The sequence below is a fragment of the Sulfitobacter sp. PM12 genome, assembly GCF_045586035.1.
Taxonomy (GTDB): domain Bacteria; phylum Pseudomonadota; class Alphaproteobacteria; order Rhodobacterales; family Rhodobacteraceae; genus Sulfitobacter; species Sulfitobacter pontiacus.
Genome location: NZ_CP151529.1, coordinates 400,526 through 500,000 on the forward strand (window position 1 = coordinate 400,526; position 99,475 = coordinate 500,000).

Consider the following 99,475-nt stretch of genomic DNA (forward strand, 5'->3'; position numbering starts at 1 on the left):
ACGTTGACGAAAACCCCAACAGCCCCGCCCAGATGGGTGTCCGTGGCATTCCTGCCCTGTTCATCTTCAAGAACGGCGAAGTCGTATCGAACCTGGCCGGCGCCCGCCCCAAGGCAGCGCTGCAAGGCTGGATCGAAGAGTCGATCTAAGCTGCCGAACCCGCAGCAAGCACATTCAATGGCGCGTCAGGCAAAGGCTTGGCGCGCTATTTTTTTGATCCGCTCGAACCGCATGACATTGGCGATAGATCCATGTTCTTGGATCCGGTTCCAGTCGGTCAGGATCTGCACCCGCGTCAGGAAGTGCACCGTGGGGTCATCGGGCGGCACCAGCGTGTATCCTTCAAAGAACGCATCCCAGGCGGCGGGCGGAACGCTATGGCCTTTGGGCAAGGCGTCAAGGTCGCCGACCATCTGGGTATAGCTTTGCAGCAGCCGCGCGATGTCATAGCCCACGGGCGACGGTGTGGTCGCTGAAAAATCGAACGCTGCAGTCTCTTCGGGCGCCATCACCAGATTATACCCGTTCAGGTCGCCGTGTTTCGCCGCGATCTGGCCCGCGTGCCCTTGGGCCTGCGGCGCGTATTCCGCGATACGGCCCGCATAGTCTGCAAAACGTTGCTTGCCGTTGATCCGACGCGCCCCGCTTTCAACACGCGCCACCAGACGGTGCAGGTGATTGACCATGAACCGCGGCTGAAACGGATGGGTGCCCCGCAAAGTCGCCCCGTGAAACGCCGCCAGCCAGCCGCCCGCCCGTCGCAGCAAGGGGGCGTGATCCTCTCTCTGGCGGCACAGGTCCAGAAACGTATCGCCCTTGGCAAAGCGCATCAGATAGGCCTGCTGGCCCGGGTCCGCCGCGAGGATTTGTGGCACGCTATAGCCGGGCACGCCGTCGAGCGCGTCACAGGCAGCCTTATGGGCCGCAAGCATCGCGGTGAACCTGTCGGTATCCCACGGACGGGCCACGTGCTTGAGCACGACAGAGCCCCCGTCACGCCCGTCATAGCGCTGCACGATCTGGCGCTGGTTGCTGTCATCCTTGATCCACTCGGCCCCGCAGGTACAGGTTTCGGGCGCAATCCCTGCCTTGGCCGCCAATCCCTCAAATATCTGAAATCCTTTGGTTTTCAGGTCTTCTACCGGTGGCATTCAAATCCTTTCGGGACATTAGCCTTGCGAAACAGCGGCGGGGTTTTCATATAGGTTTGAACTATGGAGGCTACATGTCAAAGCAAGAATTCCCCGGCTGGCACGGGACCACCATTATCGGTGTGAAGAAAGACGGCGAAGTCGTGATCGCGGGCGACGGTCAGGTCAGCCTTGGCCAAACCGTGATCAAAGGAACCGCACGCAAGGTGCGCCGGCTCAGCCCCGGCGGGTTTGACGTTGTGGCGGGCTTTGCCGGATCGACCGCTGATGCTTTCACGCTGTTGGAACGGCTTGAAGCCAAGCTTGAAGCCACGCCCGGGCAGTTGGCGCGTGCCAGTGTCGAGCTTGCCAAAGACTGGCGCACCGACAAATACCTGCAAAAGCTCGAAGCGATGCTGATCGTGTCAGACGGGCGCGAGCTGCTGGTGATCACCGGCGCGGGCGACGTGCTGGAGCCTGAACATTCTGTTGCGGCCATCGGGTCGGGCGGGAACTACGCGCTGGCCGCGGCGCGCGGCATGATGGACAGCGACCGCGACGCCGAAACCGTCGCGCGGGATGCGATGAAGATCGCCTCGGACATCTGCGTTTATACCAATGGTAACCTCACGGTGGAGAAAATCACACAATGACCGATCTGACCCCCCGCGAAATCGTCTCTGAACTTGACCGTTTTATCATCGGCCAAAACGACGCCAAACGCGCCGTTGCCGTGGCGCTGCGCAACCGCTGGCGCCGCAAGCAGTTGGGCGATGATCTGCGCGACGAAGTCTACCCCAAAAACATCCTGATGATCGGGCCCACCGGCGTGGGCAAGACCGAGATCAGCCGCCGCTTGGCAAAACTGGCGCGGGCCCCTTTCCTCAAGGTCGAGGCGACGAAATTCACCGAAGTCGGCTATGTCGGCCGCGATGTGGAACAGATCATCCGTGATCTGGTAGACAGCGCCATCGTCATGACCCGCGAATATATGCGCGAAGACGTGAAGGTCAGCGCGCACAAGGCCGCCGAAGAACGCGTTGTTGACGCGATTGCGGGCAAGGACGCCCGCGAAGGCACCCGCGATATGTTCCGCAAGAAGCTGAAAGCGGGCGAGCTGGACGATACGATGATCGAGCTTGAAGTCGCCGATACCTCTAGCCCGTTTCCGGCCATGGATATCCCCGGGCAACCCGGCGGCGGTATGGGGATGATGAACCTTGGCGATCTGTTTGGCAAAGCCATGGGCGGCCGGACGGTCAAGAAACGTCTGTCTGTCGCCGAAAGCTACGAGGTGCTGATCAGCGAAGAGGCCGACAAGCTGCTGGATGACGAGACCGTCAACCGCGCCGCGATCGAAGCGGTAGAGCAGAACGGCATCGTCTTTCTGGACGAGATCGACAAGGTGTGCGCCCGCTCTGACGCGCGTGGCGGCGATGTCAGCCGTGAAGGCGTGCAGCGCGACCTGCTGCCCCTGATCGAAGGCACCACCGTATCGACAAAACACGGACCGGTGAAAACGGATCACATCCTGTTTATCGCCTCGGGTGCCTTCCATATTGCCAAGCCGTCCGACCTGTTGCCCGAATTGCAGGGCCGCTTGCCGATCCGCGTCGAGCTGCGCGCGCTGACGGAGGATGATTTCGTTCGCATCCTGACCGAGACCGACAATGCGCTGACGCTGCAATATACCGCGTTGATGGGCACCGAAGAGGTCGAGGTCACATTCACCGACGAAGGTATCAAGGCGCTGGCCAAGATTGCCGCTGACGTAAACCAGTCGATCGAGAATATCGGCGCGCGGCGGCTTTACACCGTGATGGAGCGTGTCTTTGAAGAGCTGTCGTTCAGCGCGCCGGATCGCACCGGCGAAAAGATCACCGTCGACGGCGATTTCGTCGAGAAGAACCTGGGCGAACTAACACGATCCACCGATCTGTCACGCTACGTTCTTTAGGGCTTTTCAATCTGCCATGCGCCTGAGAATGATGGCGCATGGCATACTTCAGATTTATCCGCGCCAATTGGGTGTTCTTGTTGGCGGGTTTCCTGCTGACATTTACCTCGGCCTATGGGCAGACCTATTTCATCTCGCTTTTCGCGGGCGAGATTAAGGGCAGTTTCGGGCTGTCTGACGGTCAATGGGGCGGGATCTATACCATCGGCACGACGCTCTCGGCGATCACGATGATCTGGGCGGGTGTGCTGACAGACCGGTTTCGGGTGCGTCGGCTGTCATTCTGGGTAATGGTCGCGCTGGCGGGCGCCTGTCTGGCGATGGCCGCTGTGCCGAACTGGATCGCGCTGATCTTTGTCATCTATGCGCTGCGTCTGACCGGGCAGGGGATGATGTCTCAGCTTGGGGCCGTGGCCATGGTGCGCTGGTTCGAAGCCGCACGGGGCAAGGCGCTGTCGCTATCGTCTATGGGCTTTGCGGCGGGTCAGGCGATTTTGCCTGTCGTTTTCGTCGCCCTTTTCGCAAGCTTTCACTGGCGCAGCCTTTGGGTGCTGGCCGCCGCTTTGGTGCTGATCACCATGCCGGTGATGCTGCTGTTGCTGCGGCAAGAGCGTACGCCGCAATCCATGGCGCAAAGCACGCAATCGGCGGGGATGGACGGGCAGCACTGGACGCGGATGCAGATGATCCGTCACGGGTTGTTCTGGCTGATGATCCCGCTGGTGATCGGTCCTCCGGCTTGGGGGACGGCGCTGTTCTTTCAGCAGGTCCATCTGACAGAAGTGAAGGGCTGGAAGCTGGTCAGCTTTGTCGCGCTGATGCCGCTTTATACGGTGACATCCGTAGTCTCGACCTTTGTGTCGGGCTGGGCAATTGACCGGTTTGGCGTGACGCGGGTCACGCCGGTGCAAATGCTGCCTTTTGCGCTGTCTTTCGCCGTGCTCGCCTTTGCCGATACGATTGCGATGGCGGGTGTCGGGTTGATGATCTTTGGCGTGGGGCAGGGGATGCAGGCCACCGCGACCTCTGTTTTCTGGGCTGAATTCTATGGCACGCGCTATATCGGGTCGATCAAGGCCGTGGGCGCCGCGCTGATGGTGTTCGGGTCGGCCATCGGGCCGGGTGTGACGGGGCTTTTCATTGATCTGGGCGTTGATTTCCCGCAGCAGATGATCCCGATTGCGATCTACTATGCCGTGGCCGCGATCATGGCGACTGTCGGGGTGTTGCGCTATCGCAAGCGGTTGGTCGCGCTTGTCACGGCTTAACGGTGACGCCGCAGATAGACGTAATAGGCGCCGCCGCCGCCGTGGCTGATATGCGCCTGACTGACCTGAAGCACCGCTGACGACAGCGGCGGCATCGACAGCCATTGCGGCACCTGATGACGCAGCACACCGTGGCGCACGGGGATCGGGCCGCCTTCGTCCCGCATCTTGCCTTTGCCGGTGATCACTAAGACAAGGCGCCGCCCCTTGGCATGCGAGCCCAGAATGAACTTGGTCAGCGCAGGGTGCGCGCGGTCCAGCGTCATGCCGTGAAGGTCGATCCGCCCTTCGGGGCGCATCTTGCCGCGCTTGAGCTTGCCAAACGCCTTTGAATCCATCTGCACCGGTGCCTGACGCAGTTGATCGGGCAGGGAGGGCATCAGATCATGAGTGTTTCGCCGCGGCTTGGGATCGGGCTTGCCCATCACGACAGAGCTGCGCTTGCGGATTTGCGGCGGCGTTGGTGCGGGGCCGTGGATCGGGGAGGTGCCGTCAATCTCGGCGCGGAACAGCTTGTCAACATCAAGCTTTTCCGTCCGCTCTGTCACCTTTTTCCAAAGCGATAGATCATCCTTATCCAGACGCTTGCGGCTCATAGCAGCGGCTCCGGCAAAAGCGCATAGGCGCGCTGGATCGGCATCAGGACCATCATCCGCCCCGGATCACGCAGCTTGCCCGCGGCACGCCCCGCCTTGTCGCCGGTGCCAAAGAACACATCCGCCCGTTGCGCGCCCTTGATCGCCGACCCGGTATCCTGCGCGATCATCAAGCGGTGCATCGGTTCCTTGCCCTCTTTTTCGATCCAGACAGGGGCGCCGAGCGGTACAAACTTGGGGTCCACTGCAACGGTGCGCAGGGTGGTCACCGACCGGTTCATCGCGCCAAGCGGCCCCTGATCGGCGGGCACCTGATTGACCTCGCGAAAGAACACATAAGACGGGTTGTGATACAGCAGCTCGCGCCCGTCATCAGGGTTACGACGGACCCAGTTCTTGATCACCTCTGCGCTTACCTGATGCGGGTCATAGACGCCGCGGCGCACCAGTTCGACGCCGATCGACCGATACGGGTGGCCGTTCGCCCCACGGTAACCCACACGCAGATAATTGCCATCGGGCAGCCTGATCCGGCCAGAGCCTTGGATTTGCAGAAAGAAAAGTTCGACCGGGTCGTCAACATAGGCGATCTCAAGGCCGCGGCCCTTCATCACGTCGGTATCCAGAATATCGCGGCGGGTCAGCCACGGGTTGTTCGCCTTCGCCTCTGGCGGCATGGCATAGACCGGATAGCGGTAGCGGTCGGAGGGGTAGAGATCACCGTCAAGTTCAGGTTCGAAATAGCCTGTGAACATCGCCTCGTTTCCGTCCTCGATCAACACAGGCCGGAACAGAAGTTCAAAGAACTGGCGCGGATCGGGGTCGGATCTGGCATAGGCGCAGATGTTGCGCCAATCGACATCCTTCATATCACCGCAGGTATTCAGAAACGCGCGCAGGGCGGCGGCGTGGTCGTCGGTTTCCCAACCCTCAAGCTGGTCGAACGACAGGATCGAATAGGACACATCTGTCGCAGAAGCGGGCGGCGCCATCAGGCCCGCCCACAGCAATGCACCCGCACAGGCACGTTTTAACCGTCTGTAGAAACGAGCAGCCAATTTGGATCATCCGAGCCCATGACACGGGCAAACACCCATGTGTCTTTTTGACGATTGACCTCTGTCGTGCTGCCTTCGACGATTTCACCATCGCGGTCTTTCACGACCGACGTCAGCTCGGCCACGAAACGGATCGTCAGCTCTGCCTCGTTGGTGGTCTTGTCCATCGTGGCGTTCTCAAGCTCCATCTCGCGGATGCCGATAAAGTGGCTTTCCACGGTCAGGCCCTGATCTTCACGCGCGGCGACGCCTTCGACAAAGCTTTCGTAGATGTCTTCCGAGAGGAAGGGTTTGATCTCGTCCAGATTACCGTGTTCGTAGCCCATCACGATCATCTCATAGGCACCGCGGGCGCCGCCCAGAAAGTCGCTGACCCCAAAGGAGGGCTCGACACGCTTCATCTCGGCCAGTGCGAGCGCGGTATCGGACCCTTCGGGCGCGTGATCGGTGATATCCAGATCAGGGCCACCTTCGATGACTTCGAACGCGGGGCCGCTGGGGCGTTCGGGTTTCTCGCTGACCTCGGCCGGTTTTTCAAAACCGGTGCGTGTGCCAAGCACATTCTTGAGCCGCAGGATCAGGAACACGGCAATAGCGGCCAGTACCAGAAGCTGTATCATGGGCGAATTCATAGGTACCTCGTGCTGAGAAACATGGAAACGTCGGTCTAGTGCCCCTATGTAGGGTGTGAACCGGGCCAAGTCCACTCTGGCCCATAGGAAAGGACGCATGCCATGTGGCTGTTTTTGGCTTTTATTGCCGTACCGTTGATAGAAATAACGTTGTTCATTCAGGTGGGTGGGGCAATTGGCCTCGGCTGGACGCTGGCGATTGTTGTTTCTACCGCGATCATCGGCACCTATCTGATGCGCGCACAGGGTGCGCTGGCACTTGGCCAGATCAAATCGTCCCTGTCCGAAGTCCGTGATCCGACCGAACCGCTGGTGCATGGCGCGATGATCCTGTTTGCCGGCGCGTTGCTGCTGACACCGGGGTTTTTCACCGATGCCTTGGGCTTTGCCCTGCTGATCCCCGGCGTACGCACCGCTGCGTTCAAAGCTGCACGCAGCAAGGTTAACGTGAGCAGCGTCCATATGGGCGGCACCTCGGGGCCACGGCGCCCGCAGCCCCATCGTCCGATGCAGGGGGATGTGATCGATGGCGAGTATCACGAGCTGTCGGAACAGGACCGCGGGCCCAAACGCCCCTCTGGCTGGACCGATCACTGACGACGGGCCATTTGAAGCGGGCCATTGAGCGCGGCAAGGCGATCTGATAAGCCCGACTAAATGAGTTTATTGTCTTAAGGAGCCTCTAAATGGCTGAAGAAGAAGCAACACAACCGACCCAGGCCGCACAGCCGCAGATGCGCATTCTGGGTCAGTTCATCCGTGATATGTCCTTTGAAAACATCATGGCGCAAAAAGGCGCGCCGACAGATGTACAGCCCGACGTTCAGGTTCAGGTCAATCTGGACGCGAAAAAGCGGTCGGCAGAGAACCAGTATGAATCCGCGATCAAGCTTCAGGTTACGTCAAAAGCCAAAGGCGGCGACGCGACGCTGTTCCTGCTGGAAATCGACTATGTCGGTATCTTCCACGTTGAAAACGTGCCCGAAGACCAGATGCACCCATTCCTGCTGATTGAATGCCCGCGCATGATCTTCCCGTTCCTGCGCCGCGTTGTCAGCGATGTGACCCGCGACGGTGGCTTCCCGCCGCTGAACCTCGAAAACATCGACTTTGTTGCGCTGTATCGCAACGAGATCGCGCGCCGTCAGGCCGAGAATACGCAAAAAGCGGACGCCTAAAGCGTCTTCCACACAGCGCTGTCGCCCAGTTTATCGACAAATTCGGTATGGGCGGCGGCCTCTTGCGGGGTAATCCGCGAGGGCAGGGGCGTCGGGCGCGGTTTTGGCGTCCAATCGGGGGTGGTGTCGCCCTCTTTCTTTTCCGGTTTGGTCGACAGGCCAAAGTCCGGTTGCCGCCCGCCGATCAGCTCTAGATAGACATCCGCCAGAATTTCACTGTCAAGCAAAGCACCGTGAAGCGTCCGCGACGTGTTATCGATGCCAAAGCGGCGGCATAGGGCGTCCAACGACGCGGGCGAACCCGGAAAGCGTTTGCGCGCGATGGCCAGCGTATCAAGCGCCTGTTCCCACGGGATCTGGGGCAGCCCCATCCATTTCAATTCCGCGTTCAGAAACTTGATATCGAAGGCGGCGTTGTGGATCACCAGCTTTGAGTCACCGATGAAATCCAGAAAATCCTGCCCGATCTGCGCAAACTTTGGTTTGTCGCGCAAAAAGTCGTCCCCCAGCCCGTGCACTTCGAAGGCTTCGGCGGGCATGCTGCGTTCGGGGTTGATATATTGGTGATAGGTATTGCCGGTCGCCACGTGACCCATCAGTTCAACCGCACCGATTTCAACGATCCTATCGCCGCTTTCAGGGTCGAATCCGGTGGTTTCCGTATCCAGTACGATCTCACGCATGGGACAGCTTTCCTTTGATATCGTCGATGACGGCCTCCACCTGCGCGCGGGCGTGGGGCAGGGTGTCTGTTTCAATCACATAATCGGCCAAAGCGCATTTTTCATCGTTTGGCATCTGTTTGGCGCGGATGTTTTCGAACTGTTCCAGCGTCATCGTCCCGCGCGCCATCACGCGCTTTTGCTGGATGTCAGCCGAGACCGTGACACAGGCCACCGCATCCATGCGTTTGTCACCACCGGTTTCAAAAATCAACGGGATGTCGAGCACGACGATCTTGGCCTTTGTTTCCGCCAGAAAGGCCGCCCGATCTTCACCGACCAGCGGATGCACAATGCTTTCGATCGTTTTCAATACGGTGGGGTCCGCATCAATCAGGCTTTTGAGTGCGGGCCGCGATACCTCGCCCGCAACCACCGCATCAGGTAGCGTTTCTTGGAAGGCCGCGACGGCGGCCCCCCCCTTGGCATAGAGCCGATGCACGGCGGCATCCGCGTCCCAGACGGCGCAGCCAAGATCAGCGAACATTTGTGCGGTGGTCGATTTCCCCATACCGATCGACCCGGTCAGACCCAGAAGAAACATCAGCGCAACGCCGCCAGGCGTGTTTCATGGTCCACCGTCGGTCGCGCGCCAAACCACCGTTCGAACCCCGGCACCGCCTGATGCAAAAGCATGCCTAAACCGTCAACAGTGACGCATCCTGCCGCCTCTGCGGTTGCCAGAAGCGTGGTTTTCAACGGCGCATATACCAGATCCGTGACCACCGTATCGGCGCGCAACCCATCAAGCGGCACGCGCAGCTCGGATTTTCCGATCATCCCCAGCGATGTGGTGTTCACCACGAGGCCGGCATGGCTGACCATTGTCCCCGCCTGCGACCAGTCGTAGACCGTCACGCGGTTACCAAAGACCGACCGCAACCGTTCGGCCCGCACACGGGTGCGATTGGCGAGCAGGATCTCGGGCACGCCGGCGTCCAGTAGCGAAGAGATGACGGCCCGCGCGGCGCCACCGGCACCAAAGACGCAGGCGGGGCCATCACCCGACACCCAGTTTGGCGCGCCCGCCTTGAGGTTTTCGATAAACCCGTAGCCGTCCGTATTATCGCCCTGAATTTTACCGTCTGCGCGGAAGGTGATCGTATTCACTGCCCCAATCATCGCGGCGCGGTCTGTAATAATATCTGCGATCTCGATCACCGCTTCTTTATGGGGGATCGTGACATTGGTCCCGATGAACCCCATTTTCGGCATCGCCTCAAGCACTTGACGAAGGTCTTCGGGTTCGACGTGCAGGGGGATATAGGCCCCTTGCAGCCCGAGCGTTTTCAGCCAGTGCCCGTGGATCTGCGGGGATTTTGAATGGGCAATCGGCGATCCGATCACACCTGCCAGCGGTATTTTAGCCAAGCTCATGCGGATAGATCCCCCCGTAGCGTCAGATAATTCAACAGTTCAAGCAGGGGTAACCCTAGGACATTAAAGTAATCGCCTTCAATGCCGCTGAACAGCCTGACGCCTTCCTCTTCTAGTTTATAGGCACCGACCGCATGTTGGATACTGTCCCAGTTCCGCGCGACGTACTCTTCTATATAGCTGTCGGACGCGTCGCGCATGCGCAGCCGCACCTGACCCACGTGACGCCAGATCGGTTTGCCATCCTCGACGATCACTGCGGCGGATAGCAAGCTATGGCGATCGCCGCGCAGGGATTTCAGCTGGGCAATCGCCTCGTCTGGCGTGGCGGGTTTTGACAGCAGCGTTCCGCGATGGTCGAGCACCTGATCACAGCCCATCACCAAGGCGCCCGGGGTCTTGTCGCTGACCTTGCGGGCTTTCATCTCGGCCAGCGTATCGGCGATATCGCGGGGGGGTGCCTGCTCTGCCAGCAGGGCCATCTTAATCATTTCTTCATCAATGCGCGCCACGCTCACCTCATGGGGGACGCAGGCCTGTTGCAGCAGCTGTGACCGGATCGACGACCCGGAGGCGAGGATGAAACGTTGGGGCATGGGGATAAACCTGTGTGCGACGCTAGGAAGTTCTTAGGGATTTTTCCCCCGAATGGCGAGAGTGCGCGAAAGCGTCGGGAAAACCCCTGCCTGCCAGCGGGAAATTCCAGCTTTATACGGGGCGGCATAAGGATAAATCACAACCCCCCTGAACGGAGTTAATCCCAAGCTTATCCACAAAGCTACACAGTTTATCCCCTGAAATTTTTTTATTTAAGTATTTGAAAAAGGGTGAATTTATCCGCGCGGCGCCGAGTTATCATCGATACGGGATTCACAACATGCACAAGTGGATAAATCGAGGTACAAAACAGTAATCCACAGAAAATGATCCCCCTACTTACATCATCATCTTTCTTCTTTTCTTATTTATATTAGTAAGAAGGCACCAACCGGAGTGTGACATGACCGACTTGCTTGCCATCGCCTATCCTTGGGTAAAATCGCTTCATATTATCTCGGTCATTTCGTGGATGGCGGCGTTGTTCTATCTGCCGCGGCTTCTCGTGCATCATACAGAGCAGGTGGGCCAAAGCGGCCAGACCCACGATCTTTTCAAGATGATGGAGTTCAAGCTTGCCACCGTGATCATGCGCCCCGCGATGATCGGCACCTGGATTTTCGGGCTGGCGCTGGTGTTCACACCGGGCATCGTCGACTGGGCCGCTGTGTGGCCCTGGACGAAGGGCGCAAGCGTATTTGCTATGACGGGGTTCCACGGGTGGCTTGTCGGGCGTGTGAAGGCCTTTGCAGCGGGGGAGAACCGGCTGAGCGGCAAACGTTACCGGATCATGAACGAGGTACCGACGCTGCTGATGATCATCATTGTATTCTCGGTCGTCGTGAAATTCTAAGCTGATTGACGAAACCCGCCATTCTGAGTATGTGTTTCCTGCACCCCGTCCGGGGACCGTATACATCTGCCCATTTTTATGACACGACCCGCCCGCATTCCGGGATCGGAACAGGATATTTCCATGACAACTGAAACACTTAACCTTGCCGATCTAAAGGCGCAGACGCCCAAGAATCTTCTGGCGATGGCCGAAGAGCTTGAGATCGAAAACGCATCGACCATGCGTAAAGGCGAAATGATGTTCCAGATCCTGCGCGAACGTGCGGATGAAGGCTGGGAAATCTCGGGCGATGGTGTGCTGGAAGTGTTGCAGGACGGTTTTGGCTTCCTGCGGTCGCCCGAAGCGAACTATCTGCCGGGCCCCGATGACATTTACGTCTCGCCCGAGATGATCCGCCAGCACTCGCTGCGCACCGGCGACACAATCGAAGGGCTGATCAAGGCGCCAGATGATGCGGAGCGGTACTTTGCGCTGACAGATGTCACCAAGATCAACTTTGAAGAGCCGGAAAAAGCGCGCCACAAGGTGGCCTTTGAAAACCTGACGCCGCTTTACCCCGATGAACGTCTGACAATGGAAGTGGATGATCCGACGATCAAGGACCGGTCCTCGCGTATCATCGATCTGGTATCGCCCATCGGTAAGGGCCAGCGCTGCTTGATCGTGGCGCCGCCACGGACCGGTAAAACGGTTCTGCTGCAAAACATCGCGAATTCGATCGAACAGAACCACCCCGAGTGCTACCTGATCGTTCTGCTGATTGACGAACGCCCCGAAGAAGTCACTGATATGCAGCGTAGTGTCAAAGGAGAGGTTGTTTCTTCCACCTTCGACGAGCCTGCAACGCGCCACGTGGCCGTGTCGGAAATGGTCATCGAAAAGGCGAAACGTCTGGTCGAGCATAAGCGCGACGTTGTGATCTTGCTGGATTCGATCACCCGTCTGGGCCGTGCGTTCAACACTGTTGTGCCGTCGTCGGGTAAGGTTCTGACCGGTGGTGTTGATGCCAATGCGCTGCAGCGCCCCAAACGTTTCTTCGGTGCCGCGCGGAACATCGAAGAGGGTGGGTCGCTGACCATTATCGCCACCGCGCTGATCGACACTGGCAGCCGCATGGACGAGGTGATCTTTGAAGAATTCAAAGGGACTGGTAACTCTGAAATCGTGCTGGATCGCAAGATTGCGGACAAGCGCGTCTTCCCTGCGATCGATATTCTGAAGTCCGGTACGCGGAAAGAGGATCTGCTGGTCGACAAAAACGATCTGCAAAAGACCTTTGTGTTGCGTCGTATTCTGAACCCGATGGGCACGACGGATGCGATTGAATTCCTGATCGGGAAGTTGAAGCAAACCAAGACAAACTCCGATTTCTTCGACTCAATGAATAGCTAAATATTCACTTAAATCAGTGGGTTAAATGATATGGATACGATATTCGCCCAAGCCACAGCGCAGGGGCGGGCCGGTGTTTGCGTCATTCGTATCTCGGGCCCGCAGGCGTTTTTTATCGCTGAAACCATCGCGCAGCCATTGCCCGCCCCGCGGGTGGCCGCCGTGCGGGAAATTAGTGACGCCGATGGGCAGGTCATTGATCGTGCCCTTGTCCTGACTTTCGAAGGCCCGAACAGCTTTACCGGCGAAGACACGGTCGAACTGCACTTGCACGGCAGCATCGCGGTGGTGCGTGCGGTACTGGCGCTGCTCTCTGGTTTTGACGGCACGCGCCTTGCCGAGCCGGGCGAATTTACCCGCCGTGCGATGGAGAATGGCAAGCTGGACCTCACACAGGTTGAGGGCTTGGGTGACCTCATCGAGGCAGAGACCGAAGCCCAGCGAAAACAAGCCTTGCGCGTTTTGTCCGGGCACTTGGGTCAAAAGGTCGATATCTGGCGCGAAAAATTGATCCGCGCTGCCGCTCTGCTTGAGGTGACCATCGATTTCGCGGATGAAGACGTTCCCGTCGACGTCTCGCCCGAGGTTACGGAACTGCTGAATTCGGTGAACGCCGATATTCTGGCTGAAATCGCCGGTACGCATACGGCAGAACGTATCCGAACGGGTTTTGAGGTCGCGATCATCGGCCGGCCCAATGCTGGGAAATCGACTTTGTTGAACGCATTGGCGGGGCGCGACGCGGCGATTACCTCTGCCGTGGCGGGTACGACGCGCGACGTAATCGAGGTCCGGATGGACCTTGGTGGCCTGCCGGTGACCTTGCTGGATACGGCAGGCTTGCGCGAGGGGGCAGACGAGGTCGAAGCCATCGGGATCGACCGCGCGAAAACCCGCGGCGAGCAAGCTGACCTGCGCGTGTTTTTGAGTGAAGAGGATGAGGAACTGCCTGTCGCCGCAGTTGCGGATGATATCGTCCTGCGACCAAAGGCTGACTTACGCGATAGCGCGGATAACGCCATATCTGGTGTGACGGGGCAGGGCGTACCGCAGCTTATAGAAAGAATACAGGCCATTCTTGGCGCGCGAAGCCTGAATGCAGGCCTTGCGACGCACGAACGTCACCGCGTTGCATTGCAGAAATCAGCCGAGGGATTAGCCGCTGCGATGTTGGTTCTGGATCACGGCCCCGATCAATATGATATAGTATCAGAAGAACTGCGCCATTCGATTCGCGCACTTGAGGCGCTGGTAGGCCGAATTGACGTTGAGAACCTGCTGGATGTAATCTTTTCGAGCTTTTGCTTGGGAAAATAGATGGAGTGTTTCACGTGAAACATTTTGACGTGATAGTTATCGGTGGCGGCCATGCCGGAGCCGAAGCGGCCCACGCATCCGCGCGTATGGGCGCGAATACTGCTTTGATTACGATGTCGCGCGGCGGGATCGGGGTGATGTCCTGCAATCCGGCTATCGGTGGTCTTGGTAAGGGACATCTAGTCCGAGAGATTGACGCGCTGGATGGTGTTATGGGGCGTGTCGCGGATAAAGCCGGCATCCAGTTCCGTCTTTTGAACCGCCGCAAGGGACCCGCTGTTCAAGGCCCGCGGGCGCAAGCGGACCGTGCTATCTATCGGAAAGAAATGCTGGCCGAGACCGAACGCCAAGAGAATCTGACCATCGTAGAGGGTGAGGTGACCGACTTCATTCTCGATAATAGTAAGGTTTCTGGTGCCGTTCTTGCCGATGGTGAACAGATCGCTGCGGCTGCGGTTGTTTTGACGACTGGGACTTTCTTGCGCGGGGTCATCCATATTGGGGATGTGTCGCGCTCCGGCGGTCGGATGGGCGATAAAGCCTCCGTCGACCTGGCAAACCGGATTGACTCGTTCAACTTACCACTCGGACGCTTGAAGACCGGGACGCCACCGCGTTTGGACGGGCGGACGATTGACTGGGAAAAGTTGGAATCGCAACCCGGAGATGATGAGCCTGTCTTGTTCTCTTTCTTGTCAGAGGCGACGTCCGCTCCGCAAATCTCCTGCGGCATTACGCATACTAATGAAAAAACGCATCAAATTATTCGCGATAACCTGTCGCGCTCCGCGATGTACGGGGGGCACATCGACGGGGTAGGGCCCCGATACTGCCCGTCGATTGAAGATAAAGTTGTCCGCTTCGCTGACAAAACCTCGCACCAAGTTTTCCTGGAGCCTGAGGGCGCCGATGACCACACCATCTACCCCAATGGTATTTCGACCTCGCTGCCTGAGGATGTTCAGCTTGCCTATGTGCGGTCGATGGTTGGGTTGGAAAATGTAGAAATCATCCAGCCCGGTTATGCGATTGAATATGACTATGTTGACCCCCGCGCCCTTGACCTCGCGCTTTCCGTGAGGACCGTGCCTGGCCTATATCTCGCTGGTCAGATCAACGGTACCACCGGCTATGAAGAAGCTGCTGCACAAGGTTTGGTCGCCGGATTGAACGCGGCACTTGCAGCTCAGGGTAAAGAGCCGGTAACGTTCAGCCGAGCCGATAGCTATATCGGCGTGATGATTGATGACCTGACCACCCGGGGAGTGACAGAGCCCTATCGCATGTTCACCTCTCGCGCCGAATTCCGTTTGTCACTTCGTGCTGATAACGCTGACCAGCGCCTCACGCCGTTGGCGATCGCCTTGGGCTGCGTATCGCAAGAGCGGGTTGCGCACTTTAACGCCAAAATGGCCAAGATCGACGCGGCGATGGCAGAGCTCACGAAAACGCCCTATGCATCAAAGGCGATCGAGGCGGCAGGGATCAAGGTTAGCCAGGACGGAACGAAGCGGACCGGTTTCCAACTGTTGGCATTTCCGGATGTGACATTCGAGCAGATCGTCTTGATTAATCCAGCGCTTGAAACGGTAGAACCCGAAATTCGCCGTCAGGTCGAGCGGGATGCGCTATATGCAAACTATATCGCGCGTCAGCAACGGGATATCGACCTCCTCCAGAAGGATGAGGCGCATGTTATTCCCGCGAATTTTGATTATGAAGCCATCGACGGACTGTCAAATGAGCTTACCTCGAAGCTGTCGCTGACACGCCCGACCAATCTCGCACAGGCGGCCCGCATTGACGGTATGACGCCCTCGGCCTTGACGCTGCTTCTGTCTCATCTCAAGCGCGGCAGCCAGAAGAAGTCTGCATGATGGGCGCTTTTGAGGAGGATGTTTCACGTGAAACATTGGAGAAGCTTCAGCATTTCTCGCAATTGGTCGAGAAATGGACGGCGAAGATAAATCTGATTTCCAAGCCGAGCGTCCCCGAGATGTGGGAGCGCCACATTCTGGATTCTCTACAAATCTATTCCCACGCGCCCAATGCGGGCCATTGGGTAGATCTTGGAAGCGGTGGCGGTTTTCCGGCAATTGTCGTAGCGCTGATGTCGCAGCAAGAGAAGCGTGCGACGAAATTCACCTTAGTCGAAAGTGACCAGCGTAAATGCGCGTTTCTGAGAACAGCCATTCGGGAGCTTGAGCTGAACGCTACGGTGGCGAACGCGAGGATTGAAGCGCTTGAACCCTTGGAAGCAGACGTTCTAAGCGCGCGGGCCCTGTCCGACTTGACCGCTTTGCTAGGTTTTGCAGATCGCCATCTTTTACCTTCTGGCACTGCGCTTTTCCCGAAGGGGGAGAACTGGCGCGCAGAGGATGCCGCTGCGAGAGAGACCTGGGCATATACCTGCGACGCGATCCAAAGCCAGACGAACCCAGCCGCCGCAATTCTTAAGATCAAGGAAATCAAACATGTCTGATCTGTCTCGACCTTCGGGGCCCAAAATTATTGCGATTGCGAACCAGAAGGGTGGGGTGGGCAAAACCACGACGACGATCAACCTCGCGGCGGCTTTGGTTGAGCAGAAGCAGCGCGTTCTGGTCATTGACCTTGATCCGCAGGGCAACGCGTCAACGGGTCTGGGTATTGAATTGGATGATCGGGAATTTACAACCTACGAGCTTTTGCTTGAGGATATCGACCTTGATCAAGTAATTATGACGACCGAGACAGAAGGCCTGCATATCGTTGCCGCCACTGTCGATCTCAGTTCCGCAGATATGGAATTGATCGCTAATGAAAAGCGTAGTTTTCTTCTGCACGACGCCCTGCGGCAGACGCAGATGGACAGCTACGCCTTTGATTATATACTGATTGATTGCCCGCCATCGCTGAACTTGCTGACAGTGAACGCGATGATTGCGGCGCATTCGGTGCTTGTCCCGTTGCAAAGCGAGTTTTTCGCGCTTGAAGGTTTGTCGCAGTTGATGCTGACCATCCGCGAAGTGCGCCAGAGCGGGAACAAGGATCTGCGGATCGAAGGAATTTTGCTGACGATGTATGATCAGCGGAACAACCTGTCGCAACAGGTTGAGCAGGACGCCCGAAGCAATTTGGGCGAACTAGTATATAGAACCGTTATTCCGCGCAACGTACGGGTCAGTGAGGCACCCAGTTACGCGATGCCGGTTCTAAGTTACGATAGCGGGTCGAAAGGTGCCAAAGCGTACCGCGATCTGGCGAAAGAAGTACTGGCAAATAGTGCCGTATAAATAAGGGGTCAGGCAATGGCAGATAAAGACAAACGGCGCGGTTTGGGTCGAGGATTGTCAGCTTTGATGGCGGACGTAGCGGAGACACAAACGGTGGCATCAGAAGGCGCGGCGGAACAGTATGTTCCTATTGAAAAGATTTCTCCTAATCCGGAGCAGCCGCGCAAGCGGTTTGATCCGCAGGACTTGGATGATCTTGCAAACTCTATCCGCGAAAAGGGGGTTATCCAGCCGCTGATCGTACGCCGCCGCGATGATGGGACGTTCGAAATTGTCGCGGGTGAACGCCGTTGGCGTGCGTCGCAGATGGCGCAGCTGCATGAACTTCCGATCATCGTGCGCGAGTTCACCGATGTTGAAGTTCTCGAAGTTGCGATTATCGAGAACATCCAGCGGGCGGACCTCAATTCGATCGAGGAAGCGGCGGGCTATCGTCAGCTGATGGACCGTTTTGGACACACGCAAGAGAAGATGGCGGAAGCCTTGGGCAAAAGCCGCAGTCATATCGCGAACTTACTGCGCTTGCTGAACTTGCCCGAAAATGTACTGGAAATGGTGCGTCAGGGCGATCTGACAGCGGGCCACGCCCGGACCTTGGTGCCGTCGAAGAACCCTGAAAAGCTGGCCAAACAGATTATCGCCGGCGGCTTGTCGGTGCGCGCGGCCGAGGCGCTGATCAAGAAAGAGCAGCAAGCCGAGAATGAAGGACCAAACAAGCGGGCGGCGAAATCCTCGAGCGAAAAAGACGCGGATACCCGCGCGCTTGAAGGGGATCTGTCAGCGAACCTTGGTTTGAAGGTAACCCTGAACCACAAGCCGGGGCAGGAGGCGGGCCAGATGGTGCTGCACTACACGACAATGGACGAGCTGGACGAGCTTTGCCAACGTCTGTCGGCTTCTTAATCCGACAAAAGCTCGGCTAGGATCGCGTTTAGCACCATAAAGCCCTCATCCGTTACATAAAGCTGGTCTTTATCCCTAGAAATCATCCCGATGTCCTGCATCTGGGTGATTTTTTTTGTCGAAAGCGGTGCGCCGGAAAGCGCCTCGTACCGGCGCAGGTCCACGCCTTCTTTCAGACGCAGCCCCATCATCAGAAACTCGCTACCCTGATCTTCGGTCGTTAAAAGCTCACGGGGCTTTTCGGTGGCACCGCTGGCAACAGCGTCAAGCCAGCGTTTGGGGTTGCTATAACATTCGGTCGCAAAACGATTGCCGTTTTGGGTCAGGCGCCCGTGGGCCCCTGGACCGATGCCAAGATAATCACCGTAGCGCCAGTAGATCAGATTGTGCCGCGATTGCGCCCCGTCGCGGGCGTGGTTCGATACCTCGTAAGAGGGCATGCCCATCTCGCCGCAAATATCCTGAGTGGCCGCATACATATCGGCACCAAGATCATCGCTGGGCAGCCCGCGTAGCTTTCCCACCGCATAGCGATCGCCAAATGCGGTGCCTTGTTCGATGGTCAGTTGATACAGCGACATATGGTCTATTGCTAGGGATAGGGCCTGTTTCAGCTCGGTCCGCCAGTCGGCCAAACCCTGGTTCTGGCGGCCATAGATCAGATCAAAGCTGACGCGTTCAAAGGTGTTGCGGGCGATGTCAAAAGCGGCAAGCCCTTCGTCAACCGTATGGATGCGGCCCAGACGTTTCAGGTCCGCATCATTCAGGGCCTGTATCCCCATTGAAATGCGGTTGACGCCCGCCTGACGGAAGGCGGCAAAACGGTCGGCCTCAACCGAACCGGGGTTCGCCTCGAGCGTGATTTCCAGATCATTCGCCGTGGGCCACAGTCGACGGATCGCGGCGATGACATCAGCGACGACATCGGGGTCCATCAGGCTGGGGGTGCCACCGCCGAAAAAGACGGCGTTCAAGACGCGCCCTTGGGTTTGGGCGGCGCCGCGTTCAAGCTCTGCCAGATAGGCATCGCGCCAGGCCCGTTGGTCGATTGTGCGACTAACATGGCTGTTAAAGTCACAATAGGGGCACTTCGCCTCGCAAAACGGCCAATGGATATAAAGGCCAAAGCCCCCCTGGCGCCAATCCTCAGTCAAAGCAGGCAGAGATCAGTTTGGCGAAAGCGTCCGCACGGTGGCTGATTGCGTTCTTGGCGTCGGCGGACATTTCGCCAAAGGTCTGTTCGTGCCCGTCGGGTTGGAACATCGGGTCATAGCCGTGACCGACGTCGCCGCGGATCGGCCAGACAAGCGTGCCGTTCACGCGGCCTTCAAAAATTTCCTCGTGCCCGTCGGGCCAGACCAAAACCAATGTCGCGCAGAACCGCGCGCGGCGCGGGTGGGGGGCGTTTGCCTCTTCCAGCAACCTGTGGGTCTTGGTCATTGCCATGACGAAATCGCGGCCGTTGGGCGTTTCCGACCAATCGGCGGTATAGACGCCGGGGGCATTGTCCAGCGCTTCGACCTCGATCCCGGAGTCATCTGCAAGCGCGGGAAGGCCCGTTGCCGCGACCGCCGCACGTGCTTTGATGCGAGCGTTGCCGATGAAAGTGCTTTCGGTTTCCTCCGGCTCGCCCAGGTTCATCTCGGCTGCCCCTTTGACGGTGACGCCGAAGGGGGCGAAAAGCTCGGTCATTTCCTGCAGCTTGCCAGCGTTGTGGGTGGCGACCAGGATCTGATCGCCGGTGAATTTACGGGTCATGCGGTGGCTGCCTTTTGCTTCTCGACCAGCTCTGCCACGCCTTTTTCGGCGAGGTCCATCAGCTGGTTCATCTGGTCGCGCGAATAGGTGGAGCCTTCGGCGCTCATCTGGATCTCGATCAGTTTGCCGCTGCCGGTCATAATAAAGTTACCGTCGACGCCTGCTTCGGAATCCTCGGGGTAATCAAGGTCAAGCACCGGCTGGCCCGCATAGATGCCGCAGCTGATCGCGGCGACCGGATCGACCAGCGGGTCGCTGACCACGTCGCCGGCCTTCATCAGCTTGTTCACCGCCAGTTTCAACGCGACCCAACCCCCCGTGATAGAGGCACAACGCGTGCCGCCGTCGGCCTGCAGCACGTCACAGTCGATGGTGATCTGACGTTCGCCCAAGGCGCTACGATCCACGCCGGCGCGCAGGGCGCGGCCGATAAGGCGTTGAATTTCAACGGTACGGCCCCCTTGTTTGCCCATGGCCGCCTCGCGGCGCATACGGGTGTTGGTGGCACGGGGCAGCATGCCGTATTCTGCCGTGACCCAGCCCAGACCGGAGCCCTTGATAAAGGGTGGCACGCGGTCCTCGATCGTGGCGGTACACAGCACATGGGTGTCGCCCATCTTGATCAGGGCCGATCCTTCGGCGTGTTTGGTGAATCCCGTTTCAATCGATACGGCACGCAGTTCGTCAAGTTTCCGACCAGAGGGGCGCATAGGTATTTCCTTTTCCATTTGCCATTGGGGATAACTCTGCGTTGCTGCGCGATGCAACCCCGATTGACGTTTGCCCCCTGTCGCACATACTTCTCCCACTATGGACAAAACACCTACAGTTTTAGACGAGATGAACGACCGCTCGCGCGAGGTGTTCCGCCGCGTGGTCGAAGGCTATCTGGCGAATGGCGATCCCGTGGGGTCGCGCACGCTGACCCGTGATTTCAGCGAAAAGGTCAGTGCGGCGACGATCCGTAATGTGATGCAGGATCTTGAATATATGGGCCTGCTCGGCAGCCCCCATGTCAGCGCCGGTCGTATCCCGACGCAGATGGGGCTGCGCATGTTCGTCGACGGCATGATCGAGATCGGCGATCCAACCGAGACGGACCGTGAAAAGATCGACGCGACCGTTGGCAGCAACAACGCCGATGTCAGCGGCATTCTTGATCGGGTGGGGTCGGCGCTGTCCGGCGTGACCCAGGGCGCCTCGCTTGTGCTGACGCCCAAGCACGAGGCGCCGATCAAACATATCGAATTTGTTTCACTGTCTCACGATAGGGCGCTGGTCGTTCTGGTCTTTTCCGACGGTCACGTGGAGAACCGGCTGTTCACACCGCCGCCGGGCCAGACCCCCAGCAGCATGCGTGAAGCCGCGAATTTCCTGAATGCGCTGGTCGAGGGGAAAACCATCTCGGAATTGCAGCGCACCATCGCGCATGAGATCAGCCAGCGGCGCCAGCAGATCGATGTTCTGGCGCAGCAGCTTGTAGAAAGCGGTCTGGCGCTGTGGCAGGGCGAAGGGGAATCCCCCGAGCGGCTGATCGTGCGTGGACGGTCGAATCTGATCAACACCGAAGGCGAGGCCGAGAACGTCGAATTGATCCGCCAGCTGTTTGACGACCTTGAACGCAAGCGCGATATCGCGGAATTCCTTGAATTGGCCGACGCGGGCGACGGTGTGCGCATTTTTATTGGTTCTGAGAATAAACTTTTTTCACTTTCGGGTTCCTCTCTGGTCGTTTCCCCTTATATGAACGCTGATCGTAAGGTGATCGGGGCGGTCGGTGTGATCGGCCCCACGCGCCTTAATTATGGACGTATCGTGCCGATTGTGAATTACACGGCGCAGCTGGTTGGAAAGCTAATTTCGAACCGCAGCTAGAGGTGAATTATGGCAGAGCCGAAAGAGAACGAATTTCTGGATGATATCGATGACGCAGAGGCCGAAGCCTATGCCGACGAGATGTCCGAAATTGACGACGAAGCGCTGGAACTGGACGAATTGCGTGCCGAGCGTGACCAGCTGAAAGACCGTTTCATGCGGGCCCTGGCCGACGCAGAGAACGCGCGCAAACGATCCGACAAGGACCGTCGCGAGGCGGAAAACTATGGCGGGTCGAAACTGGCGCGCGACATGCTGCCGGTCTACGACAATATGAAACGCGCCCTGGAAGCCGCTACAGAAGAGCAGCGCACTATTTCCGGCCCATTGCTGGAAGGGATCGAACTGACGATGCGCGAGTTGCTGAGCGTGTTCAAGAAGCACGGCATTGAAGTTATCTCGCCCGCAGTGGGTGACAAGTTCGATCCGCAGCATCATCAGGCGATGTTCGAGGCGCCCGTGCCAGACACCAAAGCAGGCGATATCATCCAGGTCGCCGCCGAAGGTTTCATGTTGCACGACCGTCTGCTGCGTCCGGCGCAGGTTGGCGTTTCCTCTACCCCCGCAGGGTAAACGCCCGGGATAGAGCGGCCCTTCGGGGAGGATTTAACACCATTTGGAAGTGAGGGAGGCGGTCAGGTTTTGGCCGCCTCTTTCAATTTATAGAGCAGGTCGAGCGCTTCACGTGGAGAGAGCTCGTCGGGGATAATTTCGGCCAGCGTTTCTTCGAGCTTGGAGCTTTGTTTTGGTTGAGGCGCAGGTGCCGGTGCCACGGCAAACAGGGGCAGGTCGTCGATCAGGGTTTTCTGCGTCGCGCCGCCTTCGCGTTCGCCCTTTTCCAACGCTTCAAGCACGACGCGTGCGCGCGCGATGACGGAAGGCGGCAAGCCGGCCAATTGCGCGACCTGCACACCGTAGGACCGATCGGCGGCGCCTTTGCGGACCTCGTGCAGGAAGATCACCTCTCCGTCCCATTCCTTGACCGCGACGGTGGCGTTATCGACCCCGCCCAGCTTGTTCGAAAGCGCGGTCATTTCATGGTAGTGCGTCGCGAACAAAGCGCGAGAGCGGTTGATATCATGCAGGTGTTCCAGCGTGGCCCAAGCGATGGACAAGCCGTCATAGGTCGCCGTGCCGCGCCCGATTTCATCCAGGATCACAAGCGCGCGGTCGTCCGCCTGATTGAGGATTGCGGCGGTTTCGACCATTTCGACCATAAAAGTGGAACGGCCTCGTGCCAGATCGTCAGAGGCGCCGACACGGCTGAAAATCTGGCTGATCAGGCCGATGTGCGCGGTGGCGGCAGGCACGTAGCTGCCCATTTGCGCCATCAGGGCGATGATCGCATTCTGCCGCAGGAAGGTCGATTTACCCGCCATGTTAGGGCCGGTCAGCAGCCAGATATTCGCGTTGTCGCCATCGGCCGACAGGGTGCAATCGTTGGCGATAAAGGGGCTGCCGGATTGCTGGGCCAAGGCGCGTTCCACGACCGGATGGCGGCCCCCCTGAATGTCGAAGGCACGTGAATTATCGACGCGGGGTTTCACCCAGTTTTCGGACTGCGCCAGATCGGCCAGACCCGCGGCCAGATCAATCTCGGCCAATCCAGCCGAGGCGACACCGATCGGGCCGGAGTGATCCAGAATGGCGCGTTTCAACGTTTCGTAGAGCCGCTTTTCAATCTCCAGCGCGTGGTTGCCCGCGTTGAGGATCTTTGTCTCCATCTCGGACAGTTCCACGGTTGTGAAACGGACCTGATTGGCGGTGGTCTGACGGTGGATAAAGGTATCGGACAGCGGCGCCGACAGCATTTTCTCGGCGTGGGTCGCTGTGACTTCGGCGAAATACCCAAGCACGTTGTTGTGTTTGATCTTCAACGTCGAGATACCGGTGAGCGAGATGAAATCCTGCTGCATCTGGGCAATGACGCTGCGGCCTTCGTCCCGCAGGGTGCGCACCTCGTCCAGCTCTGCGTCATACCCCGGCGCGATAAAGCCGCCGTCGCGGGCCAGCAGGGGTGGTTCGGCAATCAGCGCATCGTCGAGCAGATCAATCAGGCTGTCATGGCCGGTAAGCCCTTTGGCGGCCTGCGCCAGCAGATCGGGCAGGGCGGCGGCTTGCATCTTGCCGGCCAGATGGCTGGCTTCGGTCAGGCCGTTGCGGATGGCGGCAAGGTCACGGGGGCCGCCACGGTCCAGCGACAGGCGCGACAGGGCGCGGTCCAGATCAGGGACGTTGCGCAGATGCTGGCGGATGTCATTGCGGATCGACGGTGTGTCATAGGCAAAGCTGATGGCGTCCAGACGGGATTGAATCGTCTCTAACACACGGGAAGGTGACGAAATACGCCGTTCCAGCAGCCGGGCGCCACCGGCGGTCACTGTCTTGTCCATGACGGACAACAGCGTACCGGCGCGACCACCGGTCAGCGCATGTGTCAGTTCAAGATTGCGACGTGTGGCAGCGTCGATCTGCACGCTGCGGGCCTCGGCCTCTTTCTGCGGCGGGCGCAGGAGGGGGAGTTTGCCCTTCTGTGTAATCTCGAGATAGTCGATGATCGCGCCCATGGCCGAGATATCGGCGCGTTCAAAACTGCCGAAGGCGTCGAGCGACCCGATGCCGAACAGATCGCAGACCCGTTTTTCAGCGCTGCTGCTGTCAAAGGCAGAGCGTGCGATAGGGGTCAGCGCGATGTCGAAATCAGAGACTAATTCGCGTAAATCAGCCTCTTTCGCTTCTGACACGATCAGCTCTGACGGGGACAGGCGGGCCAGTTCGGGGCCAAGGCGCGACAGGGTCAGGGGCATCACGTGAAACGCACCGGTCGAAATATCGACCCAAGCCAGCGCATGACCATCGCGGACCTCTGCAAATGCGGCCAGATAGTTGTGGCGCCGCGCTTCGAGCAGAGATTCCTCGGTCAATGTGCCGGGGGTGACCAGCCGCACGACATCGCGTTTGACCACGGATTTATAGCCGCGTTTCTTCGCCTCCGCCGGGCTTTCCATCTGTTCGCAGACCGCCACGCGGAAGCCCTTGCGGATCAGCGTCAGCAAATACCCTTCGGCGGCATGCACCGGAACGCCGCACATGGGGATGTCTTCGCCCCCGTGTTTGCCCCGTTTGGTCAGCGCGATATCCAGTGCTTCAGCCGCGGCGACGGCATCGTCAAAGAACATCTCGTAGAAATCGCCCATGCGGTAGAACAGCAGCGCTTCGGCGTACTGGGATTTCAGCTCTAGATATTGCGCCATCATTGGCGTGATTTTTTCTTCGGTCACCCTGCGCCCCCGGTTCGAGTTAACGTTGTGTACAAAACCGCGCCTCCGGACGAAAGGGCGGACCGGCTTTGCACGCGAGGCGTCGCCGCGACGTCGTGCAAACCGTGAGCGCCATCATGATTGTGTGAGGGGCCGATCGGCGATATCAAGCGGGAAACCATGAGGAAAGCCGTTCTAGTGACCAAAAACCGCATCACGTCCGAAGAGGCGCTCGCCTTTCACCTTGAACCCACGCCGGGCAAGTTCGAAATCACCGCAACCGTCCCGATGACGACCCAGCGGGATCTGAGCCTCGCCTATTCCCCCGGTGTTGCCGTTCCCTGTGAAGCGATCGCCGAAAATCCCGAGCTGGCATATGACTATACCAACAAGGGCAATATGGTTGCAGTGATTTCCAACGGCACTGCTGTTTTGGGCTTGGGCAACCTTGGTGCGCTGGCGTCGAAACCGGTGATGGAGGGCAAGTCGGTGCTGTTCAAACGGTTCGCCGACGTGAATTCGATCGACGTCGAGCTGGACACCGAAGACCCCGAGGCGTTCATTAACGCGGTCAAGCTGATGGGGCCGACGTTCGGCGGGATCAACCTTGAGGATATCAAGGCGCCGGAATGTTTCATCATCGAACAGCGTCTGAAAGAAGAGATGGATATTCCCGTCTTTCACGACGACCAGCACGGCACCGCGGTGATCTGTGCTGCCGGTTTGCTGAACGCCTTGCGCATTTCGGGCAAGAAGATCGAAGATGTGCAGATCGTGTTGAACGGTGCGGGGGCGGCGGGGATCGCCTGTCTTGAACTGCTCAAGGCGATGGGGGCCAAGCATAACAATTGTATCATGTGCGATACAAAAGGTGTGATCTATCAGGGCCGCACCGAGGGCATGAACCAGTGGAAGTCGGCCCATGCCGCGCAGACCGAACTGCGCACGCTGGAAGAGGCGATGAAGAACGCGGATGTGTTCCTGGGTGTGTCGGTCAAAGGGGCGGTGACGCCCGCGATGGTCGCCAGCATGGCGGATAATCCGGTGATCTTCGCAATGGCGAACCCCGATCCTGAAATCACGCCGGAGGAAGCGCACGAGGTGCGCCCCGATGCGATTGTCGCCACAGGCCGCAGCGATTACCCCAATCAGGTTAACAACGTTTTGGGCTTTCCCTACCTGTTCCGCGGGGCGCTGGATATCCACGCCCGCGCCATCAACGACGAGATGAAGATCGCCTGCGCCCACGCTTTGGCCGATCTGGCACGCGAGGATGTGCCGGACGAAGTGGCGCTGGCCTATGGCAAGAACCTGAGCTTTGGTCGGGATTATATCATCCCGACGCCGTTCGATCCGCGTCTGATCCATCGTATTCCGCCTGCTGTTGCACGTGCAGGTATGGACACCGGCGCCGCGCGGCGCCCGATCATCGATATGGATGCCTACGAGCTGAGCCTGAAGTCGCGGATGGACCCGACGGCGAATATCCTGCGCGGGATCAACGCCCGTGCCCGTGCTAATCAGGCGCGGATGATCTTTGCCGAAGGGGATGACCCCAAGGTTCTGCGAGCTGCGGTGATGTATCAACGCTCCGGTCTGGGCAAGGCGCTGGTCGTCGGGCGTGCCGACGACGTAAAGGCCAAGCTGACGGCGGCGGGGATGGAGGATGCCTACCGCGAGCTTGAGGTCGTGAATGCGGCCAATACCCAGCACCTGGAGACGTATAAGTCATTCCTTTACAATCGCTTGCAGCGCAAAGGGTCGGACAGCAAGGATATCCACCGTCTGGCCGCCCGTGACCGCCACGTCTTTGCCGCGCTGATGTTGGCGCACGGGCATGGCGATGGTCTGGTGACCGGTGCAACCCGCAAATCCGCCCATGTGCTTGAACGGCTGAACCACGTGTTCGATGCCAATGCAAAACACGGCGCCGTCGGGATCACTGCGCTGCTGCACAAGGGGCGGATCGTGTTCATCGGCGATACGCTGGTGCATGAATGGCCGAACGAAGAAGACCTTGCGAATATTGCTGAAAAAGGGGCCAAGGTCGCCCGTCACATGGGGCTTGAGCCGCGGGTTGCCTTCGTTAGCTTCTCTACCTTTGGCTATCCGGTTTCCGAGCGCGCAGAAAAGATGCAGCGTGCCCCAGATGTGCTGGACGCACGCGGGGTCGATTTCGAATACGAAGGCGAAATGACCGTGGATGTGGCGCTGAATGCCGAAAGCCAGAAGAACTATCCGTTCTCGCGGCTGACAGGGCCTGCGAATATACTCGTCGTACCGGCGCGGCATTCGGCCAGTATCTCGGTCAAATTGATGCAGGAAATGGCTGGCGCCACAGTAATCGGCCCGATCCTGACGGGGTTGGACAAGTCGATCCAGATCTGTTCGACCACATCCACCGCGAATGACATCCTGAACATGGCTATTCTGGCGGCCTGCAAGGTCGGCGAATGATCTGGAACCTCGGCTCTATCAACGCGGATAATTTCTACTATCTGCGGCATCTGCCGGCGCCGGGGGAAACGATTGCAGCGCATGATTTCCGGCAAGGGTTGGGCGGGAAGGGGGCCAATATGTCGGTCGCCGCCGCCCGCGCCGGAACGCGCGTTATGCATATCGGCGCCGTGGGGCCGGATGGGAAATGGACCGTGGACCGCTTGCTGGAATACGGCGTTGAAACGCAGCATATCAGCATGATCGACACGGCCACCGGTCACGCGAATATCTGCGTGGCCGAGGATGGCGAAAACTCTATCGTGTTGTTTTCAGGGGCCAATCACCAGATCACCACCCAGATGATCGGGGCCGCCCTGGCAGAGGCATCGCCCGGTGATTTTCTGCTGATGCAAAACGAAACCCTGGGCCAACGCTTTGCCGCGCAGACCGCGCATACTCTGGGCCTGCGCGTCGCTTATGCCGCCGCGCCCTTTGATGCTGAAATCGTGGCGCAGGTTCTACCCGACATCGATCTGCTGGTGTTGAACGAGGTCGAGGCAGAGGCGCTTGAGAAAACCACAGGCGCCCGCATCGACGCGCTGCCGATCGACGATATTATCGTGACCTTGGGCGCTGAGGGGTGCAAATGGGTCTCTAACAAGGCGAAAACGGTGCAAAGCTTTCCGGCCTATCCGGTCAAAGCCATCGATACCACGGGGGCGGGGGACACGTTTACCGGCTATCTGATCGCCGCCTTGGACCGCAAACTGTCGATGCCGGATGCGATTGCGCTGGCAATGCAAGCTGGCGCCTTGATGGTCACACGGCAAGGGACAGCGGATGTGATCCCGGACCTCAAAGATATCCAGGATCACGGTTTTGACGAAGATTAACGCTCGCGATTAACGCGGGGTTAACGTTATTTCGCGAAGGGCGCAGCGCTACCCCAAAGTTGTTTCACGCGCTGGTCGCGCCCGCAGCCGTTGCGATAGCGCTTGTAGGCGACGGATTTCTTCACACCCAAGCCGACGCTGGTAAAGGCCAGACGTTCGTCGCTTTTGTAGTAATCCTGATGGTAGGCATCGGCGGGGTAGAACGCGGCTTTGCCCAAGATCGGGGTTACGACGGTCTTGCCCAAAGCGGCCTGCGCATCGGCCTTGGCCTTTTCTGCAGCGGCCTTCTGCCCGTTACCGTCGGCAAAAATCGCGGTGCGGTAGCTATCGCCGCGGTCGCAGAATTGCCCGCCCGCGTCCGTTGGATCAACCGACCGGAAGAACATCGACAGCAACTGGTCCGCAGACACCACCGCCGGATCATACTGGATCTGCGCCGCTTCATAGTGCCCGGTGCCGCCGGCGACGACCTGTTTATAGGTGGGGTTTTTCACGCTTCCGCCTGCAAAACCCGATACGACCTCTTTCACGCCCTTAACGCTTTCAAAGTCCGCTTCAACGCACCAAAAGCAGCCGCCCGCGACCAAAAGCGTCTCTGTTCCGGCGGCTTTTGCGGTTGTCGCCTGTGCTGCAAGGCCCAGACCAATGGCAGCGCTTAACGCGATCATGCGCATGTTTGCGGCAAATCCCATGGAATACTCTCCTTTGTTTTGCCTGACGGTGACCGCAATGTTTGCGCGACGCAACTCAGGTGCCCGTGATGTCACGGCCAAGTGATGTCGGTTTCACCCTTGGCCCCGCGGCACGAAGTTCTTAGCGTCAGCCCCAAAGAAGGAGCAATTTGATGCAAACCCACGTCACCACGCACCAAGCCGAAGAAGATGCCCGCAATGAAGACATTTTGATCTATTTAAACGGTCAGATTGTCCCCAAGGCACAGGCCGTGGTCAGCGTCTATGACAGCGGTTTCATGCTGGGCGACGGCATCTGGGAAGGGCTGCGGCTGTATGATGGTACATGGGCCTTTCTAGACGATCATTTTGACCGCCTGTTCGAGGCGTCCAAAGCCATTGACCTTGATATCGGGATGACGCGTGACGCCCTGATTTTAGCCTTGTTAGAGACGCAAAAAGCCAATGGCATGACCACTGATGCCCACGCGCGCCTGATGATCACCCGGGGGCTAAAAACGCGGCCCTTCCAGCACCCGTCGCTGTCGCAATCGGGCCCCACCATCACGATCATTATGGAACACTCGCGCCCGAATATGCCGCGCCCGATCCGGCTGGCGACAGTACCGCATCTGCGCGGGCTGCCGATGACGCAGGACCCAAAGCTGAATAGTCATTCCAAATTGAACTGTATTCTCGCGTGTATTGCCGCGGAAAAAGCGGGTGCCGACGAAGGGCTGATGCTGGATATTAACGGTTTCGTGAATACAACAAACGCCTGTAACTTTTTCATCGTCCGCAAGGGGGAGGTTTGGACCAGCACCGGCGATTACTGCATGAATGGAATCACCCGTCAGAAGGTCATCGACCTGTGTCGCGCCAATGATATCCCGTGTTTCGAAAGGAATTATTCATTGGTCGACACCTATGGTGCTGACGAGGCCTTCTTGACCGGCACATTCGGGGCGCAAACACCTGTCGCGATGATCGACGGCCGTCAGATTGGCACGGGCGACATGGGGCCGGTAACAAAAAAGCTGCGCGGTTTGTACAAAGACCTGATCGCAAAGGAATGTGCCTGATGCGTATCGCAATGTGGTCCGGCCCGCGCAATCTGAGCACGGCGATGATGTATAGCTTCGGCAACCGCGCCGATTTCACCGCAATGGATGAACCGTTCTATGCGCCGTATCTCAAGGCTACCGGTGCCGATCATCCGATGAAAGATGAAATTATCGCGGGCCATGAATGCGACCCCTCAAGCGTCGCGGCGCGCTGCGCAGAGCCGGGCACGCCGCATCGCTACATGAAACACATGCCCCATCATATGCTTGACGGGTTTCCAATGGATTGGGCAGAGGGCTGCGTGCATATCCACCTGATACGCCACCCCGCCCGCGTGATCGCGAGCTATACCGCGAAACGGGAAGCGCCGAGTTTTAATGATATCGGCTATGGCCAACAGACCGCGCTGTACGATAAAATCGGTGGGCTGGTCATCGATTCCGCTGATATTCGCGCGGACCCCGAAGGCATGTTGCGTAAACTCTGTGATGCCATCAACCTGCCCTTCGATCCGGCAATGCTATCCTGGGCGGCTGGCCCACGTGCCGAAGATGGTATCTGGGCCTCACATTGGTATGGTGCCGTGCACAAAAGCACCGGTTTTGCAGGGGCAGAGGGGCCGTTGCCCAGGCTTGAACCTGCCGCAGAAGCGCTGTGTGCCAAAGCACTTCCTCATTATCAGAAGCTTTATGATCAACGGCTTAGGTGATTTCGGGTAAAAATCTTCGATTTATCGAAACTAAATCATCTCATGTTGCGTGAATTATCAGGAAGAACCACGCAACAAGGAGATTTAACATGAAGATGTTTACAGCAACCGCTCTGGCTCTCACGCTTGCCACGGGTACAGCCTTCGCCGCCGCACACAGCAACGCGATGGTCGAAGCGATGGATCAAGATGTATCCAACGGTGTGGTCAGCGCCGATAAGGTGATGGCAACTGAAAATGGCTGGATGGTCGTTCACCGCACAGATGCCGAGATGAAACCCGGCCCCGTTGTCGGCTACGCGCCTCTGCGTGCCGGTGAAAACGTCGACGTTGCCGCCATTCTGCAAGAAGAGGTGAAATCCGGCGATATGTTGATGCTCATGGTCCACTCCGAAGAGGGCGGCATGAAAACCGGCGGCTTTGAATACACATTGGGCGCCAAAGAAGACGGCCCGATCAAGCCAGACGGTAAATTGGTGATGACGGTTATTACTGCAGAGTAAACCGTTCTAACCCAAGAGAAGGCCCGGACAGAATATCCCCCTGTCCGGGCCTTCTTTGTTTACCCTTTGAGGCGCTTATCGCGTGCGGCCAAGAGCTTGAGGCGCAGCGCGTTCAGCTGAATGAAGCCCGCTGCGTCTTTTTGATCATAGGCACCAGCGTCATCTTCAAATGTCACGTGGGCTTCGGAATACAGCGAATGATCCGACCAGCGCCCGACTGTACGCACGTGGCCTTTGTACAATTTCAGTCGAACTGTACCGGTTACATGGGTTTGCGAGGCATCAATCGCCGCTTGCAGCATGGTGCGCTCGGGGCTGTACCAGAAGCCGTTATAGATCAGCTCCGCATAGCGCGGCATCAGCTCGTCCTTCAGGTGCATCGCCCCACGGTCCAGAGTGATTGATTCGATCCCGCGGTGTGCTTCAAGCAGCAAGGTGCCGCCCGGCGTTTCGTAAATACCGCGGGATTTCATCCCGACAAAACGACCCTCGACAAGGTCAAGGCGCCCGCAGCCATGTTTGCCGCCAAGTTCGTTTAATTTAGCCAGAAGTGTCGCGGGCGACATGGCTTCGCCGTTGATGCTTACCGCATCGCCACGTTCAAACCCGATCTCTACATACTCGGGCGTATCCGGTGCTTGCTCTGGCGAGACGGTGCGCTGGTACACATAGTCGGGCGCGTCCACGGCCGGATCCTCCAGCACTTTGCCTTCCGAAGAGGTGTGCAGCAGGTTCGCGTCCACGCTAAACGGCGCTTCACCACGTTTGTCCTTCGCCACGGGGATCTGATGTTTTTCGGCAAATTCGATCAATTTAGTCCGGCTGGACAGGTCCCATTCCCGCCATGGCGCGATCACCTTGATGTCGGGGTTCAGCGCGTAGGCCGCCAATTCGAAACGAACCTGATCGTTGCCCTTGCCTGTCGCGCCGTGCGCAACGGCGTCGGCGCCGGTTTCGGCGGCGATTTCAACAAGGCGCTTGGAAATCAGAGGGCGCGCGATGGAGGTGCCCAACAGGTATAGGCCTTCGTAGACCGCATTGGCGCGGAACATGGGGAAGACGAAATCGCGCACGAATTCTTCGCGCACGTCTTCCACGTAAATCTCGGATGCGCCCATCATTTCAGCTTTGGCGCGGGCGGGCTCAAGCTCTTCGCCTTGGCCGAGGTCAGCGGTAAAGGTAACCACCTCGCAGCCATATTCGGTTTGCAGCCATTTCAGGATGATCGAGGTATCAAGCCCACCAGAATAGGCGAGCACAACTTTTTTGGGCGCGGACATGATGTTTCCTTTTCGGTTTGCACCGCGAAGTACCTGTTTTTCAAGGCGTGAGCAAGATTGAAGGCTGCGTTGACCGCGTCACCTGGGAATCGTATCGACAAGTATTCAACGGGAAGGTCGATGAGATGACAGATATGTTTAAAACTGCAGCACGCAGCGCAGCGCAACAGATGCGAGAGGTGTTTCCCGCCACCCCCTTGATGCGCAACGAACATCTGTCAGAAAAATATGACGCTGACATATGGTTGAAACGCGAAGACCTAAGCCCCGTTAGATCATATAAGTTGCGCGGAGCGTTCAACGCGATGCGCAAAGTGATCCCCGAGAAGTCTGTTTTCGTTTGTGCAAGCGCGGGCAACCACGCCCAAGGTGTTGCATTTATGTGCAGTCATTTCGGTGTGAAAGGTGTGATTTTCATGCCCGTCACGACGCCTCAACAGAAAATTCAGAAAACCAAGATGTTCGGTGGGCTTCAGGTCGAGGTTCGCTTGATCGGCGACTACTTTGATAAAACGCTCGCCGCGGCGCAGCAGTATTGCGTGGAAGAGGGTGCGCATTTTCTGTCTCCTTTCGATGATGAAGATGTCATTGAGGGGCAAGCCTCCGTTGCGGTTGAAATAGAGGAGCAGTTAGGGCGCGTGCCCGACCACATTCTGCTTCCCGTTGGTGGCGGCGGTCTTTCGTCCGGCGTTTACAGCTATTTTCAAAATGCGTGCCGGTATAGCTTTGTTGAACCTGAAGGGGCCCCTAGTTTGGCCAAAGCTTTGGTCGCGGGTGCACCGGTGGATGTGTCTCCTATCAATAGTTTCGTCGATGGGGCCGCGGTCGCAAAAATTGGCCAACGTAACTTTGCACGGTTGGATCGTGTCGCAGAGAGTGATGTGATACATCTGGCCGAAGACCGCATCTGCGTCACGATCATCGAAATGCTGAATGTTGAAGGCATCGTGTTAGAACCTGCTGGTGCCCTTTCTATTGAGGCGCTGGGCGAAGTAGCTGACCAGATCAAGGGCAAGACCGTTGTATGCGTAGCATCCGGCGGAAACTTCGATTTTGAGCGTCTGCCAGAGGTGAAAGAGCGTGCGCAGCGGTACTCCGGCGTCAAGAAATATTTTATTCTGCGGATGCCGCAGCGCCCTGGTGCGCTGAAAGAATTCTTGAGCATTCTCGGCCCGGACGATGACATCTGTCGGTTTGAATACCTGAAGAAGTCTGCGCGAAACTTCGGCTCTGTCCTGATCGGAATTGAAACACGCAGCCCTGGCAGTTTTGGGCCGTTCTTGGCGCAACTGAAGGACGCAGGGTTTACCTACACGGACATCACGAATGACGAAACCTTGGCTCAATTTGTTCTATAGGCGCACTGCAGGTCCCCGTGTTTGATAGGAAATGTTCTTTCGATTTTTCATAGCTGGAAATTATCTCCTTCCGAATAGATGTGATTTGATGGCTGTCGGCAAAATTGCTTTCGGCCTGCGCGCATTGTTCTGATAATTCGACAAACCCCACGCTTAATGCGCTGCCCTTCACGAAGTGAAGTATGTCGCGAAACTGATCGGTCGTTATGCCCATCGTTAGCTGAGCATTGGCTTCTTCCACCTCCTTAAAAAACACGCACATAATTGTGCTGAAGTCGTCGCGCCCAACAGCGGTTTTCAAGGTCGCGACCTGTTCCCAGTCAATCACTGATTCGCCCTCTTTCTCCGGCCAATGTGGGGCAAAATTCTTAACAAAACGTGCAGGGCGATCATCACTTAAAAACTTTTGGGCTTCACCGAATCTTAATCTGTCGTTGGCTAGGCTCGGGGTGAAGTTGTCGAAAGCTTGTGTATGTTGCAGAACAAGATTGAAAAAATTGCCCGACCAAAGACGCCGCAGCGGTTTCGCGCGATCAAAACAGCTATGGTTGTCGACGATAGCGCGCTGCAACGGCGAATCTTGATGGCGACACTGTCGCGATGGGGATTCGATGTGCAGGAAGCGGCCTCTGCTGAAGAAGCATTGGCAGTCTGCGAACAAAATCTACCGGATCTGATCATCAGCGATTGGATTATGCCGGGTATGTCGGGGCTAAAATTTTGCGAGGCGTTTCGCAAACTTTCGAAGGGCAGCTACGGGTACTTCATTTTACTGACGGCAAAATCTGATAAATCCGAGGTGGTTAAAGGGTTGGACAGCGGTGCGGACGATTTTGTCAGCAAGCCAGTCAACGTTGACGAGCTACGCGCGCGAATTATGGCCGGCGAACGCATTTTGACGATGCAGCGTGAATTATCGTCGAAAAACCGTGTCATTACTGAAGCTCTGGACGCGTTGCAACACGTACATGACGCATTGGATCGGGACCTAGACGAGGCGCGAAAGTTTCAGAAATCCCTTTTGCAGGAACCGTTTTGCGCCTTCGATGCGGGTGCCGTGTCTTTGATGCTCAGGTCTAGCGGGCATGTAGGGGGCGATCTGGTGGGATATTTCACAGCGGGAAATAGCATCGGGATCTACGGGCTAGATGTGTCCGGTCACGGGGTGAGCTCGGCTCTGATGGCCGCCCGATTGGCCGGTATATTTTCCGCCGTTGCACCTGAGCAAAACCTGGCATTGGCACGCCAATCTGACGGGACGTATAAAATGCGCCCGCCCGACCAAGTAATCGCCGAGCTGAACAGCCTAGTGCTCTCTGACATGGAATCGGAGCAGTATTTCACACTTTTCTTGGCGGAAATTGAACTTGATACCGGCAGGATCAGGGCAACCCAGGCCGGCCACCCGCACCCTTTCATTCAGAGACGCAACAGCAGGTTGGAAAACTTTGGGAGAGGCGGGCTCCCCGTAGGGCTGATTGCCGATGCGCAATATGAAACAGTCGCGAGCCAGCTTTACCCTGGCGACCGCCTGATCGTGCTTTCCGACGGGGTGACGGAATGTCCTGACCCGATTGGGCAAATGCTGGACGATAATGGTTTAAATCAGGTTCTACATGATCTGCACCCCATCAGGGGGCCGCTTTTCTTTGACGCGCTCACGTCGCGGCTAGAAGATCATGCGGGGACGGCTGACTTTCCTGATGATGTTTCCGGCATCTGCTTCGAATTTCAGGACCTTGCCGCCAGAAACCGTTCAAGAAAGTGCCGATCCCCATCGTTGCCTAGCACCGAAACGGCCTCTTCCCCCGACAGAACAACTGTTGCGTGGTCAGGCTCTATCGGGGGGGCAATATGACGGACGGGATGGGCGACATAGACATGGCAAATTTTCTCGGCCCAGATGTCATACTCCGGCATATAGACGTATCGCCGGAATGCCCCCAACCGGCGGGGGCGCGCAATGGTCCAGCCAATCTCTTCTATCACCTCGCGGTGGAGCGTTTGGAGAGGCGATTCACCGGGGTCAATGCCACCGCCTGGCAACTGAATATCAACATGTGGCCTAAGCTGGGCGGTCATCAAAAAGCGGCCCTTGAGGGGCAAAATCGCATAGGCTCCGGGGCGCGACGTGTATGTTTTTCCCGGAATGGGCGGTTCCCCAACGCGTCGCATCATATGACTCCCCCTTTTCGCACGGCTTGTTGCCCTTATATAGACGCGGTATGCCAACCGTCTGCCGGTAAGGAAAGTCAAATGACCCAAGGAAACAAAATCGCGTGGGACGACACCGTTCTACCCTTTCAACTCGATGCCTCTGATATTCGGGGGCGCGTCGCGCGTCTGGATGGCGTGCTGGAAGGGATTTTGCGTCAGCATGACTATCCCGAAAAGGTAGAGGCGTTGGTCGCCGAAATGGCTTTGCTTACGGCGCTGATCGGGCAAACCATTAAGCTGCGCTGGAAATTGCAGCTGCAGGTCCAATCCAAAGGGCCCGTGCGCATGATTGCGACAGATTACTACGGCCCGACGGAGGATGGTGAACCCGCGCGCATCCGTGCCTACGCCAGCTATGACGCCGACCGGATCACCGATGGGCCGGCCTTTGATCAAGTGGGCGAGGGGTATTTTGCTATTATGATCGATCAGGGCAACGGGATGACCCCCTATCAGGGGATTACGCCGCTTACCGGTAAATCGCTGTCCGAATGTGCAGAGGCGTATTTCGCGCAGTCCGAACAGCTGCCCACACGGTTTGAGCTGAGCTTTGGCAAATCCACCTCCCCGGGGGAGGATGAGCATTGGCGCGCCGGCGGTGTTATGCTGCAACATATGCCCAAAGCCTCGCCCTTTGCCGCGCAAGGGGAAGGCAGCGGCGAGGTGCTGCAAGCCACTGATCTGGTCGACGGTGAAGAGGGGGATAACTGGCGCCGCGTCAATGTCTTGCTGGATACGGTAGACGAGCTTGAACTGATTGGGCCGAGCCTGCCGCCGACAGATCTTTTGAAACGTCTGTTTCACGAGGAGATGCCCCGAGTATTCGACGCGCAGGCGGTCCGTTTTGGCTGCACCTGCTCCGAAGATCGTGTGCGGCAAAGCCTGTCGATCTATTCGGCGGGGGATATCGAAACGATGACGACAGACGACGGCCGCGTCACGGCCGACTGCCAGTTCTGTGGCGCGCATTATGATCTGGACCCGAAAACAGTCGGGTTCGAGGCAGAAGACAACAGTGGCAGCTGATCAGCTCGCCCATTTTCGGAAGGCGCTGGCGCAAACTGGTGTCACGTCTTCCGATTTTGACCTTAACAAAGGGTCTACGCCACCGGCGAACCGGACATTGCGGCCAGCTGGCGTTTTGGCCCCGATCGTTGAACGGGGCGGGCGGTTGGAACTTATCCTGACCAAACGGTCGTCCGCACTAAAGCACCATCCGGGGCAAATCGCCTTCCCGGGCGGCAAGCAGGATGGCGGTGATGCAGATGTTGTTGCCGCAGCCCTACGCGAGGCGCGGGAGGAAATCGGCCTGCCCTCGGATCTGGTCGACGTTTTGGGTACGCTGCCCGCACATGAGACAGTTACCAACTTTCTGGTGACGCCCGTCATTGCCTTCGTGAAAGAAGACTTCGAAATTATCCCCGAGCCCGGCGAAGTTGAGGAAGTCTTTACCGTTCCACTTGATCATGTGCTCAACGCCGAAAATTACGTGGTCCAGTCGCGCCGGTGGCAGGGGCAGCGACGGTATTATTACACGGTTCCTTATGGTCCCTATTACATTTGGGGGGCAACCGCGCGTATGTTGCGGGCATGGACAGAACGAATGATGTGACCCTTCCCGCCAGCACGCGCTGGCTTTCCGACCCCGATGCCCAAGCCGTATGCGATGCGGTGGCGGACGGCGGGCATGCGATCTATTTTGTCGGGGGCTGTGTGCGGAACGCGCTTTTGGGCGTGGCGGATAGCGATGTCGACATGTCGACCAATGCATTGCCCGAACGTGTCATGGCTCTTGCCGCGCGCGCTGGGCTGAACGCCGTACCGACGGGCGTGGAACATGGAACTGTCACCGTGGTCAGCGGCGGTAAGGGGTTCGAGGTGACAACCTTCCGCCGGGACGTGGAAACGGACGGGCGACGTGCGGTTGTCGCTTTTTCGGACAGTATCCTCGACGATGCGTTGCGCCGAGATTTTACGATGAACGCGCTTTACGCAGATGCGCAGGGGCGGGTGATCGACCCGCTTGAAGGTCTTGTTGATTTGCGCGCGCGGCGGGTGAGGTTTATCGAGGATGCCGCCCAACGTATCCGCGAAGATTACCTGCGCACCTTGCGCTATTTCCGGTTTTGCGCGTGGTATGCGGACCCGGTCGAGGGCTTCGATCCGGAGGCTTTGGCCGCGATTGCAGCGCATACCGACGGGTTGGAAAGCCTGTCGGCGGAGCGGATCGGAGCAGAGCTTACGAAGCTGTTAACCGCGCCGGACCCTGCGCCAGCGGTCGCGGCGATGCGCCAAACCGGCGTTTTGGGGACAATTCTGCCGGGGAGCGATGACCGCTGGCTCGGGATGGTCGTGCATTTCGAACAGCTGTTGCAGATGTCTGTGGACTGGCGAACGCGGCTGGCAGCGCTTGGCGGTGAGGATATCGACCAGCGCCTGAGGTTGAGCAAGGCAGACGCGAAACACCTGCATCGGCTGAAAGAGGCGGCATATGGCTCAGAGACGGTGGCCGCGATTGCCCATATCGACGGCGGCGATATGGCGCGCGCGGTTGTTGTGCTGCGCGCCTGCCTGTCTGAAACGCCACCCGATGCGGCTGTGCTTGATCGTATCGCGCAGGCCGAAGCTGCCGTATTTCCCGTGCAAGCTGCTGATTTGATGCCGGAATACACCGGCCCTGCTTTGGGCAGGCGGCTGGCCGAGCTTAGGGCGCTCTGGATCGCTTCGGGGTTTGCGGCGACGCGCGACAGTTTGTTGGACACGCCAGAAAGCTGACGCAACCTGTGGTCTTTTCGGCGCGGCTCTTTCTATAGTGGCGGTGAACACGCGCCCTACAGGTGAATTATGTTTCGATTTTTCGAAAATCTTGTCGATCCCTATGCGGACTACGCCGAGCAAGACACGCCGCCCACGCGGCTGTGGCCCTTTTTCCGCAACTACAGCGCGCCGTTCAAAACGGTGTTCTGGGTCACGGGTGTGCTTTCCGTTGTGGTCGCGGCGATCGAGATCGGCTTGATCTACTATATGGGCCGTCTTGTCGATCTGATGGACGGCAGCCCGGCCGAGGTATGGCGTAGCTATGGGACGGAGTTTATCGTCGTCGCGCTGCTTATCCTGATCGCGCGGCCTGCTGTGCAGGCGGTCCATGTGTTACTCTTGAACAACGCTGTGTTGCCAAATTACGGCACACTTTTCCGGTGGCGCGGACACCGGCAGGTGCTACGGCAATCGGTCGGCTGGTTCGAGGATGACTTTGCCGGGCGCATCGCCAACCGCATCATGCAAACGCCCCCCGCTGCGGGGGAGGTCGTGTTTCAGGTCTTTGACGCGATTTCATATGCACTGGCCTATCTCATCGGCGCAGCGATTTTGTTAACCACGTCGGACTGGCAACTGCTGATCCCCTTGGTCGCGTGGTTCGCGCTTTATGCTGTGCTGACCCAATGGACGATCAAGCGTGTGGCGGTCGCGTCGCAGGCCGCGTCAGATGCGCGGTCAGAGGTGACGGGCCGCGTGGTCGACAGTTACAGCAACATTCATTCGGTCAAGATGTTTGCGCACCATGACCGCGAGATTGAATATGCCAAGGGCGCCATCGAGAAGGCGCGCGTCACTTTTCAAAAGGAAATGCGGATATTCACCATCATGGATATCTGTCTGGTCAGCTTGAACGGTTTGTTAATCGTCGGGGTTGTAGGCTGGGCGTTCTATCTTTGGTCAACCGGCAATGCGACGGTGGGCGTGGTGACGGCCGCGACGGCGCTGACACTGCGGTTGAACTCCATGACCGCCTGGATCATGTGGGCGCTTTCGACGTTCTTCCAGCAGCTTGGCGTCGTGGCCGAGGGGCTTGAAACGATTGCGCAGCCAATCACCTTGGTTGACGACAGCGATGCCAAGCCGCTGGCCCTGACCGACGGGCGGGTGGAGATGCGCGGGCTGACCCATCATTATGGCCGTGGTTCGGGCGGGTTGGATCACGTGGATATCACCGTGCAGCCGGGGGAAAAGATCGGCCTGATCGGGCGGTCGGGCGCGGGCAAATCGACCTTGGTCAAGCTGTTGCTGCGGTTTTACGACCCCGAAGGCGGACGCATTCTGATTGACGGGCAGGATATCACCACCGTCCGGCAGGACAGCCTGCGGCAGGCGATCGGGATGGTGCAGCAGGACAATGCCTTGCTGCATCGATCGATCCGCGAGAATATCCTTTACGGGCGTCCCACCGCGACGGAGGCGGAGGTGATTGCCGCAGCGAAACAGGCCCAAGCGCATGATTTTATTCAGGAGTTGAACGATCAGGGCGGGCGGTCCGGCTATGACGCGCAGGTTGGCGAGCGGGGGGTGAAACTGTCAGGCGGGCAGCGGCAACGCATCGCGCTGGCACGGGTCATCCTCAAGAACGCGCCGATCCTTTTGCTGGACGAAGCGACGAGCGCGCTTGATAGCGAGGTAGAAGCCGCGATCCAGCAGACCCTGTACGGCATGATGGAGGGCAAGACCGTCATCGCCATTGCGCATCGCCTGTCCACCATCGCTGAAATGGACCGTATTCTGGTCATGGACGGGGGCCGTATCGTCGAAGAAGGCACGCATGAGGTGCTTTTGGCGCAAGGCGGGCTATATGCAGATTTCTGGAACCGGCAATCCGGCGGGTTCCTTCGCACAGAAGAGCCGACATCGTAATGCCTTTGACATGGATCGACCCGTTTTCCCCCGCCACGACAGAGCCGCCGCGCCGTCTGGCGGCCTTTTTTCGTTGGGCATTGAAGGGCAGCGGCCCTGCGCTTGGCGTCGCCGGGGTGCTGTCGATTTTCGCCGGCGTGATAGAGGTGATGGCCGCCCTGGTCCTTGGGTGGGTTGTGGATGCGGCGCTTGCCGCCGAGGCGGGGGCCGTATTCTCGGATCATACGGGGCTGCTCTTGGCGGGACTGGCGTTCTTTTTGCTGCTGCGTCCGGCGCTGTTTGGTGTCAGTTCGTATATGCAGTCGATCGTGGTCGCGCCGAATGTGTTCAACCTCGTGCTGTCGCGCTTGCATCGCTACACGCTGGGGCAGGCAGTCACGTTTTTCGACAATGATTTCGCGGGCCGGATTTCGCAGAAGGAAATGCAGACCAGCCGCGCGCTGACCGATGTCGTGACCGAGGTGCTGCATACGGTGCTCTTCGCCGCCGCGTCCTTTGTCGGCGCGGTGATGCTGCTTGGAACCGTGGATTGGCGCATCGCTGCGGGGCTGGTGTTTTGGATGGTGGGCTATGTCTTCCTGATCCGCCACTTCATGCCACGGGTCCGCAAACATTCCAAAGCGCGGGCAGGGGCGCGCGCGATGGTGACGGGGCAGGTGGTCGATACGATCACCAACATCAAAACCGTAAAGCTCTTCGCCCATGCCGATCACGAGGACCGCGCCGCCTTGGGGGCGATGCGCAAGTTTCTGGATACGAGCCTCGATTTCGGGCGGGTGAGTGTCTCTTTCCGGTTCTGGCTGATGACGATTGCGGGATTTTTGCCGGTGCTGCTGGTGGGGGGTGCGCTTTGGTACTGGTCGCTGGGTCTGGTGACGGCGGGTGATATTGCGGCGACGGGGGCGGTGTCGCTTCGGCTGGCGCAGATGACGGGCTGGGTCAGTTTCACGCTGATGGCGCTTTATGCGAATGTGGGCGAGGTCGAAGACGGGATGCGCACGCTGGCCGCGCCGCAGCAGCTGCGCGATATAGACGGCGCGGCAGAGCTGGAGGTGCGCGAAGGGGCGATCCGCTTTGACGGGCTGCGCTTTACCTATGGCCGCGATACGGGCGGTATCGAAGAGCTGAGCCTATCGATCAAACCGGGAGAGAAGCTGGGCATCGTCGGCGCATCGGGGGCGGGGAAATCGACGTTGGTGTCGCTTTTGTTGCGGCTCTATACGGCGGAACAGGGTCACATTTCGATTGATGGGCAGGATGTCTCGGGTGTGACCAAGCAAAGCTTGCGGCGTCAGATCGGGATGGTCACGCAGGAGACGGCGATGTTCAACCGGTCGGCGTTCGACAACATCCGCTATGGCAAGCCCGACGCGACAAAGGCAGAGGTCATCGCCGCCGCACGTAAGGCCGAGGCGCATGAGTTCATCGAGAAGATGCAGGACCACACGGGCCGCAGCGGCTATGACGCGCATCTGGGGGAACGGGGGGTGAAGCTGTCGGGCGGGCAACGTCAGCGTATTGCGCTGGCCCGCGCGATCCTCAAGGACGCGCCGATCCTGATATTGGACGAAGCGACAAGCGCGCTGGATAGCGAGGTCGAAGCCGCGATCCAAAGCGCGCTGACCCGCGTGATGGAGGGCAAGACCGTGATGGCCATCGCCCACCGTCTGTCGACCCTGACCGAGATGGACCGCATCGCCGTGATGGACGCGGGCCGGATCGTAGAGATCGGCACCCATGAGGCCCTGCTTGCCAAAGACGGGCTTTATGCCCGCTACTGGCGGCGGCAGTCGGGCGGGTTTTTGGATATGAAGGCCGCAGAATAAGGCTTTTGCTGCGCCCGGCTTCGCGGTAAGCCCTGCGCATGACAGAATATACAATCCAGCGACTTGGCCACTTGGGCGACGGCATTGCGCCCGGCCCTTTATTTGCCCCTATGACCCTGCCGGGCGAGGTGGTGACAGGCACGCCTGACGGTCAGACCCTGACCGACATCCGTATCGTCACCCCGTCAGAGAACCGGGTGTCGGCGCCGTGTCGCCACTTCAAGGCCTGTGGCGGCTGCCAGTTGCAGCATGCGTCGGATGATTACGTCGCGGATTTCAAGCTGGGCGTGGTCAAGGCGTCGCTGGATGCCCACGGGATAGAGACTGTTTTCAAGCCACTGCAAACCTCGCCCGCGCAATCGCGCCGTCGGGCCACCTTTGCGGCGAAACGCACCAAAAAGGGCGCGATGGCCGGTTTCCACGGGCGCGGGTCTGATGTGGTGATCGAAATTCCCGGGTGTCAGTTGCTGGACCCTGCGGTGATGGGCGCGCTGCCGATTGCCGAAAAGCTTGCCGTGATCGGCACCAGCCGCAAGGCTGCTCTTGCTGTGACGGTGACCGCGTCGCGCGGGGGGCTCGATATCTCGGTCCAGAACGGGAAAGAGCTGGATGGCCCCTTGCGGCAAGAGCTGGCGCATCTGTGCGACAGTCTGGGGCTGGCGCGGCTGACCTGGGACGGCGAGGTGATCGCAATGCGCACGCCACCCGTACAGCGTTTCGGTGCGGCCAAGGTGACACCTCCGCCCGGTGCCTTCCTGCAAGCCACTCCGCACGGAGAGGCGGCGCTTGTCACCGCCGTGCGCGAGGCTGTCGGTGAGGCGCGCCATGTGATTGACCTGTTTGCGGGCTGCGGCACGTTCAGCCTGCCCCTGGCCGATCAGGCAGAGGTACACGCCGTCGAAGGTGACGCCGCCATGACCGCCGCGCTGGATCACGGGTGGCGCATGTCGACGGGGCTCAAACCCGTCACGACAGAGGCGCGCGACCTGTTCCGCCGCCCCTTGCTGCCGGACGAGCTGGCCAAGACCGACGCCGTGGTCATCGACCCGCCGCGCGCGGGGGCCGAGGCCCAGATCGCCGAGATCGTCAAAGCGATGCCGCCGGTGCTGGCCTATGTGTCGTGTAACCCCGTCACCTTCGCGCGGGACGCCGCCGTGCTGATTGCCGCCGGTTATACGTTGAATTGGGTGCAAGTCGTTGATCAATTCCGCTGGTCCTCCCATGTGGAGCTGGCAGCGCAGTTCACTGCGCCGGAAGTACAACGCAAACGTAAATAACGCAGATCTATGGTGGGCACGGTAAACATGCGGGAACGTCTGGGAAGATGGGTCGAAGGGCGGGCCGTCAGCAATTTCATCATCGGTGTGATCGTGTTCAACGCCGCCCTGCTGGGGATGGAGACAGCCCCCGCCCTGATGGAGAAATACGGCACGCTGATCCTGTTTCTTGATCGCGTCTGCCTGTTCATTTTCATCGCCGAGATCACGCTCAAGATTATCGCGCGCGGGGTCGGGTTCTTCCGCAACGGCTGGAACGTCTTTGACTTTACGGTCGTTGCCATCGCGCTGGTGCCCGCGGTGCAGGGGCTGTCTGTCTTGCGGGCGCTGCGTATCCTGCGGGTTTTGCGGGTGCTGTCCGTCGCCCCGCGTCTGCGCCGCGTCGTCGAAGGGTTTATCACCGCGTTGCCCGGTATGGGGTCGGTGTTCCTGCTGATGACGATCATCTTTTACATCGGGTCCGTGATCGCGACCAAATTGTTCAGCGACCAGTTCCCCGAATGGTTCGGGTCATTGCCCGCCAGCGCCTATAGCCTGTTTCAGATCATGACGCTGGAAAGCTGGTCGATGGGGATCGTCCGCCCGGTGATGGAGGTCTACCCGTATGCCTGGGTCTTCTTCGTGCCGTTTATTCTGGTCACGACCTTCGCCGTGGTGAACTTGCTGGTGGGTCTGATCGTGAACTCGATGCAGGACGCGCATAACGAGGAAGAGACCGTGCGCACCGATGCCTACCGGCTTGAGGTGATGGAAAAGCTGGAAGCGATCGAAAAGAAGCTGGCAGAGCATAGCCGACAGTAACGGCTTTTTGACCGCATCGATATTTGCTACATGATAGGGCATCCACATAAGGCCGAAAAGGTCGCGGAACGAGGCATAGTGAACATGAAACGCAGAAACCTGATTCTGGGTGGCACCGCGCTGGTCGCGCTTGGGGCCTGCAGCAGCAGTAAATTCAAACGGTACAACGGGCCGCAGGTCACCTATGTGATCGTCAACAAGGGCGACCGCCGGATGTATCTGATGCACCATGACAAGGTGCTGGAATCATACGATATCAAACTGGGGTTCGCGCCTGTGGGTCACAAGGTGTACGAAGGTGACGGACGCACGCCCGAAGGGATCTATATGATCGACCGGCGCAATCCGAACAGCCGGTTCCACCTGTCGATCGGCATCAACTACCCCAATGAAATGGACCGCGCCCGCGCGGAAGCTTTGGGCAAAAGCCCCGGTGGCGATATCTTTATCCACGGTCAAAAGACCGCCAAGGACAAGAATCGCACAGATTGGACGTGGGGATGTATCTCTGTCTCGAACGACGAGATGGAGGAGATCTATGCGATGGTCGGGGATAACACCCCCATCGCACTGAACCCCTGATATCTAGTTAAAAGCGGGGGTGACCTTGGCGGTCACTTCCCCATCACCATGGTCCACCAGATCTTGCCGTTGTTTTCCTGGTGCCAGGAAAAGCCCATGTTCAAAGCGTCCTTCGACATGATGATGCGGCGGGTGTCCGGCTTCTCCATCCACGCGGCAAGTGTTTCGAGCTCAGTCTCGTAGGTTTCCGAGATGACTTCGCCGACCAGCGCGCCAGTGTATCCTACACGTTGGATACGATCGACAGGGGACGACCCGTCAGACCCGAAGTGCCAGGGGCGGTTCTGCACCGCCATATCCCGAGAATGGGTCGCGGCGGCGGCGTTCAGTTGCGCGTCCAGTTGAACGGGTGCCAGACCGGAGGCACCGCGCAGCGCGTTCACGGAATCGAGCATGCGGAACTGCAGCTTGCCGGTATCATTGCGCCCGATCTTATAGACGGTAGGGCCGGGGCGACCGTCGGATGCAAGCGGGGTCGGTGCAGGGGTACAGGCCGCCAGCGCCACGGTCAGGGAAATAAGGATTGAAAACAGACGGATCATGGCGCAGCTCCACGCAATTGGGTTTGTCGTGCCATACAGCTTGATGCGTTGCAGATCAAACGCACATGAGCGTGAGCGCGCCTGTTAACGCTTGTTTGATTTGAAACTGCGACTTTCGAGCCATATACGACAGTATTATACTAGGTTGTAACTACCTTCAGGAGACATCTGATGTCTGATAAGAAATTTACCCTTTCGTCGCGCCGTGCTTTCCTTGCTGGCAGCGCCGCGATGCTGGCAACGCCCGCGCTGGCGCAAAGCAGCGTCAACAGCGAAGCGACGACGGAGACGGAGCGTGATCTGACCGAGACGGTGCGTCGCAACACCTCCAGCTTCCGCACGCTGGATTGGCAGCCTTACTTCAGCGACACCAAGAACGGGGCCATTCTTGTCGATATCGACAGCCGCGCGGTGCATTACTGGTCTGAGGATCAGTCGATCTACAAGCTGTACCCCTCAAGCGTACCGCTGACCGAGGAACTGACCCGCCGTGGGCGTACCAGCGTGATCCAGAAGGTCGTCGGCCCCACATGGCGTCCGACCCCGTCGATGCTGGAACGCAACCCAGAGTGGCCAGCGGTGATCGGGCCGGGCCCTGACAACCCCTTGGGCACCCACGCGCTGTACCTGAGCTGGACGTACTACCGTATCCATGGCACGCATGACACACGCAAGATCGGGCGTCGTTCGTCGAATGGGTGCATTGGCCTGTACAATGAACATATTGCTGAACTTTTTGGCATGGCGAACGTCGGCACCCAAGTGTTGCTTATTTGACAACTTTTTAGCGATTGTGGTGCTCAAAAGCTGAATCCGGGTTTGCAATTACCCGCTGATGCTGTTTAGAAAGTTTTACGAGGTAAGTCTTGGGCGCGTGCTATCACACTGTGAAGTACGCCTTTTCTGGAGGTTATGTTATGAAGAAACTCGTTCTCGCCGCTGCTCTGACAGCTGCTGCATCGAATGCATTTGCTGGTTCGCTGGCAGAGCCAATCATCGAAGCACCCGTCATCGTTGAAGAGTCCACCTCTTCTTCCTCGGGCATCCTGATTCCTCTGCTGCTGCTGGCCGTTGTTGCTGCTGCAGTTGCTTCCGACTAATTCGGTCGAAGTTTCAGTTAGAAAAAGGCGGTGTTCTACACCGCCTTTTTTTATGTCTGCCGTTTGGCATCAGATGACAAGCGGACAAAAGAAAAGCGCCTGTAGCCACAGGCGCTTTCATTGTTTTCAGGTCCAAGCGGCGCGGGGGATTAGTCGACCCAGCCTTGCAGGTTTTCCTCGATCACATTGGACAGCGCCTTGATGTGCAAGTCGTCGTCATTGAGGCAGGGGATATAGTGAAACTCCTCCCCGCCCGCGTGTTCAAAGCTTTCCTTGATCTCTTCGTTGATCTCTTCCAGCGTTTCGATGCAATCGGCTGAAAAGGCAGGGGCACAGACCGCGATCTTCTTGTTGCCGGCTTCGGCCTGCCGCGCGACCTCTTCCACCGTATAGGGCTGCAACCATTCTTCGGGGCCGAATTTCGACTGGAAGGTCGTCATGATCTGGGTGTCGTTCCAGCCCAGCCGTTCCTTCAGCAGGCGCGTCGTTTTCTGGCATTGGCAGTGATAGGGATCGCCCTCCATCAAATAGCGCAGCGGGACACCGTGATAGGAACACAGCAGCTTGTCGGGCTTTGTCTCCATCTTGGCGTAGGCCTTCTCGATCGAGGTGGCGAGCGCTTCGATATAATCGGGGCGGTCGAAATAGGGTTCAACCGTGCGTGCGGCGGGCTGCCATTTCTCTTTGGCGAGCGCGGCGAAAAACGCGTCATTCGCGGTGGCAGAGGTGGCACCGGCGTATTGCGGGTACAGCGGGAAGAACAGGATCTTCTGGCAGCCCGCAGCGGTCATCGCCGCCACCTTGGATTGGGTCGACGGGTTGCCGTAGCGCATGCAGTAATCGACCATGACTGCGTCACCATACCGCGCCTGCATCGCGTCTTTTATCTTCGCGGTTTGTTGTTTGGTGATGGTCATCAGCGGGCTTTCCCCCGCCTCGTGGTTCCAGATCGACTTATACGCGGCACCGCTGGTGAAGGGGCGTTTCGACAGGATCACCAGCTGAAGCAGCGGCTGCCATTTCCACGGGCTATAGTCGATCACGCGGCGATCCGACAGAAATTCCGACAGATAACGGCGCATTGACCAGTAATCATAGTTGTCCGGCGTGCCGAGGTTCGCCAGCAGGATACCCACCTTGGGGGCGGGCACGGTGGGGTGGTCAGGTTGTGCATGGGCTGGGCGCTGCTGCGTCATCTGGCATTCCTTTTCTGCGTTTAGCGCTGAGATAAACGGTTATGGTCGCGCGTCAATCGCGCAGCGGCGTTTCCGCCGTGGCCAGCGCATCGGCCAAGCGCTGCTGCGCAGAGCCGGGTCGCAGGGGTTTGGGCTGGCTGTCCGCCGGTGCCCAGCCCGCCAGAAAGACCAGCTCAAAGCTTGCTTTGATGCGCCCCTCTGGCGTGGCGTAGTGGTCGCGGTAAAGCTGCCCCGCCGCGTCAAAGAGCGCGCGGCCACTGGGGCGGCGCAGGCGGCTGGTCAGGGCGTTGGCCTCTCCCATGGCGCGCAGGTCGCGCATCAGGTGCCAGATATCGCTGTATTCTGTCGTCAGCGTCACGGAATCCGCCACCGGCAGCGCAAGCCCCGCCCGTTGCAGCAGCCCGCCGATATCACGCAACTCGGCCATAGGGGCGATCCGCGGCGACAGCCCGCCGGTGATCGACGCCTCGGCCTGACCCAGACAGGCGCGCAGCTCGTGCAGGGTCTGCCCGCCGAAACCGACGCTTAGGAACAGCCCGTCGGGTTGCAGGGCACGGCGCGACTGGATGATTTGACCCACCGGATCATTCGCCCAATGCATCCCCATCGCATGGACCACCAGATCATGCGCGCCCTGGGTCAGCGCAAGCGTATCGGTGTCCTCCACCAGCGTCGCGGAGGGGTGCAGCGCGCCCCAGACCTGCGGGAAGCCGGTGACAATCGCTGCTGACGTAAAGGTTCTGTTAACCAGCGACAGCCGATCATCGACCTCTTCAAGCGCGGCGCGGTGCAGGAACAGGGCGTCATCGGTGGCGCGGCGGCGGTTGCGGGTCAGCGCCGCGCGATCGGTCAGGGTGTGTGAAGCGTTCATGAAAGGATAATAAGATCATGCGAGACCAGTTACAAACCGCTGTTGCGCTGATTTACCCGCCGTCCTGTCTGGCGTGCGGGGCGTGGGTGGCTGCACATGGGGGGCTGTGCGGTCCGTGCTGGCGCGACACGGGGTTCATTGAAGGCGTGGTCTGCGAAACCTGCGGTATTCCCTTGCTGGGCGATCTGTCCGAGACAGACGTGCGCTGCGACGCGTGCCTTGCCGCGCCGCCGCCGTGGGACCACGGGCGCGCAGCCCTTTTGTACCGAGATACCGGCCGCCGACTGGTGCTGGCGCTGAAACACGGCGACCGTCAGGACATCGCCAAACCCGCAGGACACTGGATGGCGCAGGTGATCGCGCCCTTCGTCACGCCTGACACTTTGGTGGTGCCCGTGCCGCTGCATTACGCGCGGCTGTGGAAGCGGCGGTTCAACCAATCGGCCCTGCTGGCCCGTGCGCTTGCCCGTGAACACAAGCTTGGGTGGTGCCCCGACGCGCTGCGCCGCGTCCGACGCACCGCCGCGCTAGAGGGGAAGGGACGTCGTGAACGCTTTGCCCATCTGGATGGTGCGATCACCGCCCATCCCCGCCGCGCCGACCTGCTGCGTGGCCGTCCGGTGCTGCTGGTGGATGACGTGATGACATCGGGGGCGACATTACAGGCATCGGCGCGGGCCTGTCTGGAGGCACGCGCAGGGCCAATCTGCGTCGTGACACTGGCAAGAGTGGTAAAAGATACTTAAGTCTTGATCCAACCCATTTGTTGAAAGGACATCAACATGCAACCTGTTGAGATCTATACCTCCCCGCTGTGCGGCTTTTGCCATGCCGCCAAACGTCTGCTGAATGAAAAAGGCGTGAGCTTTGCCGAGGTCGACGTGCTTGCCCAGCCAGAGCGTAAGTCCGAGATGATCGAACGTGCCAATGGCGGGCGCACCGTGCCGCAGATCTTTATCGGCGACACCCATGTCGGCGGCTGTGACGACCTTTACGCGCTTGAGCGAGCGGGCAAGCTGGACGCTTTGTTGGCCTCCTGATGCAGGCGGCGCTGATCCAGCTGAACGTTAGCGATACACCGGCCCGCAATCTGGCGGGCACGGTAGAGATGGTGCGCGATGCTGCGGCGCAGGGGGCGGCGTTTGTCCTCACGCCCGAGGTCACGAACTGCGTCTCGACCAGCCGCGACCACCAGCGCAGCGTTTTGCAGCACGAAGACGATGACATCACCCTCGCCGCCTTGCGGGATGTGGCGCAAGAGGCGGGCATCTGGCTGCTGATCGGATCGCTTGGGCTGAAAACGCGGGATGCGGACGGGCGCTTTGCCAACCGGTCGTTCCTGATTGATCCGCAGGGGCAGATCAAAGCCCGCTACGACAAGATCCATATGTTCGACGTGGATATCGACGCAGGCGAAAGCTACCGCGAATCGGCAGGCTACCGCCCCGGCGATCAGGCGGTTGTGGCGCAGACGCCCTTTGCCAAAGTCGGGATGAGCATCTGCTATGACGTGCGTTTCCCCAAGCTCTATCAGGCGCTGGCGGATGCGGGGGCCACGATCCTGACTATGCCCGCCGCGTTTTCGCCTGTGACCGGTGCCGCGCATTGGCACATGCTGCTGCGAGCCCGCGCGATCGAGACAGGGTGTTTCGTGTTAGCCCCCGCGCAGACAGGCACCCATGCCAGCGACAGCCACAAGACTCGCGACACCTACGGCCATTCGCTGGTTGTTGCCCCGTGGGGCGAGGTGCTGCTGGATGCAGGCACCGCGCCGGGCATTTATCCGTTCACGCTGGACATGGCGCGTGTACAAGAGGCACGTACCCGCGTACCCAGTCTTGCCAACCGGCGGGATTTCAAGGCACCTTAGTAACGGCTTATGACGGAAAATCGAAACTCACTTGCGATCACGTTGATCAGCGAATTGCTGTCGGCTGATCAACGGATGCGCAACCGGCTGACCCGGGCGCTGCCCAAAGGTATGGAGATTTCGCATTTTTCGGTGCTGAACAATCTGGCCTGGCATGACGGCGAAAAGACCCCCGCGCAGCTGGCCGAGACGTTTAATGTCACCCGTGGCGCGATGACGAACACGCTGAATAAACTGGTCTGGGCGGGCTATGTGCATATCCGCCCCGATTGGGACGATGCGCGGCGCAAGATGGTGGCGATCAGCCCCGCAGGGCGCAACGCGCGGGATCATGCGATCCGGCAAATCTCGCCGTTGATCAATGACGTGGCCGATGATCTGGGCGAGGCGCAGGTGCGTGCCACGCTCGATACCCTGCGCGCCCTGCGGCGCCAGCTGGAAGGCTGACGCCGGTTTGGGTCACTCTGGCTTCAGGCTGGCGGTGACGTAGTTCACGCTCAGGTCACGGTCCGACAGACGCCACGACCATGTGATCGGGTTGAACACGAACCCTTTGCGATCCACCGCCGTCAGGCCAGCCTTGTGCAGCAGGTCAAAGAGTTCATCCGGCGTGATGAATTTCGACCATTCATGGGTGCCCTTGGGCAGCCAGCGCATCACGTGCTCTGCCCCGACAATCGCCATCATGAAAGACTTGGGGTTGCGGTTCAGCGTCGAACAGATGTGCAGCCCGCCGGGTTTCAGCAGGGTGCGGCATGCGATCAGATAATCGATGGGAGAGGCGACATGTTCGACCACTTCCATGTTCAGCACCACGTCGAATTGTTCCCCCGCTTCGGCCAGCGCCTCGGCGGTGGTGTGGCGGTAGTCGATCTCGAGCCCCGATTGCTGCGCATGGACCTGCGCGACGGGGATGTTGCCTGATGCGGCATCGGCACCGACCACGGTCGCACCCAAACGCGCCATCGGTTCCGACAGCAGCCCGCCGCCGCAACCGATGTCCAGAATCCGCAGCCCGCGAAACGGTTCGGGCGATTTCAGGTCACGGTCGAACTCTCCGGCGATTTGGGAGGTGATGTAATCCAGACGGCAGGGATTGAGCATATGCAGCGGCTTGAACTTGCCGTTCTCGTCCCACCATTCGGCGGCCATGGCCTGAAACTTTTCGATCTCGGCGGGGTCAACAGTGCTTTGAGGCGCTTGCATTCTGATCTCTCTGTGCTCTTTTGGGTCCAATGACTATATAGGGCTGTAATGGACAAAATCCCGGACCAAAAGCGCGCAGTGCAATATCTTCACCCGCCGATCGATCCCTTCGATCAGCGGATGATGGATGTGGGCGATGGTCATTCGATCTATGTCGAACAATGCGGCAACCCCGATGGCATCCCCGTGGTGGTCCTGCATGGCGGCCCCGGCGGCGGGTGCAGCCCGTCGATGCGGCGCTATTTCGATCCGGCAAAATATCACGTGATCCTGTTTGACCAGCGCGGGTGCGGGCGGTCCAAGCCTTTTGCGTCGGTCCTCAATAACACCACATGGGATCTGGTCGCGGATATCGAACGCATCCGCAAAGCGCTTGGCATCGAGAAATGGATCGCTTTTGGTGGCAGCTGGGGCGCGACGCTGGCGTTGATCTATGCCGAAACCCACCCCGAGAGGGTGCGCAACATCATCCTGCGCGGCGTTTTCATGATGACGCAGGCAGAGCTTGACTGGTTCTATGGCGGCGGCGCCGGCAAGTTCTGGCCCGATCTTTGGGCGCGGTTTACCGGCCTGATCCCCGAAGCCGAGCACGGCGATCTGATCGCGGCCTACCACCGCCGGCTGTTCTGTGGCGACCGCATGACCGAGGTGAAATACGGCAAGGCCTGGGCCGCGTGGGAAAACGCGCTGGCCTCGATCCACGCGTCGGGCGGGTCGTATGAGGGTCCGGGGGAATATTCGCGCACCTTCGCCCGGCTTGAGAATCACTATTTCACCAACGCCGGATTTCTTGAGTTTGACGGCCAGATCCTTGCGCATGTGGACCGCATTGCCCATATCCCCGGCGTGATTGTGCAAGGCCGCTACGATATGATTTGCCCCCCCTCCAGCGCGTATGAACTGGCGCAGGCTTGGCCCAATGCCGAGCTGAAGATGGTGCGCAATGCCGGTCACGCGCTGTCTGAACCCGGCATCAGCGCCGAACTGGTGCGCACGATGGACAGGATTGCCACGCAATGACCCGCTCTTTGATGGATCGCCGTGCTTTATTTGCCTCGGGTGCTGCGGCGGCCTTGTTGGCGGCGACAGGGGTGTCTGCGGCCTCCATGCCCAAAGCGGGCGGGCGGTTGCGTATGGCGCTGTCGGGGGCGGCGCGCAGCGATACTTGGGGGCAGGGCGATGGCCTGTTCATGCAGGTGGCGCGGCAGGGGCTGATCTTTGATACGCTGACCGAAATCGCCGCTGACGGCACCCTGCGCGGAGAGCTGGCAACAGCCTGGCAGGGCAGCGCCGACGGGCGCGTCTGGCTGGTCGATCTGCGCAAGGATGTATTGTTTCACGATCAACGCCCCATGACCGCGCGCGATGTTGTCGCGTCCCTCGCGCTGGACGGTGTGGTAGAGGCGACGGGCCCCCATCAGCTGCGCATCACGATGGATGCGCCCGCGATGGACTTGCCCTTTACGCTGGCGGACCCGCGTCATGTGATCCGCGCCGCCCACGCGATGGACGACGGCATTGGCACCGGCCTGTACCGTCTGCGAAGATTTACGCCGGGTCAGCAGGTTTTGGCCGAACGTGTGGCAGATCACTACAAAGGGCGCAGCGCCGGCTGGTTCGATACGGTTGAACTGGTGTCCATTCCCGCGCAGCAGGTTCGTGCGCAGGCAATGGCTGAATATCTGGTCGAAGCGGCAGACCTGAATGATGGCGAAGCCCTTCAATCCTATGATGATATTGCCTTGCTGCCCCATGCACGCGGGGTGACCCATGCGGTGTCACGCAGCATCGCCATGCCCCTGCGCACCGGCCAGCATCGCCCGCTGGACAACCTGCGCGCCGCCGAACGCTGGTGGCTGGCTTAAGCAGGGCAGGCACACGGGGCTTGCAGTTTCACATATACAGGCGTATATGACGTCTCAACAGCGGCGCATCGGGGTCCACACCTGAGGCTCCACCGATCTTGAACACGGGCCGCGCGCCCGTTTTTTTGTGCCTGCTCGAAACTGCAGGATGATAGTGAGATTATGAACAACGACCTGATTGCAAAAGCAGCCATTGATCGCCGCATGGCCGAGATCATCACACCGGTGATCGAGGATATGGGGTTTGAACTGGTGCGCGTTCGCCTGATGTCGGGCAAGTCGACGACGTTGCAGGTGATGGCAGACCGTCCCGATGGCGGTATCGAGGTGGACGAGCTGGCCCTGATCAGCCAATCCATCAGCGCTGTCATGGATGTCGAGGATCCGATCCTTGATGAATACACCCTTGAAGTGTCGAGCCCCGGCATCGACCGCCCGCTGACGCGGCTCAAGGATTTCGAGATGTTCGAGGGCTATGAAGCCAAGATCGAGACCGGCGAACTGATCGACGGCCGCCGCCGCTTCAAGGGCGAGCTGGCAGGCGTCGAGGATGACGAGGTGCTGATCAACGTCGAGGAAGGCACCATCGGGCTCAAGTTCGATTGGCTGACCGACGCCAAACTGGTTCTGACCGACGATCTGATCAAAGAAATGCTGCGCCAACGCAAAGCGTCCGGTGCGATTGACGAAACCAAATTCGATGACATCGAGACCGAAGGGTCCACCGAGGGAGACGACTAAATGGCCATTACATCTGCCAACCAGCTGGAACTGCTGCAAACCGCCGAGGCTGTGGCCCGCGAAAAGATGATCGACCCCAATCTCGTGGTTGAAGCGATGGAAGAATCGCTCGCTCGGGCGGCGAAGTCGCGCTACGGCGCAGAGATGGACATTCGCGTTTCCATCGACCGCAAGACCGGTCGCGCGACCTTTACCCGTGTGCGTACGGTTGTGGCCGATGACGAGCTTGAGAACTATCAGGCGGAGTTCACGGTAGAGCAGGCCAAACAGTATATGGCGAACCCCGAAGTCGGCCAGGAATTCAGCGAAGAAGTCCCACCGGTTGAAATGGGCCGTATCGCCGCGCAATCCGCCAAGCAGGTGATCTTGCAGAAGGTCCGCGAAGCCGAGCGTGACCGCCAGTACGAAGAATTCAAAGACCGCGCCGGTACTATCATCAACGGTCTGGTCAAGCGCGAGGAATATGGCAACGTTATCGTCGATGTGGGCGCTGGCGAAGCGATCCTGCGTCGCAACGAGAAAATCGGCCGCGAAAGCTATCGCCCGAATGACCGTATCCGCGTGTACATCAAGGATGTGCGTCGCGAACAGCGGGGCCCGCAGATTTTCCTGAGCCGCACCGCGCCCGAATTCATGGCCGAGCTGTTCAAGATGGAAGTGCCGGAGATCTACGACGGCATCATCGAGATCAAGGCCGTTGCCCGCGACCCCGGTTCGCGCGCGAAAATCGCTGTCATCTCTTATGATGGCTCCATCGACCCTGTGGGGGCCTGCGTTGGTATGCGCGGCAGCCGTGTTCAGGCCGTTGTGAACGAGCTTCAGGGCGAAAAGATCGACATTATCCCGTGGAACGAAGACCAGCCGACGTTCCTTGTGAACGCGCTTCAGCCTGCTGAAGTCTCCAAGGTTGTTCTGGACGAGGAAGCCGGCAAAATCGAAGTCGTCGTTCCCGAAGAACAACTGTCGTTGGCGATTGGCCGTCGTGGTCAGAACGTGCGTCTGGCGTCGCAGCTGACCGGTCTGGACATCGACATCATGACCGAAGAGCAAGAGAGCCAGCGCCGTCAGGCAGAGTTCGAACTGCGCACCAAGCTGTTCATGGACAATCTGGATCTGGACGAATTCTTTGCCCAGCTTCTGGTCTCCGAAGGGTTCACCAACCTTGAAGAAGTCGCCTATGTCGAAGTGGACGAGCTGCTGGTCATCGACGGTGTTGACGAAGACACCGCAAGCGAACTGCAAGCCCGCGCCCGTGACGTGATCGAAGCGCAGAACAAAGCGGCGCTTGATGCGGCGCGCGCCTTGGGTGTGGACGACACGCTTATTGAATTCGACGGTCTGACACCCCAAATGATTGAGGCACTGGCCAAAGACGACGTAAAAACGCTCGAAGATTTCGCGACTTGCGCGGATTGGGAGCTGGCCGGCGGCTGGACTACCGTGAATGGCGAACGCACCAAGGATGAAGGGACACTTGAACCTTTCGATCTGTCGCTGGAAGATGCGCAAAAGCTGATCATGACCGCGCGCGTCCTGCTGGGCTGGGTCGATCCTGCCGAGCTTGAAGCGGATGATGTCGACGAAGAGTTCGATGCCGACATCGACACGGACGAGGAGGCCGAGGCCTGATCGCGGGGCCTTGGGGAACGATATGACACGTGGTGGCGTTTCTAAAGACCGGCAAGACGGTCCCGAACGAAAGTGTATCGCCACTGGCGAGGCGCAGCCCAAAAACGGGCTGATCCGCTTTGTCATTGGTCCCGACATGCATGTTTTCCCGGATATCATGGGGAAACTGCCCGGTCGGGGGATGTATGTGTCAGCGGATCGGGCCGCGTTGGAAAAAGCGGCCAAGAAGGGTCTGTTCGCCCGCTCGGCCAAGCAACCTGTCAAGGTTGCGGATGATTTGGTGGATGAAGTTGAAAAGCAACTTGTCCGCCGTGTGGTTGACCTGATTTCGTTGCAACGCAAGGCGGGCAAGGCCGTTGCGGGCTACGAAAAAGTCAAAGGTTGGCTGCAAATGGAAGAAGCCGAAGTGTTGATCCAGGCAGTAGATGGATCGGGCCGCGGCAAATCGAAACTAAGCACGCCGCATTACGGCCATTACATTGGCTGGCTGACGGCAGACGAATTGGGTTTGGCTTTCGGACGCCAAACTGTGATACATGGGGCGCTCGCCTCTGGTGGTCTTACCTCTCGTGTTGTAGAGGAGGCTCAGCGGTTAAAAGGCGTGCGCATAAACGAGGGTGGCAACGGTCACCCGAAAGGATAGACGAGCTTCATGAGCGATAGTGACGGCAAAAAGACATTGGGCCTGCGGGGAGCGTCTTCGCGTCCCGGCAACGTAAAGCAAAGCTTTAGCCACGGGCGGACGAAAAACGTCGTGGTCGAGACCAAGCGCAAGCGCGTTGTGGTGCCCAAACCTGCTGGCGCAAAAGCCGGCGGCGGTAGCAATCCATCGCTCGGGGATCCCTCCAAGCGTCCGGCAGGGATCACCGATTCCGAAATGGAACGCCGGCTTAAGGCGGTTCAGGCTGCCCGCGCCCGCGAGGCGGAAGAAGCCGAAGCACGCGCAGCCGAGGAAAAGGCCCGCGCGGAAGACCGCGAGCGTCGTCGTGCCGAGATCGAGGCGAAAGAAGCCGAAGAGCGCGAGCGCGAGGAAAGCCTGAAGGCGAAAGCCGAAGAGGACGAGCGCCGCAAGAAAGAAGCGGAAGCCGCAGCAGCCGCTGCCGCAGCCCCCGCAGCGGCCCCTGCTGCGCCGCGTTCGCCGAACATCAAATCCGGCGCACCGACCCCCGCGGCCCGCAAGAAAGAAGGCGACCGCGAGGAAACCAACAAGCGCAACAAGGGTGGCGACGATAGCCGTCGTTCCGGCAAGCTGACGCTGAATCAGGCTTTGTCCGGTGGCGAAGGTGGCCGTCAACGGTCCATGGCGCAGATGAAACGCAAGCAGGAACGCCAGCGCCAGAAGGCAATGGGCGGTTCGGTTGAGCGTGAAAAGGTCGTGCGCAACGTCAACCTGCCTCCGGCGATCGTGGTTTCCGAACTGGCGAACCGGATGGCCGAACGCGTTGGCGCTGTCGTCAAAGCATTGATGACAAACGGCATGATGGTCACGCAGAACGAAACCATTGACGCTGACACAGCCGAGCTGATCATCGAGGAATTCGGCCACAAAGTGGTGCGTGTTTCCGACGCTGACGTTGAAGACGTGATCAAGGAAGCCGAAGACGATCCGAAAGATCTGGTCTCGCGTCCTCCGGTCATCACGATCATGGGCCACGTTGACCACGGTAAGACATCGCTGCTTGACGCGATCCGCAAAGCCAAGGTTCAGTCCGGCGAAGCGGGCGGTATCACACAGCACATCGGTGCCTATCAGGTCACAACCGACAATGGTCAGGTTCTGAGCTTCCTCGATACACCGGGCCACGCGGCCTTTACCTCGATGCGGTCGCGCGGTGCGCAGGTCACCGACATCGTCGTTCTGGTGGTCGCGGCGGATGATGCTGTGATGCCTCAGACGATCGAAGCGATTAACCACGCGAAAGCGGCCAAGGTGCCGATGATCGTGGCGATCAACAAGATCGACAAATACGAAGCCAACCCTGACAAAGTCCGTACGGACCTGCTGCAGCACGAGGTCATCGTTGAAAAGATGTCCGGTGAAACACAGGACGTCGAAGTATCGGCCACCACGGGTCAAGGTCTGGACGAACTGCTGGAAGCCATCGCGCTGCAAGCGGAACTGCTGGAACTGAAAGCGAACCCGAACCGCGCCGCGGTCGGTGCCGTGATCGAAGCGCAGCTTGACGTGGGCCGCGGCCCCGTTGCGACTGTTCTTGTTCAGAACGGTACGCTGCGTCAGGGCGACATCTTTGTTGTGGGCGAGCAGTACGGTAAGGTCCGTGCGCTGATCAACGATCAGGGCGAGCGCGTGAAAGAAGCAGGCCCATCCGTGCCGGTAGAGGTGCTTGGCCTTAACGGGACACCGGGTGCGGGCGACGTTCTGAACGTCACCGACACCGAAGCGCAGGCGCGCGAAATTGCGGAATACCGTGAAAAAGCCGCCAAAGACAAACGCGCTGCGGCTGGTGCTGCGACGACGCTGGAACAGCTGATGGCGAACGCCAAGGTGAACGAAACCATTAGCGAGCTGCCTTTGTTGATCAAAGCAGACGTTCAGGGTTCTGCCGAAGCGATCGTTCAAGCGATGGAGAAAATCGGCAACGACGAAGTCCGCGTGCGCGTCCTTCACTCGGGCGTGGGTGCGATTACCGACACCGACGTTGGTCTTGCCGAAGCCTCCAACGCGCCGATCATCGGCTTCAACGTGCGTGCAAACGCATCGGCCCGTGCCTCGGCCAACCAGAAGGGTGTCGAGATCCGGTATTACTCGGTCATCTATGACATGGTTGATGATGTGAAAGCTGCCGCAAGTGGCCTGCTGAGCAACGAGATCCGCGAACACTTCATCGGCTATGCGTCGATCAAAGAGGTGTTCAAAGTGACCGGAGTTGGCAAGGTTGCGGGCTGTCTGGTCACCGAAGGCAAAGCAAGCCGCGCCGCTGGTGTGCGTCTGCTGCGCGACGATGTCGTGATCCACGAAGGCACGCTGAAAACGCTCAAGCGCTTCAAGGACGAAGTTGCCGAAGTACCGTCAGGCCAGGAATGTGGTATGGCGTTCGAGAACTACGAAGACATCCGTCCGGGCGACGTTATCGAAATCTTCACACGCGAAGAAGTCGTACGCACGCTGGACTAAGTTACACTTCGTCCGATATCTGATGATCAGAAGCCCGGTTAAATGTCCGGGCTTCTGTCGTTTCAAAGACCCGGTTATCTTCGTTAAAGCTCAGCCGGTCGACACAGACCTGATCGTCCGAGATTTTCACAAGGTTGAAATCATTCGGCTCTCCGCGCACGCGAGACGACAGGCTGGTCCCCGCATGCAACTGAATCGCCGTGGTACCGCCGGATTCGACGGTAAAATTCTCTGCGTGCCACGTGTGTAGGTGCCCCGACAGGATCAGGTTCGCCCCGCAAGACAGCAGCTTTTCCAGCGCGATTTCGGCACCGGGTATGGGCTTTTTCTTGGTGTGATTGGGATGCTCTAGCGGGTGATGCACCACTAACACGCGGGCTTTGCGCGCGGCGGTGTCATCCATCGCCTTGCAGGCATGCGCGATACGCCCTGCCGTGAGCTTCCCCGTCTGCCACGAAAAGCGATCGACCGAGTTGATACCGATGACGACCATATCGTCGTCTTCATACCGAGGCGTCAGATCGGCGTTGATCCATTTGCGATACCGCCGCCACGGCATGAAAAACCGCTGGAACGGGCGGTCAAGCAAGACATCGTGGTTCCCCGGCACACCCAAGACAGGCGCGTTGATCCGCTGGATAAAGTTATGCGCCTCCTCGAACTGGCTCCGCCGCGCGCGCTGCGTGAAATCGCCCGAGATGGCGACAATATCGGGGTTCAGTTCGTTCACACAAGAGAGCAGCGGTTCCAGCAGGTCGGGGCGATCCTTGCCAAAGTGTAAATCTGAGAGATGCACCAATGTGCTCATCTGACGGCCTCGTTAAATTCGGCAGGAACGATCAGTTGCAGGGCCTCGCGCTGTATGTGCAGTTTGAACGGGCCTTTCATGCGGCTTAGCTCTCCGTCGCGGGCAACGGGGCGTGATTTATGCGGCATCTCAAGCGTGATCTCGTTCCCGCAGTGCATTTGATAGTCGGTTTCACGTTTCGCGACCCCAAGGGCCAGCGCGGCGGCGTGTTTGAACAACCCCCAGCGGTTGGTATCGGGGGCAACCAGCAGCACCATGCCGCCCTTGGCGATACAGTCTTCGCCGCTCAGCCCCATTTGGTTCAGCTGAAAGGCGTTGCTGATCGCAAAGACCAGCGGTGTCCTATGTTTAAAGGATTTGCCATCAATCGTCACCGTCAGCCTGAGCGGCGCGCGGAGTGTTGCCAGCGCTTTGACCACCGACCAATAGGCCGCGACACGGCTGCGGCCCCAGCGGTCATAGATGCCTTCGCGGGTTTTCAGGATGGCGGCATAGGCCCCGATGCTGGCGTTGTTCAGAAACGCGTTGCCATTGATCTTGGCGATGTCCGTGGGGCGCAGGACGCCTTTGGCGATGACATCCACGGCTTCGTCAACGGTTTCGGGCAGGTTCAGCGAACGGGCGAAATAGTTGAAGGTGCCTGCGGGGATAATCCCCATCTGGTTGGGCACATGCGCCAAGCCCGAGGCGACGCCGCTGATCGTTCCGTCGCCGCCTGACGCGACGATGGTGGCATCAGGGTTCGCTTCGGCAGTGGATTGCGCCACCTGCCCCAAATCCGCGCCATTGGGCGAGAATTCAACGAAGCTGACGGGAATGTCGTGGTGTTGAAACCTGTCTGAAATCCGGGACTTGCGCTCTGTCCCGTCTTGGCGGCCGGAGCCCTTGTTCAGAATAACGATAACACGTTGAGGCTTCATGATTGATCCATCCTTGATGACCTAAGCAAACGCTTGGGGCAGGGGGATGGTTCAGATGTTTTGCGTGTGCCTGATCAGTTCCGGCGCTGGATTGGCTTGCCGGTATAGATCGCGTCATCAACTTTAACCGATACGCGGCCGTCGGGCATGTCGCGGACGAAAATACCCTGGACGGATACGGTGGAACCGATGGTGATTGTGCGAAGCATTGCTTCCTCCCAGAAGAACCTGAAGTTGCATCTTTATAAGCGACAATTTGCCTAAGTCTAGCAACAAAAAAGTCAAGGAAGCAGTATTCACGCGCGTAAAGAAACAGCAGCGAGGTCGCGCTGGCCCTAAAGCCAGTCGCGCAGGATCGGAATCAGGGGAATGTCCGCAGGGGGCATCGGATAATCTTTCAGCGCATTGGCACGGACCCATTTCAGGGTCTGCCCCTCGCGCGCCTGCGGTGTGCCATTCCATTTGCGGCAGGCAAACAGCGGCATCAGCAGGTGAAAATCATCGTAGGCATGGCTGGCAAAGGTCAGCGGGGCAAGGCAGGAGGCCCATGTGTCGATGCCGAGTTCTTCTTGCAGCTCGCGGATTAGCGCGGCCTCGGGGGTTTCGCCGGCTTCGACCTTGCCGCCCGGAAACTCCCACAAACCGGCCATGGATTTGCCGGGCGGGCGCTGTGCCAAAAGCACGCGCCCGTCCACGTCGATCAGGGCAACCGCCGAGACAAGGATAACCTTCACGAACGATAGTCCGCGTTGATCTCGATATAGCCGTGGGTAAGGTCACAGGTCCAAACCGTTGCTTTGCCGTCGCCAAGGCCCAGATCAACGCCGATGGTGATGTTCTGGCCCTTCATATGCGCCGCCGCTGCCTCTTCCGAGTAATCGCGGCTGCGCCAGCCGTCTTTGGCCACCTCGATATCGCCAAAGCGGATCGACAGGCGATCCCGATCAGCAGCGGCACCTGATTTACCGACGGCCATTACCACGCGGCCCCAGTTCGGGTCCTCGCCCGCGATGGCGGTCTTGATGAGGGGGGAATTCGCGATGGCCATGCCGTGGGTCTTGGCATCATCATCCGTAGCGGCACCGGTCACGGCGATCTCGACGAATTTGGTCGCCCCTTCGCCATCTTGCACAACCTGATGCGCGAGGTTCAGCATGACGCCGTGCAGCGCTTCCGAGAACGCATCGCTTTCGCTGGCATCCACGCCCGACGCGCCAGTTGCGGCCAGGATCAAACTGTCGGAGGTCGATGTGTCGCTATCCACGGTGATGCAGTTAAAGGTGCTATCGGTATGGGTCGACAGCATCTTTTGCAGCGCCGGTTGGCTGACAACCGCATCGGTGAAGATATATACCAGCATCGTCGCCATATCTGGCGCGATCATGCCCGATCCCTTCGCAATCCCCGCGATAGAGACTGTTTTACCGTCAATCTCGACCTCGGCACGGGCCCCTTTGGGGAAGGTGTCCGTGGTCATGATCGCCTTGGCCGCATCGGAAATGCCCTTGTCGGACAACGCGCCTTTAAGGTCCGCCAGAACAGCCGTGATCCGGTCGTGGGGCAGCGGTTCGCCGATCACACCGGTCGATGAGGTGAAAACACGCGATTGGGGAATGTTGCAGACATCAGCAACCGCAGCGGTAATTGCTTCGACCGCGGTAACGCCGCCCTTGCCGGTGAAGGCATTGGCGTTGCCCGAGTTGACCAGGATCGCGGCACCGGTGTCTGATGTCGCGCCGATCTTGGCCTGACAATCCAGAACCGGCGCGGCGCGGGTGGCAGAGCGCGTAAACGCCCCCGCCACCGTAGAGCCCGGCGCCAATTCGGCCAGCATCACATCGGTGCGGCCTTGATACCGTACCCCCGCCGCGATGGTGGCGAAACGCACACCATCGATGACAGGAAGATCAGGGAAGTGATCGGGTGCCAGCGGGGATACAGCGGTGATTTTGCCCATTTGTTACTCCAGCAGGCCGAGGTTGGTCAGAACCGAAGGGTCGATTGTGTCAGCCGCCGACCGGTCGACATCTGCGGCTTCGGTGGTCTTTTCGATCAGGGTCTGTGCCTTGACCTGACGGACCTGGGTTTCCAGCTCGTCCTTCACGTCTTCGAGCTTGGGCGCTTCTTTCTGGCGCTTGTCGTCCAGTTTGATCACGTGCCAGCCGAACTGGGTTTCAACGGGTTCCGACACAGTGCCGACTTCAAGCTCGGCAACGGCGGTTTCAAACGCGGGCACCATCATGCCGGGCCCGAACCAACCCAAAGTACCGCCCGCAGGACCGGAAGGACCGGTGGACTTTTCTTTCGCCAGCTCGGCAAAATCCGCGCCTTCATCCAGCTCTTTCTTGACGGCTTGGGCTTCTTCTTCTGTTTCTACCAGAATATGCGACGCGCTGAATTCCTCGGTCGGTTCCGCATCGGCGTAGGCTTCGTCATAGGCGGCTTGCAGCTCTTCCTCGGTGACGTCCTGGGCCATTGCTTTCTCGATCACTTCGCCCGCGATCAGCTGGCGACGTTCGTTTTCAAGCGCCATCTCGATCCGCTTTGGCACTTCGCCGTCAAAATCTTGCGACAAAGCGGTTTGCTGCACAAGCTGATCCAGAATGCCTTTGAACAGGACTTCGGGGGGAAGCTGTTGATATTGTTCGGGCAGGGTGGCGCGGGCAATGATCATGCTGCCAATCGTGATGTCGGTGCCATTGACCGTGGCAACCACGGTTTCAGCGGTGACGTCTGTCTGCGCATCCGTGTTTTCGGCAGTGTCGTCCTGCGCAACAGCGGGCAGGGCGAGCGAAGCTGCCACCACGAATGGTGCCAGAAAAGTGAGAGGTTTTTGCATGTATCTGTCCTTGGTTTGGCAGCCACAAGGGGCTGCTACATTGACACGGTTTAGTGCGGCCCTTACATCGCCCTATGGGCGCGGCCTTGGCGCACGTTCAGTCTTGTATCTAGGGGCTGTCCGGCGGCTCGGCAAGCAGATGGACGCCTTGGAACATAACTTCGGCAGGAGATTGCATGCTGGGCATCGGAACACTCGCCAAAAAAGTCTTTGGGACCCCAAACGACCGTAAAATCAAGGCGACCCGCCCGCTGGTTGAAAAGATCAACGCGCTGGAAGAAGAATTCTTGGCTTTGACCGACGACGGTCTGAAGCAAAAAACGGAAGAGCTGCGCAAGCGGGCGATTGACGGCGAAAGCCTTGATGATCTGCTGCCGGAAGCTTTTGCGAACTGCCGTGAAGGCGCACGCCGGACCTTGGGTCTGCGCGCCTTTGACACGCAGTTGATGTCGGCGATTTTCCTGCATCAGGGCAATATCTCGGAGCAGAAAACCGGCGAGGGTAAAACCCTGACCGCGACGCTGGCCGCTTACCTCAATGCGCTGACCGGCAAGGGCGTGCATGTGGTCACGGTGAACGAATACCTCGTGAAACGGGACGCCGACTGGATGGGCAAGGTCTTTGCCTCGCTGGGGCTGACCACGGGCGCTGCGGTGTCCGGCATGACCGAGGAAGACAAACGCGCCGCCTATGATTGCGACGTGACCTACGCCACGAACAACGAGCTGGGCTTTGATTATCTGCGCGATAACATGAAGTCTGAGCTGAGCCAGATTTTCCAGAAACAGCACAACTTTGCCATTGTGGATGAAGTCGATAGTATTCTGATCGACGAGGCGCGGACGCCGCTGATTATCTCTGGCCCGTCGCAAGACCGCTCCGAAATGTATAAAATCGTCGATGATGTGATCCCGCTGCTGCAGGAAAGCCACTACGAGCTGGACGAGAAAACCCGCAACGTGACCTTTACCGACGAAGGGAACGAGTTCCTCGAGCAAGAGCTGCACAGCCGCGGCCTGCTGGAAGAAGGGTTAACGATGTATGACCCCGAAAGCACCACCATCGTGCACCACGTGAACCAAGGTTTGCGGGCGCATAAGCTGTTCCAGCGCGACAAGGATTACATCGTGCGCGACGGCGAGGTGATGCTGATCGACGAATTCACTGGGCGTATGATGTCCGGTCGTCGTCTGTCCGACGGGTTGCATCAGGCGATCGAAGCGAAGGAAGGCTGCCAGATCCAGCCCGAGAACGTGACACTGGCCTCGGTCACCTTCCAGAACTACTTCCGCCTATATGACAAGCTGGCGGGCATGACGGGTACTGCCGAAACCGAAGCCGAAGAATTCGCCGAGATTTACGGGCTGGGTGTTGTCGTGGTCCCGACCAACGTGCCGGTTGCGCGTGTGGACGAAGACGATCAGGTCTATCGTTCGGCGCTGGAAAAATATCAGGCGATGATCGAAAAGGTCAAAGAAGCCAATGCGATAGGCCAGCCGGTTCTGGTGGGTACAACCTCTATCGAGAAATCCGAAATGCTGAGCCAGATGCTGACCGAAGCGGGCATCAAGCATAACGTTCTGAACGCGCGCCAGCACGAGCAGGAAGCGCAGATCGTGGCGGATGCGGGCAAGTTCGGCGCGGTGACCATCGCGACAAACATGGCCGGTCGCGGCACCGACATTCAGCTGGGCGGCAACGTCGAGCTGAAGGTGATTGAAGCGCTGGACGCTGATCCTGATGCCGATCCCGTTGCGGTCCGTGAAAAGATTGAAGCGGAACACGCTGACGAGAAGAAAAAAGTGCTCGACGCAGGGGGGCTGTATGTTCTGGCGTCCGAGCGTCACGAAAGCCGCCGGATCGATAACCAGCTGCGCGGCCGTTCGGGCCGTCAGGGGGACCCCGGCCGGTCGTCCTTCTACCTGTCTCTCGAAGACGATCTGATGCGTATTTTCGGCTCTGAACGGCTTGAGAAAGTGTTGACGACGCTTGGCCTGAAAGAGGGCGAAGCGATTGTGCACCCTTGGGTCAACAAGTCGTTGGAGCGCGCGCAGGCCAAGGTCGAAGGGCGCAACTTTGACATTCGTAAACAGCTGTTGAAGTTCGACGATGTAATGAACGACCAGCGGAAGGTCATCTTTGGCCAGCGCCGCGACATCATGGAAGCTGCCGACCTGCAAGAGATCACCGCCGACATGCGCGAGCAGGTGATCGACGATTTGATCGACCAGTTCATGCCGCCAAAAACATATGCAGATCAGTGGGATACACAAGGTTTCCAGGCCGCGGTTGCGGATCAGCTGAACCTGGATGTGCCCGTTGCAGCATGGTGTGAGGAAGAGGGCGTCGACGATGAGGTCATCCGCGAACGTCTTGTCGAAGCCAGCGAAAACATGATGGCCCAGAAGGCTGAACAGTTCGGCCCCGAGAACATGCGCAACATCGAAAAGCAGGTGTTGTTGCAGGCGATTGACGGCAAGTGGCGTGATCACCTTCTGACGCTAGAACATCTGCGGTCGGTCGTCGGTTTCCGCGGCTATGCGCAGCGTGATCCGTTGAACGAATACAAGAACGAATCCTTCCAACTGTTTGAAAGCATGCTGGACAGCCTGCGGACCGAAGTGACCCAGAAGCTGGGTCAAATCCGTCCAATGACAGAGGAAGAGCAGCAGCAAATCCTGTCGCAAATGCAGGAACGTCAGGCCGCGGCGCAGGTTAACGCCGCGCAGGCGGCGGAAGAGAACAGCGAAGCGCCGGCTTCAACCGCCGCAGCCGCGTCCGGTTCGACCGCTGTGGCGGGGTTCGACGAGAATGATCCAAGCACGTGGGGCACCCCTGCGCGCAATGATGAATGCCCCTGCGGGTCGGGCAAAAAGTTCAAGCATTGCCACGGCAAGCTTGCGTAAATGATCTTCCCCAAGGCTGGTTGCTGGCCTTGGGGGTGCTCCGCACGGTGGGGTAAGATTTAGGTAGGATCGGTAGACCAAGCTGCGCTTTTCACCAAACGGAGAGCGACATGCCAATTACCGACAATTTCAACGACTATACCGCAGGATTGACCGGCCCTATTTGCGGGGCCTTTGATATTGTGCCCGACGATACCGCCAACCTGCCGCAGATCACCCGTGGCTTTATGGTCGGTGGGGCCGGTGATGTCGCGGTGACGCTGAAAAGCGGGGATGCAATCACTCTGCCCGGTTTGATGGCGGGGGTCGTCTATCCGTTTCGCATCTCAAAAGTGCGCGACAGCGGCACCACCGCAACGGGGATCAAAGGGTTGGTCTAGCGCCTTGTCACCGCGTTAACTGTTGTTGCGCCCCGTCAGTATCCGGTGGGGCGCAACAGGACGGGCAGAGTGCGCGCGATGATCTTGAGATCGCCCATAAAGCTTGGCTGGCGGGCATAGCGTTCATCAAGCGAGGCGCGTTCAGCAAACAGCAAGATGCCGCGCCCCGATACCTGCCAAAGCCCTGTGACCCCCGGGCGCACCCGTTGGTAAGCCTGGCGTGCATCACCGTAGCTGTACAGCTCCGCTCGGGTGACGGGGCGCGGCCCGACCAAAGACATATCGCCGCGGAGTACGTTCCAGATCTGGGGCAGTTCATCTAGACCGGTGCGACGCAGGAAATGGCCGCCGGGGATCACGCGCGGATCTTTGGTCAGCTTTTGGTACAACGCCCATTCCAGCGCGCGATCAGGTCGCGCCAATAGAATCGCCGGCAGCGCGGCCTGCGCATCAGGGACCATCGTTCTGATTTTCCAACAGCGGAAAACCTTGCCGGCGCGCCCAATCCTTGGGTGGGCATAAAGACCGCCCTGACCCGTGGATGCCACCAGACAGTATAAAACAATAATCACCGGCAGGATCAGCGGCAGCAACGCGAGGCTGACGGCAAGGTCGAACACCCGTTTCCCGCCACGTCCGTATAACGGTACCCGACGTGCATGGACATCACTGCCCTGCCGTATCCCGATATCGATAAACGCCATCGTCACCTCTTACCCATAGCAACCAAACACCGGCGCATGTGCCGGTGTGTCAGCTAAAGCAGAGGTATCCTAAGGTGTCGTTAAAATCGGGATGCCGTCAGATCAAAGGTAGTTAAACTCGACCTCGCCATTGTTGATCGTCGCGGCGGTGAGCTTGTCCGTCGCGTAGGCCCCGGTGTCGATCGACACCACGCCGCCCTTGATCATCGGGGTGTCGACGATTGTGTGCCCATGTACGACCCAGATGCCGTCACGGCGGCGTTTGCGCCCGAAATCCTCATGCCCCCAAAGCAACGTCCGGCTTTCCTGATCCTTGATAGGGATCAGTGGGTTAGCAGCGGCGTGGACAAAGGCGACATTGCCCGAAACCCAAGAGGTTGGAAGGTTGATCACCCAGTCAAGCAAGGCCTCGCCCATAGCGTCTTGCAGGGCGTCGCGGGCGCGTTCAAGATCGTCACCAGAGGAGGTTTGCGACACGCCCGAGACGCCAAAGCTCGACAAAGTCTGGAGCCCGCCGTACCGGAGCCAGCGCGGACCATTCTCTTTCGGATTGTCGATAAACTTTAGCATCATCTGCTCGTGGTTGCCCATCAGCGTGATGATATCGGGCTGTTCGTGCAGCGCCCGCAGAACCTGCGCGCTTTGTTCGCCGCGGTCGACAAGGTCGCCGACGCAGATCACCTGTGTGCCGTCCGGAGGTTCGGGCAGTCTTTCAAGCAGATCAAAACGCCCGTGAATATCTCCGATCGCAATCACGGGCACATCCGGTGTGATCGGATCGAAATGAGGTTCGGGCTCGGGGTCAGGTTGACGGCGTTTAAACCAACGGTTCAGCATAGGTCTTGGCGTATCCTCTGTGTTGCAAAACTGGCGCAACGAAATGGTAAATCCGTTGATTGGACGGCACACAAAGTGTAGTCCTTCCTAAACTTCTCTACGGTCCCGGTATTCGCAACAATTAATTAATAGGTAGGTTAGCAGATGCAAGGGCGCTCGAGGAAACTAGCTTGTTCGATGCTAGCCGGGGCGTTTTGCGTCACTAGTCTTGCCGAAGGTTCAGCGCAATCTTTATCGACTTACGGCACACCCGGATTGGTTGAAATGCCGACGGCCCGCGTGTTGAAGGACGGCGATCTGGCCTTCACGGCAAGCGCGTTTGGCCCCAACTACCGGTATTCAGCGACGTTCCAGGTCTTGCCGCGTCTCTATGGGACATTCCGGTATTCGCAGATTAAGAATATCAGTACCAATGCGTTCCTTGATGGCGATACCTTCGACCGCAGCTTTGATGTGCATTACCAGATCTGGGATGAAACCGACGTACGCCCTGCTTTCGCCGTGGGGATGCGTGACTTTCTAGGCACTGGTATCCTGAGCAGTGAATATTTTGTGGCCACCAAAAGCTTCGGGTCTAAGTTGGAGGTCACCGGCGGTCTGGGCTGGGGGCGGCTTGCGGGGCGGAACTCATTCTCGAATCCGTTCAGTATTTTGTCAGACCGGTTTGACACACGGACGCGCGACGCCAACAGGGGCGGCCAGCTAGAGACAGGAAACTGGTTCCGCGGGCCGACGTCGGTCTTCGCGGGCGTGCAGTGGAACGTGTCGGACCAGATGACGCTATTCGCCGAATACTCCCCCGATGAATACACGCGGGAATCGGTGAACACGGGCATCGATGTGTCTTCGCCCCTCAACTTGGGGTTGAAGTATCGTTTCAAGAACGGTGTGCACCTCAAGGGGTTTGTCGTCGGGGGGCATGAGGTCGGCGCGCAGCTGAGCTATGTCATCAACCCCAAGAAACCGTCTGTACCCGGCGGGTTGGAGCAGGCCCCGCGCACAATCGGCGCGCGCAACCGGCTGGCGATTGCTGAGTGGAACAACTCTGCTGCCGGGGGTGGGCGTGATGCGGTCGAGACCGTTTTGCAGCGTGTGCTGGCGGAAGACGGGCTGGAGCTACAAGGTTTCACCATGTCGGGCAACCGCGCGACCGTCCGCGTGGAAAACACCCGTTTCGACAACGAGGCCCAAGCGGCAGGGCGCACGGCGCGGGCCATGGCGGTGACGCTGCCCCCCGAAATCGAAGAATTCACGGTCGTGTTTCTGGAGCGCGGCGTGCCGTTGAACCAGATCGTGACGCAAAGATCCGATCTGGAAGAGCTGCAGTTTGATTACGATGGTGCCTGGCGCAGTCTGGCGCGGGCGCGTCTGGAAGACGGGCACGATCAGGGCCGCGAAGGCGAGTTGGCGGATGTCTATCCGGTCTTTGACACGTCGATCGGCCCATATCTCGCCACGTCCTTTTTCGACCCTAACAGCCCGATCAGGGCCGATTTCGGCGTCCAGCTTAAGATGGATTACCGGCCCCGTCCTGGGCTGACCTTTGCGGGTCGTTTCCGCTATCCGCTGGTGGGTAATATCGATAAATCGTTCCGCGTGTCGGATTCCGTGATCGAGCCGGTCCGCTCTAATGCTATACGCTATGCAAAGGAATCTGAGCTTGAGGTGAACAGCCTCACGGCCGAGTATTTGTTCCGGCCAGGGAAAGACCTGTTTGGTCGTGTTTCTGCAGGGTATCTGGAAGGGATGTTTGGCGGGGTGTCGACCGAGGTGCTTTGGTATCCGATGGATAGCCGGCTCGCACTTGGTGCAGAGCTGAACTATGTCAAACAACGTGATTTCGACATGCTGTTCGGGTTTCAGGACTATGACGTCGTGACCGGCCATGCCTCTGCCTATTATGATCTGGGCAATGGGTTCTTCGGGCAGCTGGACGTTGGTCGCTACCTCGCGGGTGACTATGGCGCGACGTTCTCTTTGGATCGTGAATTTAACAACGGGTTCAAGGTTGGTGGGTATTTCACGCTCACGGATGTGTCCTTTGATGATTTTGGTGAAGGGTCTTTCGACAAGGGCCTGCGGTTCGAAGTGCCGCTTTCGTGGCTGACCGGACGCCCGTCGCGGACGAAAGTCCAGCAAACAATCAAGCCGATTACACGCGACGGCGGGGCGCGTCTTGCTGTCGCCAACCGTTTGCACGGGGTCGTGCGCGACTATCGCGGCAAAGAGCTGCGGGACAGCTGGGGGAGATACCTGCGATGATCTTACGTGCGTTGACCCTTGGTCTGTGTCTGGCGGGCCTCACAGCCTGTAGCGCCAGTCAGAACCTTCTGGCGCGTGGTGTTGCCGTTGCTGTGGACGACGATTCAGTCGTGCCCAAAACCTCGCAAGGGTTTCCGCCGCGTTTTGCCGGTCTGGTGCAGGATACCGCTACCCCCGCCTTGCTGCTGACCGTCGAGAACCGTGCACAAACCGGCCGCATGCTGCGCGAGGCGCGTGTGAACGGTGTCGATACATGGCTGAGTTCGGATTTAACGGCGCTGATGCTGGAAGACGGGATGCTGCAAGGGACACGCGGCCTTGGGTCTGAACTCTTCGCTGCTGATGTGTCGGAGCCCAAGGCGCTGATCCTGTCCGGGCGGCGCGGTTATTCAGACCGGTTGCACAGCAATCTGACGGGACTGGATGAGATTTCTACCCGCGCGTATCGCTGTCTGGTGGAGCCGCAGGGCAGCGCGACGCTCGCGCTTGAGATCGGCACCGTGCCGACGCGGGTTGTAACCGAGGATTGTAAAAGTCTGGACCAGTCGTTTCGGAATACGTATTGGGTCAGTGTAAAGAGCGGTGCCATTGTACAGGCGCGGCAATGGGCGGGCGATGAGGTCGGGTATTTGATGACCAAGGCCGCCGCCCGTTAAATTTACCTTAGATTAACTTGTTGGTGAAAGGTTAGCTACAACTAGGTAGGAGTATTTAAGTGCGATACCTATTGGTAGCTGTTTTGGGCCTGTCCCTTGCAAGCTGTGGTACGGTTTACCGAACACCTGAAGTTGTAGAGGGCGTTGCTGGCGGCACCAATGTACGGGTGATGAACCTCACTGCTGAATCCGTCATTCAGGCGAATAGATCCGCCTATGCGCCGCGGAGCCTGCCCGATGTGTTTTCCCGCACCGCAGGCTCTGGCTCGGGGCTGCGTGGAACCGGGGCGCTGCCATCGCCCACACTCGACGTTCAGACCCGCCCTAACGCGCTTGAGCTGCGCTTGCCGCCCGCCGCTGATCCCGGTCCTTACGAGATTGGTATCGGTGATGTGGTGCTGCTGGCCACACCGCGTGCCGCCGGATCGGTTGAACAGTTGACCGGGCTGCTGGCCGCACAAAACGCGCGCCAAGGCTATACGGTGCAGGATGACGGATCGATCAACATTCCCGATGTGGGCCGTGTGCGTATTGCCGGTTTGACCATTGAAGACGCCGAAGCGGCCTTGTTCCAGCGTCTGGTCGAGAACCAGATTGACCCGACTTTCAGCCTCGAGATTTCCGAGTTCAACTCGCGCCGTGTGTCCATCGGGGGTGCCGTGTCGCAGCCGACCGTTGTGCCGGTAACGCTGACGCCGCTCTATCTGGAAGAAGCCTTGGCCGCTGCCGGCGGGATCACGGTCGAGGATCAGGACTACGCCTCGATCCGTTTGTACCGTGATGGTACGCTGTATCAGATCCCGCTGTCACAGCTTTATTCCCGCGCGAGCCTGACCAAGACCCGTCTGCTGCCCGGCGATGCGATCTTTGTTGATACGGAATACGAACTGGCACGTGCGCAGGAATATTTCGCGCAGCAGATTACTTTGGTTCAGGCGCGTCAGGCGGCACGCGCCTCGGCATTGCAAGAGCTTCAGCTTGAGGTGTCCTTGCGCCGTGATAATCTGGACGAAGCCCGTGACAACTACAAAGCACGCCTAGATCTTGGTGCCGATGACCGCGACTATGTCTATCTCGCGGGTGAGGTTGGAACTCAGTCGCGCTTTGCCTTGCCGTACGAGCGTAAGGCAAGTCTGGCAGATGCCTTGTATGATGCGGGTGGTGTAGCGTCGTCGACCGGCGATGTATCGCAGGTCTATGTGTTGCGCGCATCCTCTGACCCGCGCGAACTGGGGGCCATTACCGCGTGGCATCTGGATGCTCGCAACGCCGCGAATTTCGCGCTGGCCCCGCGGTTCGAACTGCGCCCTGATGACATCATCTTTATCGCGCAGCAGCCCGTCACCAAATGGAGCCGCGCTGTTTCGCAGATCCTGCCGCAGATCCTGAGTGTGGGGAACGCGGTCAGCAATTGATCTGACCACCATTGATGACCAAAGGCCGGGCAGAACTGTCCGGCCTTTTACGTTTCAAAGGGAATGTCTAACGGCCAGAGGTTTCGCAAATTGAACCCATCGGTGCCCTATTTCAGCCACATCGCCTTATTACCCCTGAACGGGTCAATTATTCAGGCGGTGTGATATGTATCTTTCTGTTGTGATCCCTTGCATGAACGAAGAAGCCTCGATCCCGGGGCTGGTATCGCGGCTGACGCAGGCGATCGCGCCGTGGAAAGATCGGGCCGAGATTATTCTGGTCGATGATGGATCCACCGATGCCACGTGGAAAGCGATCGAGGCCGCGCAAGCCGGCTGTGCGCAACTGGTGGGTATCAAGCTTTCGGCCAATCGCGGGCATCAAATCGCGCTGACCGCCGGGCTTGAGGCGGCACAGGGCGAACGCATTTTTATGCTGGATGCCGATTTGCAAGATCCGCCGGAATTGCTGGTCGATATGATGTTCATGATGGATCGCGGGTTTGACGTGGTTTACGGCCGTCGCAGCGAACGCCAGGGCGAGACCATGTTCAAGAAGGCCACGGCGCATCTGTTCTACCGCTTCCTCAATGCCATGTCCGATGTCCCGATCCCGCAGGACACGGGCGATTTCCGTTTGGTCAACCGCCGCTCGCTGGATGCGGTGCTGGCGATGCCGGAAAAGGCCCGTTTTATCCGGGGGATGTTCGCTTGGGCAGGCTTTAAACAGGTGGGTATTGAATATGTCCGCGCACCACGCGCCTTGGGCGAAACCAAATACCCCTTCCGCGCCATGATGCGCTTTGCCATCGACGCGATGACCGCCTTTTCGACGAAGCCGTTGACACTTGCGACGAGTTTATCCTTTGCTAGCCCGTTGATGGCAGTCTATATGATTTATTCGCTGGTCGTGTATCAAACGGCACCCGGTTGGGCGTCGGTGGTGCTCGCGGTTAGCTTCTTCTCGGGGGCGCAGCTTTTGACGCTGGGTATTCTGGGGGAGTATATCGGTCGCCTTTATGTCGAGGCCAAGGACCGCCCGCTCTATTTCGTGAGCGATGATACGCGCGATATGGTCCCCGATGTGAAACGGTTGCGTGCCTGATGCGTGTTTTTGACTATAAGTGCGCCCGCTTTGGGGTTGTCGGCATCGCGACGGCATTATCCTACGTGGTGATGTATCCGACGTTTCTGGCGGCGGGGGGGGCACAACCGGCAGCCAATGCGCTGGCGTTTTTTCTGGCGATCGTGCTGCAGTACATCGGTCATGCTCTGTTCACCTTTGAACGGCGGCTGATCAATCGCAGCCAGATCACAAAGTTCACCATCATGGTTAGTTGCGGTTTTGGCATGTCGATGCTTGTCACGGGCCCTCTGGCCGTGGCCTTGGGGATGCCGGCCTGGGCGGCGGCGCTTGCCGTTGCGCTGTATCTTCCGGTACAGAACTATATTTTGATGACCCTATGGGTGTTCGCCTTGTCGCACCCCAAGACAGAGTACATTTCGTGAGCCATATCTACAGTGATACATTTTTTGACTACATCAACCAAAGTGCGCGTGCCTCGGCAAAACCGTTTGTGTCATTGCTGTTTCCTTTGCTTAAGCCAACGACGGTGATCGATCTGGGCAGTGGGCGCGGTGTTTGGATGGATGAATGGCGCAAAGGTGGCGCTGATCGTGTGTTTTCTTCCGCTGCCGTCACCGGGCAGGGAGGCGAGTTTCACGTGAACCAACAGCCTCTGTCCTTCTGGCAGGATCTTTTCGCCGCCAAGTGCTGTGTCGTCTATGATTGCGTGCTCACTGCGTTGAAGGACAACAAGGATATCGCGCCTTGGTATCGTTACAACGCGATAGCGCGGGCGATGGTACATGCCCTGCGGGCGCGCCGCGCCAAAACCTTGGCACGCGGGGCCATATGACGGCGGCGGTTGGGCGGAAGTTGGCTATGCGGGCTGAGGCCCGAGAGGTGCAGCTTGGGCCAGTGTTCCTGATCACACTGGTAGCGGCCTTTTTGCTGACGGGGCAAAATCTGCTGGACCCAATGATTCGACACGATGACTACCCCGCCCTTTTCGCAGATGCGCCCGCCTTTTGGAACAAGACCCTGCACGAGGGGCGGTGGCTGAACTACATCTGGCATCTGCGCGAGGTGGTAACGCCTGCCTGGTTGAACTTTGTGCTGTATCAGAGCCTATGGGCGGCGTTTGTGGCTGCTCTTGCCGTAACGGCGACGGGTCCCGGGGCGCAGCGGTGGTTTACTGTCGTGCTAGCCCTACTGCTGGTGGTTTGTCCTTCCGAGATGCTGATTTCGCTTTGGTTTAATACGGTAATCCCCGGACTGGCTGTGGTCACGCTGTTTGCGCTGCTGGCGCGGTATCTATCCACCGCGCAGCTCCGCCGGGTGCTGCCGTTTTTCGTAGTCGTGAGCTTTATGGGTTACACAACCCATCCGCTGCTGCTGTTGGCGATTTGCATTGCGCGTACGCGGGAGCGGTCAATCCGCGATCTGGCGGGGCTGATGGCGCTGTTTTGCGCGAGCTTCGTTGTCGCGGTGCTAACGGTCTATACGTTGAACTGGCAGGTTCACGGTGTGTTTGGCGTGCCTGTGGCCGATTGGCGTGATCCGACCGCGGGGCACGGGATTGGCGGGATGATCGCCAACCTGCCGAAGCTGGGGGAAACATTTACGCTGTTCCTCAACCGGAGCGGCATCGGGTATCCGCCGCTTATCGGGCTTATTCCGTTTGTCTATATCCTTGCCCTGAATGTGCTGCGCAAGCGCGCGCCGCTAGAGGCTTTGTATCTTGCGGCTGGTATGGCGATCGGGCTGGCGCTGACAGTGGTTCAGGCGCTGAAACTGGGGGTGATCGTTCCGCCGCGCGCGTTTATCTTCTTTTGGGTTTTCTTTGCGCTGACCGCGGTGCGTGCCGTTCAGATATTGAGCGAGGATGAGGGTCTATACGGCCGGTTAGGGCGCAATCTATTGCTGTTGATCATCGGTGTGTGGTTCATCCAGCTGTTTCTGGCCTATGGGCAGTCCAATGATTGGCGTAGCGATACCAAACTCTGGGCGCAGGAGGTGCTGGCGACGGAGGGGCCGGTCTACGTCTATGGCGACTCGTCGAAAATTGCCGCTGGGCTAAAGGCCGGCATACAATCTTACAAAGCGCTGCCGTTCCGGCTGAAACAGTTGACCGGAAAGACGGCGGTGGCCTGTGACGAGGTGCCTGATACCTGCCCGTCCCGACCAGATATGACTGCCGGTGATGCCGAGGTTCATTTGCTGCGCGAAGGGAATGCGCTGTTCATGTTGTTTACGCCAAAACCATCGGACGAGACTGAGGATTAAGCGGTAAAGATGCTGTCCATGTGTTCGGCCAGATAGATGCGCAGCCAGGGGGTAAAACGCTCTGGCGTGGTTTGGGTCTGGCGGGCGAGGTCGGAGAGGTCGACCCAGGCGGTGTCCATCACTTCGGCGGGGTTCGGGGTCACATCGGTGAGCGCGACTGCTTCGGCGACGTAAATCTCTACCAGCTCATGTTCGGTCAGGCCGCCCCCCACATCGGCGCGGTATTCGACCTGGTCTCGATGGTCGAGCCGTAGGCCGCTGATCCCCAGCTCTTCGTCCAGTCGCCGTTTGGCGCAGGTGAGCGCGGGTTCCTCCCAGAACGGATGGGTACAGCAGGCGTTCGCCCAAAGACCGGGGGTGTGATATTTGCCAAGCGCCCGTCGCTGGATCAGGGTTTCGCGTCCGCGCATGACGAAAACCGAGATGGCCTTGTGGCGCAGACCGCGCTGGTGGACTTCAAGCTTTTCGACGGGGGTAAGCTTGCCGTTGACCCAGGCGGGGATCATCGTGGTCATGTGGCTGCCCCGTTCGGGTGGCGTTGTGGCGATGTCATATCCGGCTGCCCCGCTCCTTGGGGCCCGCTGGCCCCTCTGCGCTAGGCGGTCTTGTAGCGGGTCGGTTTTGGATTGTCAGCCGCTGGTTGCGAAATGAAGGACAAGAGCCGTTACGCAATACCGCCTGCGTTAAGGATGGTGGCGATGCGATCTGTGTCATAGCCAAGGTCGGCGAGGATATGGCGGGTATCGGTTTGACCGTCGGGCATCCGTGGCGGCGTGGTTTTATGGGTCGAATATCGCGGTGCTGGCGCAGGCTATAGCACGTTCCCTGCGGTGATGAATGTATCGCGTGCGGTGTTGTGAGGGTGGGAAGGTGCCTCTGCCAATGACAGAACGGGGGCATAGCAGGCATCGTGGCCGATCATGATCTCGTCCCATTCGGCGCGGGTCTTGGTTTCAATCAAGCGGGCAAGCTTATCGCGCATGGCGTCCCATTGGCTTTGGTCGTTCTGGATCTGCATGACGGGATCGTCTGACAGACCGCAAAGGTGCAGTAGTTGAACGTAGAATTGCGGCTCTATCGCGCCAATAGAGACGAATTTTCCATCCGCTGTTTTATAGACATCATAGAAATGCGCCCCTGTATCAAGCATGTTCACACCCCGGTCATCCTGCCACCAGCCTTGACCGTGAAACGCATAGATCATCGACATCAACAGGGCCGATCCATCGGTCATTGCAGCGTCGATCACGGTGCCTTTTCCACCGCGCTGTACGTCCAAAAGGGCAGAGACCATGCCAAATGCAAGCATCATGGCACCGCCCCCGAAATCGCCGACCATATTGGCGGGGGGCGTGCGGTGGTGCAGGCTCGCGTTAACCTGTCTGCGGCAGGGTGAGCCCTGATCACCATCTACCGAACAGGAGCCACCATATGACCGATACATCCCCCGTTCTCGCCCTTCCGTATATTCAACCGTCGCAAGCGCAAAAGCATGTGACCCATAACGAGGCGCTGCGGCTTTTGGATGCGATTGTGCAACTGTCGGTCCTGTCTTTCACCGAAGGCACGCCGCCCGCGACCTCAGCCGAGGGGGATCGGTATCTAGTGGCCTCAAACGCTGAGGGGGGTTGGGCGGGGCATGACCACGCGGTGGCAGTGTTCGTGGATGGGGCGTGGCAGTTTATCACGCCGATGCCGGGCTGGGTGGCATCTGTGGCCCCCGGCCAAACCCAAGTGGTTTACGACGGCGCGCGCTGGGCGGTGCCGGCGTTGCAAAATGTGCCTCGGCTTGGTGTCGGGGCGACGCCGGATGCGTATAACCGGTTGGTTGTGGCGTCGGATGCGGTGCTGTTCAACAATGCCGGGGCGGGGCATCAGGTGAAGATCAACAAGGCAGCCGAAGGGGACACGGCCAGTCTGCTGTTCCAGACCGCCTTCGAGGGGCGGGCCGAGATGGGGACCTCGGGAAGCGATGATTTCGCCATCAAGGTCAGCGCAGACGGCGCAAATTGGGCGGAAGCTTTGCGCATTGAAGCGGCGAGCGGGCGTGTGACCGCCCCAGTCTCGGGTTGGCGAGAGCGGCTGACTGCCGCTCGCGTTTACTACGTGGACCCCCTTCAGGGTGGCGATGGGCAAAGTGGGCGGGGCACGGGGGCGGCTGCCTTTGCGTCGCTAGGCCGTGCGATGGAGGAAGTCGTCCGTTTGGACAGCGCAGGCCACGCCGTGACGGTTCAGTTGGCGGATGGAAGCTATGATCTGGGCGCTTCGCCAGTCGCGGTAAGTGCGGCGTTGGGGGGAGGTCTGGTTGAGCTTGTCGGGAATACCGGCGACCCCGACGCGGTCACGATGACAGCGACAGGGTCGGTGATCGAGCTGGTTTCGGGGCGTCTGAGATTGCGGGGTATGCGGATAGAGACCACCGGTGCCGACCCGGCGATCCGGGTGTTGCCGGAAGCTGTGTTAGAGGTTGATGAGGTCGTCTTTGGCGCGGCGGGGGGACATCTGGATATTGTCGGCGGGCGCGTCGAGGGTGCGGGTTCGTACGTTATCGACGGCGATGCCGCGTATCATCTGCGTCTGTCGCAGGGGGCCGTACTGGCACGGGGGATGCAGACGGTGACGCTGGCGAATACGCCCGACTTTGCCACTGCGTTTGTGAGCTGCGAGATGGCCGGGCAGGCGGATTTCAGCGGGCATGGTTTCACCGGCACAGCCACGGGCAAACGTTTTGACGTGAGCAGCAACGCTGTGGTGCAAAGTGGCGGGACTGTGCTGCCGGGTGATATTGCGGGCACGACGCAAAGCGGTGGCCTATACCTCTGATCTGCGAAAACCTGACAATTGTATGAAAGGGCCACATTACCGCCTTAAAACCTGAAGCTGCCGTTAAGGATTTCGGCCCATCTTTATCCCCGGAACATGTAGGGGAATAAACCGATGGAGCTTGAGCATAAAACCACATTGTCGCCGCGGAAGGATATGGCGCTGACCGGGGTGACGGATATGGCGGTTGTCCAATCCTCTGGCGGGGCGGTGCTTTACACGACCTCGCGCTTTGGTGGCGGTGACTTGCTGGCCTATCGCATTGATGCGGAAGGGGGGCTTCGGTTTCTGGACAGTCGGGCCATCGCCGGGGACACGCGGGCCGGGGTCACCAGCAGGCTGGAGGTTGTAGACGGTGCGCTATTGCTCACGGGGGCGGATAACGCCGCGCTCACCCGCGTTGCGTTAACAGGTGATGGGCGCTTTGGTGACGTTTCTGCCGTGACCGGTGGTGCCGTGCCTGCCCAGTTACTGGCCGTCGAGACGCTGGATTTAGCCGCTCAGAGCCATCTATACGGGCTGGTGCGGGGGGCGGATAGCATCGGGTCATGGCGCATGGGCGACAATGGGGCGCTGACGCGCATATTGGGCGACAGTGGCGTCGCGTCAGAGGCAGGTCTGACCGGCCTGAGCGTCGGGTATGTCGGAAGCACGCCGTATCTACTGGCGTCTTCGGCGCGGGACGACGCATTTATTTCGTTCAAGTTGGATGGGAATGGTATCCCGCGAGAAGTCTCTCGTATCGCGGCGGAGGATGGCGTGGGGATCGGCAGGCCAAGCGCGACAGCCTTTGTAGACGTTGGGGGGCATGGATTTGCGATACTGGCCGCGGCGGGAAGCGCGAGTTTGAGCGTCGCGATGCTGGGGGCAAATGGCGCATTAACCTTAACGGATCACGTCCTCGACACGCGGGACACGCGCTTTGACGGGGTGCATGTGATCGAGACCGCAACACATCACGGCCGCGCCTATGTGGCGGCGGCGGGCGGAGATGACGGCGTTTCGGTCTTCGAACTGATGGACGATGGCCGGTTGATGCATCTGGTGTCGATCGAAGACACGGAGGGAAGCACGCTCGACGCGGTGTCGGCGCTTAACTTTTCGGTACAAGGAGATTTACTGCACCTCGCCGTCGCCTCAGGTGCCGAAGCGGGGCTGAGCATTTTTACAGTGGATATTTCTGACCGGGTTGCGGCGGCAACAGGGGATGATCAAGCTGACACGCTGACAGGCGGCACGGGGGGCGATTTGCTATCCGGCGGGGATGGCGCGGACCATATCTCCGGGCGCGCAGGGGATGATATCTTGCGAGACGGCGGCGGCCGTGATCTGTTGACCGGCGGTTCCGGCCGCGATCTTTTCGTCCTCTCCGCAGATGGGGAGGCCGATACGATTGCCGATTTCGACAGCGCGCAGGACAGCATTGATCTGTCGGCCTGGCCGTTCCTGAGGCATGGGTCTCAGTTGACCATATCTTCGACCAAAAATGGTGCGGTTCTGTCCTTTGGTGAGGAGCGGCTAGAGATAAAAACATCGAACGGACAGTCCCTTAGCGAGGATGATGTTCAAGCGCTCGATCTGATTGGGCAGTCGCGTTTCATGCCGGATTGGACCCTGCCAGAGGAAGCTGATACGCCATCCCTTCCCACCGCACCGACCCCTTTGGTTCTGGTCGGCACGCCACAGTCGGATGTGCTGGAAGGGGATGCGGCCGATGATCATATCAGCGGGCGCGCGGATGGTGACAAGCTGATCGGCGCAGGCGGCAATGATACGATTCTTGGCGAAGCTGGGGCCGATACGATCTATGGTAGCGGCGGAAGCGATCTGATTGACGGTGGGACCGAGGGGGATCAGATCTGGGGCGGTATCGGCTGGGACACGTTGCGCGCTGGTGATGGGGACGACGCCCTGTGGGGCGGCGACGGGTATGACGCGCTTGGCGGTGGCGACGGGAACGACACGTTAACCGGCAATAACGGCGCGGATCGACTCTATGGGGATAGGGACGATGACCATCTGATCGGCGGGTTAAATGCCGATAGCCTGTGGGGCGGTGCCGGCAAAGACCGTTTGGAGGGTAGCGCCGGTGCGGATCAACTGCTTGGCGGCAGCGGGAATGATCAGCTTTTCGGAAATGCGGGGGCAGATATTCTGCAGGGGGACAGCGGGAATGACCGTCTTGCCGGGGGGATCAACAACGATACGGTTAACGGTGGGTCCGGGAACGATACGCTGTCGGGCGACAATGGTGCCGACCAGCTGATCGGCGGCGACGGCGATGATTTGATCAAAGGCAATGCCGGTCACGATACGCTTGACGGCGGCGCGGGAAACGACGTGCTATCCGGTGGCATCGGGGCAGATCGGTTTATCTATGGTGCAGGCCAAGACACAATCCTGAGCTTTCAAAACGAAATTGATACTCTTTCGCTGGATTCTGCCCTTTGGGGTGGGGGAAGTTTATCGATGAGCCAACTTCAGTCGTTCGCACGCAAAGGGGCCGAGGGGCATATCGTGCTGGATTTTGGCAGCGGCAAAACACTGGATCTGCTGGGGGTCGAGAACCTATCCATCCTGAATGGCGACTTCGAAAGTTTTTAAAGCTCACATTGCCATGCTGGGATGGTTACCGTTCCAGAATGTCACGGTGATAGCGCCTTAATAACACAAGGCCAAAAAGGCCCAGTATTGCGGCAACGGCGTAGACATAGGCTGAGGAGACGTAGGGTACGTCGTAGTTATGATAAAAACCGGACCTGACGCGGCCCACCACGTGGATCAGCGGATTGAACCAAAGATAGCTGCGGTAGGGTACGGGTATCGTTTCGTATAAAAAGATGACGCCGGACAGTAGCAAAAGCGGCCGCGTGCAAATCCCGTAGACACGTTGCCAGACCTGAAACATCGACATCATGAAACAGTTGAATACCCCTACGCCGAGTGAAAGCGCAGCAGTCATAGTCAGAGCTGACACGATGTCTGATGCATTTATTGCGGCCCGCGTATCAAACAGAAAAATGATCCCACTCAGTACGATAAAGCCTACAAGAAGCTGAGTGAGAAAATTGAGGATGAACCGCCCCAAGATGGCGTCGACGAAAGTCACGCGCGGGTAGGCTAGTAGCTGTTTCGAATAGTTGATCGCCTGCGCGACCTTGTTGCTGAGATCGACGAACATCAAAAAGGGCAGCAAACCTGTAGCGTAAAAGATCGGAAAATTGTTTCCGAGCGGGGGCATACGAAACCCGATCGAGAATATTGCGGTCAACAGCGCGATCCCGAGAACGGGTTCAGCCAATGCCCAAATATACCCACCCGGGGACCGGCCATAGCTGGTCCCGATTTCGCGAAGTATCAGCGCGACGATAATGCGCGGCGTCGCAAAGACCATTGTTCTTCGTCGGCGTGCGACCCGACCTATCATCCTGGTACCCTCTGCGCGCTGTTGACCTGCCATCGTGCGGGCGTCGCTGCGCCAAAACGATTTAAAATGAAGTCATACTGTAGGGCAAAGGCCTCTCTAAAACTGTGTTTTAGGTGCTCTGGCAACATGGCGTGACGACCAGAATTACTGCGAAGATCAGCTTTGGGTGAAATCGGCGAAATACCTAAGAACGTGCAGATATCGCGCATGGTATGAGCGTGAAAAAGGTCTTCGTAAAATACATATTTAATTCGATGTGGAGGGATCACGGCTTCCAGCTCGCTCATCGTGCGCCGATAGTTCGCCCGCTCTAACTTAGGCAGCCGTTTACTGTCGATCAAATGCTGCGCGCGCGCCTCGCAAGCCGTTTGAAAGTCGGCTACCTGGGCGGCATCTGCGCTAACGGCCATTCTGATTTGGGACCACATACGATCAATCGGATCCCTCAAAATAAAAATGAAACAACTTTCGCCAAGGCTCCCCATTTCAGAAAAGTCCTTTGCGTCCAGTATCGCATAAGCCGGGGTGATGTCGCAAATCACAGGCTGGCCGCTAAATCCCTGAGTAAGATAGGAAAGATAAGCCTCGTGATGTTCAGGCGCATCCGTGTAGATAGACAAAAGGTCAGCCAATTCGCTGAGGACCCTAAGATTGCGCCGATTCTTGGGGCCGCGTTCTGACACCAGTTCCCTTGCCAAGGTTTTCGCCGTGTTCATACGTAGGTCAAAAACCTGGTCAGACTTACCCGCGATCACATTGAAATAATGAAGTTCCTTATTGCGCGAAAAATGAATCTGACTGCTGGTGCGCAAGGTTTCATAAAGCCAAGTCGTGCCGGCTTTCTGAGCCCCGATGCAATAGGCAAGCTTGGTGTTTTCCGGCAGAAGAGATGGAGTCATACGGTACGCCTTGGGATGAGCTGATCATTTCCCCATGTTGTATTCGTGATGTGCTATCGCATCGTTAATGTCGGCAAAATATTCTAGATTTCCGGACTCTAGAACAGCGCCTGCAGTGCATAGTTCTCGTAGCATGCCATTGGAGTGGCTTACAAATATTGCACCAGATCGGGACAGGCGGTCCATAAATATGGAACGACTTTTCTGTTTGAACCGCGCATCTCCGACAGCGGTGATTTCGTCAATCAAATAGGTGTCAAACTGCAGCCCCATGGAAACGCCGAAAGCCAGGCGCGACTTCATACCGGCGGAGTATGTTCGGAATGGAAGATGAAAGTGAACCCCAAGCTCTGAAAAATCGGCGACGTAGTCGACCAGTGCAGACGTGTCTGCACCATAAATCCGTGCAACGAAGCGCGTGTTTTGTGCCCCCGTCATGTCGGGGTGGAACGACCCAGCAAAGCCAACTGGGAAGGATACACTGCCATCAGAGATGACCTCGCCCGATGTAGGGTCAGTTGCCCCCGCAATGATCTTGAGCAGCGTAGATTTTCCAGCGCCGTTCCGCCCTAGCAGCCCGACAGAAATACCAGTTGGAAAAATAACGTTAATATTTGAAGCGACTGTCTTCCGTCGCCCCCGCACATGATAGGATTTGGTCAAATTTCGAAAGACAATCATCGGCGAGCCTAGCGCCGATCACGTAAGGAGTGCCAGACCAGCATAACGAGCGCCCACAGGGCGAAGCTAGATGCGAATGTGACGCCTAGAAGAAATGGGCGATTTGGATAAATCGAAGTCTCTGCAAGTGTCGGAGGGATATGCGCCGCCAAGTATTTTGATCTTCTTCGCCCCTCTGCAACCGCTGTATCAAAGGCGGCTTGGCTGGCGGTATAAGACTGTTCAGCAAATTCCAAATCGACCTTTAGGCTTTCAAACTGCCCGAAAAGGTCCGCGAAACCAATGGAGTGCATTGCACCCTGCTTGGCGTTCAATTTTTGATGCTCCTGCGAGATACGCGCTGCTATTATTTCGCGCCTTCGTTGCGCTTGCTTCAAGCGGGGATCGGTTGGCGTGCTGGTTTGTTGAAGCATGTCGATGCTAATCAACGTTTCCGTCATTTCTGCTTCTAAAGATGCCAATAACCCAGTTTGAATTTGAAGCGATGTATCGGGGCTCACCAATTGGTTCCTCATGCGGAATTGGGCCAGCGTAAGCCGCGTTTTCTTGAGGCGCTGCGCTGCGCGCGCCAAGTTTTCTTCAGCATGTTGGGTAGCATCCTCGCGCGCTATCGCGGAAAGTTCATGTATCAGTTGTGCGCTTTCAGCATAGATTTCTTGGACAATGGCCCGCGCGTCTTCGGGAGCAAATGCTTGCACCTTAACCTCGATCAGACCGGTGCTACTATCGCTATATACATTGACCATGCGACCCCAGTATTTGGTCAGATCCTCGATCGTACCAGGGGCGTGGTAGCCGAAGACCGGATCAGAGTTTGTTGCGGGGGGCGACCATATTTTTCGCAAATTCAGAGACTTATCGATTTTCTCTACTAAGTGCTGACTTTGAATGAATTGATACAGAACTTCTTCGTCCGCGGCACCGGACCCCGAGAGATTTGCAACCCCACCCAAGAGTTCGACCGGCGAGCTCATATCCTCGCTATGGACAGCAAATCCTGCGATAGAGGTATAGCGATCTGCAGCGCGCTCCCAAAGGTACCATGACACGAACAGGCTGGTTCCGAGAACGATGATGATAAAGCTGACAAACGAAAGCCGATGACGTAGGTGAAGGCGCGCTTGCGGCACAGGCGGGACGATCGCCGTGACTGGCAGTGTCAGAATGGTCGCTTGAGAGGCGGTTTCTCGTTTCTTTTCCCGCGCCGCAACGGCAAGCGCCCTATCATGCCGTTTTTTTTCGATGCGTCGCAAAGCTTCCTCACGCTCGCGCAGCTTTTGTTGTTTGCGCGCCGCATGCGTATGGTGCGTGGTCGTTGATTGGGCAGGATTATGGGTCATGATCTCAGTGCCTAATTCAATAGTCCTCACAGTTTATTAATTCGCGCGAAGTAGTTCAGAGAAAGTCGATTAAACTACGAAGGACTTTGGGATGGCGGAACCGCATGTTCACATTTTAATGGGGACGAAGAACGGTGGCATGTTTTTGGCAGATCAGCTGGCCTCAATCCGCGGGCAATCGCATCAGGATTGGAGCCTTTGGGCAAGCGATGACGGCTCGACCGATGGCACCTGGGAGGCGCTTGAAAATTTCAAAGCGGAAACACCGCACCATGATATTCACTTGCTCAAAGGGCCTCAGAGGGGCGTTGCCGCCAATTATTATAAATTGTTGAAAAACCAAGAGTTAGACGGGAGGTGGGTGGCGTTTTCCGATCAGGATGATATCTGGCTGCCTCACAAACTATCCCGTGCTGTCGCGCTCGTCGGGCGGCTGGGTGGTAGATGTGTTTACAGTAGTAGAAGTTACTATGTGGACCAAACGGGGGGGCGGTTGGGAACGTCCCCAATGCTGAACCGCCCTTATCGTTTTGGAAATGCAATCGTACAGAATGTTTTGCGCGGAAATACGATTGTGATTCCGCCTATCGTCACCAACTATCTGCGTAGCATTTTAAGTACTACCGACGTTGCGGAAACTCCTTTTCATGATTGGTGGATGTATCAAGCGATCACGGGCGCCGGGTTTGGTATTCTTCATGATCAGAAACCTGGGGTACTATACAGGCAACACGGTGAAAATCTTGTGGGCGCGCCTGTTCGCCATTTACGGCGCAGGGCTCGATGCATGGCGGATGGTACGTTGGTGAATTGGATCGATGCAAATGCGGCCGCGATGTACCGAATTGCTCCCGTTCTGACGGCGACCGCTCGCGAGCAATTACTGAGGTTTCTCGATTGGCGATCCCAAAGTCATACTAAGGGTCGCGCGGCACTGACTTCGCTCGGGATCTACCGGCAAACACGTGCGGGGGATCTAGCCCTGCGCGCGCTTGCACAACTCAAACGGTTCTGAAGCGGTGTTAAATTAACAAACCCTCGTCATTGAGGCGATCAAGCAGGGATATGTCAGCCTCAGCAAACGCAGCCAGTCTTTCCTGTGCCGGTTTATCGTTGATCAGAGTCATTAGATCTTGCCAACGGCTTGTCTGAACGCCTTTTGGCCCAACATTGATGCGCGTTTTCACAATCGAAGGACGACGCCCAGTCAGGTTATGAATGTCATTTTCAAGCAGATTTAAACTGCTTAAGCGATAAACCCTATCTAGTTTCCGCGCGCCGCCTATCGCTTGACCAACAAGCATATCTTTCGAGAAATGGCAGACCTCGGCCGCCCCGCGAACTTTCCCGGTGGCGAGATAGCTACAGTAAAAATTGTCGTAGTGATCCTTAATGAACTGTTGCCAAGCGGGACTTCCGCCAAAGAAATATGCGGCGGGGGAGCAATTTTTTACTTTGTACAACCCCATATGCCCAGGCGACGAGAGTAGGCTGTCCGTGAGGCGCGAGGCCTTATTTCTTAAATAAAAATAGAAAGAAGCGATCCTTTCAAATGGATCGCGAAGTACCGTGAACGCAAAGGCATCTGTCTGGGTCTCACGAAGGCGGCACCAATCTAGGTGACCCGAGTAAAGGTCATACCCGTTGGGGAATTGACCGTCTGAAGAAGCTTGGTGGTGAACGCGAACAGGAGAGGTTCGAGCGCTGCTATAAATTTTAGTGAGCTCCGAGTGAACAGATTGGCCCGCGGTTTTGGGTATGTGTAAAAATGCGACTTTTTTCACTGAATGGTTTCCGATCTCAGATCCAGCGTCGGGGGTGCGAAAGGCGCGACATCTTTGAGCATTGAGTTTATCCCTCTACAGAATTCCAGCACATCCGACGGATCAAGGTGGTCCATTTGCCACGGCGCAAACTGCCACCAGCGGCACTTTAACATGAGACTGATGAAGTTCGGCGGTAGGCGCATTCGTTTGAGAGTGGCCGGATTCCCCGCGACGACTGAATAAGGGGCAATGTCACGGGTCACGACCGAATGCGCACCGATTATTGCGCCGTCGCCAATGGTGACCCCGGCGGCGATATACGCCCCGTGCCCGATCCATACATCATTTCCAATTGTAGTGATTTTTACCTTGGTGGGAGGCTTGCTGTGAGCTGTCCTATAATTGTGGTAATGTTCGGCTGCCTCAAAACCGTCGCCAAGTTCGAATACCCGGTCCCCAAGATAGAAAGCGGGGCTTGTGGATACCCAGTCCAACGGGTGGTTTTGCCGACCTATTTGGACGGATTCGCCGAATGAACAATATCGGCCGATACGTGCGGCAAAACAGTATCCCGAGACTTGATACGAGAACGTTCCCATCTCTAACGAGTGTTCATACTGTGTCCATTTTAGGCTCCCCGGGGCTTCGAGCACGGTATGTCTGGGCAGGTTGATCGACGTAGCACCCCGGTTCAGTACTTCGATGCCATTGTTTCGCAAAAATTTTAGGGGAACTGAGATCTGGCTCATGAGGCCACCGCCCAGGTTTTGGTGATGTGGTTTTTAATGTGAGACAGCAGAATATCCGCCAAATCCTGTTGGGTTGAGTAGGGAATAGGGAAACCGTTTTCAGCTTTCGTAACCGCCTCGCCCTGAGCACCAATTGCGAACGCATGGGTGGGCAAACCGGATGTCAGAGCTTCGTGCGTGGTAAACGAGAATGTCTCCGGCCATACGGAAGGTATTAACCAATCTGTCACGCCGTATCGGGCGGCAATTTTTCCCAGATCTGATATGGTATATCTCCCATGGATAGGCACCGAGGGGGGGAGGGGAATGGCGGGATCGAAGTTCCCGACGATGACCATACCGACACCTTGCACATCTATCGCATCAGCGGCTCGGCTGATGATCTGTGCGCCTTTCTGAAGACCAATGTCGCCCAATACACCGATCACCGGGCGCTTTGGGCTGAGGGGCCGAGGGATACGGGGCACGGCGTCTGAAATTCTATGCGGTGTAACTTGAATTTTATCGGCGCAGTTGGGGAATGCTGCGCGCACAATTTCTTTGCTATTTTTAGAAAATACCACGATCTCTTGGGATGCAGTCATGAGTTTTCCCCACTCGCTTTGCCACCGAATCATGCTTATCGGTGCACCTGTGGTTGCTGGGGCATTTAGGTGAGGTGGGGGTAGGCCATCGTACACTCCGTGATCGTTCAGAAGAGTGTAGTTTGGCGAGATTGCGAAGTAGTCATGAAAGAGAAACTCTATCACCTGTTGGCCGGTTTGGCTCAATTCTAGAACTGCACTTGGAATAGTCAGCGGATCTTGATCCCCAACCGCGCAGGAATAGATTAATCGTCGCCGTTTTATGGGGTGTAGAAGTTGTTTGACGTAGTCGAGGTTGTTGGTCCCGCCGGAGATTATTCCGTCATGGCAATGCAATTCGATTTGCCATCGCATGGCACCGCCGACCCTGATTACAACAGCGGAACGGCCCAACGCGTGATGTTTTGATTTCACCCGATGTTGCAGATACGATTCAGCGCCGCCACCCATGCTGTGTGCAAGATATATCGAGACCGGATAGGTGTCTTGTGCCCCGAGCCAAGCCAATGCCAAAGCGAGCCGGGGCGATTTCAATGGGTCAGAGGCAATGAACTGCTGCACATCTCTATCGTATTCGGGATAACGTTTTGAAATAAGAGCGTTATTTTTCGCGATGAGACGCGTCTTCTCTTCCGATCCGAAACTTTGTCCACCGCGATGCTCTACGAAAAGGTTAACGGCGCAATAATGCTGTCCGCCCGCTGCTCTGATGCGCTGGCACCAATCGACCTCTTCGCCGTATCCCCGACCAAAACTGACATCCAATTGCGGTTCAGTTCTGAGATAGCTGGGATTTATCGCCATGCAAAATCCCACCCCGGTCGGCGTGGCCACGCGATAGCTTTGCGGGTTAAGCTGCGCGGCGGTCACATCTATAAGATCCCCCTGTCCGGCGGCAAGTTTTTGGGGCGCACATATGAGGGGGGCGGTAAAAATTTCCGCGTCGTTAGACATTGGAGTTACAGTGGCGGCGCGTGGATATTCAACGAGGGGGCGGATAAGGCGGCTCGCCCAGTTCGCCGGGACTAAGGCGTCAGAATTCAGTAAAATTACCGTGTCGGGCCAGCGTTGTGCATAGCGCAAGCCTTTGTTTACGCTTTTTACAAACCCAAGGTTTTGATCATTCTCAAGCAGTGTCGCACGGTCATTGTGTGCCAAAGACCACGCGCGCAGCAACGGTAGAATCCGTTTATCGGTTGAGCAATCTTCGATCAGAATAATGCGCCACTGAAGATCGGTATTGTCGACGACGCGCCGCAGCGCCTCTTTCAGTAGGTCATGCGCGTTGAATACCGGCAGTATTATCGTCACCGATGCCGTTGTGACGGGAGGCGCATTGGCGCGGAAAAGGTCAGGGTCAAGTTCGCGCGCATGGTGGATGGGGCATAGCCCCAGCCCGCGTTTGATCCGCGTGCGAAAAGCGGGGTCCCGTTTGACGCGCCAGCCGCCATAGGCAGGCAACTGCAGCATCAGCGCGATGACGAATTTGATTACCAATCGCGCTTGAATCCACCAAAGGTGAGGGAGTTTTAGACTTCGCGCAATTGTCCAGGTGCCATTGCGGACACGGTGAAATTCGACCCCAAACCGCCCGATTTCTTGCAAGCCTGTCGGGCCAAGCGGCGTGGTCAGGTCGAACCCGACCCGTCGCGGGCCACCATAGGCTTTGGTCACGTCGTCACGGATCAAGTCGGCTTTAGCGCTTACTTTTACGCCGTTCATATGCAGCACGATATCATCCGCGAACGTCCAGCCCGCCAGCCTCAAGTTCCCGTCATTTACGGCAAATACATCAACGGCACCCACCGTGGCACCGGACGGGTCCGTAATGTGCATTGGACGCCCCAAGGCCCTTAGGTGGGCGGCGATATAGCGGGCAAAGAGAGCTTTGAGCTGTTTATACAAAATCAATCATTTCGATTCTATGTTGCGTTGATAGAGCTCTAGATCAGCACGCTCACTCTTAAGGGGAGGTTAAGTTCACTCAGCATTACAACAGAATTTCTGTTCGGATTTTACGGGAGGTGACATAGGTGAGCAAAACGCAACTTGGCGTTTTGGTGACGGATAATGGTCAGAACAATCAGGTAGATATATCGCCAACAGCTACCTGCGCCGAAGGGGTGCGGATTAATATATACGGGCGCAATAACCACGTGGTGATCGGCGAGGGTACTGTGATCTCCGGTGGCTTGGTTGAGCTCAGGAATCACGAGAGCGCCGTCTATATTGGCGCAGATTGTCGTTTGGCGGGGTCATTTCGATGCCGCGCGCGTGATACGCATATTCGCATTGGCGATCGCACCACGATCATGATGGCGCATCTCAGTCTGCACGAAGCGGGCGCGATTACGATTGGCGAGGATTGCATGCTGTCCGGGGATATCACCATGGATGTCAGTGATATGCATTCGATCCTTGACGTAGAAACGGGGGAACGGGTCAACCCGCCCCAAGATATCGAAATCGGGGATCACGTCTGGTTGGCCCATGGTGTCAGGATCATGAAAGGCGCGCAGATAGGGCAGCATTCAGTGATCGGTAGCCGTTCCATGGTTCTTGGGGTTATCCCCGCACATAGCTTGGCTGTGGGCGCGCCGGCGCGTGTTGTGCGTGCCGGTATCACCTGGGATCGTCGAAGGCTAAGTCCGAAAGATCAATAAGTATTGGGTCCCTGTGCGGAGCCATTGGTGATTTACACTATCGGAAGAGGAGATACGTGATGACAATATCATGGGGATTGCGGATAGATTTTGCTTTGCTCATCCCACGCAAACTAGCTATGAGATGGCCTGAGTGGTCCCGTAGCTCAACTGGATAGAGCACCTGACTTCTAATCAGGATGTTGGGGGTTCGAGTCCTCCCGGGATCGCCAGACGCACCGAGTGTAGCTACAGCACAGTGATTGGTCCTTCGCCGTCGGTCAAATGCCCGATAATACAGGATTTTTTACCTTCGGCGGCCATGTCTCGGATCGCAATCTCTGCTTCGGCTGGGGGTAGAGCAGCCAGCAAGCCGCCTGCGGTTTGGGGGTCGTGCAAAAGCGGGTCGCTGCGTCCTCGCGTGGGGACGTTGTCTACGTTGGGGTGATACAGCGAGGAGTGCACGCCGCGATCTGATAGGTCTCGGGCACCGGAGTAGACAGGAATGGCGTCCGCCGAGATTTCCGCGCTCAGGCGCGATGGGCGGCAGATGGCGGCGATGTGACCCGCAAGGCCAAAGCCGGTGACATCTGTCATGGCATTGGCGCGACGCAGGTGGAAGGCTTGACGGTCCTGCGGTTCTGCCATCTCGTTTAGGGCCTGGGCGACGTCGGCTCCCCGTGCTGTGCCATCCATATGCGCAGCCATGATAATTCCTGATCCGATGGGCCGGGTCAGCACAAGGCAGTCGCCAGCTTGAGCGCCCGACAGGGTGATTGGTGGCGTTTCGCGCGTGCCGGTGACGGTGAATCCGATGGTCATTTCGGCACCCATCGATGTGTGCCCCCCGACAATCGTCGCGCCCGCGTGGTCGAATATCGCACGGGCTGCGTCGGTGATTTCTTGCAGTGTCCGGGACTGAAGCGCCTGAGACATATGGGGTAGTACGATGCTGGAAAGAGCCACTTGGGGCTGCGCTCCCATGGCCCAAATGTCGCCTAAGGCGTGCACTGCTGCGATGCGCGTCATCAAGGCGGGGTCGTGGATCAAAGCGCGCAAGTGATCGGCGCTGATGACCTGAAAACCGCCACCGGGTTGCTTTAGCACCGCAGCATCATCGCCGAGCACAGAAAGAATGGCCGCATCCGTCGGATCATGAAGCGACGATAGCCCGTCACGAAGCACTGTGTTTCCGACCTTAGCGCCACAGCCGCCACATAAGGGTTTCGCGGCCAGTATATCGCGGGCACCCTGCGCCAGCGTATCGGGCAAAGCTGGCGGTTGCATCGGCGGCAAATCGTCAAGTTTATCCATGAAGGCGCGGTCGATCCGGTCTTTCCAGCGCCATAACGCAGGCCCCGAGAATGCAAGATCGAATTTTTCCGCCAAAGCCGATTTTTCCCCAAGGGAGATAAGCTTTAGGTAACGTTTTTGTGGTTTGAAGGGCTTGCGGGGCCCATTGGTGAGGGCGGCACGAAGGTTGTGATACAGGATGGGTGCTGCGCGAACGGCAAACACGCCAGCCTTGGGGCGTGGGGCAAAGGGCATTGCTGCGCAGTCGCCGACGGCAAATACAGTTGGGTCACCGGGAAGTGACAGGTCGGGCGTGGTTTCGATGAACCCATCACGCAAGGGAAGGTCCGTTTGCGCCAGCCATTCATGCGGGAAAGCACCGGCAGCGCCGACCGTCAATTGAGAACGGATTTTGTCGCCGCTGCCAAGAACGACATGATCGGCGGCGATTTCCGTGACGCGTACGCCGGTGCGTAGGGTGACCTTGGCGCCGCGAAGCTTGGCCTCGACCGTGTGGCGCGCGCGGTTGCCAAGGCCCGAAAGCGTCGGGTCGGACTGTAGCAAGGTGACCCGAGGCTCGATCCCCGCGCTGCGCACGGCATGGGCCATCGCGAGGGACAGCTCGCAACCGGCGACACCGCCGCCGATCACGGCGATTTCGGGCTCTATGTCCCCGCTCGTCACCGCGGCAAGGAAATCGCGCCAGCGTTTGGCGTAGACATCAAGTGGCTTTGCACCGACAGCAAAGCCATCAAACCCCGGGATACCCATTTTAGCGGTGATCCCGATATCAAAGGAGGCAACATCATATGCAATAGGCGCGCGGTCTTCGACATGAACCAGATGCGCAGTGCGATCGATTCCTGTGGCGTGGGACAGGATCAGACGCGCGCCCGCAAAGCGGCACAGTTGCACGAGGTCAATCTCGAGTGTTTCACGTGAATAGTGGCCCGCGATATAGCCCGGCAGCATACCTGTATATGGGGCCGTGGGGCCGGGATTGATGACGGTTAACCGCGCGCCCGGTAGCGGGTTCATCCCCCATTTGCGTAGCACCAACGCATGGGCATGCCCGCCGCCGATCAGCACCAGGTCTTGGGTCAGCGGGATATCGTGTCGATGCATCGAATGACTTTCTATCAGGCGGGTGTGACAGTCTTAGCCCGCGGGATCAGCGGATCAAAGCCGCAAGACACAACTGCGGCCCGTTGCAACGGAATGTGAACTACGTGACAAAGACCGCAGCGTTTTCCGTGAACAAGGTGGCCTACGTCCGTGACCCTTCGTATTCTGCACACTGCCGATCTTCACCTCGATTCACCGCTTCGTAGTTTGGCGATGAAGGATGACCGTCTGGCCGCGCAGGTGCGCGGCGCCAGCCGGCAAGCGCTTGAGACAATGGTGCAATATTGCATCGACGAGAGGCTCAGCGCTTTTCTGATCTCGGGCGATCTTTATGACGGGCAAGAACGTAGCGCGAAAACCGCCGCGTATCTCGCCGCGCAGATGCATCGTTTGGCGCAGGCTGACGTGCGGGTGTTCTATATCAAGGGGAACCATGACGCGGAAAACCCAATCGCGGGGGAGATCGACCTGCCGCCGAACGTGCATGTGTTCGACGGGCGGGGGGAGAAGGTACAGTTGGCGGACCACCCCGTCTATATCCACGGTGTCAGCTTTCGCGACCGTCACGCGCCGGAAAGCCTGCTGCCGAAGTATACCGTGCCAGAGGCAGGGGCGGTTAATATTGCGATGATGCATACCTCTCTCGCGGGGGCGGAGGGGCATGATCTTTATGCGCCTGTGTCGGTCGGCGAACTGGCGGGGGCTGGGTTTGATTATTGGGCGTTGGGACATGTTCACAAACGCGCCGTGCACAGCGAAGACCCCTGGATCGTGATGCCGGGCATGCCGCAAGGGCGCGATATCGGGGAGGCGGGGCCAAAGTCCGCTAGCCTGCTGACGATCGAGGATGGCAAGATCTCGGTTTCGGAAGTGGCGACCTCGGTCGTGGAATTCCGCCGCTGTGATTGCGATGTGACGGGGGCGGAGACTGACGAAGATCTGCGCCGCAAACTGCGGTCGGTGTTTCAGGCACAGGCCGGGCGGGGCGCGGCGATCTTGCGGTTGCGGTTGACGGGGCAAACGGCGCTGGCGTGGCAGATACGCCAGTTGGCGGATGTTTGGCGCGCTCAAGCCGACGAAATCGCAGAAAGCATCGGTGATCTGTGGATCGAGAAGATGTCGGTGGATGTGACTGCTGTATCAGAGGATGCGGTGGATGGTGCTGTGGCCGAGGTACAGCAGTTGATGACGGACATCGCCACGGAACCCGCCACTCGGGACAGGTTGCAGCAAGAGTTGACCCAGATCCTTGGCCTATTGCCTGCTGATCAGCGCCGCGCCCTCGCACCGGATGCAGAAACGCAAGAGGCATTGTTGCGGCAACTGACCGATGAGGCGGTGTTGACCATGGCCGCGCAGATGCGAGGAGCGGGCGAATGATGCGGCTGGAGCAGCTTGCGCTGGACCGATTTGGTCACTTTACCGACCGCGTGCTGGATTTCGGCGCGCGCCCCGCAAGCGGATCGGACTTTCATATCGTCTTTGGCCGGAATGAAGCGGGCAAAACCACCCTGATGGAGGGGTATCTGCGGCTGCTTTACGGTTTTGCCGCGCGTGAACCCTATGCCTTCAAACACCCCCGCGCGAACCTGCGCGTCAGCGGTACCGTCGATATTGACGGGCAGATCCACCAGCTGTCCCGGTTGCCCAAGCGCTCGGGCAATCTTGTGGACGGGGCGGGCCAACCTGTGCCCGATGCTTTGCTGTCTGCGGCGCTGCGCGGTGTGTCGCAAAAGGAATACCAAAGCCTGCTGTGTCTAGACGATGAAACAATCGAAGCCGGCGGCGAAGAGATTACCAAAAGCGAGGGGGATATCGGGAAGCTGCTGTTCTCTGCCGCGGCGGGTATCAGCGATCTGTCGCAGGTCTTGGGGCGGGTGGCGCAGGGCAATCGTGACCTTTATCTAAAAGGCGGTACAAAATCAGAGTTCGCGGCGCTGAAGGCTGCACATGCGGAACTGGTCCAGCAGATCAAGGATCTTGACGTCAGCGCCGCCGCGTTTCGCGAGTTGCGTTTTGCGCGGGATGCCGCCCAAACCGAAGAGCAGCGTCTGCGCGCCGCCAAGTCCGAGCTTTCCGTTCAGAAAACGCGGCTGGAGGCTATACTTGATGCGCATCCATTGGCGACAGAATGGAAAACCCTAGAGGTGCAGCTTACCCCTATCGCGCATTATCCCATGACGCTGGAGTTCGACAGCGAAGACTTGATTAAAATGATGACGAAACGGATCGCACTTGTTGCCGAAAGGGAACGGTCCGTCGCCGAGGTGCACACATTGCGGGCCGCGCGAGACGAGGTCGCCGTCAACGCGGATGATTTGGCGCGAGGGGCTGATGTTGATGCGCTTGCCTTCAAGAAAAGTCAGGTAGAGGCGGGGCAATCCGACCTGCCCAAACGCGAAGCACAGTTGATGCAGGATACCGCTGATATGCGGGCGCGGCTTGATACTCTGGGGTTGCCCGCCGATGGCGCGCTTGCGCAATTCATTTTAAGCGATCCCGCCCTTGCGGCGCTTGAACAGGCGCGCGCCACTCTGGACGATGCGCGCAAGCATCTGCAAACCACTCAGGCGGAGGCAGAGGTGGCGCGCGACAAATACGATGACGCGGCACGGGCCCTGCGCGATACCGAAGAAGAGACCGCCGTCGACGCGGACGTGGAACGCCTGTTCATGCAGGCCGAAGCGGAGGATCTGGTCAGTCGGTATAATGATGCGCTGCGCCAGCTCGCGGCGGATCGTCAGGGGGTGGCCACTGCGTTGCGCGGGCTGGCGCGGCAAAATGTGGCGTTCGACGCGGTTCCGGCACTTCCGCTCAGCAGCCGGCGCGCGCAGGAATTGATGCAGGCCCATGGCGAAGCGCGGCTTGCCCTGCGTGCTGCCGTGCAGGCGGAAACCACAGCAGCCGATCGTTTGGCGGATGCCGAGACAAAACATGCGATGGCCGCGTCGGCCCCAGACTTGATCAGCGATGATGCCGCCGCCAAAGGGCGACAAACCCGAGACGAGTTATGGGCGCTGCATAAAGATGTGTTGGACATGGCCTCTGCGTCTGCGTTCGAGGCCGCCATGCGCGCGGATGACGCGCAGACCTTATTACGCGCAGGGCAAAGCCAATCGCTGGCGGAAATGCGGCAGGCGGAACGACAGTTGATCGAGGCGCGGCAGGATCATGACAGGGCGCAGAATAAACGTACCGCGACCGAGGTGGCGTTTGATAAGGTGACGGGTGAACTGCGGTCCCACCTCGACGCACTTGGCCTGCCCGAAACCCTTTCCGCCGAGGATTTTGTTGAATGGGTACGCGACGCAGAGGCGGCGCAAACTGCAGCCGAAACTTTAAAGACATCTGAACAGACCCACGCAGAGCTATTGCGCGCGGCTGAGCAGATGCGCGACGATCTGGCGGCACGGTTGGAGGCAGGGGATGCGCCTTTGCGGACCGTCGTGCTCATGGCCAAAACCCAGATCGCGGCGTCGCGCGAGCATCAGAATGCGCAAAAGCTCGCACAGGCCACAGTGCGTCAGGCCACGGCAGAGCGGGATCGCCGAGCAGCCGTAGCGGACAAGGCACGCACGGCCGTGACCGAGGCGCGTGACCAGTGGCGCGGTGCCGTCGCGACGCATCTTCCGGCGCTGCAGTCTGGCATAGACATGTGGAACGGGCTGACCGGCCTGCGCAGTATCCGAGAGGTCGACGCCCGCATGGCGGGTGTTCGACGTCAGATTGCGGGCATCAAACAGGATCGCGCCGGTTTCATCGCACAGTTGGATGCACTGGATGGCGTGGCAGACGCGCAGGAACAGCCCTTGGCGCGTTACGCCGCTTTGCAAACCGCGGTGGAGCGTGCCCGTCAGGCCCAAGCGCGTCGCAGCGATCTGGACGCCCGCCTTGCCGTTGCGGAGGACGCCGCGGCTGAGGCGCTGCGCGAGATTGCCGTGCTAGATGATCAGGTCCAACTTCTGGCCCGTGCGTTTGATGACCAGATAGACACCTCTACCCTCGATGCATTGCGTCAGGCGACGGCGACCGCGCAACAGGCAATTGCCCTGCGCCAGCAAAGTGCGGATTTGCGTACCCGTCTGCTTTCGATCCTGGGGGTTGATGCCTGGGAGCAGGCGCAGGAACGCCTCAGCGCCGCGCCCCTCGCACAGGCGCAAGTGGAGCTTGCCGAGCTCTGCGAAGACCTGTCGCGACTTGAAGCAGAACTCGACAGCGCGATTGCTGCGCGCGCTCGGGCGCAAGCGGCGCTGGATGCAGTTGGGGGGGATGGTGATATTGCGGCGCTCACCTCGCAAAAGCGCACGGTCGAAGAACAGATGCAGGCCGTGATGCTGCGCTATCTGACGGGGCGCTTTGGCCATACTTTGGCCGAGGATGCCATCCGCCGGTATCGCGACACCCACCGCAGCACGATGTTGGCCGCGACCGAACAGGCATTCAGCGACCTGACCCAAGGGGCATACACTACACTGACCACGCAGCCTGCCGCTCAGGGGGATGTGTTAATGGCCGTACGGGCAGAGGATGGGGTGTCTAAGGAAGCCGCCGCAATGTCCAAAGGGACGCGGTTCCAGCTTTACCTTGCCCTGCGCGCGGCGGCCTACGAGCAAATGGCGTCGACAGGAACCGTGCTGCCGTTCTTCTGTGACGATGTGTTTGAAACCTTCGACGAAGACCGCACCCGCGCGGCCTGTCGATTGATGCAACGGGTCGGAAAGCGCGGGCAGGCCATCTATCTCACCCACCACCAGCACGTGGTCGACCTTGCACAGGAGGCCTGCGGCACAGATGTGACCGTGCACCGGCTGTAACGCCCCATATGGATTCGCGATTATCCGGCCCGCGAGTCGGCGATTCCACCGCAATGACCTACCTGTGGTTGGGTCGAGGCACGAAAAGCTCCGTATAAGCGGAGAGAGATACCCAGAGGGGACTTGGTGCTACAAATTTCCGACGCTCAGAAAGTCAATAAAACAGGCGTTTGTGAAGGTTTTTTGACGAAAAGGATAAAATCCGAAAAAAGGGGTTGCGGGTATTTGGAACAAACCTTAGAACGCCCCTTACCGGAGACGCAGACATGCAGACACGGGGCGCTAGACGGGGACGACGGGCTACGGTTCGGGTCTTACGTAGCGGAGAAATTCTGAGGTAATTGAGGCGGGGCGCGCTGAGAAGTTTACGGCGCATCTTGGTTTCTTTTGTCTCGACGCTCTTTGAAATTGATAGATATCTGAAGAGATATGTGGGCGGTTTGGTTCATTCGATGGATCAACGTCTGTATATCGCGCCGATAGCGACGCACTTAGGTGCTTAGCGATTATTCGGTGTCAGCTTCACTGTTTGGACGGCTTGTTGTTACTTTTGTAACTTTAAGCACTTCAAACGGAGAAAACGCCTGTATCATTCAGTAAGTGATGCAGGTTTGATGTGCAGAGGTTCGACGTCAAGGATAC

At 58.4% G+C, this 99,475-nt stretch carries 94 protein-coding genes, 1 tRNA gene and 1 pseudogene (1 of these 96 only partly in view); 58 read left to right on the forward strand and 38 right to left on the reverse strand.

Annotated features, from left to right (window positions below; genetic code table 11):
* Positions 1-149, forward strand: partial view of a thioredoxin gene (trxA, locus tag AADW22_RS01845; RefSeq protein WP_005850739.1) — the end only. It extends 172 nt beyond the left edge of the window; 149 of the gene's 321 nt are visible here — the last part of the coding sequence; its start codon lies off the left edge, out of view; it ends in the stop codon at positions 147-149.
* Positions 150-185: 36 nt separating this feature from the next.
* Here the strand turns inward: trxA and AADW22_RS01850 are convergent, their stop codons facing one another.
* Positions 186-1,151 carry a phosphotransferase family protein gene (locus tag AADW22_RS01850; RefSeq protein ID WP_407474135.1) on the reverse strand — a complete coding sequence of 322 codons (966 nt, stop codon included), beginning with the start codon at positions 1,149-1,151 and terminating at the stop codon, positions 186-188.
* Positions 1,152-1,225: 74 nt separating this feature from the next.
* Here AADW22_RS01850 and hslV point away from each other — a divergent pair, with 74 nt between their 5' ends.
* From hslV to AADW22_RS01865, 3 genes are read left to right on the forward strand one after another with little or no spacing between them, the layout of a single operon-like run.
* Complete coding sequence (gene hslV, locus AADW22_RS01855; RefSeq protein WP_005850743.1) at positions 1,226-1,783, forward strand: ATP-dependent protease subunit HslV; 558 nt, start codon at positions 1,226-1,228, stop codon at positions 1,781-1,783.
* A complete protein-coding gene (gene hslU, locus AADW22_RS01860) occupies positions 1,780-3,087 on the forward strand; it encodes an ATP-dependent protease ATPase subunit HslU (RefSeq protein WP_009825703.1) in 1,308 nt (435 codons plus the stop codon). The genes hslV and hslU overlap by 4 nt, the downstream gene beginning before the upstream one ends.
* A gap of 38 nt (positions 3,088-3,125) precedes the next feature.
* Positions 3,126-4,355 (forward strand): MFS transporter, encoded by a 1,230-nt coding sequence (locus AADW22_RS01865; RefSeq protein WP_407474136.1) that lies wholly within the window; start codon positions 3,126-3,128, stop codon positions 4,353-4,355.
* Here AADW22_RS01865 and AADW22_RS01870 read toward each other — a convergent pair.
* From AADW22_RS01870 to AADW22_RS01880, 3 genes are read right to left on the reverse strand one after another with little or no spacing between them, the layout of a single operon-like run.
* Positions 4,352-4,951: a Smr/MutS family protein gene (locus AADW22_RS01870; RefSeq protein WP_243250937.1), complete on the reverse strand. Its 600-nt coding sequence runs from the start codon at positions 4,949-4,951 to the stop codon at positions 4,352-4,354. The genes AADW22_RS01865 and AADW22_RS01870 overlap by 4 nt on opposite strands.
* A complete protein-coding gene (locus tag AADW22_RS01875) occupies positions 4,948-5,943 on the reverse strand; it encodes a murein transglycosylase A (RefSeq protein WP_064217232.1) in 996 nt (331 codons plus the stop codon). The genes AADW22_RS01870 and AADW22_RS01875 overlap by 4 nt, the downstream gene beginning before the upstream one ends.
* A 38-nt stretch (positions 5,944-5,981) precedes the next feature.
* Positions 5,982-6,641 carry a Tim44/TimA family putative adaptor protein gene (locus AADW22_RS01880; RefSeq protein WP_005850752.1) on the reverse strand — a complete coding sequence of 220 codons (660 nt, stop codon included), beginning with the start codon at positions 6,639-6,641 and terminating at the stop codon, positions 5,982-5,984.
* A gap of 102 nt (positions 6,642-6,743) precedes the next feature.
* Between AADW22_RS01880 and AADW22_RS01885 the strand changes: the two genes are divergently transcribed.
* Both AADW22_RS01885 and secB read left to right on the forward strand, forming a co-directional pair.
* Entirely contained in the window at positions 6,744-7,238 is a 495-nt protein-coding gene (locus AADW22_RS01885; protein WP_009825706.1) for an FxsA family protein, read from the forward strand.
* A gap of 89 nt (positions 7,239-7,327) precedes the next feature.
* The gene (gene secB, locus AADW22_RS01890; RefSeq protein WP_005850756.1) at positions 7,328-7,819 is read left to right on the forward strand and encodes a protein-export chaperone SecB; all 492 of its coding nucleotides are present in this window, start codon (positions 7,328-7,330) and stop codon (positions 7,817-7,819) included.
* Here secB and dnaQ read toward each other — a convergent pair.
* Genes dnaQ through AADW22_RS01910 form a run of 4 tightly spaced genes read right to left on the reverse strand, consistent with a single transcriptional unit; the run spans position 7,816 to position 10,514 of the window.
* Entirely contained in the window at positions 7,816-8,502 is a 687-nt protein-coding gene (dnaQ, locus tag AADW22_RS01895; protein WP_005850757.1) for a DNA polymerase III subunit epsilon, read from the reverse strand. The genes secB and dnaQ overlap by 4 nt on opposite strands.
* Positions 8,495-9,085: a dephospho-CoA kinase gene (coaE, locus tag AADW22_RS01900; protein WP_184583687.1), complete on the reverse strand. Its 591-nt coding sequence runs from the start codon at positions 9,083-9,085 to the stop codon at positions 8,495-8,497. The genes dnaQ and coaE overlap by 8 nt, the downstream gene beginning before the upstream one ends.
* Positions 9,085-9,918 carry a shikimate dehydrogenase gene (locus tag AADW22_RS01905; protein WP_407474137.1) on the reverse strand — a complete coding sequence of 278 codons (834 nt, stop codon included), beginning with the start codon at positions 9,916-9,918 and terminating at the stop codon, positions 9,085-9,087. The genes coaE and AADW22_RS01905 overlap by 1 nt, the downstream gene beginning before the upstream one ends.
* Positions 9,915-10,514, reverse strand: a complete 600-nt coding sequence (locus tag AADW22_RS01910) for a Maf family protein (protein ID WP_407474138.1) — start codon at positions 10,512-10,514, stop codon at positions 9,915-9,917. Before AADW22_RS01910 ends, AADW22_RS01905 begins: the two co-directional genes overlap by 4 nt.
* A gap of 404 nt (positions 10,515-10,918) precedes the next feature.
* Between AADW22_RS01910 and AADW22_RS01915 the strand changes: the two genes are divergently transcribed.
* From AADW22_RS01915 to AADW22_RS01945, 7 genes are all read left to right on the forward strand, one after another.
* Positions 10,919-11,368, forward strand: coding sequence for a CopD family protein (locus tag AADW22_RS01915; protein ID WP_009825711.1), 450 nt, complete (start codon positions 10,919-10,921; stop codon positions 11,366-11,368).
* 123 nt (positions 11,369-11,491) lie between these two features.
* Positions 11,492-12,763: a transcription termination factor Rho gene (rho, locus tag AADW22_RS01920; protein ID WP_005850767.1), complete on the forward strand. Its 1,272-nt coding sequence runs from the start codon at positions 11,492-11,494 to the stop codon at positions 12,761-12,763.
* A 30-nt stretch (positions 12,764-12,793) separates the two neighbouring features.
* Positions 12,794-14,080, forward strand: coding sequence for a tRNA uridine-5-carboxymethylaminomethyl(34) synthesis GTPase MnmE (gene mnmE / locus AADW22_RS01925; RefSeq protein ID WP_407474139.1), 1,287 nt, complete (start codon positions 12,794-12,796; stop codon positions 14,078-14,080).
* Between the two features lie 14 nt (positions 14,081-14,094).
* Entirely contained in the window at positions 14,095-15,957 is a 1,863-nt protein-coding gene (mnmG, locus tag AADW22_RS01930; RefSeq protein WP_407474140.1) for a tRNA uridine-5-carboxymethylaminomethyl(34) synthesis enzyme MnmG, read from the forward strand.
* Positions 15,954-16,562 carry a 16S rRNA (guanine(527)-N(7))-methyltransferase RsmG gene (rsmG, locus tag AADW22_RS01935; protein WP_340245136.1) on the forward strand — a complete coding sequence of 203 codons (609 nt, stop codon included), beginning with the start codon at positions 15,954-15,956 and terminating at the stop codon, positions 16,560-16,562. The genes mnmG and rsmG overlap by 4 nt, the downstream gene beginning before the upstream one ends.
* Positions 16,555-17,355 carry a ParA family protein gene (locus AADW22_RS01940; protein ID WP_005850775.1) on the forward strand — a complete coding sequence of 267 codons (801 nt, stop codon included), beginning with the start codon at positions 16,555-16,557 and terminating at the stop codon, positions 17,353-17,355. Before rsmG ends, AADW22_RS01940 begins: the two co-directional genes overlap by 8 nt.
* A 15-nt stretch (positions 17,356-17,370) precedes the next feature.
* Complete coding sequence (locus AADW22_RS01945) at positions 17,371-18,258, forward strand: ParB/RepB/Spo0J family partition protein (protein ID WP_132997652.1); 888 nt, start codon at positions 17,371-17,373, stop codon at positions 18,256-18,258.
* On the opposite strand, the gene hemW is transcribed toward AADW22_RS01945, so the two are convergent.
* From hemW to rph, 3 genes are read right to left on the reverse strand one after another with little or no spacing between them, the layout of a single operon-like run.
* Positions 18,255-19,412 carry a radical SAM family heme chaperone HemW gene (gene hemW / locus AADW22_RS01950; RefSeq protein WP_407474141.1) on the reverse strand — a complete coding sequence of 386 codons (1,158 nt, stop codon included), beginning with the start codon at positions 19,410-19,412 and terminating at the stop codon, positions 18,255-18,257. The two genes, AADW22_RS01945 and hemW, sit on opposite strands and share 4 nt — an antisense overlap.
* Positions 19,405-20,016, reverse strand: a complete 612-nt coding sequence (gene rdgB / locus AADW22_RS01955; protein WP_407474142.1) for an RdgB/HAM1 family non-canonical purine NTP pyrophosphatase — start codon at positions 20,014-20,016, stop codon at positions 19,405-19,407. The genes hemW and rdgB overlap by 8 nt, the downstream gene beginning before the upstream one ends.
* Entirely contained in the window at positions 20,013-20,726 is a 714-nt protein-coding gene (gene rph / locus AADW22_RS01960) for a ribonuclease PH (protein WP_037942417.1), read from the reverse strand. Before rph ends, rdgB begins: the two co-directional genes overlap by 4 nt.
* 130 nt (positions 20,727-20,856) lie before the next feature.
* Here rph and hrcA point away from each other — a divergent pair, with 130 nt between their 5' ends.
* Positions 20,857-21,891 carry a heat-inducible transcriptional repressor HrcA gene (gene hrcA, locus AADW22_RS01965; protein WP_005850786.1) on the forward strand — a complete coding sequence of 345 codons (1,035 nt, stop codon included), beginning with the start codon at positions 20,857-20,859 and terminating at the stop codon, positions 21,889-21,891.
* Between the two features lie 9 nt (positions 21,892-21,900).
* A complete protein-coding gene (locus AADW22_RS01970) occupies positions 21,901-22,464 on the forward strand; it encodes a nucleotide exchange factor GrpE (RefSeq protein WP_005850788.1) in 564 nt (187 codons plus the stop codon).
* 62 nt (positions 22,465-22,526) lie between these two features.
* Here the strand turns inward: AADW22_RS01970 and mutS are convergent, their stop codons facing one another.
* Positions 22,527-25,148 (reverse strand): DNA mismatch repair protein MutS, encoded by a 2,622-nt coding sequence (mutS, locus tag AADW22_RS01975; protein ID WP_407474567.1) that lies wholly within the window; start codon positions 25,146-25,148, stop codon positions 22,527-22,529.
* A gap of 201 nt (positions 25,149-25,349) precedes the next feature.
* Between mutS and AADW22_RS01980 the strand changes: the two genes are divergently transcribed.
* On the forward strand, positions 25,350-27,608 hold the full coding sequence (locus AADW22_RS01980) for an NADP-dependent malic enzyme (protein ID WP_005850791.1): 2,259 nt from the start codon (positions 25,350-25,352) through the stop codon (positions 27,606-27,608).
* A complete protein-coding gene (locus tag AADW22_RS01985; RefSeq protein ID WP_005850793.1) occupies positions 27,605-28,483 on the forward strand; it encodes a ribokinase in 879 nt (292 codons plus the stop codon). Before AADW22_RS01980 ends, AADW22_RS01985 begins: the two co-directional genes overlap by 4 nt.
* A gap of 26 nt (positions 28,484-28,509) precedes the next feature.
* Here the strand turns inward: AADW22_RS01985 and msrA are convergent, their stop codons facing one another.
* A complete protein-coding gene (gene msrA / locus AADW22_RS01990) occupies positions 28,510-29,175 on the reverse strand; it encodes a peptide-methionine (S)-S-oxide reductase MsrA (RefSeq protein ID WP_407474143.1) in 666 nt (221 codons plus the stop codon).
* 152 nt (positions 29,176-29,327) lie between these two features.
* On the opposite strand from msrA, the gene AADW22_RS01995 reads away from it, so the two are divergent.
* The 3 genes from AADW22_RS01995 (at position 29,328) to AADW22_RS02005 (ending at position 31,431) form a co-directional block, all read left to right on the forward strand.
* On the forward strand, positions 29,328-30,236 hold the full coding sequence (locus tag AADW22_RS01995) for a D-amino acid aminotransferase (protein WP_243250952.1): 909 nt from the start codon (positions 29,328-29,330) through the stop codon (positions 30,234-30,236).
* Positions 30,236-30,928 carry an HAD family hydrolase gene (locus tag AADW22_RS02000; RefSeq protein ID WP_407474144.1) on the forward strand — a complete coding sequence of 231 codons (693 nt, stop codon included), beginning with the start codon at positions 30,236-30,238 and terminating at the stop codon, positions 30,926-30,928. The genes AADW22_RS01995 and AADW22_RS02000 overlap by 1 nt, the downstream gene beginning before the upstream one ends.
* An 89-nt stretch (positions 30,929-31,017) precedes the next feature.
* Positions 31,018-31,431, forward strand: coding sequence for a hypothetical protein (locus AADW22_RS02005; protein ID WP_005850801.1), 414 nt, complete (start codon positions 31,018-31,020; stop codon positions 31,429-31,431).
* A 59-nt stretch (positions 31,432-31,490) separates the two neighbouring features.
* Here the strand turns inward: AADW22_RS02005 and AADW22_RS02010 are convergent, their stop codons facing one another.
* Positions 31,491-32,711, reverse strand: coding sequence for an argininosuccinate synthase (locus AADW22_RS02010; protein ID WP_005850804.1), 1,221 nt, complete (start codon positions 32,709-32,711; stop codon positions 31,491-31,493).
* 125 nt (positions 32,712-32,836) lie between these two features.
* Between AADW22_RS02010 and ilvA the strand changes: the two genes are divergently transcribed.
* On the forward strand, positions 32,837-34,069 hold the full coding sequence (ilvA, locus tag AADW22_RS02015; protein WP_407474568.1) for a threonine ammonia-lyase IlvA: 1,233 nt from the start codon (positions 32,837-32,839) through the stop codon (positions 34,067-34,069).
* Here the strand turns inward: ilvA and AADW22_RS02020 are convergent.
* A complete protein-coding gene (locus AADW22_RS02020) occupies positions 34,032-34,640 on the reverse strand; it encodes an Hpt domain-containing protein (RefSeq protein WP_407474145.1) in 609 nt (202 codons plus the stop codon). The genes ilvA and AADW22_RS02020 overlap by 38 nt on opposite strands.
* A 12-nt stretch (positions 34,641-34,652) precedes the next feature.
* Between AADW22_RS02020 and AADW22_RS02025 the strand changes: the two are divergent.
* A pseudogene (locus tag AADW22_RS02025) lies at positions 34,653-35,789 on the forward strand (SpoIIE family protein phosphatase); the annotation flags it as partial.
* Positions 35,790-35,800: 11 nt separating this feature from the next.
* On the opposite strand, the gene AADW22_RS02030 reads toward AADW22_RS02025, so the two are convergent.
* A complete protein-coding gene (locus AADW22_RS02030) occupies positions 35,801-36,247 on the reverse strand; it encodes an NUDIX hydrolase (protein WP_407474146.1) in 447 nt (148 codons plus the stop codon).
* A 78-nt stretch (positions 36,248-36,325) separates the two neighbouring features.
* On the opposite strand from AADW22_RS02030, the gene AADW22_RS02035 reads away from it, so the two are divergent.
* From AADW22_RS02035 to AADW22_RS02070, 8 genes are all read left to right on the forward strand, one after another.
* Positions 36,326-37,312, forward strand: coding sequence for an Hsp33 family molecular chaperone HslO (locus tag AADW22_RS02035; protein WP_064217215.1), 987 nt, complete (start codon positions 36,326-36,328; stop codon positions 37,310-37,312).
* Positions 37,302-37,898, forward strand: coding sequence for a CoA pyrophosphatase (locus AADW22_RS02040; protein ID WP_304950054.1), 597 nt, complete (start codon positions 37,302-37,304; stop codon positions 37,896-37,898). The genes AADW22_RS02035 and AADW22_RS02040 overlap by 11 nt, the downstream gene beginning before the upstream one ends.
* On the forward strand, positions 37,877-39,061 hold the full coding sequence (locus AADW22_RS02045; protein ID WP_407474147.1) for a CCA tRNA nucleotidyltransferase: 1,185 nt from the start codon (positions 37,877-37,879) through the stop codon (positions 39,059-39,061). Before AADW22_RS02040 ends, AADW22_RS02045 begins: the two co-directional genes overlap by 22 nt.
* 69 nt (positions 39,062-39,130) lie before the next feature.
* Entirely contained in the window at positions 39,131-40,972 is a 1,842-nt protein-coding gene (locus AADW22_RS02050) for an ABC transporter ATP-binding protein (protein ID WP_407474148.1), read from the forward strand.
* The gene (locus AADW22_RS02055; protein ID WP_407474149.1) at positions 40,972-42,798 is read left to right on the forward strand and encodes an ABC transporter ATP-binding protein; all 1,827 of its coding nucleotides are present in this window, start codon (positions 40,972-40,974) and stop codon (positions 42,796-42,798) included. The genes AADW22_RS02050 and AADW22_RS02055 overlap by 1 nt, the downstream gene beginning before the upstream one ends.
* A gap of 38 nt (positions 42,799-42,836) precedes the next feature.
* Positions 42,837-44,075 (forward strand): class I SAM-dependent RNA methyltransferase, encoded by a 1,239-nt coding sequence (locus AADW22_RS02060; RefSeq protein ID WP_005850822.1) that lies wholly within the window; start codon positions 42,837-42,839, stop codon positions 44,073-44,075.
* A gap of 9 nt (positions 44,076-44,084) precedes the next feature.
* Positions 44,085-44,876 carry an ion transporter gene (locus AADW22_RS02065; RefSeq protein ID WP_005850824.1) on the forward strand — a complete coding sequence of 264 codons (792 nt, stop codon included), beginning with the start codon at positions 44,085-44,087 and terminating at the stop codon, positions 44,874-44,876.
* Positions 44,877-44,960: 84 nt separating this feature from the next.
* Complete coding sequence (locus AADW22_RS02070; RefSeq protein ID WP_005850826.1) at positions 44,961-45,458, forward strand: murein L,D-transpeptidase family protein; 498 nt, start codon at positions 44,961-44,963, stop codon at positions 45,456-45,458.
* 32 nt (positions 45,459-45,490) lie between these two features.
* Here AADW22_RS02070 and AADW22_RS02075 read toward each other — a convergent pair whose 3' ends face one another.
* Positions 45,491-46,000 (reverse strand): CAP domain-containing protein, encoded by a 510-nt coding sequence (locus AADW22_RS02075; protein WP_005850828.1) that lies wholly within the window; start codon positions 45,998-46,000, stop codon positions 45,491-45,493.
* 171 nt (positions 46,001-46,171) lie between these two features.
* On the opposite strand from AADW22_RS02075, the gene AADW22_RS02080 reads away from it, so the two are divergent.
* Together AADW22_RS02080 and AADW22_RS02085 are read left to right on the forward strand one after the other, a co-directional pair.
* Positions 46,172-46,777 (forward strand): L,D-transpeptidase, encoded by a 606-nt coding sequence (locus AADW22_RS02080; RefSeq protein WP_037942384.1) that lies wholly within the window; start codon positions 46,172-46,174, stop codon positions 46,775-46,777.
* Between the two features lie 140 nt (positions 46,778-46,917).
* A complete protein-coding gene (locus AADW22_RS02085) occupies positions 46,918-47,100 on the forward strand; it encodes a hypothetical protein (RefSeq protein ID WP_005850832.1) in 183 nt (60 codons plus the stop codon).
* A gap of 149 nt (positions 47,101-47,249) precedes the next feature.
* On the opposite strand, the gene hemH is transcribed toward AADW22_RS02085, so the two are convergent.
* Positions 47,250-48,296 carry a ferrochelatase gene (gene hemH / locus AADW22_RS02090; protein ID WP_407474150.1) on the reverse strand — a complete coding sequence of 349 codons (1,047 nt, stop codon included), beginning with the start codon at positions 48,294-48,296 and terminating at the stop codon, positions 47,250-47,252.
* A 52-nt stretch (positions 48,297-48,348) separates the two neighbouring features.
* Positions 48,349-49,167 carry an SAM-dependent methyltransferase gene (locus AADW22_RS02095; RefSeq protein WP_407474151.1) on the reverse strand — a complete coding sequence of 273 codons (819 nt, stop codon included), beginning with the start codon at positions 49,165-49,167 and terminating at the stop codon, positions 48,349-48,351.
* A 17-nt stretch (positions 49,168-49,184) separates the two neighbouring features.
* Between AADW22_RS02095 and AADW22_RS02100 the strand changes: the two genes are divergently transcribed.
* From AADW22_RS02100 to AADW22_RS02115, 4 genes are read left to right on the forward strand one after another with little or no spacing between them, the layout of a single operon-like run.
* Entirely contained in the window at positions 49,185-49,913 is a 729-nt protein-coding gene (locus AADW22_RS02100; protein WP_184583722.1) for a ComF family protein, read from the forward strand.
* A 36-nt stretch (positions 49,914-49,949) separates the two neighbouring features.
* Positions 49,950-50,207: a glutaredoxin 3 gene (gene grxC / locus AADW22_RS02105; protein ID WP_005850844.1), complete on the forward strand. Its 258-nt coding sequence runs from the start codon at positions 49,950-49,952 to the stop codon at positions 50,205-50,207.
* Positions 50,207-51,037: a carbon-nitrogen hydrolase family protein gene (locus AADW22_RS02110; RefSeq protein WP_407474152.1), complete on the forward strand. Its 831-nt coding sequence runs from the start codon at positions 50,207-50,209 to the stop codon at positions 51,035-51,037. Before grxC ends, AADW22_RS02110 begins: the two co-directional genes overlap by 1 nt.
* 9 nt (positions 51,038-51,046) lie before the next feature.
* Positions 51,047-51,484, forward strand: coding sequence for a MarR family winged helix-turn-helix transcriptional regulator (locus AADW22_RS02115; RefSeq protein ID WP_005850847.1), 438 nt, complete (start codon positions 51,047-51,049; stop codon positions 51,482-51,484).
* A gap of 12 nt (positions 51,485-51,496) precedes the next feature.
* On the opposite strand, the gene ubiG is transcribed toward AADW22_RS02115, so the two are convergent.
* Complete coding sequence (ubiG, locus tag AADW22_RS02120) at positions 51,497-52,243, reverse strand: bifunctional 2-polyprenyl-6-hydroxyphenol methylase/3-demethylubiquinol 3-O-methyltransferase UbiG (protein WP_348001093.1); 747 nt, start codon at positions 52,241-52,243, stop codon at positions 51,497-51,499.
* 48 nt (positions 52,244-52,291) lie between these two features.
* Here ubiG and pip point away from each other — a divergent pair, with 48 nt between their 5' ends.
* The 6 genes from pip to infB all read left to right on the forward strand — a co-directional run bounded on the left by pip (position 52,292) and on the right by infB (position 59,614).
* A complete protein-coding gene (gene pip, locus AADW22_RS02125; RefSeq protein WP_304950063.1) occupies positions 52,292-53,263 on the forward strand; it encodes a prolyl aminopeptidase in 972 nt (323 codons plus the stop codon).
* On the forward strand, positions 53,260-54,108 hold the full coding sequence (locus tag AADW22_RS02130) for an ABC transporter substrate-binding protein (protein WP_009825747.1): 849 nt from the start codon (positions 53,260-53,262) through the stop codon (positions 54,106-54,108). The genes pip and AADW22_RS02130 overlap by 4 nt, the downstream gene beginning before the upstream one ends.
* A 162-nt stretch (positions 54,109-54,270) precedes the next feature.
* Entirely contained in the window at positions 54,271-54,849 is a 579-nt protein-coding gene (gene rimP, locus AADW22_RS02135) for a ribosome maturation factor RimP (protein ID WP_005850854.1), read from the forward strand.
* Positions 54,850-56,478: a transcription termination factor NusA gene (nusA, locus tag AADW22_RS02140; protein ID WP_005850855.1), complete on the forward strand. Its 1,629-nt coding sequence runs from the start codon at positions 54,850-54,852 to the stop codon at positions 56,476-56,478.
* Positions 56,479-56,500: 22 nt separating this feature from the next.
* Positions 56,501-57,121, forward strand: a complete 621-nt coding sequence (locus AADW22_RS02145) for an RNA-binding protein (RefSeq protein ID WP_005850857.1) — start codon at positions 56,501-56,503, stop codon at positions 57,119-57,121.
* 9 nt (positions 57,122-57,130) lie between these two features.
* A complete protein-coding gene (infB, locus tag AADW22_RS02150) occupies positions 57,131-59,614 on the forward strand; it encodes a translation initiation factor IF-2 (RefSeq protein ID WP_005850858.1) in 2,484 nt (827 codons plus the stop codon).
* A 1-nt stretch (position 59,615) separates the two neighbouring features.
* Here the strand turns inward: infB and AADW22_RS02155 are convergent, their stop codons facing one another.
* The 6 genes from AADW22_RS02155 to AADW22_RS02180 form a co-directional block, all read right to left on the reverse strand.
* Positions 59,616-60,422 carry a metallophosphoesterase gene (locus AADW22_RS02155; RefSeq protein WP_132997667.1) on the reverse strand — a complete coding sequence of 269 codons (807 nt, stop codon included), beginning with the start codon at positions 60,420-60,422 and terminating at the stop codon, positions 59,616-59,618.
* On the reverse strand, positions 60,419-61,342 hold the full coding sequence (locus tag AADW22_RS02160; protein ID WP_407474153.1) for a diacylglycerol/lipid kinase family protein: 924 nt from the start codon (positions 61,340-61,342) through the stop codon (positions 60,419-60,421). Before AADW22_RS02160 ends, AADW22_RS02155 begins: the two co-directional genes overlap by 4 nt.
* Positions 61,343-61,416: 74 nt before the next feature.
* Positions 61,417-61,551 carry a hypothetical protein gene (locus AADW22_RS02165; RefSeq protein ID WP_005850863.1) on the reverse strand — a complete coding sequence of 45 codons (135 nt, stop codon included), beginning with the start codon at positions 61,549-61,551 and terminating at the stop codon, positions 61,417-61,419.
* Between the two features lie 126 nt (positions 61,552-61,677).
* Positions 61,678-62,076, reverse strand: coding sequence for an 8-oxo-dGTP diphosphatase MutT (gene mutT, locus AADW22_RS02170; protein ID WP_005850865.1), 399 nt, complete (start codon positions 62,074-62,076; stop codon positions 61,678-61,680).
* A complete protein-coding gene (gene argJ / locus AADW22_RS02175; protein ID WP_407474154.1) occupies positions 62,073-63,299 on the reverse strand; it encodes a bifunctional glutamate N-acetyltransferase/amino-acid acetyltransferase ArgJ in 1,227 nt (408 codons plus the stop codon). The genes mutT and argJ overlap by 4 nt, the downstream gene beginning before the upstream one ends.
* Positions 63,300-63,302: 3 nt before the next feature.
* On the reverse strand, positions 63,303-64,181 hold the full coding sequence (locus AADW22_RS02180) for a peptidylprolyl isomerase (RefSeq protein WP_407474155.1): 879 nt from the start codon (positions 64,179-64,181) through the stop codon (positions 63,303-63,305).
* A 176-nt stretch (positions 64,182-64,357) separates the two neighbouring features.
* Here AADW22_RS02180 and secA point away from each other — a divergent pair, with 176 nt between their 5' ends.
* Positions 64,358-67,087: a preprotein translocase subunit SecA gene (gene secA / locus AADW22_RS02185; RefSeq protein ID WP_407474156.1), complete on the forward strand. Its 2,730-nt coding sequence runs from the start codon at positions 64,358-64,360 to the stop codon at positions 67,085-67,087.
* A gap of 110 nt (positions 67,088-67,197) precedes the next feature.
* Positions 67,198-67,467: a hypothetical protein gene (locus AADW22_RS02190; protein ID WP_074636708.1), complete on the forward strand. Its 270-nt coding sequence runs from the start codon at positions 67,198-67,200 to the stop codon at positions 67,465-67,467.
* A gap of 35 nt (positions 67,468-67,502) precedes the next feature.
* Here AADW22_RS02190 and AADW22_RS02195 read toward each other — a convergent pair whose 3' ends face one another.
* Both AADW22_RS02195 and AADW22_RS02200 read right to left on the reverse strand, forming a co-directional pair.
* Positions 67,503-68,171 carry a sugar transferase gene (locus AADW22_RS02195; RefSeq protein WP_407474157.1) on the reverse strand — a complete coding sequence of 223 codons (669 nt, stop codon included), beginning with the start codon at positions 68,169-68,171 and terminating at the stop codon, positions 67,503-67,505.
* A gap of 102 nt (positions 68,172-68,273) precedes the next feature.
* A complete protein-coding gene (locus tag AADW22_RS02200) occupies positions 68,274-69,008 on the reverse strand; it encodes a metallophosphoesterase (protein WP_286759207.1) in 735 nt (244 codons plus the stop codon).
* Positions 69,009-69,185: 177 nt separating this feature from the next.
* Between AADW22_RS02200 and AADW22_RS02205 the strand changes: the two genes are divergently transcribed.
* The 7 genes from AADW22_RS02205 (at position 69,186) to AADW22_RS02235 (ending at position 76,690) form a co-directional block, all read left to right on the forward strand.
* Complete coding sequence (locus AADW22_RS02205) at positions 69,186-71,270, forward strand: YjbH domain-containing protein (protein ID WP_407474158.1); 2,085 nt, start codon at positions 69,186-69,188, stop codon at positions 71,268-71,270.
* On the forward strand, positions 71,267-71,926 hold the full coding sequence (locus AADW22_RS02210; RefSeq protein WP_407474159.1) for a YjbF family lipoprotein: 660 nt from the start codon (positions 71,267-71,269) through the stop codon (positions 71,924-71,926). The genes AADW22_RS02205 and AADW22_RS02210 overlap by 4 nt, the downstream gene beginning before the upstream one ends.
* A 170-nt stretch (positions 71,927-72,096) precedes the next feature.
* Entirely contained in the window at positions 72,097-73,341 is a 1,245-nt protein-coding gene (locus AADW22_RS02215) for a polysaccharide biosynthesis/export family protein (RefSeq protein WP_407474569.1), read from the forward strand.
* 166 nt (positions 73,342-73,507) lie between these two features.
* Positions 73,508-74,446, forward strand: a complete 939-nt coding sequence (locus tag AADW22_RS02220) for a glycosyltransferase family 2 protein (RefSeq protein ID WP_407474160.1) — start codon at positions 73,508-73,510, stop codon at positions 74,444-74,446.
* Positions 74,446-74,850, forward strand: coding sequence for a GtrA family protein (locus AADW22_RS02225; RefSeq protein WP_407474161.1), 405 nt, complete (start codon positions 74,446-74,448; stop codon positions 74,848-74,850). The genes AADW22_RS02220 and AADW22_RS02225 overlap by 1 nt, the downstream gene beginning before the upstream one ends.
* The gene (locus tag AADW22_RS02230; protein ID WP_407474162.1) at positions 74,847-75,260 is read left to right on the forward strand and encodes a hypothetical protein; all 414 of its coding nucleotides are present in this window, start codon (positions 74,847-74,849) and stop codon (positions 75,258-75,260) included. Before AADW22_RS02225 ends, AADW22_RS02230 begins: the two co-directional genes overlap by 4 nt.
* 26 nt (positions 75,261-75,286) lie before the next feature.
* Entirely contained in the window at positions 75,287-76,690 is a 1,404-nt protein-coding gene (locus AADW22_RS02235; RefSeq protein ID WP_407474163.1) for a hypothetical protein, read from the forward strand.
* Here the strand turns inward: AADW22_RS02235 and idi are convergent.
* Positions 76,687-77,205, reverse strand: coding sequence for an isopentenyl-diphosphate Delta-isomerase (idi, locus tag AADW22_RS02240; protein ID WP_074636718.1), 519 nt, complete (start codon positions 77,203-77,205; stop codon positions 76,687-76,689). The genes AADW22_RS02235 and idi overlap by 4 nt on opposite strands.
* 296 nt (positions 77,206-77,501) lie before the next feature.
* Positions 77,502-78,134, reverse strand: a complete 633-nt coding sequence (locus AADW22_RS02245; RefSeq protein WP_407474164.1) for a CoA transferase — start codon at positions 78,132-78,134, stop codon at positions 77,502-77,504.
* Here AADW22_RS02245 and AADW22_RS02250 point away from each other — a divergent pair.
* On the forward strand, positions 78,122-79,513 hold the full coding sequence (locus AADW22_RS02250) for a DUF2793 domain-containing protein (RefSeq protein ID WP_407474165.1): 1,392 nt from the start codon (positions 78,122-78,124) through the stop codon (positions 79,511-79,513). The genes AADW22_RS02245 and AADW22_RS02250 overlap by 13 nt on opposite strands.
* Before the next feature lie 114 nt (positions 79,514-79,627).
* Positions 79,628-82,117 (forward strand): calcium-binding protein, encoded by a 2,490-nt coding sequence (locus AADW22_RS02255; RefSeq protein WP_407474166.1) that lies wholly within the window; start codon positions 79,628-79,630, stop codon positions 82,115-82,117.
* A 25-nt stretch (positions 82,118-82,142) separates the two neighbouring features.
* Here the strand turns inward: AADW22_RS02255 and AADW22_RS02260 are convergent, their stop codons facing one another.
* From AADW22_RS02260 to AADW22_RS02275, 4 genes are read right to left on the reverse strand one after another with little or no spacing between them, the layout of a single operon-like run.
* Positions 82,143-82,907 carry an ABC transporter permease gene (locus tag AADW22_RS02260; RefSeq protein ID WP_407474167.1) on the reverse strand — a complete coding sequence of 255 codons (765 nt, stop codon included), beginning with the start codon at positions 82,905-82,907 and terminating at the stop codon, positions 82,143-82,145.
* A 29-nt stretch (positions 82,908-82,936) separates the two neighbouring features.
* Positions 82,937-83,839: a sulfotransferase gene (locus tag AADW22_RS02265; RefSeq protein ID WP_407474168.1), complete on the reverse strand. Its 903-nt coding sequence runs from the start codon at positions 83,837-83,839 to the stop codon at positions 82,937-82,939.
* 24 nt (positions 83,840-83,863) lie between these two features.
* Positions 83,864-84,520 (reverse strand): ABC transporter ATP-binding protein, encoded by a 657-nt coding sequence (locus AADW22_RS02270; protein ID WP_180828537.1) that lies wholly within the window; start codon positions 84,518-84,520, stop codon positions 83,864-83,866.
* Between the two features lie 8 nt (positions 84,521-84,528).
* Positions 84,529-85,860 (reverse strand): capsule biosynthesis protein, encoded by a 1,332-nt coding sequence (locus AADW22_RS02275; RefSeq protein ID WP_407474169.1) that lies wholly within the window; start codon positions 85,858-85,860, stop codon positions 84,529-84,531.
* 91 nt (positions 85,861-85,951) lie between these two features.
* On the opposite strand from AADW22_RS02275, the gene AADW22_RS02280 reads away from it, so the two are divergent.
* A complete protein-coding gene (locus AADW22_RS02280) occupies positions 85,952-86,875 on the forward strand; it encodes a glycosyltransferase family 2 protein (RefSeq protein WP_180828539.1) in 924 nt (307 codons plus the stop codon).
* A 7-nt stretch (positions 86,876-86,882) separates the two neighbouring features.
* Here AADW22_RS02280 and AADW22_RS02285 read toward each other — a convergent pair whose 3' ends face one another.
* The 3 genes from AADW22_RS02285 to AADW22_RS02295 are packed head-to-tail and all read right to left on the reverse strand — an operon-like array spanning position 86,883 to position 90,864.
* Positions 86,883-87,644, reverse strand: coding sequence for a sulfotransferase family 2 domain-containing protein (locus AADW22_RS02285; protein WP_180828540.1), 762 nt, complete (start codon positions 87,642-87,644; stop codon positions 86,883-86,885).
* Positions 87,641-88,375, reverse strand: coding sequence for a CatB-related O-acetyltransferase (locus AADW22_RS02290; protein ID WP_037942327.1), 735 nt, complete (start codon positions 88,373-88,375; stop codon positions 87,641-87,643). The genes AADW22_RS02285 and AADW22_RS02290 overlap by 4 nt, the downstream gene beginning before the upstream one ends.
* A complete protein-coding gene (locus tag AADW22_RS02295) occupies positions 88,372-90,864 on the reverse strand; it encodes a glycosyltransferase (protein WP_407474170.1) in 2,493 nt (830 codons plus the stop codon). Before AADW22_RS02295 ends, AADW22_RS02290 begins: the two co-directional genes overlap by 4 nt.
* 128 nt (positions 90,865-90,992) lie before the next feature.
* On the opposite strand from AADW22_RS02295, the gene AADW22_RS02300 reads away from it, so the two are divergent.
* Positions 90,993-91,622 (forward strand): acyltransferase, encoded by a 630-nt coding sequence (locus AADW22_RS02300; RefSeq protein ID WP_132997688.1) that lies wholly within the window; start codon positions 90,993-90,995, stop codon positions 91,620-91,622.
* Positions 91,623-91,757: 135 nt separating this feature from the next.
* Positions 91,758-91,834 (forward strand) — tRNA-Arg (locus AADW22_RS02305).
* 16 nt (positions 91,835-91,850) lie between these two features.
* Here AADW22_RS02305 and selD read toward each other — a convergent pair.
* Positions 91,851-94,019, reverse strand: coding sequence for a selenide, water dikinase SelD (gene selD, locus AADW22_RS02310; protein WP_407474171.1), 2,169 nt, complete (start codon positions 94,017-94,019; stop codon positions 91,851-91,853).
* 165 nt (positions 94,020-94,184) lie between these two features.
* Between selD and AADW22_RS02315 the strand changes: the two genes are divergently transcribed.
* Both AADW22_RS02315 and AADW22_RS02320 read left to right on the forward strand, forming a co-directional pair.
* Positions 94,185-95,399, forward strand: a complete 1,215-nt coding sequence (locus AADW22_RS02315; protein WP_407474570.1) for an exonuclease SbcCD subunit D — start codon at positions 94,185-94,187, stop codon at positions 95,397-95,399.
* Positions 95,396-98,833 carry an AAA family ATPase gene (locus AADW22_RS02320; protein WP_407474172.1) on the forward strand — a complete coding sequence of 1,146 codons (3,438 nt, stop codon included), beginning with the start codon at positions 95,396-95,398 and terminating at the stop codon, positions 98,831-98,833. The genes AADW22_RS02315 and AADW22_RS02320 overlap by 4 nt, the downstream gene beginning before the upstream one ends.
* Positions 98,834-99,475 lie beyond the last annotated feature (642 nt).

Excerpts from the sequence above, each read along its gene's own strand:
- AADW22_RS01880 (WP_005850752.1), bottom strand. The coding sequence starts at position 6,641 with ATGAATTCGCCCATGATACAGCTTCTGGTACTGGCCGCTATTGCCGTG.
- AADW22_RS02210 (WP_407474159.1), top strand. The coding sequence starts at position 71,267 with ATGATCTTACGTGCGTTGACCCTTGGTCTGTGTCTGGCGGGCCTCACA.
- nusA (WP_005850855.1), top strand. The coding sequence starts at position 54,850 with ATGGCCATTACATCTGCCAACCAGCTGGAACTGCTGCAAACCGCCGAG.
- AADW22_RS02280 (WP_180828539.1), top strand. The coding sequence starts at position 85,952 with ATGGCGGAACCGCATGTTCACATTTTAATGGGGACGAAGAACGGTGGC.
- AADW22_RS02085 (WP_005850832.1), top strand. The coding sequence starts at position 46,918 with ATGAAGAAACTCGTTCTCGCCGCTGCTCTGACAGCTGCTGCATCGAAT.
- pip (WP_304950063.1), top strand. The coding sequence starts at position 52,292 with ATGGACAAAATCCCGGACCAAAAGCGCGCAGTGCAATATCTTCACCCG.
- AADW22_RS01875 (WP_064217232.1), bottom strand. The coding sequence starts at position 5,943 with ATGGCGCCGCCCGCTTCTGCGACAGATGTGTCCTATTCGATCCTGTCG.
- dnaQ (WP_005850757.1), bottom strand. The coding sequence starts at position 8,502 with ATGCGTGAGATCGTACTGGATACGGAAACCACCGGATTCGACCCTGAA.
- AADW22_RS02060 (WP_005850822.1), top strand. The coding sequence starts at position 42,837 with ATGACAGAATATACAATCCAGCGACTTGGCCACTTGGGCGACGGCATT.
- AADW22_RS01945 (WP_132997652.1), top strand. The coding sequence starts at position 17,371 with ATGGCAGATAAAGACAAACGGCGCGGTTTGGGTCGAGGATTGTCAGCT.
- AADW22_RS02065 (WP_005850824.1), top strand. The coding sequence starts at position 44,085 with ATGGTGGGCACGGTAAACATGCGGGAACGTCTGGGAAGATGGGTCGAA.
- AADW22_RS02055 (WP_407474149.1), top strand. The coding sequence starts at position 40,972 with ATGCCTTTGACATGGATCGACCCGTTTTCCCCCGCCACGACAGAGCCG.
- AADW22_RS02095 (WP_407474151.1), bottom strand. The coding sequence starts at position 49,167 with ATGAACGCTTCACACACCCTGACCGATCGCGCGGCGCTGACCCGCAAC.
- rsmG (WP_340245136.1), top strand. The coding sequence starts at position 15,954 with ATGATGGGCGCTTTTGAGGAGGATGTTTCACGTGAAACATTGGAGAAG.
- AADW22_RS02225 (WP_407474161.1), top strand. The coding sequence starts at position 74,446 with ATGCGTGTTTTTGACTATAAGTGCGCCCGCTTTGGGGTTGTCGGCATC.
- AADW22_RS02205 (WP_407474158.1), top strand. The coding sequence starts at position 69,186 with ATGCTAGCCGGGGCGTTTTGCGTCACTAGTCTTGCCGAAGGTTCAGCG.
- AADW22_RS02245 (WP_407474164.1), bottom strand. The coding sequence starts at position 78,134 with ATGTATCGGTCATATGGTGGCTCCTGTTCGGTAGATGGTGATCAGGGC.
- AADW22_RS02235 (WP_407474163.1), top strand. The coding sequence starts at position 75,287 with ATGCGGGCTGAGGCCCGAGAGGTGCAGCTTGGGCCAGTGTTCCTGATC.
- AADW22_RS02200 (WP_286759207.1), bottom strand. The coding sequence starts at position 69,008 with ATGCTGAACCGTTGGTTTAAACGCCGTCAACCTGACCCCGAGCCCGAA.
- AADW22_RS02195 (WP_407474157.1), bottom strand. The coding sequence starts at position 68,171 with ATGGCGTTTATCGATATCGGGATACGGCAGGGCAGTGATGTCCATGCA.
- AADW22_RS02070 (WP_005850826.1), top strand. The coding sequence starts at position 44,961 with ATGAAACGCAGAAACCTGATTCTGGGTGGCACCGCGCTGGTCGCGCTT.
- AADW22_RS02000 (WP_407474144.1), top strand. The coding sequence starts at position 30,236 with ATGCGTATCGCAATGTGGTCCGGCCCGCGCAATCTGAGCACGGCGATG.
- rph (WP_037942417.1), bottom strand. The coding sequence starts at position 20,726 with ATGCGCCCCTCTGGTCGGAAACTTGACGAACTGCGTGCCGTATCGATT.
- rdgB (WP_407474142.1), bottom strand. The coding sequence starts at position 20,016 with ATGACCCGTAAATTCACCGGCGATCAGATCCTGGTCGCCACCCACAAC.
- AADW22_RS02220 (WP_407474160.1), top strand. The coding sequence starts at position 73,508 with ATGTATCTTTCTGTTGTGATCCCTTGCATGAACGAAGAAGCCTCGATC.
- AADW22_RS02260 (WP_407474167.1), bottom strand. The coding sequence starts at position 82,907 with ATGGTCTTTGCGACGCCGCGCATTATCGTCGCGCTGATACTTCGCGAA.
- AADW22_RS02190 (WP_074636708.1), top strand. The coding sequence starts at position 67,198 with ATGCCAATTACCGACAATTTCAACGACTATACCGCAGGATTGACCGGC.
- coaE (WP_184583687.1), bottom strand. The coding sequence starts at position 9,085 with ATGTTTCTTCTGGGTCTGACCGGGTCGATCGGTATGGGGAAATCGACC.
- AADW22_RS02270 (WP_180828537.1), bottom strand. The coding sequence starts at position 84,520 with ATGATTGTCTTTCGAAATTTGACCAAATCCTATCATGTGCGGGGGCGA.
- ilvA (WP_407474568.1), top strand. The coding sequence starts at position 32,837 with ATGACAGATATGTTTAAAACTGCAGCACGCAGCGCAGCGCAACAGATG.
- AADW22_RS02275 (WP_407474169.1), bottom strand. The coding sequence starts at position 85,860 with ATGACCCATAATCCTGCCCAATCAACGACCACGCACCATACGCATGCG.
- AADW22_RS01985 (WP_005850793.1), top strand. The coding sequence starts at position 27,605 with ATGATCTGGAACCTCGGCTCTATCAACGCGGATAATTTCTACTATCTG.
- AADW22_RS02010 (WP_005850804.1), bottom strand. The coding sequence starts at position 32,711 with ATGTCCGCGCCCAAAAAAGTTGTGCTCGCCTATTCTGGTGGGCTTGAT.
- infB (WP_005850858.1), top strand. The coding sequence starts at position 57,131 with ATGAGCGATAGTGACGGCAAAAAGACATTGGGCCTGCGGGGAGCGTCT.
- ubiG (WP_348001093.1), bottom strand. The coding sequence starts at position 52,243 with ATGCAAGCGCCTCAAAGCACTGTTGACCCCGCCGAGATCGAAAAGTTT.
- AADW22_RS02030 (WP_407474146.1), bottom strand. The coding sequence starts at position 36,247 with ATGATGCGACGCGTTGGGGAACCGCCCATTCCGGGAAAAACATACACG.
- AADW22_RS02265 (WP_407474168.1), bottom strand. The coding sequence starts at position 83,839 with ATGACTCCATCTCTTCTGCCGGAAAACACCAAGCTTGCCTATTGCATC.
- AADW22_RS02180 (WP_407474155.1), bottom strand. The coding sequence starts at position 64,181 with ATGCAAAAACCTCTCACTTTTCTGGCACCATTCGTGGTGGCAGCTTCG.
- hslU (WP_009825703.1), top strand. The coding sequence starts at position 1,780 with ATGACCGATCTGACCCCCCGCGAAATCGTCTCTGAACTTGACCGTTTT.
- AADW22_RS02250 (WP_407474165.1), top strand. The coding sequence starts at position 78,122 with ATGACCGATACATCCCCCGTTCTCGCCCTTCCGTATATTCAACCGTCG.
- AADW22_RS02005 (WP_005850801.1), top strand. The coding sequence starts at position 31,018 with ATGAAGATGTTTACAGCAACCGCTCTGGCTCTCACGCTTGCCACGGGT.
- hrcA (WP_005850786.1), top strand. The coding sequence starts at position 20,857 with ATGAACGACCGCTCGCGCGAGGTGTTCCGCCGCGTGGTCGAAGGCTAT.
- secB (WP_005850756.1), top strand. The coding sequence starts at position 7,328 with ATGGCTGAAGAAGAAGCAACACAACCGACCCAGGCCGCACAGCCGCAG.
- AADW22_RS02035 (WP_064217215.1), top strand. The coding sequence starts at position 36,326 with ATGACCCAAGGAAACAAAATCGCGTGGGACGACACCGTTCTACCCTTT.
- AADW22_RS02290 (WP_037942327.1), bottom strand. The coding sequence starts at position 88,375 with ATGAGCCAGATCTCAGTTCCCCTAAAATTTTTGCGAAACAATGGCATC.
- AADW22_RS01915 (WP_009825711.1), top strand. The coding sequence starts at position 10,919 with ATGACCGACTTGCTTGCCATCGCCTATCCTTGGGTAAAATCGCTTCAT.
- AADW22_RS02320 (WP_407474172.1), top strand. The coding sequence starts at position 95,396 with ATGATGCGGCTGGAGCAGCTTGCGCTGGACCGATTTGGTCACTTTACC.
- hslV (WP_005850743.1), top strand. The coding sequence starts at position 1,226 with ATGTCAAAGCAAGAATTCCCCGGCTGGCACGGGACCACCATTATCGGT.
- AADW22_RS02075 (WP_005850828.1), bottom strand. The coding sequence starts at position 46,000 with ATGATCCGTCTGTTTTCAATCCTTATTTCCCTGACCGTGGCGCTGGCG.
- grxC (WP_005850844.1), top strand. The coding sequence starts at position 49,950 with ATGCAACCTGTTGAGATCTATACCTCCCCGCTGTGCGGCTTTTGCCAT.
- AADW22_RS02080 (WP_037942384.1), top strand. The coding sequence starts at position 46,172 with ATGTCTGATAAGAAATTTACCCTTTCGTCGCGCCGTGCTTTCCTTGCT.
- AADW22_RS02215 (WP_407474569.1), top strand. The coding sequence starts at position 72,097 with ATGAACCTCACTGCTGAATCCGTCATTCAGGCGAATAGATCCGCCTAT.
- secA (WP_407474156.1), top strand. The coding sequence starts at position 64,358 with ATGCTGGGCATCGGAACACTCGCCAAAAAAGTCTTTGGGACCCCAAAC.
- mnmE (WP_407474139.1), top strand. The coding sequence starts at position 12,794 with ATGGATACGATATTCGCCCAAGCCACAGCGCAGGGGCGGGCCGGTGTT.
- AADW22_RS01850 (WP_407474135.1), bottom strand. The coding sequence starts at position 1,151 with ATGCCACCGGTAGAAGACCTGAAAACCAAAGGATTTCAGATATTTGAG.
- AADW22_RS02155 (WP_132997667.1), bottom strand. The coding sequence starts at position 60,422 with ATGAGCACATTGGTGCATCTCTCAGATTTACACTTTGGCAAGGATCGC.
- msrA (WP_407474143.1), bottom strand. The coding sequence starts at position 29,175 with ATGGGATTTGCCGCAAACATGCGCATGATCGCGTTAAGCGCTGCCATT.
- AADW22_RS02110 (WP_407474152.1), top strand. The coding sequence starts at position 50,207 with ATGCAGGCGGCGCTGATCCAGCTGAACGTTAGCGATACACCGGCCCGC.
- AADW22_RS01905 (WP_407474137.1), bottom strand. The coding sequence starts at position 9,918 with ATGAGCTTGGCTAAAATACCGCTGGCAGGTGTGATCGGATCGCCGATT.
- idi (WP_074636718.1), bottom strand. The coding sequence starts at position 77,205 with ATGACCACGATGATCCCCGCCTGGGTCAACGGCAAGCTTACCCCCGTC.
- argJ (WP_407474154.1), bottom strand. The coding sequence starts at position 63,299 with ATGGGCAAAATCACCGCTGTATCCCCGCTGGCACCCGATCACTTCCCT.
- AADW22_RS01865 (WP_407474136.1), top strand. The coding sequence starts at position 3,126 with ATGGCATACTTCAGATTTATCCGCGCCAATTGGGTGTTCTTGTTGGCG.
- AADW22_RS02100 (WP_184583722.1), top strand. The coding sequence starts at position 49,185 with ATGCGAGACCAGTTACAAACCGCTGTTGCGCTGATTTACCCGCCGTCC.
- AADW22_RS02145 (WP_005850857.1), top strand. The coding sequence starts at position 56,501 with ATGACACGTGGTGGCGTTTCTAAAGACCGGCAAGACGGTCCCGAACGA.
- mutS (WP_407474567.1), bottom strand. The coding sequence starts at position 25,148 with ATGATGGCGCAATATCTAGAGCTGAAATCCCAGTACGCCGAAGCGCTG.
- AADW22_RS02130 (WP_009825747.1), top strand. The coding sequence starts at position 53,260 with ATGACCCGCTCTTTGATGGATCGCCGTGCTTTATTTGCCTCGGGTGCT.
- rho (WP_005850767.1), top strand. The coding sequence starts at position 11,492 with ATGACAACTGAAACACTTAACCTTGCCGATCTAAAGGCGCAGACGCCC.
- selD (WP_407474171.1), bottom strand. The coding sequence starts at position 94,019 with ATGCATCGACACGATATCCCGCTGACCCAAGACCTGGTGCTGATCGGC.
- AADW22_RS02165 (WP_005850863.1), bottom strand. The coding sequence starts at position 61,551 with ATGCTTCGCACAATCACCATCGGTTCCACCGTATCCGTCCAGGGTATT.
- AADW22_RS01870 (WP_243250937.1), bottom strand. The coding sequence starts at position 4,951 with ATGAGCCGCAAGCGTCTGGATAAGGATGATCTATCGCTTTGGAAAAAG.
- hemH (WP_407474150.1), bottom strand. The coding sequence starts at position 48,296 with ATGACGCAGCAGCGCCCAGCCCATGCACAACCTGACCACCCCACCGTG.
- rimP (WP_005850854.1), top strand. The coding sequence starts at position 54,271 with ATGAACAACGACCTGATTGCAAAAGCAGCCATTGATCGCCGCATGGCC.
- AADW22_RS02050 (WP_407474148.1), top strand. The coding sequence starts at position 39,131 with ATGTTTCGATTTTTCGAAAATCTTGTCGATCCCTATGCGGACTACGCC.
- AADW22_RS02115 (WP_005850847.1), top strand. The coding sequence starts at position 51,047 with ATGACGGAAAATCGAAACTCACTTGCGATCACGTTGATCAGCGAATTG.
- AADW22_RS02160 (WP_407474153.1), bottom strand. The coding sequence starts at position 61,342 with ATGAAGCCTCAACGTGTTATCGTTATTCTGAACAAGGGCTCCGGCCGC.
- AADW22_RS02255 (WP_407474166.1), top strand. The coding sequence starts at position 79,628 with ATGGAGCTTGAGCATAAAACCACATTGTCGCCGCGGAAGGATATGGCG.
- AADW22_RS01910 (WP_407474138.1), bottom strand. The coding sequence starts at position 10,514 with ATGCCCCAACGTTTCATCCTCGCCTCCGGGTCGTCGATCCGGTCACAG.
- AADW22_RS01940 (WP_005850775.1), top strand. The coding sequence starts at position 16,555 with ATGTCTGATCTGTCTCGACCTTCGGGGCCCAAAATTATTGCGATTGCG.
- AADW22_RS01885 (WP_009825706.1), top strand. The coding sequence starts at position 6,744 with ATGTGGCTGTTTTTGGCTTTTATTGCCGTACCGTTGATAGAAATAACG.
- AADW22_RS02045 (WP_407474147.1), top strand. The coding sequence starts at position 37,877 with ATGGACAGAACGAATGATGTGACCCTTCCCGCCAGCACGCGCTGGCTT.
- AADW22_RS01970 (WP_005850788.1), top strand. The coding sequence starts at position 21,901 with ATGGCAGAGCCGAAAGAGAACGAATTTCTGGATGATATCGATGACGCA.
- AADW22_RS01995 (WP_243250952.1), top strand. The coding sequence starts at position 29,328 with ATGCAAACCCACGTCACCACGCACCAAGCCGAAGAAGATGCCCGCAAT.